The sequence below is a fragment of the Citrobacter sp. B72 genome (assembly GCF_016894305.1).
GTDB classification, from domain to species: Bacteria; Pseudomonadota; Gammaproteobacteria; order Enterobacterales; family Enterobacteriaceae; genus Citrobacter; species Citrobacter portucalensis.
On record NZ_CP069801.1, the window covers coordinates 1,555,446 to 1,670,788 of the forward strand.

Annotated in this window: 100 protein-coding genes and 3 pseudogenes (2 of these 103 cut by a window edge); 68 read left to right on the forward strand and 35 right to left on the reverse strand. The window is 52.8% G+C overall.

All coding sequences use genetic code 11. The features are described 5' to 3' along the window. On the forward strand, positions 1-329 hold the end of the coding sequence (gene mlaA / locus JQN59_RS07345) for a phospholipid-binding lipoprotein MlaA (RefSeq protein ID WP_003028190.1). Its footprint begins 427 nt before the window's first position; 329 of the gene's 756 nt are visible here — the last part of the coding sequence; its start codon lies beyond the left edge, outside the window; its stop codon occupies positions 327-329. A gap of 59 nt (positions 330-388) precedes the next feature. On the opposite strand, the gene fadL is transcribed toward mlaA, so the two are convergent. Next, positions 389-1,720, reverse strand: a complete 1,332-nt coding sequence (fadL, locus tag JQN59_RS07350) for a long-chain fatty acid transporter FadL (RefSeq protein WP_048215843.1) — start codon at positions 1,718-1,720, stop codon at positions 389-391. A 371-nt stretch (positions 1,721-2,091) separates the two neighbouring features. Between fadL and JQN59_RS07355 the strand changes: the two genes are divergently transcribed. The 4 genes from JQN59_RS07355 to sixA all read left to right on the forward strand — a co-directional run bounded on the left by JQN59_RS07355 (position 2,092) and on the right by sixA (position 6,706). Continuing rightward, the gene (locus tag JQN59_RS07355) at positions 2,092-2,376 is read left to right on the forward strand and encodes a YfcZ/YiiS family protein (RefSeq protein WP_003834838.1); all 285 of its coding nucleotides are present in this window, start codon (positions 2,092-2,094) and stop codon (positions 2,374-2,376) included. Positions 2,377-2,554: 178 nt separating this feature from the next. After that, complete coding sequence (gene fadI, locus JQN59_RS07360) at positions 2,555-3,865, forward strand: acetyl-CoA C-acyltransferase FadI (RefSeq protein ID WP_149607682.1); 1,311 nt, start codon at positions 2,555-2,557, stop codon at positions 3,863-3,865. Further along, positions 3,865-6,012, forward strand: a complete 2,148-nt coding sequence (gene fadJ, locus JQN59_RS07365) for a fatty acid oxidation complex subunit alpha FadJ (protein ID WP_149607681.1) — start codon at positions 3,865-3,867, stop codon at positions 6,010-6,012. The genes fadI and fadJ overlap by 1 nt, the downstream gene beginning before the upstream one ends. 208 nt (positions 6,013-6,220) lie before the next feature. Continuing rightward, entirely contained in the window at positions 6,221-6,706 is a 486-nt protein-coding gene (gene sixA, locus JQN59_RS07370; protein ID WP_003028179.1) for a phosphohistidine phosphatase SixA, read from the forward strand. Between the two features lie 74 nt (positions 6,707-6,780). Here the strand turns inward: sixA and smrB are convergent, their stop codons facing one another. Further along, on the reverse strand, positions 6,781-7,332 hold the full coding sequence (gene smrB / locus JQN59_RS07375; RefSeq protein WP_003839296.1) for an endonuclease SmrB: 552 nt from the start codon (positions 7,330-7,332) through the stop codon (positions 6,781-6,783). 166 nt (positions 7,333-7,498) lie between these two features. Between smrB and prmB the strand changes: the two genes are divergently transcribed. Genes prmB through JQN59_RS07405 form a run of 6 tightly spaced genes read left to right on the forward strand, consistent with a single transcriptional unit; the run spans position 7,499 to position 12,049 of the window. After that, positions 7,499-8,431 (forward strand): 50S ribosomal protein L3 N(5)-glutamine methyltransferase, encoded by a 933-nt coding sequence (gene prmB / locus JQN59_RS07380; RefSeq protein ID WP_003028173.1) that lies wholly within the window; start codon positions 7,499-7,501, stop codon positions 8,429-8,431. A gap of 39 nt (positions 8,432-8,470) precedes the next feature. Further along, entirely contained in the window at positions 8,471-9,556 is a 1,086-nt protein-coding gene (gene aroC / locus JQN59_RS07385) for a chorismate synthase (RefSeq protein ID WP_003834825.1), read from the forward strand. A gap of 3 nt (positions 9,557-9,559) precedes the next feature. Next, positions 9,560-10,384: a penicillin-insensitive murein endopeptidase gene (gene mepA, locus JQN59_RS07390; protein WP_032944099.1), complete on the forward strand. Its 825-nt coding sequence runs from the start codon at positions 9,560-9,562 to the stop codon at positions 10,382-10,384. Then, on the forward strand, positions 10,384-11,193 hold the full coding sequence (locus JQN59_RS07395) for a sulfite exporter TauE/SafE family protein (protein ID WP_003834821.1): 810 nt from the start codon (positions 10,384-10,386) through the stop codon (positions 11,191-11,193). The genes mepA and JQN59_RS07395 overlap by 1 nt, the downstream gene beginning before the upstream one ends. Continuing rightward, positions 11,193-11,741 carry an elongation factor P hydroxylase gene (locus JQN59_RS07400; protein ID WP_003834819.1) on the forward strand — a complete coding sequence of 183 codons (549 nt, stop codon included), beginning with the start codon at positions 11,193-11,195 and terminating at the stop codon, positions 11,739-11,741. The genes JQN59_RS07395 and JQN59_RS07400 overlap by 1 nt, the downstream gene beginning before the upstream one ends. 32 nt (positions 11,742-11,773) lie before the next feature. After that, positions 11,774-12,049 carry a YfcL family protein gene (locus JQN59_RS07405; protein ID WP_003028163.1) on the forward strand — a complete coding sequence of 92 codons (276 nt, stop codon included), beginning with the start codon at positions 11,774-11,776 and terminating at the stop codon, positions 12,047-12,049. A gap of 114 nt (positions 12,050-12,163) precedes the next feature. Here JQN59_RS07405 and mnmC read toward each other — a convergent pair whose 3' ends face one another. Beyond that, positions 12,164-14,164, reverse strand: a complete 2,001-nt coding sequence (gene mnmC, locus JQN59_RS07410; RefSeq protein WP_188110099.1) for a bifunctional tRNA (5-methylaminomethyl-2-thiouridine)(34)-methyltransferase MnmD/FAD-dependent 5-carboxymethylaminomethyl-2-thiouridine(34) oxidoreductase MnmC — start codon at positions 14,162-14,164, stop codon at positions 12,164-12,166. Positions 14,165-14,323: 159 nt separating this feature from the next. Here mnmC and fabB point away from each other — a divergent pair, with 159 nt between their 5' ends. Further along, entirely contained in the window at positions 14,324-15,544 is a 1,221-nt protein-coding gene (gene fabB / locus JQN59_RS07415) for a beta-ketoacyl-ACP synthase I (protein ID WP_006683621.1), read from the forward strand. A gap of 52 nt (positions 15,545-15,596) precedes the next feature. Here fabB and JQN59_RS07420 read toward each other — a convergent pair. Next, positions 15,597-16,112 (reverse strand): annotated as a pseudogene (locus JQN59_RS07420) (YbjP/YqhG family protein). Between the two features lie 293 nt (positions 16,113-16,405). Here JQN59_RS07420 and JQN59_RS07425 point away from each other — a divergent pair. Beyond that, positions 16,406-17,584, forward strand: coding sequence for an MFS transporter (locus JQN59_RS07425; protein WP_003834805.1), 1,179 nt, complete (start codon positions 16,406-16,408; stop codon positions 17,582-17,584). Here the strand turns inward: JQN59_RS07425 and flk are convergent. Then, positions 17,581-18,582 (reverse strand): flagella biosynthesis regulator Flk, encoded by a 1,002-nt coding sequence (flk, locus tag JQN59_RS07430; RefSeq protein ID WP_149607692.1) that lies wholly within the window; start codon positions 18,580-18,582, stop codon positions 17,581-17,583. The genes JQN59_RS07425 and flk overlap by 4 nt on opposite strands. Before the next feature lie 108 nt (positions 18,583-18,690). Here flk and pdxB point away from each other — a divergent pair, with 108 nt between their 5' ends. The 15 genes from pdxB (at position 18,691) to hisP (ending at position 32,971) form a co-directional block, all read left to right on the forward strand. After that, a complete protein-coding gene (gene pdxB, locus JQN59_RS07435; protein ID WP_079939919.1) occupies positions 18,691-19,827 on the forward strand; it encodes a 4-phosphoerythronate dehydrogenase PdxB in 1,137 nt (378 codons plus the stop codon). Between the two features lie 68 nt (positions 19,828-19,895). After that, on the forward strand, positions 19,896-20,909 hold the full coding sequence (locus JQN59_RS07440) for an aspartate-semialdehyde dehydrogenase (protein WP_063940568.1): 1,014 nt from the start codon (positions 19,896-19,898) through the stop codon (positions 20,907-20,909). Then, complete coding sequence (gene truA, locus JQN59_RS07445; RefSeq protein WP_149607678.1) at positions 20,909-21,721, forward strand: tRNA pseudouridine(38-40) synthase TruA; 813 nt, start codon at positions 20,909-20,911, stop codon at positions 21,719-21,721. The genes JQN59_RS07440 and truA overlap by 1 nt, the downstream gene beginning before the upstream one ends. 24 nt (positions 21,722-21,745) lie before the next feature. Next, on the forward strand, positions 21,746-22,405 hold the full coding sequence (locus JQN59_RS07450; protein WP_003028140.1) for a DedA family protein: 660 nt from the start codon (positions 21,746-21,748) through the stop codon (positions 22,403-22,405). A gap of 149 nt (positions 22,406-22,554) precedes the next feature. Next, positions 22,555-23,469: an acetyl-CoA carboxylase, carboxyltransferase subunit beta gene (gene accD / locus JQN59_RS07455; protein ID WP_003834797.1), complete on the forward strand. Its 915-nt coding sequence runs from the start codon at positions 22,555-22,557 to the stop codon at positions 23,467-23,469. Between the two features lie 192 nt (positions 23,470-23,661). Next, entirely contained in the window at positions 23,662-24,930 is a 1,269-nt protein-coding gene (gene folC / locus JQN59_RS07460; protein WP_149607677.1) for a bifunctional tetrahydrofolate synthase/dihydrofolate synthase, read from the forward strand. Beyond that, positions 24,920-25,588: a cell division protein DedD gene (dedD, locus tag JQN59_RS07465; protein ID WP_003834793.1), complete on the forward strand. Its 669-nt coding sequence runs from the start codon at positions 24,920-24,922 to the stop codon at positions 25,586-25,588. The genes folC and dedD overlap by 11 nt, the downstream gene beginning before the upstream one ends. 213 nt (positions 25,589-25,801) lie before the next feature. Continuing rightward, positions 25,802-26,290 (forward strand): colicin V production protein, encoded by a 489-nt coding sequence (gene cvpA / locus JQN59_RS07470; RefSeq protein WP_003028129.1) that lies wholly within the window; start codon positions 25,802-25,804, stop codon positions 26,288-26,290. Positions 26,291-26,323: 33 nt separating this feature from the next. Beyond that, complete coding sequence (gene purF, locus JQN59_RS07475; RefSeq protein WP_003028127.1) at positions 26,324-27,841, forward strand: amidophosphoribosyltransferase; 1,518 nt, start codon at positions 26,324-26,326, stop codon at positions 27,839-27,841. Between the two features lie 96 nt (positions 27,842-27,937). Then, complete coding sequence (locus tag JQN59_RS07480) at positions 27,938-28,507, forward strand: UbiX family flavin prenyltransferase (RefSeq protein WP_060683492.1); 570 nt, start codon at positions 27,938-27,940, stop codon at positions 28,505-28,507. Between the two features lie 287 nt (positions 28,508-28,794). Next, positions 28,795-29,577: a lysine/arginine/ornithine ABC transporter substrate-binding protein ArgT gene (argT, locus tag JQN59_RS07485; protein ID WP_149607676.1), complete on the forward strand. Its 783-nt coding sequence runs from the start codon at positions 28,795-28,797 to the stop codon at positions 29,575-29,577. 247 nt (positions 29,578-29,824) lie between these two features. Next, positions 29,825-30,607, forward strand: a complete 783-nt coding sequence (gene hisJ / locus JQN59_RS07490; protein WP_003028120.1) for a histidine ABC transporter substrate-binding protein HisJ — start codon at positions 29,825-29,827, stop codon at positions 30,605-30,607. 186 nt (positions 30,608-30,793) lie between these two features. Next, the gene (locus JQN59_RS07495; protein WP_003028118.1) at positions 30,794-31,480 is read left to right on the forward strand and encodes a histidine ABC transporter permease HisQ; all 687 of its coding nucleotides are present in this window, start codon (positions 30,794-30,796) and stop codon (positions 31,478-31,480) included. Then, positions 31,477-32,184, forward strand: coding sequence for a histidine ABC transporter permease HisM (hisM, locus tag JQN59_RS07500; protein ID WP_003028116.1), 708 nt, complete (start codon positions 31,477-31,479; stop codon positions 32,182-32,184). The genes JQN59_RS07495 and hisM overlap by 4 nt, the downstream gene beginning before the upstream one ends. A gap of 13 nt (positions 32,185-32,197) precedes the next feature. Next, a complete protein-coding gene (hisP, locus tag JQN59_RS07505) occupies positions 32,198-32,971 on the forward strand; it encodes a histidine ABC transporter ATP-binding protein HisP (RefSeq protein WP_003028114.1) in 774 nt (257 codons plus the stop codon). Between the two features lie 33 nt (positions 32,972-33,004). On the opposite strand, the gene JQN59_RS07510 is transcribed toward hisP, so the two are convergent. The 4 genes from JQN59_RS07510 to yfcG all read right to left on the reverse strand — a co-directional run bounded on the left by JQN59_RS07510 (position 33,005) and on the right by yfcG (position 35,558). Then, a complete protein-coding gene (locus JQN59_RS07510) occupies positions 33,005-33,520 on the reverse strand; it encodes a GNAT family N-acetyltransferase (protein WP_071845290.1) in 516 nt (171 codons plus the stop codon). A 71-nt stretch (positions 33,521-33,591) separates the two neighbouring features. Further along, positions 33,592-34,485 (reverse strand): TIGR01777 family oxidoreductase, encoded by an 894-nt coding sequence (locus JQN59_RS07515; protein WP_003834782.1) that lies wholly within the window; start codon positions 34,483-34,485, stop codon positions 33,592-33,594. A gap of 20 nt (positions 34,486-34,505) precedes the next feature. Beyond that, positions 34,506-34,868 carry a dihydroneopterin triphosphate 2'-epimerase gene (folX, locus tag JQN59_RS07520; RefSeq protein WP_003028107.1) on the reverse strand — a complete coding sequence of 121 codons (363 nt, stop codon included), beginning with the start codon at positions 34,866-34,868 and terminating at the stop codon, positions 34,506-34,508. Positions 34,869-34,922: 54 nt separating this feature from the next. After that, positions 34,923-35,558 (reverse strand): GSH-dependent disulfide bond oxidoreductase, encoded by a 636-nt coding sequence (gene yfcG, locus JQN59_RS07525; RefSeq protein ID WP_020996685.1) that lies wholly within the window; start codon positions 35,556-35,558, stop codon positions 34,923-34,925. Between the two features lie 134 nt (positions 35,559-35,692). Between yfcG and yfcF the strand changes: the two are divergent. The 3 genes and pseudogenes from yfcF (at position 35,693) to yfcD (ending at position 37,555) form a co-directional block, all read left to right on the forward strand. Beyond that, positions 35,693-36,337, forward strand: a pseudogene (yfcF, locus tag JQN59_RS07530) (glutathione transferase). A gap of 55 nt (positions 36,338-36,392) precedes the next feature. Then, positions 36,393-36,944, forward strand: coding sequence for a phosphodiesterase (yfcE, locus tag JQN59_RS07535; protein ID WP_048215855.1), 552 nt, complete (start codon positions 36,393-36,395; stop codon positions 36,942-36,944). 56 nt (positions 36,945-37,000) lie between these two features. After that, positions 37,001-37,555: an NUDIX hydrolase YfcD gene (gene yfcD / locus JQN59_RS07540; RefSeq protein WP_003834775.1), complete on the forward strand. Its 555-nt coding sequence runs from the start codon at positions 37,001-37,003 to the stop codon at positions 37,553-37,555. Positions 37,556-37,611: 56 nt separating this feature from the next. On the opposite strand, the gene yfcC is transcribed toward yfcD, so the two are convergent. The 3 genes from yfcC to ackA form a co-directional block, all read right to left on the reverse strand. Next, entirely contained in the window at positions 37,612-39,132 is a 1,521-nt protein-coding gene (gene yfcC, locus JQN59_RS07545; protein ID WP_149607674.1) for a putative basic amino acid antiporter YfcC, read from the reverse strand. A gap of 199 nt (positions 39,133-39,331) precedes the next feature. Next, on the reverse strand, positions 39,332-41,476 hold the full coding sequence (pta, locus tag JQN59_RS07550; RefSeq protein ID WP_008785351.1) for a phosphate acetyltransferase: 2,145 nt from the start codon (positions 41,474-41,476) through the stop codon (positions 39,332-39,334). A 75-nt stretch (positions 41,477-41,551) separates the two neighbouring features. Beyond that, entirely contained in the window at positions 41,552-42,754 is a 1,203-nt protein-coding gene (gene ackA, locus JQN59_RS07555; protein ID WP_003834770.1) for an acetate kinase, read from the reverse strand. 339 nt (positions 42,755-43,093) lie between these two features. Here ackA and yfbV point away from each other — a divergent pair, with 339 nt between their 5' ends. The 4 genes from yfbV (at position 43,094) to JQN59_RS07575 (ending at position 46,707) form a co-directional block, all read left to right on the forward strand. Further along, entirely contained in the window at positions 43,094-43,549 is a 456-nt protein-coding gene (gene yfbV / locus JQN59_RS07560) for a terminus macrodomain insulation protein YfbV (RefSeq protein WP_003028087.1), read from the forward strand. 83 nt (positions 43,550-43,632) lie between these two features. Next, the gene (locus tag JQN59_RS07565) at positions 43,633-44,127 is read left to right on the forward strand and encodes a YfbU family protein (RefSeq protein ID WP_003028086.1); all 495 of its coding nucleotides are present in this window, start codon (positions 43,633-43,635) and stop codon (positions 44,125-44,127) included. Continuing rightward, positions 44,120-44,797: a sugar phosphatase gene (locus JQN59_RS07570; RefSeq protein WP_008785348.1), complete on the forward strand. Its 678-nt coding sequence runs from the start codon at positions 44,120-44,122 to the stop codon at positions 44,795-44,797. Before JQN59_RS07565 ends, JQN59_RS07570 begins: the two co-directional genes overlap by 8 nt. Positions 44,798-44,874: 77 nt before the next feature. Continuing rightward, entirely contained in the window at positions 44,875-46,707 is a 1,833-nt protein-coding gene (locus JQN59_RS07575; protein ID WP_149607673.1) for an SLC13 family permease, read from the forward strand. A gap of 63 nt (positions 46,708-46,770) precedes the next feature. On the opposite strand, the gene yfbR is transcribed toward JQN59_RS07575, so the two are convergent. Together yfbR and alaA are read right to left on the reverse strand one after the other, a co-directional pair. Continuing rightward, on the reverse strand, positions 46,771-47,370 hold the full coding sequence (gene yfbR / locus JQN59_RS07580) for a 5'-deoxynucleotidase (protein ID WP_003028083.1): 600 nt from the start codon (positions 47,368-47,370) through the stop codon (positions 46,771-46,773). Positions 47,371-47,453: 83 nt separating this feature from the next. Next, positions 47,454-48,671, reverse strand: a complete 1,218-nt coding sequence (gene alaA / locus JQN59_RS07585; protein ID WP_003028082.1) for an alanine transaminase AlaA — start codon at positions 48,669-48,671, stop codon at positions 47,454-47,456. A gap of 926 nt (positions 48,672-49,597) precedes the next feature. On the opposite strand from alaA, the pseudogene lrhA reads away from it, so the two are divergent. The 14 genes and pseudogenes from lrhA (at position 49,598) to nuoN (ending at position 66,296) form a co-directional block, all read left to right on the forward strand. Continuing rightward, positions 49,598-50,536: pseudogene (lrhA, locus tag JQN59_RS07590) on the forward strand (transcriptional regulator LrhA). Positions 50,537-51,163: 627 nt separating this feature from the next. Beyond that, positions 51,164-51,607: an NADH-quinone oxidoreductase subunit NuoA gene (gene nuoA, locus JQN59_RS07595; protein WP_003028077.1), complete on the forward strand. Its 444-nt coding sequence runs from the start codon at positions 51,164-51,166 to the stop codon at positions 51,605-51,607. A 15-nt stretch (positions 51,608-51,622) separates the two neighbouring features. Next, positions 51,623-52,285: an NADH-quinone oxidoreductase subunit NuoB gene (gene nuoB / locus JQN59_RS07600; protein WP_003028075.1), complete on the forward strand. Its 663-nt coding sequence runs from the start codon at positions 51,623-51,625 to the stop codon at positions 52,283-52,285. 85 nt (positions 52,286-52,370) lie between these two features. After that, positions 52,371-54,173 (forward strand): NADH-quinone oxidoreductase subunit C/D, encoded by a 1,803-nt coding sequence (gene nuoC / locus JQN59_RS07605; protein ID WP_003834757.1) that lies wholly within the window; start codon positions 52,371-52,373, stop codon positions 54,171-54,173. A gap of 2 nt (positions 54,174-54,175) precedes the next feature. Continuing rightward, entirely contained in the window at positions 54,176-54,676 is a 501-nt protein-coding gene (gene nuoE, locus JQN59_RS07610; RefSeq protein WP_003028069.1) for an NADH-quinone oxidoreductase subunit NuoE, read from the forward strand. Next, a complete protein-coding gene (gene nuoF / locus JQN59_RS07615; RefSeq protein ID WP_003834753.1) occupies positions 54,673-56,010 on the forward strand; it encodes an NADH-quinone oxidoreductase subunit NuoF in 1,338 nt (445 codons plus the stop codon). Before nuoE ends, nuoF begins: the two co-directional genes overlap by 4 nt. An 80-nt stretch (positions 56,011-56,090) precedes the next feature. Then, the gene (nuoG, locus tag JQN59_RS07620) at positions 56,091-58,817 is read left to right on the forward strand and encodes an NADH-quinone oxidoreductase subunit NuoG (protein ID WP_032941985.1); all 2,727 of its coding nucleotides are present in this window, start codon (positions 56,091-56,093) and stop codon (positions 58,815-58,817) included. Continuing rightward, positions 58,814-59,791, forward strand: a complete 978-nt coding sequence (gene nuoH / locus JQN59_RS07625; protein ID WP_003028063.1) for an NADH-quinone oxidoreductase subunit NuoH — start codon at positions 58,814-58,816, stop codon at positions 59,789-59,791. The genes nuoG and nuoH overlap by 4 nt, the downstream gene beginning before the upstream one ends. A 14-nt stretch (positions 59,792-59,805) precedes the next feature. Beyond that, a complete protein-coding gene (gene nuoI, locus JQN59_RS07630) occupies positions 59,806-60,348 on the forward strand; it encodes an NADH-quinone oxidoreductase subunit NuoI (RefSeq protein WP_003028062.1) in 543 nt (180 codons plus the stop codon). A gap of 11 nt (positions 60,349-60,359) precedes the next feature. Further along, positions 60,360-60,914, forward strand: coding sequence for an NADH-quinone oxidoreductase subunit J (nuoJ, locus tag JQN59_RS07635; RefSeq protein WP_003028059.1), 555 nt, complete (start codon positions 60,360-60,362; stop codon positions 60,912-60,914). Beyond that, positions 60,911-61,213, forward strand: coding sequence for an NADH-quinone oxidoreductase subunit NuoK (gene nuoK / locus JQN59_RS07640; RefSeq protein ID WP_000612644.1), 303 nt, complete (start codon positions 60,911-60,913; stop codon positions 61,211-61,213). Before nuoJ ends, nuoK begins: the two co-directional genes overlap by 4 nt. Beyond that, entirely contained in the window at positions 61,210-63,051 is a 1,842-nt protein-coding gene (gene nuoL / locus JQN59_RS07645; RefSeq protein ID WP_003834744.1) for an NADH-quinone oxidoreductase subunit L, read from the forward strand. Before nuoK ends, nuoL begins: the two co-directional genes overlap by 4 nt. Positions 63,052-63,302: 251 nt before the next feature. After that, on the forward strand, positions 63,303-64,832 hold the full coding sequence (gene nuoM / locus JQN59_RS07650) for an NADH-quinone oxidoreductase subunit M (RefSeq protein ID WP_003027692.1): 1,530 nt from the start codon (positions 63,303-63,305) through the stop codon (positions 64,830-64,832). Between the two features lie 6 nt (positions 64,833-64,838). After that, the gene (nuoN, locus tag JQN59_RS07655; RefSeq protein WP_003027689.1) at positions 64,839-66,296 is read left to right on the forward strand and encodes an NADH-quinone oxidoreductase subunit NuoN; all 1,458 of its coding nucleotides are present in this window, start codon (positions 64,839-64,841) and stop codon (positions 66,294-66,296) included. A gap of 58 nt (positions 66,297-66,354) precedes the next feature. Here nuoN and JQN59_RS07660 read toward each other — a convergent pair whose 3' ends face one another. Together JQN59_RS07660 and rbn are read right to left on the reverse strand one after the other, a co-directional pair. Continuing rightward, positions 66,355-67,359 (reverse strand): chemotaxis protein, encoded by a 1,005-nt coding sequence (locus tag JQN59_RS07660; RefSeq protein WP_128317425.1) that lies wholly within the window; start codon positions 67,357-67,359, stop codon positions 66,355-66,357. 64 nt (positions 67,360-67,423) lie between these two features. Continuing rightward, positions 67,424-68,341 carry a ribonuclease BN gene (gene rbn, locus JQN59_RS07665; protein ID WP_149607671.1) on the reverse strand — a complete coding sequence of 306 codons (918 nt, stop codon included), beginning with the start codon at positions 68,339-68,341 and terminating at the stop codon, positions 67,424-67,426. 67 nt (positions 68,342-68,408) lie between these two features. Between rbn and JQN59_RS07670 the strand changes: the two genes are divergently transcribed. The 9 genes from JQN59_RS07670 (at position 68,409) to pmrD (ending at position 76,769) form a co-directional block, all read left to right on the forward strand. Beyond that, positions 68,409-68,870 (forward strand): GNAT family N-acetyltransferase, encoded by a 462-nt coding sequence (locus tag JQN59_RS07670; protein ID WP_008785342.1) that lies wholly within the window; start codon positions 68,409-68,411, stop codon positions 68,868-68,870. A 63-nt stretch (positions 68,871-68,933) separates the two neighbouring features. Then, a complete protein-coding gene (gene elaB, locus JQN59_RS07675; protein ID WP_003027683.1) occupies positions 68,934-69,239 on the forward strand; it encodes a stress response protein ElaB in 306 nt (101 codons plus the stop codon). 104 nt (positions 69,240-69,343) lie between these two features. Then, positions 69,344-70,642 (forward strand): isochorismate synthase MenF, encoded by a 1,299-nt coding sequence (menF, locus tag JQN59_RS07680; RefSeq protein WP_149607670.1) that lies wholly within the window; start codon positions 69,344-69,346, stop codon positions 70,640-70,642. A gap of 87 nt (positions 70,643-70,729) precedes the next feature. Further along, positions 70,730-72,400, forward strand: coding sequence for a 2-succinyl-5-enolpyruvyl-6-hydroxy-3-cyclohexene-1-carboxylic-acid synthase (gene menD / locus JQN59_RS07685; protein ID WP_008785340.1), 1,671 nt, complete (start codon positions 70,730-70,732; stop codon positions 72,398-72,400). Continuing rightward, positions 72,397-73,155, forward strand: a complete 759-nt coding sequence (gene menH / locus JQN59_RS07690) for a 2-succinyl-6-hydroxy-2,4-cyclohexadiene-1-carboxylate synthase (protein ID WP_149607669.1) — start codon at positions 72,397-72,399, stop codon at positions 73,153-73,155. Before menD ends, menH begins: the two co-directional genes overlap by 4 nt. Positions 73,156-73,169: 14 nt before the next feature. Beyond that, positions 73,170-74,027, forward strand: coding sequence for a 1,4-dihydroxy-2-naphthoyl-CoA synthase (menB, locus tag JQN59_RS07695; RefSeq protein ID WP_003027671.1), 858 nt, complete (start codon positions 73,170-73,172; stop codon positions 74,025-74,027). Next, positions 74,027-74,989, forward strand: coding sequence for an o-succinylbenzoate synthase (menC, locus tag JQN59_RS07700; RefSeq protein ID WP_149607668.1), 963 nt, complete (start codon positions 74,027-74,029; stop codon positions 74,987-74,989). The genes menB and menC overlap by 1 nt, the downstream gene beginning before the upstream one ends. Beyond that, positions 74,986-76,410, forward strand: a complete 1,425-nt coding sequence (gene menE, locus JQN59_RS07705; RefSeq protein ID WP_149607667.1) for an o-succinylbenzoate--CoA ligase — start codon at positions 74,986-74,988, stop codon at positions 76,408-76,410. Before menC ends, menE begins: the two co-directional genes overlap by 4 nt. Positions 76,411-76,505: 95 nt before the next feature. Further along, the gene (gene pmrD / locus JQN59_RS07710; RefSeq protein ID WP_149607666.1) at positions 76,506-76,769 is read left to right on the forward strand and encodes a signal transduction protein PmrD; all 264 of its coding nucleotides are present in this window, start codon (positions 76,506-76,508) and stop codon (positions 76,767-76,769) included. A 2-nt stretch (positions 76,770-76,771) separates the two neighbouring features. Here pmrD and arnF read toward each other — a convergent pair whose 3' ends face one another. From arnF to nudI, 8 genes are all read right to left on the reverse strand, one after another. Next, on the reverse strand, positions 76,772-77,158 hold the full coding sequence (gene arnF / locus JQN59_RS07715; protein ID WP_149607665.1) for a 4-amino-4-deoxy-L-arabinose-phosphoundecaprenol flippase subunit ArnF: 387 nt from the start codon (positions 77,156-77,158) through the stop codon (positions 76,772-76,774). Continuing rightward, positions 77,158-77,493 carry a 4-amino-4-deoxy-L-arabinose-phosphoundecaprenol flippase subunit ArnE gene (gene arnE / locus JQN59_RS07720; RefSeq protein ID WP_003834709.1) on the reverse strand — a complete coding sequence of 112 codons (336 nt, stop codon included), beginning with the start codon at positions 77,491-77,493 and terminating at the stop codon, positions 77,158-77,160. The genes arnF and arnE overlap by 1 nt, the downstream gene beginning before the upstream one ends. Further along, on the reverse strand, positions 77,490-79,148 hold the full coding sequence (gene arnT / locus JQN59_RS07725; protein ID WP_204528208.1) for a lipid IV(A) 4-amino-4-deoxy-L-arabinosyltransferase: 1,659 nt from the start codon (positions 79,146-79,148) through the stop codon (positions 77,490-77,492). Before arnT ends, arnE begins: the two co-directional genes overlap by 4 nt. Continuing rightward, positions 79,145-80,047, reverse strand: coding sequence for a 4-deoxy-4-formamido-L-arabinose-phosphoundecaprenol deformylase (gene arnD / locus JQN59_RS07730; protein ID WP_149607664.1), 903 nt, complete (start codon positions 80,045-80,047; stop codon positions 79,145-79,147). The genes arnT and arnD overlap by 4 nt, the downstream gene beginning before the upstream one ends. Beyond that, positions 80,044-82,026 (reverse strand): bifunctional UDP-4-amino-4-deoxy-L-arabinose formyltransferase/UDP-glucuronic acid oxidase ArnA, encoded by a 1,983-nt coding sequence (gene arnA / locus JQN59_RS07735; protein ID WP_103014183.1) that lies wholly within the window; start codon positions 82,024-82,026, stop codon positions 80,044-80,046. The genes arnD and arnA overlap by 4 nt, the downstream gene beginning before the upstream one ends. Then, on the reverse strand, positions 82,023-83,006 hold the full coding sequence (arnC, locus tag JQN59_RS07740) for an undecaprenyl-phosphate 4-deoxy-4-formamido-L-arabinose transferase (RefSeq protein WP_008785329.1): 984 nt from the start codon (positions 83,004-83,006) through the stop codon (positions 82,023-82,025). Before arnC ends, arnA begins: the two co-directional genes overlap by 4 nt. A gap of 2 nt (positions 83,007-83,008) precedes the next feature. Then, positions 83,009-84,148, reverse strand: coding sequence for a UDP-4-amino-4-deoxy-L-arabinose aminotransferase (gene arnB, locus JQN59_RS07745; protein ID WP_048215869.1), 1,140 nt, complete (start codon positions 84,146-84,148; stop codon positions 83,009-83,011). A 284-nt stretch (positions 84,149-84,432) separates the two neighbouring features. After that, the gene (gene nudI / locus JQN59_RS07750; protein ID WP_048215870.1) at positions 84,433-84,858 is read right to left on the reverse strand and encodes a nucleoside triphosphatase NudI; all 426 of its coding nucleotides are present in this window, start codon (positions 84,856-84,858) and stop codon (positions 84,433-84,435) included. 317 nt (positions 84,859-85,175) lie between these two features. Between nudI and JQN59_RS07755 the strand changes: the two genes are divergently transcribed. Beyond that, a complete protein-coding gene (locus JQN59_RS07755) occupies positions 85,176-85,718 on the forward strand; it encodes a YfaZ family outer membrane protein (RefSeq protein WP_048215871.1) in 543 nt (180 codons plus the stop codon). Between the two features lie 79 nt (positions 85,719-85,797). Further along, positions 85,798-86,994 carry a nicotinamide mononucleotide deamidase-related protein YfaY gene (locus JQN59_RS07760; protein ID WP_149607663.1) on the forward strand — a complete coding sequence of 399 codons (1,197 nt, stop codon included), beginning with the start codon at positions 85,798-85,800 and terminating at the stop codon, positions 86,992-86,994. 38 nt (positions 86,995-87,032) lie between these two features. Here JQN59_RS07760 and JQN59_RS07765 read toward each other — a convergent pair whose 3' ends face one another. From JQN59_RS07765 to glpA, 4 genes are all read right to left on the reverse strand, one after another. Further along, complete coding sequence (locus tag JQN59_RS07765; RefSeq protein WP_048215873.1) at positions 87,033-87,962, reverse strand: Rpn family recombination-promoting nuclease/putative transposase; 930 nt, start codon at positions 87,960-87,962, stop codon at positions 87,033-87,035. 183 nt (positions 87,963-88,145) lie between these two features. Next, on the reverse strand, positions 88,146-89,336 hold the full coding sequence (glpC, locus tag JQN59_RS07770; protein ID WP_048224697.1) for an anaerobic glycerol-3-phosphate dehydrogenase subunit GlpC: 1,191 nt from the start codon (positions 89,334-89,336) through the stop codon (positions 88,146-88,148). Further along, positions 89,333-90,592, reverse strand: a complete 1,260-nt coding sequence (glpB, locus tag JQN59_RS07775) for a glycerol-3-phosphate dehydrogenase subunit GlpB (protein ID WP_103014185.1) — start codon at positions 90,590-90,592, stop codon at positions 89,333-89,335. The genes glpC and glpB overlap by 4 nt, the downstream gene beginning before the upstream one ends. Then, on the reverse strand, positions 90,582-92,210 hold the full coding sequence (gene glpA / locus JQN59_RS07780; protein ID WP_149607662.1) for an anaerobic glycerol-3-phosphate dehydrogenase subunit A: 1,629 nt from the start codon (positions 92,208-92,210) through the stop codon (positions 90,582-90,584). Before glpA ends, glpB begins: the two co-directional genes overlap by 11 nt. 270 nt (positions 92,211-92,480) lie before the next feature. Between glpA and glpT the strand changes: the two genes are divergently transcribed. Continuing rightward, on the forward strand, positions 92,481-93,839 hold the full coding sequence (gene glpT, locus JQN59_RS07785) for a glycerol-3-phosphate transporter (protein WP_048215877.1): 1,359 nt from the start codon (positions 92,481-92,483) through the stop codon (positions 93,837-93,839). A gap of 3 nt (positions 93,840-93,842) precedes the next feature. Further along, entirely contained in the window at positions 93,843-94,910 is a 1,068-nt protein-coding gene (gene glpQ / locus JQN59_RS07790; protein WP_032944051.1) for a glycerophosphodiester phosphodiesterase, read from the forward strand. Between the two features lie 61 nt (positions 94,911-94,971). On the opposite strand, the gene JQN59_RS07795 is transcribed toward glpQ, so the two are convergent. Further along, positions 94,972-95,850: a LysR family transcriptional regulator gene (locus JQN59_RS07795; protein ID WP_008785317.1), complete on the reverse strand. Its 879-nt coding sequence runs from the start codon at positions 95,848-95,850 to the stop codon at positions 94,972-94,974. Positions 95,851-96,010: 160 nt separating this feature from the next. Between JQN59_RS07795 and JQN59_RS07800 the strand changes: the two genes are divergently transcribed. Beyond that, entirely contained in the window at positions 96,011-97,201 is a 1,191-nt protein-coding gene (locus JQN59_RS07800; RefSeq protein WP_149607661.1) for an MFS transporter, read from the forward strand. 3 nt (positions 97,202-97,204) lie between these two features. On the opposite strand, the gene yfaE is transcribed toward JQN59_RS07800, so the two are convergent. The 4 genes from yfaE to ubiG all read right to left on the reverse strand — a co-directional run bounded on the left by yfaE (position 97,205) and on the right by ubiG (position 102,133). Beyond that, positions 97,205-97,459 carry a ferredoxin-like diferric-tyrosyl radical cofactor maintenance protein YfaE gene (gene yfaE / locus JQN59_RS07805; RefSeq protein WP_003027609.1) on the reverse strand — a complete coding sequence of 85 codons (255 nt, stop codon included), beginning with the start codon at positions 97,457-97,459 and terminating at the stop codon, positions 97,205-97,207. Continuing rightward, positions 97,459-98,589: a class Ia ribonucleoside-diphosphate reductase subunit beta gene (gene nrdB / locus JQN59_RS07810; RefSeq protein WP_003834668.1), complete on the reverse strand. Its 1,131-nt coding sequence runs from the start codon at positions 98,587-98,589 to the stop codon at positions 97,459-97,461. Before nrdB ends, yfaE begins: the two co-directional genes overlap by 1 nt. Positions 98,590-98,699: 110 nt before the next feature. Continuing rightward, on the reverse strand, positions 98,700-100,985 hold the full coding sequence (nrdA, locus tag JQN59_RS07815; RefSeq protein WP_003834667.1) for a class 1a ribonucleoside-diphosphate reductase subunit alpha: 2,286 nt from the start codon (positions 100,983-100,985) through the stop codon (positions 98,700-98,702). A 419-nt stretch (positions 100,986-101,404) separates the two neighbouring features. Next, positions 101,405-102,133 carry a bifunctional 2-polyprenyl-6-hydroxyphenol methylase/3-demethylubiquinol 3-O-methyltransferase UbiG gene (gene ubiG, locus JQN59_RS07820; RefSeq protein ID WP_008785314.1) on the reverse strand — a complete coding sequence of 243 codons (729 nt, stop codon included), beginning with the start codon at positions 102,131-102,133 and terminating at the stop codon, positions 101,405-101,407. Between the two features lie 158 nt (positions 102,134-102,291). Here ubiG and gyrA point away from each other — a divergent pair, with 158 nt between their 5' ends. Both gyrA and rcsC read left to right on the forward strand, forming a co-directional pair. Next, entirely contained in the window at positions 102,292-104,931 is a 2,640-nt protein-coding gene (gene gyrA / locus JQN59_RS07825) for a DNA topoisomerase (ATP-hydrolyzing) subunit A (RefSeq protein WP_057066395.1), read from the forward strand. Positions 104,932-105,052: 121 nt separating this feature from the next. Further along, on the forward strand, positions 105,053-107,899 hold the full coding sequence (gene rcsC / locus JQN59_RS07830; RefSeq protein WP_008785313.1) for a two-component system sensor histidine kinase RcsC: 2,847 nt from the start codon (positions 105,053-105,055) through the stop codon (positions 107,897-107,899). 118 nt (positions 107,900-108,017) lie between these two features. On the opposite strand, the gene rcsB is transcribed toward rcsC, so the two are convergent. Both rcsB and rcsD read right to left on the reverse strand, forming a co-directional pair. Continuing rightward, entirely contained in the window at positions 108,018-108,668 is a 651-nt protein-coding gene (gene rcsB / locus JQN59_RS07835; protein WP_003027592.1) for a response regulator transcription factor RcsB, read from the reverse strand. A gap of 16 nt (positions 108,669-108,684) precedes the next feature. Continuing rightward, on the reverse strand, positions 108,685-111,354 hold the full coding sequence (rcsD, locus tag JQN59_RS07840) for a phosphotransferase RcsD (RefSeq protein WP_048215882.1): 2,670 nt from the start codon (positions 111,352-111,354) through the stop codon (positions 108,685-108,687). A 738-nt stretch (positions 111,355-112,092) separates the two neighbouring features. Between rcsD and JQN59_RS07845 the strand changes: the two genes are divergently transcribed. From JQN59_RS07845 to ada, 3 genes are all read left to right on the forward strand, one after another. Further along, on the forward strand, positions 112,093-113,208 hold the full coding sequence (locus tag JQN59_RS07845; protein WP_048215883.1) for a porin OmpC: 1,116 nt from the start codon (positions 112,093-112,095) through the stop codon (positions 113,206-113,208). A 114-nt stretch (positions 113,209-113,322) separates the two neighbouring features. Then, positions 113,323-114,375, forward strand: a complete 1,053-nt coding sequence (apbE, locus tag JQN59_RS07850; protein ID WP_149607660.1) for an FAD:protein FMN transferase ApbE — start codon at positions 113,323-113,325, stop codon at positions 114,373-114,375. 79 nt (positions 114,376-114,454) lie between these two features. Then, a protein-coding gene (gene ada / locus JQN59_RS07855) for a bifunctional DNA-binding transcriptional regulator/O6-methylguanine-DNA methyltransferase Ada (RefSeq protein ID WP_149607659.1) crosses the window boundary here: on the forward strand, positions 114,455-115,343 show its 5' portion. The gene runs 176 nt beyond the window's last position; the window shows 889 of its 1,065 coding nt (coding positions 1-889); the start codon lies at positions 114,455-114,457; the stop codon falls past the right edge of the window.

Genomic DNA, 115,343 nt, shown 5'->3' on the forward strand with positions numbered 1-115,343 from the left:
GTTACGGGCCGTATATGCAGCTTCCGTTCTACGGTAGTTTCACGCTGCGTGATGACGGCGGCGATATGGTCGATACGCTGTATCCGGTACTGTCCTGGCTGACCTGGCCGTTGTCGATAGGCAAATGGACGGTTGAAGGGATTGAAACTCGCGCGCAATTGCTCGACTCTGATGGTCTGCTGCGTCAGTCTTCCGATCCTTACATCATGGTGCGTGAAGCTTACTTCCAGCGTCATGACTTTATTGCGAACGGCGGGAAACTCAAACCAGAAGAAAACCCGAACGCGAAAGATATTCAGGATGATTTAAAAGAGATCGATTCTGAGTAAGGAATTGGGCAAATAAAAAGGTGAGCTAAAAAGCTCACCTTTTTTACGTCTGAAGAAAATCAGAATGCGTAGTTCAAGTTCATACCGTACAACCAGGCTTTCCCTTCAGATTCAAAGGAGTATGGGCCTTCTTCGAATTTCACTTTCTGACCGTGCATATAAGAGATACCAACATCCAACGATGCATCCTTATTAAAGGCGTAGGTTGTACCCGCGCTCAGCCAGAAGCGGTCCTGATCCGGAATAGAGATGGAACGACGGTTTGCCGGAACCGGGCTATCATCAAAGGCGATACCGGTACGGAACGTCCAGGTATCATCATAGTAATAGGTAGTACCGAGTGCGATGCGATAGGAGTCTTTGAAGCCTTCTTCTTTATAGAACAAGGTTTGGCCGTTGTTGCCTTTTGCTTTCAGCTCCTGGAACTGACTCCAGCTGGTATAAGCCATGCTGTAGTGAACCGCCCACTGTGGTGCAACGCGGTTATAGCCTGAAAACTCCCACATTTCTGGCAGGTTCAGATCAAGTGAACCATCGATCGTACTGCCGTTGGTTCCTGCTGGCAGGCTCGCGAACACCGGACGCAACTGCGCAGGAATACGGTCCATTGATGGCAGATTGCTGCGGTAATCGCCGTTGAAGTCAATTTTTACTTCAGAACGGTAGGTGAAACCGTAGCGGTTATCTTTATCTACTTCATAAAGAAGGCCAGCATTCCAACCGAAGCCCCACTCGTCACCTTTCAGGCGCGCAATCTGTGTATCTGCCGGATATTGCGCGGCCAGTGATGGAGGAATTCTGCCCCCGGAGCCTGCAACGATCTGCTGTGGTAAATCGCCAGCATAGCGTTCAAGCTTCGCTTTTGCATAGACGGCGTTTAAACCGAGACCGAAGCTAAAATGATTGTTCAGGCGATAAGCACCGCTCAGGTTTAGATTGAGCGTTTCCAGATCGGTTTTCCCGCCCATCGAACCAGCTGTGTAATCATTGTTAAACTCCGTAGCCAGGCCGTAGTTAGAGGTGACGGAGGCCCCCCAACCAAACTGATCGTTAATTGGAGCAACAAAATGCACGTTCGGTATCCAGGCTGTTGGGGCGATATTATCCTGGCTGGCGTCATTGCCAATACGCGAGCGACCGGAAATATCTACATCCGGGTCAACGAAAATTGCACCTGCTGAAAAAGTAGGGCGATCGAACATCATAATCAATGCCGGGTTACGACTGGCGTTACCTGCATCATCTGCAATTGCGCCTTCACCCGAATATGCCCGGCCAAGGCCAGAGGAAGAAAATTCGTTTAACTGAAAGCCTGCAGACCAGGCCTGTGTGGAGATAATTGCCACTGCGACTGCGAGAGCAGACTTTGTAAACAGGGTTTTCTGGCTCATGACCATAACCTCATAGATTTATTTTTATACAAACAATGTTACATGCCGTAACAGGAGCGCGAAGTGTAGGGTCTGAGGTACGACTTAGAAATCAGACCAGTGGCGTGAGTATAGGTCGGACCAGCTGGAATGTTGCAAGTATGTTTATAAATATTTTCAAATTTGATCAGAGAAACGCGATCCAGCTGGCAAAATTGCGGGGGTGCGCACTCACCTGTTTGGGCGATTTTTGTTTTAGATCATTTTTAAGTGTGATTTCGGTCACTTATCGCATTTCATACAATTAACGACTGGAGAGGCGAATAATGGGAGCGTAAAATATCCCTATCGTTTATCTGGCACCTCAGGTGCGAATACAGAGGAAATCTACAATGAGTAAATGCAGTGCTGATGAAACCCCGGTTTGCTGCTGTATGGATGTTGGCACCATCATGGACAACTCCGATTGCACCGCGTCCTACAGCCGTGTGTTCGCGAACCGCGCAGAGGCAGAAGAAACGCTGGCCGCTCTGACCGAAAAGGCGCGTGGCGTGGAATCTGAGCCTTGCCAAATCACCTCGACCTTTACTGAAGAGTCAGAAGGTGTGCGTCTGGATATCGACTTTGTTTTTGCCTGTGAAGCTGAAACGCTGATCTTCCAGCTGGGCCTGCGTTAATCTCCCCCTCTGCAAAAGCCCTTGCTATCGGATAGCAAGGGCTTTTTCGTAACTGTCAGTGATTATTCACTGTGTCTTAGCTCCCACTTTCTTTTCTCTCCGCTTGGCTAAATGTAAAAAATTGGTTAAGACTATGATCAGGTCAGACCACTTATTTTATTTTTTACAGGGGAGTGTTATGAGTCAGGCTTTACCGCTGGTTACCCGCCAGGGCGACCGTATTGCCATTGTAAGTGGGTTGCGTACGCCATTTGCTCGTCAGGCTACCGCGTTTCATGGCATTCCCGCCGTTGATTTAGGAAAAATGGTCGTCGGTGAGCTGCTGGCGCGCAGCGAAATACCTGCTGATGTGATTGAGCAACTGGTTTTTGGTCAGGTGGTGCAAATGCCTGAAGCGCCAAATATTGCTCGTGAAATCGTGCTGGGAACCGGCATGAATGTGCATACGGATGCCTATAGCGTAAGCCGAGCCTGCGCGACCAGTTTTCAGGCAGTGGCGAATGTCGCGGAAAGCCTGATGGCGGGGTCTATTCGTGCGGGAATTGCGGGTGGTGCGGACTCCTCGTCAGTCTTGCCTATTGGCGTTAGTAAAAAGCTGGCGCGGGTGCTGGTGGATGTCAATAAGGCCCGGACTACCGGTCAGCGCCTTAAACTCTTTTCCCGACTGCGTTTACGTGACCTGATTCCTGTGCCGCCAGCCGTCGCCGAGTATTCCACCGGTTTGCGTATGGGGGATACGGCTGAGCAAATGGCCAAAACCTATGGTATTACCCGAGAACAGCAGGATGCTCTGGCGCACCGCTCTCATCAGCGTGCCGCTCAGGCGTGGGCTGAAGGAAAGCTGGCAGATGAGGTAATGACTACCTACGCGCCACCGTTTAAAGATCCTTTTTCAGAAGATAACAATATTCGCGGTAACTCTACGCTGGCCGATTACGCCAAACTACGTCCGGCGTTTGACCGCAAGCACGGCACTGTCACCGCAGCAAACAGTACCCCGCTGACGGACGGTGCAGCCGCCGTGATTATGATGACGGAGTCGCGTGCGAAAGAGCTGGGGCTGGTGCCGCTGGGGTACCTGCGTAGTTTTGCTTTTACCGCCATCGATGTCTGGCAGGACATGCTGCTAGGACCTGCGTGGTCAACGCCGCTTGCCCTGGAGAGAGCGGGTCTGACGATGGCAGATTTAACGCTGATCGACATGCATGAAGCCTTTGCCGCTCAAACGCTGGCGAATATTCAGTTGCTGGGTAGCGAACGTTTTGCCCGCGACGTGCTGGGCAGAGCACATGCCACTGGCGAAGTTGATGACAGTAAATTTAACGTGCTGGGTGGATCGATTGCCTATGGGCACCCCTTCGCCGCTACCGGTGCGCGCATGATTACCCAAACCCTCCATGAGTTACGACGTCGTGGCGGTGGTTTTGGTTTAGTGACCGCCTGTGCAGCTGGTGGTTTGGGTGCAGCCATGGTTCTGGAGGTGGAATAATGGAAATGGCATCGGCTTTTACACTAAACGTACGTCTGGATAACGTTGCTGTTGTCACCATTGATGTGCCCGGAGAGAAAATGAACACCCTGAAAGCGGAGTTTGCTTCTCAGGTACGGGCCATTCTGAAGCATATCCGCGATAACAAAGCATTGCGCGGCGTGGTGTTTATTTCGGCTAAACCCGATAACTTCATTGCCGGGGCGGATATCAACATGATTGGTAGCTGTCGTAGCGCGCAGGAAGCCGAAACGCTGGCCCGTCAGGGGCAGCAGATGATGGCGGAAATTAATGCCTTGCCGATCCCGGTTATCGCCGCGATTCATGGCGCATGCCTCGGCGGTGGCCTGGAGATGGCGCTGGCGTGCCACAACCGTATTTGTACCGATGATGCTAAAACCGTTCTGGGTTTACCGGAAGTACAACTTGGCTTGTTGCCCGGCTCCGGTGGTACGCAGCGGCTGCCGCGCCTGATTGGCGTCAGTACCGCACTGGATATGATCCTCACCGGAAAACAATTACGCGCAAAACAGGCGCTGAAAGTTGGTTTAGTGGATGAAGTTGTACCGCATTCCATTTTGCTGGAAGCGGCCGTTGAACTGGCTAAACAGGACAGTTCTGCGCATCGAACACTGCCCGTGAGAGAGCGAGTGTTGGCGGGGCCGCTGGGGCGGGCGCTGTTGTTCCGCATGGCCAGTAAAAAGACGGCGCAAAAAACGCAAGGTAACTACCCTGCAACAGAATGTATCCTTGAGGTCATCGAAACCGGGCTAGCGCAAGGCAGCAGTAGCGGTTACGACGCTGAGGCCCGCGCGTTTGGTGAACTGGCGATGACATCCCAGTCTCAGGCGCTACGGCACATCTTTTTTGCCAACACCGATGTGAAAAAAGATCCCGGAAGTGATGCGAAACCTGGCCCGCTAAACAGCGTAGGTATTTTGGGGGGCGGTCTGATGGGCGGGGGTATTGCCTACGTGACGGCCTGTAAAGGCGGCTTGCCTGTGCGCATCAAAGATATAAACGCTAAGGGAATCAACCACGCGCTGAAGTACAGCTGGGATCAGCTTGAAACGAAGGTTCGCCGCCGTCATATCAAAGCCAGCGAACGCGATAAACAACTGGCGCTGATTTCGGGAACGATCGACTACCGTGGCTTTGCGCATCGCGATCTAATTATTGAAGCCGTGTTTGAAGATCTGTCGCTAAAACAAAGGATGGTGGCAGAAGTTGAGCAAAATTGCGCACCTCATACCATTTTTGCTTCTAACACCTCATCTTTGCCCATTGGCGATATTGCTGCGAACGCTGCAAGGCCCGAACAAGTGATTGGTTTACACTTTTTTAGTCCGGTGGAAAAAATGCCGTTGGTCGAAGTGATCCCGCATGCCACGACCTCTGAGCAGACGATTGCAACTACCGTTAAGTTAGCGAAAAAACAGGGCAAAACGCCGATAGTGGTGAGAGATAAGGCCGGCTTTTACGTTAACCGCATTTTAGCGCCTTATATTAACGAAGCGATTCGTATGTTGACCGAAGGCGAGCGGGTCGAAACCATAGACGCCGCGCTGGTTAAGTTTGGTTTTCCAGTTGGGCCAATCCAACTTTTGGATGAGGTTGGAATTGATACGGGCACTAAAATTATACCAGTGCTTGAGGCTGCATATGGAGAACGTTTTAGCGCGCCTGCAAATGTTGTTGCTTCAATTTTGAATGACGATCGCAAAGGTAGAAAAAATGGTCGGGGTTTCTATCTTTATGGTGCGAAAGGGCGTAAAAGCAAAAAACAGGTCGACCCTGCAATTTATACGCTTATTGGCGTCCAGGGTCAGGGCCGACTTTCCGCCGCGCAGGTAGCAGAGCGGTGCGTTATGTTAATGCTCAATGAAGCAGCCCGTTGTTTCGACGAGAAGATAGTCCGCAGCGCACGTGATGGCGACATCGGCGCTGTATTTGGTATTGGTTTTCCGCCATTCCTCGGCGGCCCGTTCCGGTATATGGATTCTCTCGGCGCGGGTGAAGTGGTTGCGGTTCTGCAACGGCTGACCACGCAGTACGGCTCGCGGTTTACACCGTGTGAGCAGTTATTGCAGATGGCGGAACGCAGTGAAAGATTCTGGAATATTGGGGAAACTGACCTGAATTCATGAGGTCAAAGGTAGGATGAATCCGCACTGAATGTATGGGTCGCGCTCAAAATGTAAACAGAGATTGACTATACTTACGCCGTTGAGGTAAAAAACAGCGTTTCATTCGGTGAATGGATAAGGCACAATGCCGGCCACCATATCGTTACCACAGCCAATAGGGGCTGTGAATAAAGGTAGTGGTGATTCTGGTTAACAAAAGCGGTGCAATATGCAAGTTTTTATCATGCGTCACGGCGACGCGGCCCTCGATGCCGCCAGTGATTCGGTTCGTCCCTTAACCTCCTGTGGTTGTGACGAATCTCGCCTGATGGCGAACTGGCTGAAAGGTCAAAAAGTGGATATCGAACGTGTTCTGGTGAGCCCGTTCCTACGAGCCGAACAAACGCTGGATGTGGTGGGGGAGTGTATGAACCTGCCAACCGGTGTTGATGTTTTGCCGGAGCTGACTCCCTGCGGCGATGTCGGTCTGGTCAGCGCCTATTTACAGGCTCTGGCCAATGAAGGTATCGCCACGGCACTGGTTATCTCTCACTTGCCTTTAGTGGGATATCTGGTGTCTGAGCTTTGCCCTGGTGAAACACCGCCGATGTTTACCACATCAGCGATTGCCAGCGTTACGCTTGATGAGAGCGGGAAGGGTACTTTTAACTGGCAGATGAGCCCGTGTAACCTGAAAATGGCAAAAGCGATTTAAACAGGCCGGATAAGGCGCAGCCGCCACCCGGAAAATCAAAGAGCCGCAAATGCGGCTCTTTTTGTTTTTCTGCATCACGGAAGTTCGGGCGGTAGCCACTCTTCCACTTCAATCAGCACCAGCAGGGCGGCGTCGCCACCGTACTCTTTCGGTGCCTGATGAAAGGCCATTACGTGCGGATGCTGGGCCAGCCAGAGCGGCGTCTGCTGTTTCAGAATATGTTTTCCGTGGCCATGCATCACGCAGGCGCAAAATACATGCTCACGGCGACAGGCGGCAATCAGCGCGCCTAACTCTTGTTTGGCCTGTTGCTGGGTCAGCCCATGCAGATCGAGAAACAGCTCCGGAGAGTAATCGCCACGGCGCATTTTCTTCAGCTCGAAATGGCTGACGTCGGCGCGCAGGTATCTTACCGGGCCGTCCGTATTCAGCAGCGGCTGAAACTCATCCGAGAAATAGTGGCTGGCATCAGCCTGCTCCTGTAGCAGTCTTTTAACCGGAACCTCGGCAATTTTTTTACGTGGAGGTCGGTGAACGATGGTGTCCTGTTTAATTTTACGCGTGCCGGTCATCAGCTGGCGAAACAGCGTCTGATCCTCCTCGCTGAGCGATGTTTTCTTTTTCATTCGAGAGTCTCAACTTTTATTTTCCGTTAGTTTAACCCGACTCGGCGGGCATCCGATCGCTTAAAACGCAATTTTCGCGTTCAGGCCCCGTGTGAATGCTGATTTATCGCCGTCTTCGTGGCAAACTAGCCGCCGAAATTAATACGAGCATGCCCTGGAGGAATACGTGGATAAAATTTTCGTCGATGAAGCAGTGAGTGAACTGCATACCATTCAGGACATGTTGCGTTGGGCGGTCAGCCGTTTTAGCGCGGCGAACATCTGGTATGGCCATGGCACGGATAACCCATGGGACGAGGCCGTACAACTGGTGCTGCCGTCACTTTATTTGCCGTTGGATATTCCAGAAGATATGCGTACCGCGCGTCTGACCTCCAGCGAGCGTCATCGTATTGTTGAACGCGTGATTCGCCGCGTCAACGAGCGCATTCCGGTTGCTTATCTGACCAACAAAGCCTGGTTCTGCGGGCATGAGTTTTATGTTGATGAACGCGTGCTGGTTCCGCGTTCACCGATTGGCGAGCTTATCAATAACCGCTTTGCGGGCCTTATTAATGAGCAACCACAGCATATCCTCGATATGTGTACTGGCAGCGGCTGTATTGCCATTGCCTGCGCGTATGCCTTCCCGGAAGCCGAAGTGGATGCGGTGGATATTTCCACTGACGCGCTGGCGGTGACCGAACACAATATTGAAGAACACGGCCTGATCCATCACGTCACGCCGATCCGTTCCGATCTGTTCCGCGATCTGCTGAAAGTCCAGTATGACCTGATTGTGACCAACCCGCCGTATGTCGATGCGGAAGATATGTCCGATCTGCCAAACGAGTATCGTCACGAACCTGAGCTGGGTCTGGCGTCCGGCAGCGATGGGCTGAAACTTACCCGCCGCATTCTGGGGAACGCCCCGGACTACCTGTCAGATAACGGTATTCTGATTTGTGAAGTCGGAAACAGCATGGTACATCTGATAGAGCAATATCCGGATGTACCGTTCACCTGGCTGGAGTTCGACAACGGCGGTGACGGCGTATTCATGCTGACCAAAGAGCAGTTAGTTGCTGCTCGCGAGCACTTCAGTATTTATAAAGACTAATTACACGCGCACATACACAACACGCATAACGGAGCCGTGATGGCAGGAAACACAATTGGGCAACTCTTTCGCGTAACCACTTTCGGCGAATCACACGGGCTGGCGCTCGGTTGTATTGTCGATGGTGTTCCGCCGGGCATTTCTCTGACAGAAGCTGACCTGCAGCACGATCTCGACAGACGCCGTCCAGGCACATCGCGCTACACTACGCAGCGTCGTGAGCCGGATCAGGTGAAAATCCTCTCCGGGGTGTTCGAGGGCGTTACCACAGGCACCAGCATTGGCCTGCTGATCGAAAATACCGATCAGCGTTCACAGGATTACGGCGCGATTAAGGACGTTTTTCGTCCGGGACACGCCGACTATACCTATGAGCAAAAATATGGCCTGCGCGACTACCGTGGCGGCGGACGTTCATCCGCACGTGAAACGGCGATGCGCGTGGCGGCCGGAGCGATAGCCAAAAAATATCTGGCGGAAAAATTCGGCGTTGAGATCCGCGGCTGCCTGACGCAGATGGGTGATATTCCGCTGGAGATCAAAGACTGGTCCCAGGTGGAACTTAACCCGTTCTTTTGCCCGGACCCGGATAAACTCGAAGCGCTGGACGAACTGATGCGCGGGCTGAAGAAAGAAGGTGACTCAATCGGAGCGAAGGTGACCGTTGTTGCACGTGGTGTACCTGCGGGTCTCGGCGAACCTGTATTCGACCGCCTGGATGCCGACATCGCCCATGCGCTGATGAGCATTAACGCCGTTAAGGGCGTTGAGATTGGCGACGGATTTGACGTTGTTGCGCTGCGCGGCAGCCAGAACCGTGACGAAATCACCAAAGAAGGTTTCCAGAGTAACCATGCGGGCGGCATTCTGGGCGGGATCAGCAGCGGGCAGCAAATCATTGCTCATATGGCGCTGAAACCGACGTCCAGTATTACCGTTCCTGGGCGCACTATTAACCGCTTTGGAGAAGAAGTCGAAATGATCACTAAAGGTCGCCACGATCCGTGCGTAGGGATCCGCGCCGTACCGATCGCCGAGGCGATGCTGGCGATCGTATTGATGGATCACCTGCTGCGTCAGCGGGCGCAAAATGCGGACGTGAAGACCGATATTCCACGCTGGTAAGAGATGAAAAAAACGGCACTTGCGGCGCTGGCTCTGTTTGCCAGTACCGCCTGTCTGGCGGCGACGCCCTGGCAGAAAATTACCCATCCGGTTGCAGGAAGCGCGCAGTCTATCGGCGCGTTTTCCAATGGCTGTATTGTTGGCGCAGATACGCTGCCTGTACAGTCAGAACATTATCAGGTGATGCGTACCGATCAGCGTCGTTACTTTGGCCATCCGGATCTGGTGAGGTTTATCCAGCGTCTGAGTTATCAGGCCAATAGTCAGGGACTGGGCACGGTGTTAATCGGCGATATGGGGATGCCGGCCGGTGGGCGTTTCAATGGCGGTCACGCCAGCCACCAGACGGGACTGGATGTGGATATTTTCCTGCAACTGCCGAAAACGCGCTGGACCCAGTCGCAACTGCTGCGGCCGCAGGCGTTAGATCTGGTCTCACAGGATGGCAAACGTGTTGTGCCGTCACTGTGGAAACCGGAGATTTTCAGCCTGATCAGGCTGGCTGCAAAAGATAATGAAGTAACGCGTATTTTCGTGAATCCGGCGATTAAGCAACAACTTTGTCTGGATGCAGGGACCGACAGGGACTGGTTGCGTAAAGTGCGGCCGTGGTTCCAGCATCGTGCGCATATGCACGTGCGGTTACGTTGCCCTGCCGACAGCCTTGAGTGCGAAGATCAACCGTTACCGCCACCGGGTGACGGCTGTGGCGCAGAGCTGCAAAGCTGGTTCGAACCTCCAAAACCTGGAACCACCAAGCCTGAGAAGAAGACACCGCCGCCGTTGCCGCCTTCCTGCCAGGCGCTACTGGACGAGCATGTACTCTAATGGATCATTTTGCCTCTCTGTTTATGGTGTCGCCACTGCTGTTAGGTGTGCTTTTTTTTGTGGCGATGCTGGCAGGTTTTATTGATTCTCTGGCCGGAGGTGGTGGTCTACTCACCATCCCGGCATTGATGGCGGCCGGGATGCCACCTGCGCAAGCGCTGGCGACCAATAAGCTGCAAGCCTGCGGGGGATCTATCTCTTCCTCCCTCTATTTTATTCGTCGGGGTGTGGTTAATCTGGCGGATCAGAAACTCAATATCTTCATGACCTTTATCGGTTCAATGAGTGGCGCGCTGTTGGTTCAGCACGTGCAGTCAGATGTTCTGCGCCAGATCCTGCCAGTATTGGTTATCTGTATTGGCCTTTACTTTCTGTTGATGCCGAAAATCGGGGAAGAGGATCGACAGCGCCGACTGCACGGTTTGCCTTTCGCGCTGGTGGCCGGGGGCTGCGTCGGCTTTTACGATGGCTTTTTTGGTCCGGCGGCGGGGTCGTTCTACGCGCTGGCTTTTGTCATGCTGTGCGGATACAACCTGGCGAAATCGACGGCCCACGCCAAAGTATTAAATGCCACATCGAATATCGGTGGGTTGTTGCTGTTTGCCCTCGGCGGCAAAGTGATTTGGGCGACAGGTTTTGTGATGCTCATTGGCCAGTTTATTGGCGCACGGATGGGCTCTCGACTGGTACTCAGCAAAGGACAAAAACTCATTCGGCCAATGATCGTTATTGTCTCCGCCGTGATGAGCGCCAAGCTACTTTATGATAATCATGGACAGGAGATTCTCCACTGGCTGGGGATGAACTAATGAATAATACGCATCACTACGAACAGTTAATTGAGATTTTTAACGGCTGCTTTGCCGATGAATTTAATACCCGTCTGATTAAAGGCGACGACGAACCGATCTATCTTCCAGCGGATGCGGAATTACCGTATCACCGTATCGTTTTTGCGCATGGTTATTACGCCAGTGCGTTACACGAAATTTCACACTGGTGTATCGCCGGTAAAGCCCGTCGTGAGCTGGTCGATTTCGGTTACTGGTACTGCCCGGACGGACGAGACGCGAAGACACAATGCCAGTTTGAAGATGTGGAAGTGAAGCCGCAGGCGTTTGACTGGTTGTTTTGCATGGCGGCGGGCTACCCGTTTAACGTCAGTTGCGACAATCTGGAAGGAGACTTTGAACCGGATCGCGTGGTATTCCAGCGCCGTGTTCATGCTCAGGTGATGGAGTACCTGGAAAAGGGGATCCCTGAACGTCCGGCGCGTTTCATTAACGCGTTACAGAATTATTATCACACGCCTGAACTTACGGCGGAACAATTCCCGTGGCCCGAAGCGCTCAACTGAAGCCGCTGCCACGTTTACAATGAGGAAATAAGATGATCGCGGAGTTTGAATCACGCATTCTGGCATTAATCGACGATATGGTAGAGCACGCCAGCGATGATGAGTTGTTTGCCAGTGGCTATTTGCGTGGGCACCTGACGCTGGCTGTGGCTGAGCTGGATGCTGGCGAGGACCATTCCGCTGAGGCATTGTACGCCAATGTGACCAGCAGCCTGGAAAAAGCCATCAGCGCAGGCGAACTCTCGCCGCGTGACCAGGCGTTAGTGAAAGAGATGTGGGACACACTGTTCCAGAAGGCAACGCAATAATAATTGCAGTGGATTGTGCCGGATGGCGACGCGAAGGCGTCTTATCCGGCCTACGCGGACGGGGGTTGTAGGCCGGATAAGCGTAGCGCCATCAGGCAATGGCGAGATGGTATCTTATTTCACCGCTTTACCCTTCAATAACTTCCTCACCCACAGACGATTCGGATTCAGCGCTGCCAGCGTGCTAGCATCCATGGGTATAGGTTCATCGCTCATTTGCGATGCCAGAATTTCTGCACACAGCGGGGCAGTACACAGCCCGCGCGAGCCCAGTGCACCTAACATAAATAAATCGGAATACACCGGGGCGTTTACGGCGTGCTCTTTGTCTTCGGCAAGAGTGGCATACTGGCTGAGCGTGGCGTCATAATCAGCGACGTTGCCGACCATCGGCATGTGATCGCGCGTGGCGCAGCGCACTCCACAACGGGCGGCATTGCCACTAACGTCTACTTCTTTTGCCCACGAGGCATTCGGGAAACAATCTATTAAGCGCTGACGGTTTTGCTGCTGATCGTCCGCGCGATACACCGTTTCTTCACTTCCGCGATGATAGCTGGCGCCAATGCAGTGCTGCTGGTTTTGCGGGTTGTGCGGCGTGAGGTAGCCGTCATAGCACAGCACCTGGCGCAGCGCTGAAAGCGAAGGCGTAGTAGGAATGTGACTCACCTGACCGCCTACGGAGTACACTGGTAGCGACTGCGTTTGCTCAACGCCGTTAATGCGATGCCCGTTAGCCAGAACTACAGCAGCGTGAGTGGCGGTTTCGCCACTGGCAAACGTCAATTGCCAGTGTTCTGTCTGGCGAGAAAGCGAGGCCAGCGTATGTTGATACCGGGTGCGTAATCCCAGCGTTGCGGCGTAGTCGAATACGGCGGCGGTTAACTGTGCCGGACACAGCCATCCTCCGGCAGGGTACTGAATCCCGCCGCATCCGGTTTCGACGCCGGTCGTTTGTAAAACCTGCTCTGCGTCAACGCTAACGGCGAGCGCATCAGGCAGTTCAAGGGACAGCATTTGGTCGATTTTTTGCTGGCTTTTCTCATCCCATGCCAGTTGCGTCACGCCACACCAGACATGCGAAAACTCAATGGGGAGGGCGTCATACAGCCGACGAGCGAAGGTAAACGCGGTGGGGAAAAAGAGATTAATGGCTGCGTCATGCTTGCTGAGTAGCGGATAAAGCGCGCCCTGGCGATTGCCGGATGCACCCCCGGCTGGGTTATCGTCAGCGCAATAGAGAGTGACCTGCCAGCCGCGGCGCAGTAACGCCAACGACAGCAATGCGCTGGCAATCCCTCCGCCAATAATGGCAACTTCACGTTTATCTGTTCCGGTACGTGCAAACCAGGGTGTCGATGGGGGGAGCGTCAGCGTCTGTTCCATTACGCCACAGAGCATTTCGCGTTTGCGACCAAAGCCTTTGCATTTTTGCATCGTAAACCCGGCTTCCTGCAACCCCCGACGCACAAAGCCTGCTGAGGTGAAGGTCGCCAGCGTGCCGCCGGGACGAGCCAGGCGGGCCATTGCGTTAAACAGCGTTGGCGTCCACATATCCGGGTTTTTTGCCGGAGCGAAACCGTCCAGAAACCAGGCGTCCACTTTTTGATTCAGGGAGTCATCGAGCTTACTGGTCAGTTCGTTAATATCGCCAAACCACAGATCCAGCGTGACGCGTCCTTCATCAAGGAGCAGGCGATGGCATCCCGCCAGTGGCAGCGGCCATTGCTCTTGCAGCGCCGTGGCCCACGGGGCAAGTTCTGGCCAGTGCTGATGGGCTAAGGTGAGATCTTCGCGCGTTAGCGGATATTTTTCAAAACTGATGAAATGTAATCTTTCCAGGGTAGCTTCAGGATGGGTATCGCGAAAACCGGTAAATGCCTGCCAGAGCGTCAGGAAGTTAAGTCCGGTGCCAAACCCGCTTTCTGCCACCACCAAGAGGGGACGTGAATGCGCGGGGAATCGCTGGGCGAGATGATTCCCGCCGAGAAAGACGTAACGTGTCTCTTCCAGCCCGTTATCATTAGAAAAATAGACATCGTCAAAATCTCGGGAAACAGGTGTACCCTCAGCGTTGAATTCAAGGTTTGCAGGTTGTATAGCGTATTGTTTCACGTAAGTTACTCGTCTGGCAGGCTGTGCCCCGATCTTAGCGATGAGTGCCTGGCTGCGCAAATTTCCACATTAAATGGCTGATCGGACTTGTTCGGCGTACAAGTGTACGCTATTGTGCCACTCGAAACTTTAAAATAGTGCGACTTACAGAGGTATTGAATGAAACGTGCAGTGATTACTGGCTTGGGCATCGTTTCCAGCATCGGTAATAACCAGCAGGAAGTCCTGGCATCTCTGCGTGAAGGACGTTCAGGGATCACTTTCTCTCAGGAGCTGAAGGACTCCGGCATGCGTAGCCACGTTTGGGGCAACGTAAAACTGGATACCACTGGCCTCATTGACCGCAAAGTAGTGCGCTTTATGAGCGACGCATCCATCTATGCATTCCTTTCTATGGAACAGGCAGTGGCTGATGCCGGCCTTGCAGCAGAAGATTACCAGAACAACCCGCGCGTTGGCCTGATTGCAGGTTCCGGCGGCGGCTCCCCGCGTTTTCAGGTGTTCGGCGCTGACGCAATGCGTAGCCCGCGTGGTCTGAAAGCGGTTGGCCCGTATGTGGTCACCAAAGCGATGGCGTCCGGCGTTTCTGCCTGCCTCGCAACGCCGTTCAAAATTCACGGCGTAAACTACTCCATCAGCTCTGCCTGTGCGACTTCTGCGCACTGTATCGGCAACGCTGTGGAACAAATTCAGCTGGGCAAACAGGACATCGTTTTTGCTGGCGGCGGCGAAGAGCTGTGCTGGGAAATGGCGTGTGAATTCGACGCCATGGGCGCGCTGTCTACCAAATATAACGACGACCCGTCTAAAGCTTCCCGTACCTATGATGCAAACCGCGACGGTTTTGTTATCGCAGGTGGCGGCGGTATGGTGGTGGTTGAAGAGCTGGAACACGCTCTGGCTCGTGGCGCGCATATCTACGCGGAAATCGTCGGTTACGGCGCTACCTCCGATGGCGCAGACATGGTTGCCCCGTCTGGCGAAGGCGCAGTACGCTGCATGCAGATGGCGATGCACGGCGTTGACACGCCTATCGACTACCTGAACTCCCACGGTACTTCTACTCCGGTAGGCGACGTGAAAGAGCTGGGCGCAATCCGTGAAGTGTTTGGCGATAAGAGCCCGGCAATCTCGGCAACCAAAGCCATGACCGGTCACTCTCTGGGCGCGGCTGGCGTACAGGAAGCTATCTACTCTCTGCTGATGCTGGAACACGGCTTTATCGCGCCGAGCATCAACATTGAAGAGCTGGACGAGCAGGCGGCGGGTCTGAACATCGTGACCAAACCGACCGAGCAGGCGCTGACCACCGTGATGTCCAACAGCTTCGGCTTTGGCGGCACCAACGCTACGCTGGTAATGCGTAAGCTGAAAGCGTAAGTCTGCAAAATAAGATGCAAAGGGGAGCCTGATGGCTCCCTTTTTTATTTATTCATTTTTCGTAATCCGGCGCGATTTCCGCCGACCACGCTTGCGCACGGGTAATATCCCCGGCGCTGTAGATGAGGTGCTCATAACTATCGCTAATATCGCGAACGCGATAAATTTTCTAGCGCCCGTCTTCCCAACGCGTATAGACCTCCAGTTGAAGCGGTATCGACCCTGTGCCTAACTGAACATCAACTTTTTCACCGCCGAGAAAAGGTTGTGCTCGCCCGACCCGTAGCTGCGGGATCCATTTGGGGTCGTAATCCTGAACGTACATAAAGTAGTCTGCTCCGAGGATTTCCTGCTCGTAAAGGGAATCAATCAGCGCCAGGCGTTCGATAAGGTCTTTTGCTACATAGCGCTGCATTAATGCGGATGTGTCATGAGGTGTATCCAGATCCTGGGTGTTAATGTTCATCCATGAGAGATAGAACTGTTTTACAGCCTGTGTGCTGTCTTGATGAGGCGTAGAGCAGCCGCAAAGCATCAGGATGAGAGCAATAAGCGAAAATGCTTTCATTACCGTGTCCCTAAAAATATATTCCGACAAAATGGATCGTTGAGTGTCCCTCTGATTGAAAACTATTTCCTCATTGTTAGTGCTTTTCTTCGATAATATAACCCTCTGTTTTGTGGATGCCTTCGGTGATTTCGAGGTTGACAAGTTTAGCCCCTCACAGGCAGACTCCAGCTTCAACATTATCCTCTTGATAATGCGTAAGCGTTTAACGTTATCCAACGCACCTTAATCCTGATAGTCAGGTAGAGGGGGCGTGGGCATTCCTCGCCTTACTCTGCATTTTGGAGTAACGCATGACAGCTGTAACCCAACAAGAAAAAACACCTTCGGCGAACTTTTCGCTGTTTCGTATCGCTTTTGCAGTTTTCCTGACCTATATGACGGTCGGTCTCCCTTTGCCCGTGATTCCTCTGTTTGTGCATCAGGAACTGGGCTATGGCAACACCATGGTCGGTATCGCCGTAGGTGTACAGTTTCTGGCGACGGTATTAACGCGCGGCTACGCCGGGCGCTTAGCCGATCAATATGGTGCTAAACGCTCGGCGCTACAGGGGATGTTTGCCTGTGGGCTGGCAGGCGCGGCGTGGCTTTTAGCCGCGCTATTGCCTGTTTCTGTTCCCGTAAAATTTGCGTTGTTAATCGTCGGGCGTTTGATCCTCGGCTTTGGCGAAAGCCAACTGCTCACCGGTACGCTGACCTGGGGGTTGGGGCTGGTCGGCCCAACACGCTCCGGTAAGGTGATGTCGTGGAACGGAATGGCGATTTACGGCGCGCTGGCCGCCGGTGCACCGTTGGGCCTGTTGATCCACAGCCACTTTGGCTTCGCGGCGCTGGCGGGAACGACGATGGTATTACCGTTGCTGGCATGGGCATTCAACGGCACCGTGCGCAAAGTGCCTGCGCATGCAGGAGAACGTCCTTCTTTATGGAGCGTAGTCGGGCTTATATGGAAACCGGGCCTGGGCCTGGCGCTGCAGGGCGTTGGCTTTGCGGTGATCGGTACCTTTATTTCACTCTATTTTGTCAGCAACGGCTGGACGATGGCGGGGTTCACCCTGACTGCGTTTGGTGGGGCGTTTGTGCTGATGCGCATTCTGTTTGGCTGGATGCCGGACCGTTTCGGCGGCGTGAAGGTTGCCGTTGTCTCTTTGCTGGTGGAAACAGCGGGGCTGATTTTGCTGTGGCAGGCCCCATCGGCCTGGATTGCGCTGCTCGGGGCGGCATTAACCGGGGCCGGGTGTTCGCTTATCTTCCCGGCATTGGGCGTCGAAGTGGTGAAGCGAGTGCCCGCGCAGGTTCGCGGTACGGCGCTGGGCGGTTACGCCGCGTTTCAGGATATCTCCTACGGCATAAGCGGTCCGGTCGCCGGGGTGCTGGCCACCGCGTACGGTTATCCCTCAGTGTTCCTTGCCGGGGCGATATCCGCCGTGGTGGGGATTATTGTAACGTTGCTTACGCTGCGTAAAGGTTAAGCGACCAGCCAGAAAGTGGCTAACGCAATTATCAACGCAACAAACAGCAGTCCCGGTCGTGCCGACAGAGATTTAACCGTTTCAATCATCGGCGCGAACGGGCTGTAAATGGGCTGCAGATGACGCGGCTCGCTGAGCTCACGTTCTCGTTCCACGCGACGCAGGAAAATTTGATTGAGCAAGTCCTGCACCTGCACCGTGGTCAGAATCGATTGTGGTTGGATCTGATACGTCTGCTGTGCGTATTCTTTTATCGCTGTCAGCTCATTCGGCTCTAATGGCAGCTTCAGCGCCGCCTGGAGCGTTTGTAGCGTAGGGGCGCTTTGCAGGCTGAGCGTCTGGCGCGCCTGCAGCCAGGTGACCAGGTGCGTAAACTGTTTGGCAGGGATCAGCTCACCGCTTTTTACGCCAGACAACTCCAGCATTGACTGCCAGATCATCTTCCCGGATTCTCCCGTGGCCGCCGCCAGTTTGGTAACTAACTGGTTCAGCGTATTGTGCTCTGCGGGGAGCAACGGGCGATCGGTAGCAGGGCGCTGCTGCGGCTGCGGTATCGACAGCTGTCCTTGTTGCAGCAGCGTGAGCACGTTCTTCAACTGCTCAGGCGTGAGCTGGCTAAGCGCCGTTTGCCCATACTGCTGACGGATAAAATCACTCACCGCCTGGCGATTATTTCCCTGGCTCAGTAATTCAGTGAGCTGCGAAAGCACCTGACGATTAACATGATTTTGCTGAGCAACCCCCAGTCGTTGGTTAAGGTTTTGCTCAGCGGCAGGAAAGTGACGTGACTGCAGTGGCGTATCACTTTTGACGCCCAGATCGTGCTTCATTCCGGCCCACACCTCAGCGCTTTGCTGCTGGGTGAGTGAAATCAAACGAGTAATTAGCCGTTCCAGCACAGTACGTTGTTGCGTGGATAACGGTTGTTCACCCGCAGCGGAAGGGGCATTTTGGCCTTCGCCGGGAGGGCGTGCGGGCGTACCTGAAATGGGCTGCATCATCTCTGTTCCTTAAATCTGTGCTGACCAGGTCTCGCAGTATGCCTGGCGGCGAGATTATGGCACACTTGCCCGGTTAACTCTCGTTCTCAAACAGGTGCGAAAGACGTGAAAATCCTCGTTGATGAAAATATGCCCTATGCCCGCGAACTGTTCAGTCGTTTGGGGGAGGTCAAAGCGGTTCCCGGTCGTCCGATTCCCGTTGCTGAACTGGATGATGCGGATGCTTTAATGGTGCGCTCGGTGACGAAAGTAAATGAATCACTGCTTGGCGGAAAACCGGTTAAATTTGTCGGTACGGCAACCGCTGGCACAGATCATGTGGATGACGCCTGGCTTGCGCAGGCGGGGATCGGTTTTTCCGCCGCGCCCGGTTGTAACGCAATAGCGGTCGTAGAATATGTTTTTTCAGCGTTGTTGATGCTGGCGGAGCGCGACGGGTTTGCGTTACGCGATCGCACCGTAGGCATTGTGGGTGTGGGCAACGTGGGCGGGCGTTTGCAGGCGCGTCTGGAAGCGCTGGGGATCCGCACGCTGCTGTGCGATCCACCGCGAGCCGATCGCGGTGACGAAGGCAATTTCTGCTCGCTGGATGAACTGGTTGAGCAAGCCGATGTGCTGACTTTCCATACCCCGCTGTTTAAAGACGGGCCGTACAAAACGCTGCACATGGCGGATGACGCGCTGATTAGCCGGTTGAAGCCGGGCACTATTCTGATCAACGCCTGCCGTGGGCCGGTCATCGACAATACGGCATTGCTGAACCGGTTGAATGCCGGTCAGTCGCTGAGCGTTGTGCTGGATGTCTGGGAAGGAGAGCCGGATCTCAATGTGGCGTTGCTGGAGAAAGCCGATATCGGCACGGCGCACATTGCCGGGTATACCCTCGAAGGAAAAGCGCGTGGCACCACGCAGGTCTTTGAGGCCTATAGTAAGTTTATTGGTCACGAGCAGCACGTTGCGCTCAGTACCCTGTTACCCGCGCCGGAATTTGGTCGTATCACCCTGCACGGCCCGTTAGATCAGCCAACGCTGAAAAGGCTGGTGCATTTAGTGTATGATGTGCGCCGCGATGATGCGCCGCTGCGTAAAGTCGCTGGAATTCCGGGTGAGTTTGATAAACTGCGTAAAAATTACCTTGAGCGTCGTGAATGGTCGTCTTTATATGTGATGTGTGACGACGCAACGGCTGCTGCCTTATTGTGTAAGCTGGGTTTTAACGCTGTTCATCATCCGGCACATTAATGTCTTCTTAATGCTCCCTGTCGAATAATGCGACAGGGACGCTTACGTATTTCTTGGAGTAAATCACCATGTCTGAAGGCTGGAATATTGCCATTCTGGGCGCAACGGGCGCCGTAGGCGAAGCCCTGCTCGATACGCTGGCTGAACGCCAGTTCCCGGTCGGTGAAATTTATGCGCTGGCGCGTAATGAAAGCGCCGGTGAACATCTGCGTTTTAACGGTAAATCGGTCATAGTACAGGACGTTGCAGACTTTGACTGGACGCAGGCACAGTTGGCATTTTTTGTTGCGGGCGCTGAAGCCACCGCCGCATGGGTAGAAGAAGCCACTAATGCGGGTTGCCTGGTGATCGACAGCAGCGGTCTGTTCGCGCTTGAGCCAGACGTTCCGCTGGTGGTTCCGGACGTTAACCCGTTCGTGCTGGCGGATTACCGTAACCGCAATGTGATTGCAGTGCCTAACAGTCTGACCAGCCAACTGCTGTCTGCGCTGAAACCGTTGATTGATGACGGTGGGCTTTCGCGTATTACGGTGACCAATATTATCTCAGCTTCCGCTCATGGCAAAAAAGCGGTGGATGCGCTGGCCGGACAGAGTGCAAAACTGCTTAATGGCATCCCGATTGACGAAGATGATTTCTTTGGCCGTCAGTTGGCATTCAACATGCTGCCGATGCTGCCCGATCGTGAAGGTAGCGTGCGTGAAGAGCGTCGTATCGTCGATGAAGTGCGCAAAATTATGCAGGATGACGGTCTGCTCATCTCCGCCAGCATTGTGCAGTCCCCGGTATTTTATGGCCACGCGCAGATGGTAAATTTTGAGGCCCTGCGCCCGTTGGCGGCGGAAGAAGCGCGCGATGCGTTTTCACGCGGTGAAGACGTGGTGTTGTCGGAAGAGACCGACTTCCCGACCCAGGTTGGCGATGCATCGGGCACGCCGCACCTTTCTATTGGCTGCGTGCATAATGATTACGGTATGCCAGAGCAGGTTCAGTTCTGGTCTGTGGCGGACAACGTACGCTTTGGCGGCGCGTTAATGGCGGTGAAAATTGCGGAAAAACTGGTGCAGGAGTACCTGTACTAATGTCTGACCAGCAACAGCCGTCAACCCATAAAATTGCGCTGGGCATTGAGTATGACGGCAGCAAATATTATGGCTGGCAGCGCCAGAACGAAGTGCGTAGCGTTCAGGAAAAACTGGAAAAAGCGCTCTCTCAGGTGGCGAATGAACGCATCAATGTTTTTTGTGCAGGACGCACGGATGCGGGCGTTCATGGCACTGGGCAGGTCGTGCATTTTGAAACCACTGCCCAGCGTAAAGATGCGGCCTGGACACTGGGGGTAAATGCGAATTTACCTGGTGACATCGCCGTGCGCTGGGTTAAAGATGTACCCGATGATTTTCATGCCCGATTTAGCGCCACGGCTCGCCGTTATCGCTACATCATCTACAATCATCGGTTGCGCCCTGCGGTTTTGGGTAAAGGGGTAACCCATCACTATGAACCGCTGGACGCTGAGCGTATGCATCGTGCGGCCCAGTGTCTGATTGGCGAAAATGATTTTACCTCGTTTCGAGCGGTGCAGTGTCAGTCGCGCACGCCGTGGCGAAACGTGATGCACATTAACGTCGAACGTTTCGGTGCATATGTGGTGGTGGATATTAAAGCGAATGCCTTTGTACATCATATGGTCAGGAATATTGTCGGCAGCCTGATGGAAGTTGGCGCCAACAACCAGCCGGAGAGCTGGATAGCAGAACTGTTAGCGGCAAAGGACAGAACGCTGGCAGCGGCAACGGCGAAAGCGGAAGGATTGTATCTGGTTGCGGTAGATTACCCGGACCGGTTCGACCTGCCAAAACCGCCTATGGGCCCGCTATTTCTGGCGGACTAATTTGAGTCGTATAAAGGCAAAACTATGGACCTGATTTACTTTCTTATCGATTTTATCCTGCACATTGATGTGCACCTGGCGGAGCTGGTTGCGGAATACGGTATCTGGGTATATGCCATTCTGTTTCTGATCCTGTTCTGTGAAACCGGGCTGGTGGTGACACCATTCCTGCCAGGGGACTCGCTGCTGTTTGTTGCGGGTGCGCTTTCTGCGCTGCCAACCAACGATCTCAATGTTCATCTGATGGTGGCACTGATGATTGTGGCGGCGATTGTGGGCGATGCGGTGAACTACACGATTGGCAGATTGTTCGGGGAAAAACTTTTCAGTAACCCGAACTCCAAAATTTTCCGCCGCAGCTACCTGGATAAAACCCATGCGTTCTACGAGCGTCATGGCGGTAAGACGATTATCCTGGCGCGTTTCGTGCCAATCGTGCGTACATTTGCGCCGTTTGTTGCCGGTATGGGACATATGTCCTACCGTCACTTTGCGATGTATAACGTCGTAGGCGCATTGCTGTGGGTATTGTTGTTCACCTACGCAGGCTACCTGTTCGGCGATCTGCCGATCGTCCAGGAAAACCTGAAATTATTGATTGTGGCGATTATCGTCCTTTCCGTATTGCCGGGGGTGATTGAAGTAATTCGCCATAAGCGTGCTGCGTCACGGGCTGCAAAATAGAAAGTAACTCAGCGGTTCGACCACTTTTTTATCCAAAGTTTCGGGCTGTTATGTTTTAATGTGCAACATTCATGGTCTGTTAGGGGCAAAAATGGCATTATGCGCCCCTTATAACAAAGCTGACTAGGGTTCAGGCAGAAAGGTCACCAATGAGCTGGATTGAACGAATTAAAAGCAACATTACTCCCACCCGCAAGGCAAGCATTCCTGAAGGGGTGTGGACCAAGTGTGATAGCTGCGGTCAGGTTTTATACCGTGCTGAGCTGGAACGTAATCTTGAGGTCTGTCCGAAGTGTGACCATCATATGCGCATGTCGGCGCGCAATCGCCTGCATAGCCTGTTAGATGAAGGTTCTCTTGTGGAACTGGGTAGCGAGCTTGAGCCGAAAGACGTGCTGAAGTTTCGTGACTCCAAAAAATACAAAGACAGACTGGCTTCTGCGCAGAAAGAAACCGGCGAGAAAGATGCGCTGGTGGTGATGAAAGGCACACTTCACGGTATGCCGGTCGTTGCTGCGGCATTCGAGTTCGCGTTTATGGGCGGCTCCATGGGCTCTGTGGTCGGCGCGCGTTTTGTCCGTGCCGTTGAGCAGGCGCTGGAAGACAACTGTCCGCTGATCTGCTTCTCCGCTTCTGGCGGGGCGCGTATGCAGGAAGCGCTGATGTCTTTGATGCAGATGGCGAAAACCTCTGCTGCGCTGGCGAAAATGCAGGAACGCGGTTTACCGTATATTTCTGTACTGACCGACCCAACAATGGGTGGTGTTTCCGCAAGCTTTGCGATGCTGGGCGATCTCAACATTGCCGAACCGAAAGCATTGATCGGCTTCGCTGGTCCGCGTGTTATCGAGCAAACCGTACGTGAGAAACTGCCGCCGGGATTCCAGCGCAGCGAGTTCCTGATTGAAAAAGGCGCTATCGATATGATCGTCCGCCGTCCGGAAATGCGCCTGAAACTGGCAAGCATCCTGGCGAAGCTGATGAATCTTCCTGCGCCGAATCCGGATGAGCCGCGTGAAGGCGAAGTGGTACCTCCGGTTCCCGATCAGGAACCAGAGGCCTGATAGTTTACGCTATGGGTTTCGGGTTGCAGGCAGGCGACAAGAGTGTTAATCCCGATGAACTTACACCGTTAAGTGATTCGGGAGAGCGAGTACAGCCAACACATCTGCAACGTGGAAAACGACGTGTAAAAAAGGGCAGGCCGGTTGGCGCTGCCCTTTTGCTTTTCTCAACGTAAAGAATCTACAGGCATCATGGACAATAAACGTATCCCTCAAGCCGCGTCGCCCCTGGCGTCGTGGCTTTCTTATCTTGAAAACCTGCACAGTAAAACCATCGATCTGGGCCTTGAACGCGTCAGCCAGGTGGCGCGTAAACTGGGGGTGTTGAAACCTGCGCCATTTGTTTTTACGGTGGCAGGAACCAATGGGAAAGGCACAACCTGTCGTACGCTGGAATCTGTGCTGACTGCGGCAGGCTATAAAGTTGGGGTGTACAGTTCGCCTCATCTGGTGCGCTACACGGAACGCGTGCGCGTGCAGGGGCGTGAACTGCCGGAATCAGCTCATACCGCCTCGTTTGCTGAGATTGAAGACGCACGTGGTGACATTTCCCTGACTTACTTTGAATACGGTACGTTATCGGCACTCTGGCTGTTTAAACAGGCCCAACTGGATGTTGTTATTCTGGAAGTGGGGTTAGGCGGCCGCCTTGACGCCACCAATATCGTCGATGCCGATGTCGCAGTAGTCACCAGTATTGCGCTTGACCATACTGACTGGCTGGGCCCGGATCGCGAAAGTATTGGTCGTGAGAAGGCAGGGATTTTCCGCGCAGAGAAACCGGCCATCGTCGGCGAACCGGAAATGCCTTACACCATCGCGGATGTCGCTCAGGAGAGCGGGGCGATTTTGCAACGTTGTGGTGTGGACTGGCGCTATGCGGTCACGGAGAACGACTGGTCGTTTACTGATGCTCATGGAACGCTGGCGCACCTGCCGTTGCCGCAGGTGCCACAACCTAATGCTGCAACCGCACTGGCTGCACTGCGCGCAAGCGGTCTTAACGTCAGCGAGCAGGCCATTCGTGACGGTATCGAACAAGCGATTTTACCGGGACGCTTCCAGATTGTGAGCGAGTCGCCGCGGGTTATTTTTGATGTTGCCCATAACCCGCATGCGGCGGAGTATCTGACCGGACGTCTGAAAAAGTTAGTGAAAAGCGGGCGTGTACTTGCGGTTATCGGTATGCTACATGATAAAGATATTGCCGGTACGTTGGCCTGGCTGAAAAGTGTGGTTGACGACTGGTACTGTGCGCCCCTGGAAGGGCCGCGTGGTGCAACGGCAGAACAGCTGCTGGAGCACCTGGGCAAAGGCAACGCTTATGACTGCGTGGCGCAGGCATGGACTGCGGCACTTGCTGAGGCGAAGCCAGAAGATACCGTGTTGGTGTGTGGATCGTTTCACACTGTCGCACATGTCATGGAAGTAATAGACGTGGGGAGAAGCGGTGGCGAGTAAGTTTCAGAATCGATTAGTCGGCACAATTGTGCTGGTCGCGCTCGGGGTGATTGTGCTTCCCGGGCTGCTTGACGGCCAGAAAAAGCATTATCAGGATGAATTTGCAGCGATCCCACTGGTACCTAAACCCGGCGATCGCGATGAACCAGACATGATGCCTGCAGCAACGCAGGCGCTGCCGACTCAGCCGCCGGAAGGGGCGGCAGAAGAGGTGCGTGCGGGTGATGCTGCCGCGCCATCGTTGGATCCATCACGTTTGACGACGGCAAACAGTGCGGAGTTAGATCCTGTCCCTGCGCCTGTGGAACCACCGAAACCTAAACCGAAACCGCAGCCTGTTGCCGTCGCCCCGACGCCAACACCGGCACCGACTCCAGCGCCGAAACCGGCCGCTGAGGAAGCGCCAGCGCCAACCGGCAAAGCGTATGTTGTACAACTCGGTGCGCTGAAAAACGCGGATAAGGTCAATGAGATCGTGGGTAAACTTCGTGGCGCGGGCTTCCGGGTATATACTTCCCCGTCAACGCCGGTGCAGGGTAAAATAACCCGCATTCTCGTAGGGCCTGACGCCTCCAAAGATAAGCTGAAGAACTCGCTGGGCGAGCTGCAGAAGATCTCTGGTTTGAGCGGGGTGGTGATGGGGTATACCCCTAACTAAGGGATTGCGTTACGTTGCTCTGATGTAGGCCGGACAAGGTGTTTACACCGCCATCCGGCAGTGTCCGAAGAGGCATAAAATCGTATGGCGTTGAATATTTTTTCAGCGCCATTTTTATTTACGCGTGGAAAGGAAATCCCTACGCAAACGTTTTCTTTTTCTGTTAGAATGCGCCCCGAACAGGACGACAGGGCGTAAAATCGTGGGACACATATGGTCTGGATTGATTACGCCATTATCGCGGTGATTGGTTTTTCCTGTCTGGTTAGCCTGATCCGTGGCTTTGTTCGTGAAGCATTATCGTTGGTGACTTGGGGTTGTGCTTTCTTTGTCGCCAGCCATTACTACACTTACCTGTCTGTCTGGTTTACGGGCTTTGAAGACGAACTGGTTCGAAATGGGATTGCTATCGCGATACTGTTCATCGCGACACTTATCGTCGGCGCTATCGTTAACTTTGTGATAGGCCAACTGGTAGAGAAAACAGGACTGTCGGGTACCGACAGAGTGTTGGGGATTTGCTTCGGTGCTTTGCGTGGAGCGTTGATCGTCGCCGCCATACTGTTCTTTCTCGATACCTTTACCGGTCTGTCGAAAAGTGAAGACTGGGGTAAGTCACAGCTGATCCCGCAGTTCAGTTTCATCATCAGATGGTTCTTTGACTATCTGCAAAGCTCGTCAAGTTTCTTGCCCAAAGTATAAACTTTGGGTCGTTGCTGAACGAGGAAAAGACGTATGTGCGGTATTGTCGGTATCGCCGGTGTTATGCCGGTAAACCAGTCGATTTATGACGCGTTAACGGTGCTCCAGCATCGTGGTCAGGATGCTGCGGGCATCATCACCATTGATGCCAACAACTGCTTCCGCTTGCGTAAAGCAAACGGAATGGTGAGCGATATTTTTGAAGCGCGCCATATGCAGCGTTTGCAGGGCAATATGGGCATCGGTCATGTGCGTTACCCAACGGCTGGCAGCTCCAGCGCCTCCGAAGCTCAACCTTTTTACGTCAACTCACCGTATGGCATTACGCTTGCCCACAATGGCAACCTGACCAACGCGCATGAGTTGCGTAAAAAGCTGTTTGAAGAAAAGCGCCGCCACATCAATACCACTTCAGATTCTGAAATTCTGCTGAATATTTTCGCCAGCGAGCTGGATAACTTCCGCCATTACCCGCTGGAAGCCGACAATATTTTTGCGGCCATTGCGGCAACCAACCGCCAGATTCGCGGCGCCTATGCCTGCGTGGCGATGATTATCGGTCACGGTATGGTTGCCTTCCGCGACCCTAACGGTATCCGTCCGCTGGTGATGGGCAAACGCGATATTGGCGATGGCCGTACCGAGTACATGGTGGCGTCTGAGAGCGTAGCGCTGGATACGCTGGGCTTTGAATTCCTGCGCGACGTAGCGCCTGGCGAAGCGGTGTACATCACCGAAAAAGGCCAGCTGTTTACCCGTCAGTGTGCCGATAACCCGGTGAGCAATCCATGTCTGTTTGAATACGTTTACTTCGCACGTCCTGACTCCTTTATCGACAAGATTTCCGTCTACAGCGCCCGTGTGAATATGGGGACTAAGCTTGGCGAAAAAATTGCCCGTGAGTGGGAAGATCTGGACATCGACGTAGTAATCCCAATCCCGGAAACCTCCTGTGATATCGCGCTGGAAATTGCCCGTATTCTCGGTAAGCCGTACCGTCAGGGGTTTGTGAAAAACCGCTATGTGGGCCGTACCTTTATCATGCCGGGCCAGCAGTTGCGTCGTAAATCTGTGCGCCGTAAGCTGAACGCTAACCGTGCGGAATTCCGTGATAAAAACGTGCTGCTGGTGGATGACTCCATCGTGCGTGGCACCACCTCAGAACAGATTATCGAGATGGCGCGTGAAGCCGGAGCGAAGAAGGTGTATCTGGCCTCTGCCGCCCCGGAAATTCGCTTCCCGAACGTTTATGGCATCGATATGCCTACGGCGACGGAGTTGATTGCGCATGGTCGTGAAGTGGACGAAATTCGCCAGATAATCGGCGCAGATGGTCTGATCTTCCAGGATCTGAACGATCTGATTGAAGCTGTCCGTGCTGAGAACCCGGATATTCAGCAGTTTGAATGTTCAGTGTTTAACGGCGTGTACGTTACCAAAGACGTCGACCAGCAATATCTCGATTTCCTCGACTCCCTGCGTAATGACGATGCCAAAGCGGTGTTGCGTCAGAACGAAGCGGAAAACCTTGAGATGCACAACGAAGGTTAATGTTTGCTCGCAAGCAAGGGCGCAACCTGCGCCCTTGCTTGCAACTCACCGTAATTTCCTGCAAAGTCGGCCCTGAGCAAGTAAGGGCGATTACACATGAAACGACTCATCATTGGTATTTCTGGTGCAAGCGGGGCAATTTACGGCGTGCGCCTGTTGCAGGTATTGCGTGACGTCACTGATGTGGAAACCCACCTGGTGATGAGTGCCGCTGCCCGGCAGACGCTGGCGCTGGAAACGGACCTCTCTGTGCGCGACGTGCAGGCGCTGGCAAATGTGAATCATGATAGCCGTGATATCGCCGCCAGTATCTCCTCCGGCTCTTTTCAGACCGCCGGAATGGTTATTCTGCCTTGTTCAATCAAAACGCTTTCTGGCATCGTCCACAGTTACACCGATGGGTTGCTTACCCGTGCGGCGGATGTGGTGTTGAAAGAACGCCGTCCGTTGGTGCTGTGTGTACGCGAAACGCCGCTGCATCTGGGGCATTTGCGATTGATGACGCAGGCGGCAGAAATTGGGGCGGTAATTATGCCACCTGTCCCGGCGTTTTATCATCGTCCGCAAACGCTCGATGATGTGATTAATCAAACGGTTAATCGCGTGCTTGACCAGTTTGATATTACCCTTCCACAGGACCTGTTCACCCGCTGGCAAGGGGCGTAACCCGTTCCATCAGCGTGCAAAGAATCATCCGTTGCCCTGTTTCAGGGCAATTTTGTAACCGCGATCATATCCTCAACATTTAATTCGTTAAAACTCAACGAAACGCTGCGGTTCAACCGCCAGACCTGCTATCTTCAAAATCAGGACATTATTGCAACGTTTTATTAACATATTTAACGTCGAATATCCTCATCGACGCGAAAATGGCATAAGACCTGCATGAAAAAGTCTGCAAACACACAACACAACGTAAAACATAATAAAATTACGCCACTTGAGGGTTATGTATGAAGAAGACGGTTCTTGCTTTGTCTTTGCTGGTAGGACTCTCCGTCACCGCGGCCAGCTACGCAGCACTTCCGCAGACGGTTCGTATTGGTACAGATACAACGTACGCTCCTTTTTCCTCTAAAGATGCCAAAGGCGACTTTGTCGGCTTCGATATCGATCTGGGAAATGAGATGTGTAAGCGCATGCAGATCAAATGCACCTGGGTTGCCAGTGACTTTGATGCGCTGATCCCATCGCTGAAAGCGAAAAAAATTGATGCCATCATCTCCTCGCTTTCTATCACCGAAAAGCGTCAGCAAGAGATTGCGTTCTCAGACAAACTTTACGCTGCAGACTCACGTCTGATCGCCGCGAAAGGCTCCCCAATTCAGCCGACTCTGGATTCCCTCAAAGGTAAACACGTTGGCGTCCTGCAAGGCTCTACTCAGGAAGCCTATGCCAATGACAACTGGCGCAGCAAAGGCGTGGACGTGGTGGCCTATGCGAACCAGGACCTCATCTATTCTGACCTGACGGCAGGCCGTCTGGACGCGGCATTGCAAGATGAAGTCGCGGCCAGCGAAGGCTTCCTGAAGCAGCCTGCTGGTAAGGATTACGCTTTTGCCGGTCCGTCGGTGAAAGATAAAAAATACTTTGGTGACGGAACCGGGATTGGCTTGCGCAAAGATGATGCAGAGCTGAAAGCCGCTTTCGACAAAGCGCTGGGCGAACTGCGTAAAGACGGCACCTACGACAAAATGGCGAGCAAATATTTTAATTTTAATGTCTACGGCGATTAATACAGCGGCGTGGGGAATTGACTGCACCATTGCGGGTAACCATTTCGGTGCATAATAAATTCAGTGCACTGTTTTGGTGCTTTTATCGCTGACTTAATAAGCATGAATGCATACTTAAGCGCTTTTCATGCAAATAAATACCGCCGACAGGGTAGAATGCTTTGCCTTGTCGGCCTGATTAATGGCACGATAACTGCACCTGGTCCTGTAAAGATCCCCTATAAAAGACAGTCTGTTGAGGATAGTTATGAAAAAACTGGTGTTGTCTCTTTCTCTGGTTCTGGCTTTCTCCAGTGCTACCGCAGCATTTGCAGCCATTCCGCAAAAAATTCGTATCGGTACCGATCCTACTTATGCGCCGTTCGAATCGAAGAATGCGCAGGGTGAATTAGTCGGTTTTGATATCGATCTGGCTAAAGAGCTGTGCAAACGTATCAATACGCAATGTACCTTCGTGGAAAACCCGCTGGACGCGCTGATCCCTTCGCTAAAAGCGAAGAAAATCGATGCCATCATGTCCTCGCTTTCCATTACTGAAAAACGTCAGCAGGAAATCGCATTTACCGACAAGCTTTATGCAGCCGATTCGCGTCTGGTTGTCGCTAAAGATTCTGCTATTCAGCCGACCATTGAGTCGCTGAAAGGCAAACGTGTTGGTGTGCTGCAGGGCACTACCCAGGAAACGTTCGGCAACGAACACTGGGCGCCAAAAGGTATTGAGATTGTCTCTTATCAGGGGCAGGACAATATCTATTCTGACCTGACTGCCGGGCGTATTGACGCAGCGTTCCAGGATGAAGTTGCGGCCAGCGAAGGCTTCCTGAAACAGCCAGTCGGTAAAGATTACAAATTCGGCGGCCCGTCTGTGAAAGACGAGAAGTTGTTCGGTGTGGGTACCGGTATGGGGCTGCGCAAAGACGATAACGAACTGCGCGAAGCGCTGAATAAAGCCTTTGCCGAAATGCGAGCTGACGGTACTTACGAGAAGCTGGCGAAAAAGTACTTCGATTTTGATGTTTACGGCGGTTAATTACCGCAGGTGCTGATAAAGCCCGTAGATTTTTGACGCGTTGAATTTATGCCCGATGGCACCGCGCTTATCCGGCCTACGGTGATTTTGTAGGCCGGATAAGGCAAGGCCGCCATCCGGCATTTAACGGTTAGTCTGAAATCAAAAGAGGCTTACTACTCCACCACACACGACAGGACAGGCAGCATGTTGTATGGCTTTTCAGGTGTTATTTTACAGGGCGCAATTGTTACGCTGGAGCTGGCACTCAGCTCGGTGGTACTGGCGGTTCTGATAGGTCTTGTCGGCGCAGCAGCAAAGCTGTCGCAAAGCCGGGCAATGGGACTTATTTTCGAAGGGTACACAACGCTAATCCGCGGCGTGCCCGATCTGGTCTTAATGCTGCTCATCTTCTACGGATTACAAATCGCGCTGAATACCATTACCGATGCCATCGGTATCGGCCAGATTGATATTGATCCGATGGTTGCGGGCATTATCACCCTTGGATTCATCTACGGCGCCTATTTTACCGAAACTTTTCGCGGTGCGTTTATGGCTGTACCAAAAGGCCATATTGAAGCCGCGACGGCGTTTGGCTTTACCAGCTCACAAATATTTCGTCGCATTATGTTCCCGGCGATGATGCGTTATGCCTTACCGGGAATCGGCAATAACTGGCAGGTTATTCTTAAGGCTACGGCGCTGGTATCGTTGCTTGGACTTGAAGACGTGGTGAAAGCGACTCAGCTTGCCGGGAAGAGTACCTGGGAGCCGTTCTATTTTGCCGTCGTGTGCGGGGTCATCTATCTGGTGTTTACCACTGTTTCTAATGGTGTGCTGCTGTACCTTGAGCGCCGCTATTCCGTGGGTGTGAAGAGGGCTGACCTGTGATCGAGATTATTCAGGAATACTGGAAGTCCCTGCTGTGGACCGACGGATATCGCTACACTGGCGTCGCTATCACCCTGTGGCTTTTGATTTCGTCAGTAGTGATGGGCGGAATACTGGCACTCTTTTTGGCGATTGGTCGCGTTTCCAGTAATAAATTTATCCAGTTTCCCATCTGGCTGTTCACCTATATTTTTCGTGGGACGCCGCTGTACGTTCAGCTACTGGTGTTTTATTCCGGGATGTATACGCTGGAAATAGTTAAAGGCACGGACTTCCTCAACGCGTTTTTCCGCAGCGGGCTGAATTGCACCGTGCTGGCGCTGACGCTGAATACCTGCGCCTATACCACGGAGATTTTCGCCGGGGCTATTCGTTCCGTGCCTCACGGTGAGATTGAGGCTGCGCGCGCATACGGTTTCTCGTCATTCAAACTGTATCGATGCATTATTTTACCTTCCGCGCTGCGTATTGCGCTGCCGGCATACAGTAATGAAGTCATTTTAATGCTGCACTCCACGGCGCTGGCATTTACGGCCACGGTGCCAGATTTGTTGAAAATCGCTCGCGATATCAACTCGGCAACGTATCAGCCGTTTACCGCCTTCGGTATTGCCGCTGTGCTGTATTTGATTATTTCGTATGTCCTGATCAGTCTGTTCCGTAAAGCGGAAAAACGCTGGTTGCAGCATGTATCCTCTAAATGATTCGAGTAACACGATGTCTGAAAATAAATTAAACGTTATCGATTTACATAAGCACTACGGCGAACATGAAGTGCTGAAAGGGGTATCGCTGCAGGCCAACGCGGGTGATGTTATCAGCATTATTGGTTCGTCAGGTTCCGGTAAAAGTACCTTCCTGCGCTGCATTAACTTTCTCGAGAAACCGAGTGCCGGGTCGATTGTCGTCAGCGGTCAGAACATTGGTCTGGTGCGCGACAAAGACGGCCAGTTGAAAGTTGCGGACAAAAATCAGCTACGCCTGCTGCGTACGCGTCTGACGATGGTCTTTCAGCACTTTAATCTGTGGAGCCACATGACAGTGCTGGAAAACGTCATGGAAGCGCCGATTCAGGTGTTGGGGCTGAGCAAGCAGGAAGCTCGCGACCGTGCGGTGAAGTATCTGGCTAAAGTGGGCATTGATGAGCGCGCACAGGGCAAATATCCGGTGCACCTGTCCGGTGGTCAGCAGCAGCGTGTTTCCATTGCCCGTGCGCTGGCGATGGAACCGGAAGTGTTGCTGTTTGATGAACCTACGTCGGCGCTTGATCCTGAGCTGGTGGGTGAAGTGCTGCGCATTATGCAACAGCTGGCTGAAGAGGGGAAAACCATGGTGGTGGTGACCCACGAAATGGGGTTTGCCCGTCATGTTTCCACGCACGTGATTTTCCTGCATCAGGGGAAAATTGAGGAAGAGGGTGACCCGGAGCAGGTATTTGGTAATCCGCAAAGCCCGCGTTTGCAACAGTTCCTTAAAGGATCGCTGAAGTAAGTCAACAGCCCGGAGGCGCTACGCTTTCCGGGCTTACAATTTTAGCGCGTCGCGCTCCAGCCGAAACACCCAGTCGTCGTAGGCGATGCCGTCAATCTCATACGCCTTTTCCAGTACCTGCGTACGTACAAAGCCTGTCTTTTCCAGAATACGGATTGAACCCTTGTTATCCGCCAGCGCGTATGCGTTTATCGCCGTCACACCTGCATGCTCGAAGGCATACTGGCACACCGCGCGCACGGCTTCGCTGGCAATACCTTTCCCCTGAGCCTGTGGCATGATGGCGTAGCCGAGGTCGGCTTCCTGCGGGTAAAGATGGCTGATTTGCAGACCAATATCGCCAAGTGGCGTCGGGCTGTTATGTTCGCGGATGACGAAAGTGTGCTGTGCGGCCAGACGTCTGGCGAATAACAGCCGCGTATCTTTCGCCGGGGCGATGTTGCCCATATAGCGCATGACTTCAGGACATTCACGGAGTTTCTGGAAAAATGACCAGTCAGAAAATTGAAACAAAGAGAGGGTAAGTCGGGGAGTCGATATTATCGCCATAACGTCGCCATTGCGGAAATCTGGTCTATAACCTTACCACCACAACGGCGACTGTGAATAGTGCATAGGGGTTATCGGATGACATCCGCCAGCGCTTCTTCTAAATCGTACCAGCGAAACGTAAAACCGGAAGCTTCCAGGCGTTTGGGCAATGCGCGTTGTCCACCAAGGACCAGTACTGACGATTCCCCCATCAGCAGTCGCATAGCGGTGGCGGGAACGCGCAGAATTGCAGGGCGGTTCAGAGCGTGACCCAGCGCGTGGGCAAACTGCTCATTGTGCACCGGGTATGGCGAAACCATATTGAAGGGACCGCGTAGATCGTTATTCAGCAGCCAGATAATTCCGTTGACCATATCATCAACATGGATCCAGGCCATATACTGGCGTCCGTTACCGATCGGGCCGCCTAAGCCAAGACGAAACGGCGGGACCATTTTTGCCAGAATGCCGCCTGCTGAGGCCAGTACCACGCCGGTACGCAGCATACACACGCGGGTTTTGTCGCTTTGCGCAGTGCTGGCAATTTGCTCCCAGCGGGCGCACAGCTTGTGGGTAAATTCGTTATGCGGTGGCTCTTCTTCCGTAACCACAACTTCGCCCAAATCGCCGTAGTAACCGGTAGCGGAACCGGAGATTAACACTGAGGGCGGCGTCTCGCTGGCATTGATTAAATCGACCAGTTTCTGCGTAATGCCCCAACGGCTCTGGCACAAGCGTTCCTTTTGCTGTGCGCTCCAGCGCTTATCTGCGATAGGTTCTCCGGCAAGGTTAATCACGGCATCAATATTATTGAGATGTTGCCGCTCTTCCAGTCCTTTCCATAACGTGACCCGAGAGTCGAGAATCTGACGAGCCTTATCAGGGGTACGTGTCACTACGATTATCTGATGCCCCAGTTCCAGCAGGCAGGGGATCAGATGACGTCCAATCAGGCCAGTACCGCCGGTAATCAGAATCTGCATGTCGCCTCCCGGGTTACGTTTTAGCGCTGCCAGCTCAGCGTCATTGATACTGAGTCGGCGTAACGCAATGCGTGAAGTTTATCTATCTCCACTTCAGCATAAGTGACCCAGTGATGTTCGCGTGCGATATCGAGCACATCTTGAGTTAATTTTTCTAACAATGAGAAGCGGTTACCCTCCACGTGGGCAATGATGCTTTTGGTTATAGTGCGATAATTCAGCGCGTCGTTGATATCTTCGCTGGTACGGGCTTTGTCTGCCGGATAGTGAATGGCAATATTGATGACGATATCCTGGCGATTAAGGATCTCCTCTTCTTTGATGCCGATAAAGGTGCGCAGACGAAGGTTTTTTATACGAATAATGGCGTCAGGTTGTGACATTGCAGGTTTCCTCCATGTATGAACCTCTGCATGATACACGAGAACCGAATTGCGTCACCGCTTCTCACTCAGTGCTTGCTGCATGGCGCGTTCCGTGGCGGGACGCGTACGGATGCGTTCGTGCCAGTTATTGACCGCCGGGTAATTGTCGAGGTCGATGCGCTGACGCTGATGGGCGTGGATCCACGGCCAGCAGGCAATGTCAGCAATGCTGTAGTGATCGCCTCCCAGCCAGGGTGACGTTTCCAGACGTTTATTCATCACGTTGTACAGGCGCTGGGTTTCAACCTGGTATCTTTCAATAGCGTAAGGGATCGTTTGCGGAGCGTAATGACTGAAATGATGATTCTGCCCCAGCATGGGACCCAGACCGCTGACCTGCCAGAACAGCCACTGCAGCGTGGTGTGGCGTTCGCGTAATTCACCGCTGAGCAGCTTACCGCTCTTCTCCGCCAGATAGAGTAAAATTTCTCCGGACTCAAACAAGCTGATGGGCCTTCCGCCATCTTCCGGCGCATGATCGATAATGGCCGGGATTTTATTGTTCGGCGAGATCAGCAGAAAATCGGGGCGAAACTGGCTGCCTTTGCTGATATCGACATGAATCAGACGGTATTGCAGCTGTGCCTCTTCAAGAAATAGCGTGATTTTGTGACCGTTTGGCGATGGCGTGTAATAGAGATCGATCATTTTCAGCATCCGTTTTGTCATGAACCGGGTCATTACAAGTATAGAGCCTGTTGGCGTGCGTGAGTTTTCATCAAGTGACAGCGAGAGAAAGACTCTATATTTTGAAAGCAAGCCAATACACTTCAGAGGACATTATGAGCAAATCTGCAATTACGCTGTGGTCAGATGCCAATTTTTTCTCCCCTTACGTGCTGTCTGTTTATGTTGCTCTGCAAGAGAAAGGGCTACCCTTTACGCTGAAAACCGTTGATCTCAATAGTGGTGAACACTTGCATCCTTCATGGCAAGGTTACGCCTTGACGCGCCGCGTACCGGTTCTTGAGATCGATGGTTTTGAACTGAGCGAATCATCAGCGATTACAGAATTCCTGGAAGAGAGCTTTGCACCGCCACAGTGGGAGCGTATCTACCCACACGATGTACAAAAGCGCGCTCGGGCGCGCCAGGTTCAGGCGTGGATCCGCAGCGATTTAATGCCTATCCGTGAGGAACGATCAACAGATGTCGTTTTTGCTGGCGTGAAGAAAGGACCGTTAAGCGAAGTGGGAAAAGCCAGTGCGGAAAAACTGTTCGCTACTGCGAGCAGTTTACTGAGCCACGGTAAGCAGAATTTATTTGGCGAATGATGTATCGCTGACTGTGATTTAGCGCTAATGCTTAATCGCCTGGTCCTTAACGGCGATGAGGTTCCAGAAGCGCTTGCGGAATACGCCACCTTCCAGTGGCAGCGCGCTTCAGTACAGCGTTTTATCGCGCTTTCAGCGAAGCGTTCCTGCTGAAAAACGGGCCGTAATCCAGTATCATTACAAGGTAATTTTCAGCGAGGAGTGAGTGATGAAACTGATGTTCGCATCGGACATTCATGGTTCGTTGCCAGCCACGGAACGCGTACTCGAGCGGTTTGCTGCAAGCGGCGCGCAATGGCTGGTGATATTGGGTGATGTTTTAAACCACGGGCCGCGTAATGCGCTTCCAGAAGGCTATGCACCTGCGCAGGTTGCTGAACGGCTGAATGAGCTGGCATCGCGAATTATTGCGGTGCGTGGTAATTGCGACAGCGAAGTGGATCAGATGCTCCTGCATTTTCCGATGACTGCGCCGTGGCAGCAAATTCTGACAGAAAACCAGCGACTCTTTTTGACGCACGGACATCTTTTTGGCCCGCAAAATTTGCCGGCGCTCAATGCGGGCGATGTTCTGGTTTATGGGCATACTCATCTGCCGGTTGCTGAGCGGCGCGAGGGTATCTATCATTTCAATCCCGGCTCGGTAAGCATCCCGAAAGGGGGCTTTGCGGCAAGTTACGGGATTCTGGATGATAATGTTCTCAGCGTAATGGCACTCAATGATCAAAGTGTTATTGCACAGGTCGAGATTAATCCGTAATTTACCCCACAAACATAAACGCGCCGTAAGAGCGCCAGAAAAAAGAAGGTTTCCTGATGGTGGAACAGCGTCGTTTGGCAAGTACTGAATGGGTGGATATTGTGAATGAAGACAATGAAGTCATTGCACAGTCCAGCCGGGAACAAATGCGGGCGCAACGCTTACGCCATCGTGCAACGTATATCGTTGTGCATGATGGTATGGGCAAAATTCTGGTTCAACGTCGCACTGAGACAAAAGATTTTTTGCCCGGCATGCTGGATGCCACCGCAGGCGGTGTGGTTCAGGCTGACGAGCAGATGCTGGAATCAGCGCGTCGTGAAGCAGAAGAGGAACTGGGGATTGCGGGCGTGCCGTTTGCCGAGCATGGTCAGTTTTACTTTGAAGACCAGAACTGTCGCGTATGGGGTGGGTTGTTTAGCTGCGTTTCCCACGGACCGTTTGCGCTTCAGGAAGATGAGGTCAGTGAAGTTTGCTGGTTGACGCCGGAAGAAATTACCGCGCGCTGCGACGAATTTACACCGGACTCCCTGAAAGCCCTGGCGCTGTGGATGACCCGCAACGCCAAGAATGAAGGGGCGAAAGCCGAAAAGCAGGAAGAAGCTGAGTAAACTCTGTTCATCCGGCCTACTGCGTCGAGAAATCGAGTAGGCCGGACGCACACTTTTTAATGGTAACCCATCATCTGCGCGCCAATCACCACCACGCTGGACATAACAAACAGCAGTCCCAACAGCGTAGCACCTACCTTCAGCCAGTTACGAAAATCCACCCGACAAACGCCTAACGTAGCCATCAGAGATGCTGACGTCGGATAGATAATATGACTGAATCCGTCGCCAAACTGGAAGGCCAGGACTGTGACCTGACGGTTTACGCCAACCAGATCGCCCAGCGGTGCCAGTAGCGGCATGGTTAACGCAGCCTGACCAGAGCCGGAAGTGACGAAGAAATTAAAAACTGCCTGGAACAACAGCATAAACCACGCCGCGATGGCGTTATCCAGCCCGCTGATGCCATTGGCAATGCTGTGCAGCAGAGTGTTTAACACGCTGGCTTCACCCGCCTCTCCATTACCGACCAGCAGTAAAATGCCTTTGGCAAAACCAACCAGCAGGGCAGGGGCAATCATCATTCGTGCACCCTCAGTGAATGAGGAGGCCATGATGTTGACCGTCATGCCGTTGAGCCGAAACACGACGCCGATAATGCCAATCACCAGACCCATCGTGAAGAACTGACTGGCGATCTCAGGAATAAACCACGCGTTGACGATAACGCCCCAGACAACCCAAATCATCACCGCGGTTAGCACCAGTAGCACTAACCAGTCGCCCAGCGTGAAGCGTCGTTCCACGACCTCGTCCTGCTGCTCGCGAAAGAAGCTGTCGGATTCATGTACCCGGGACAAAAGCGGATTCTTTTTGATACGCGCCGCATAGGCCAGCGTGAAGGTCAGCCCGATTAGTGTAGCGATCACCCAGACCACGATGCGTAGCCCGGAACCAGAGAGCACCGGTACCCCCGCAATACCTTGCGCGACCACCACGCAAAATGGGTTCATCCATGAACTGGCGAAACCAATCTGAGTTGCGATATAGGTAACCAGCACGGTGGTGATACTGTCGTAACCTAGCCGTACCATCAAAGGCGCGATGATAATGGCAAAGGCAACAGCCTCTTCCCCCATGCCAAACACCGCACCGCCTAAGGAGAAGAGAATAAACAGCACTGGGATAAACAGGACCTCGTTGCCCCGCGTATGGCGAATGAGCGCCAGGATGCCGTTATCAATGGTGCCGGTACGCATAACGATGCCGAATGCGCCGCCAATGACCAGCATAAACATAATGATGCCGACAGCAGTGCCGAATTTCGAGCCGGAGGTTAATCCTTCAAACGGGAAATTCATCAGGCCTGGGCGTTCATCTCCGGTGGTGAATAACTGCACCCGGTGATACTGCTCTTCACCTGCGTCGTTGGTCAGAATACGAAAGGAATGGGGGTCAACCACCTTACGGGTTTTGGTTTGTCCATCAACCTGATACTGAACTTCCTGGCTGTCGAACATCCCGACGGGAACAACCCATGTTGCCAGACTGGTTAAAATGGCGACGAAAAAAATAATCACCAGCGTGTCGGGCATCGCCCATTTTTTAGCTGGCTGTGATTCTGTTACTGCTGACATGAAAGACTATCCCTGTTGCAACGCAAAAGAGAGTAAGTATGCGAACAGAAGAATAGTTATTCATTGATGCAGCGCATCCAGGCAAATGTTTCAGATTATGCCAAAAGGGAAATAGACATAAAAAAACCGGAAATATCAGCTATTTCCGGTTTGATAAGCAGATGTGTTGCCGGATAAGAGATCCGGCACACTCGGCAGATTACTGCTGCTGCTGGGAAGACTGGATCGCGGTCAGTGCGATGGTGTAGACGATATCGTCTACCAGCGCGCCACGAGACAGGTCGTTCACCGGCTTGCGCATACCCTGCAGCATTGGCCCGATGGAGATCAGGTCGGCAGAACGCTGTACCGCTTTGTAAGTGGTGTTACCGGTGTTCAGATCCGGGAAGATGAACACGGTAGCGCGACCTGCAACCGGAGAGTTCGGCGCTTTGGATTTCGCTACGTCAGCCATAACGGCGGCGTCGTACTGCAGCGGACCGTCGATCATCAGGTCAGGACGTTTTTCCTGTGCCAGACGGGTTGCTTCGCGAACTTTCTCTACGTCACTACCTGCACCAGAAGTACCGGTGGAGTAGGAGAGCATCGCTACGCGCGGTTCGATACCGAAGGCAATTGCGGAATCAGCGGACTGAATCGCGATTTCTGCCAGCTGCTCTGCAGTCGGATCCGGGTTGATCGCGCAGTCGCCGTAAACGTAAACCTGATCCGGCAGCAGCATGAAGAACACGGAAGACACCAGAGAGCTACCCGGTGCAGTTTTGATCAGCTGCAGCGGCGGACGGATGGTGTTCGCGGTGGTGTGCACTGCACCAGAAACCAGACCGTCAACATCGTCCTGTTCCAGCATCAGGGTACCGAGAACCACGTTGTCTTCCAGCTGTTCGCGGGCAACGGTTTCGGTCATACCTTTGTTTTTACGCAGTTCGACCAGGCGAGCAACGTAGCTTTCGCGAACCACATCTGGATCAACGATTTCTACACCAGCGCCCAGTTCAACGCCCTGAGAGGCTGCAACGCGGGTGATCTCATCCGGGTTACCCAGCAGTACGCAGGTTGCGATACCACGTTCAGCACAGATGGCTGCCGCTTTAACGGTGCGCGGTTCGTCGCCTTCCGGCAGAACAACGCGTTTGCCCGCTTTGCGTGCCAGCTCGGTCAACTGATAACGGAACGCCGGTGGAGACAGACGACGGCTACGCTCAGAGGTTGCAGTCAGGGATTCAATCCAGTCAGCGTTGATGTAGTTAGCAACGTATTCCTGAACTTTCTCAATGCGCTCGTGATCGTCAACCGGAACTTCCAGGTTGAAGCTCTGCAGGCTCAGAGAGGTCTGCCAGGTGTTGGTGTTTACCATGAATACCGGCAGGCCGGTTTCAAATGCACGTTCGCACAGTTTAGTGATGCGCGCGTCCATTTCGTAGCCGCCAGTCAGCAGCAGGGCACCGATTTCCACGCCGTTCATAGCAGCCAGACATGCTGCAACCAGCACGTCAGGACGGTCGGCAGAAGTCACCAGCAGAGAACCTGCGCGGAAGTGTTCCAGCATATGTGGAATGCTGCGTGCGCAGAACGTCACAGACTTCACGCGACGGGTGTTGATATCGCCTTCGTTAACGATGGTGGCGTTCAGGTGACGCGCCATATCGATTGCACGAGTAGCGATTAGATCGAAGCTCCATGGCACCGCGCCCAGAACCGGCAGCGGACTGGATTCTTGCAGTTTAGCCGGATCAACTTTGATCACTTTCGCTTTGGAAGAGTCGTCGAAAATCTCGGACAGATCCGGGCGAGTACGGCCCTGCTCATCAACCGGTGCGTTCAGTTTGTTAACGATTACGCCGGTGATGTTGGTGTTTTTCGCGCCGCCGAAGCTGCTGCGAGTCAGTTCAATACGCTCGTTCAGCTGTTCCGGGGTGTCGGTACCCTGAGACATAACGAAGACGATTTCCGCGTTCAGCGTTTTCGCGATTTCGTAGTTCAGAGACTGCGCGAACTGATGTTTACGGGTTGGGACCAGGCCTTCAACCAGTACGACTTCAGCGTCTTTGGTGTTCGCGTGGTAGTTCGCGATGATCTCTTCCATCAGCACATCTTTCTGATTGCTGGACAGTAAAGATTCAACGTGGCTCATCTTCAGCGGCTCAGCGGCTGGCAGAGAAGAGTTAGCACGGACGATGCTGGTAGTCTGGTCTGGCGCATCGCCACCGGCACGCGGTTGAGCGATCGGCTTAAAGACGCTCAGACGAACGCCTTTGCGTTCCATTGCGCGGATCACGCCAAGGCTGACGCTGGTCAGGCCGACGCTGGTTCCGGTAGGGATCAGCATAATAATACGGGACACGGTTTATCCTCTTTCGTTACCGCCAATTTAGACGGGTTACAAAACAGCACCGCCAGCTAGGCTGGCGGTGTGAAATCAGGCAGTCAGACGGCTCGCGTCTTGCGCGATAACCAGTTCTTCGTTGGTTGGGATAACCAGCGCAGGACGGGTACCTTCTTTGTTGATGAAACCAGATTTGCCGAAACGTGCGGCCAGGTTACGTTCGTGGTCAACTTCAAAGCCCAGAACGCCCAGTTTGCCCAGAGACAGTTCACGAACCATCGCTGCGTTTTCACCGATACCACCGGTGAAGACAACTGCATCCAGACGACCATCCATCAGCGCAGTGTAAGAACCGATGTATTTCGCCAGACGGTGGCAGTAAACGTCCATTGCACGTTTAGCGTCTTCTTTAGTAGCGTAGTTATCTTCAACATAACGGCAGTCGCTGGTGACTTCGGTCAGACCCAGCAGGCCGGACTCTTTGGTCAGCATTTTGTTGATCTGGTCAACGCTCATGCCCAGGGTATCGTGCAGGTGGAAGATGATCGCCGGGTCGATGTCACCGGAACGCGTACCCATCACCAGACCTTCCAGCGGGGTTAGACCCATGGAGGTATCAACACATTTACCGTTACGGATAGCAGATACAGAACCGCCATTGCCCAGGTGGCAAGTGATGATGTTCAGCTCTTCAACCGGTTTGTTCAGCACTTTTGCCGCTTCCTGTGTGACGAAGAAGTGGCTGGTACCGTGCGCGCCGTAACGACGAACGCCGTGTTCTTTGTACAGGCTGTACGGCAGAGCATAGAGGTAAGACTCTTCCGGCATAGTCTGATGGAACGCGGTGTCGAATACAGCCACGTTTTTGTCTTTCAGATTAGGGAAGGATTTCAGCGCTTCTGCGATACCGATCAGGTGAGCCGGGTTATGCAGCGGTGCGAAAGAGGCAGAATCTTTGATGCCCTGAATAACGGAATCATCGATAACCACGGAGCTGGTGTACTTCTCGCCGCCGTGTACGATACGGTGACCAATAGCGGTCAATTGCGCAGACAATTCTGGTTTTTGTGCCAGAATAGTGTTAACGATAAAGTTCAGCGCTTCACTGTGAGCGGCGCCTGCACCTAAAGCCGCTTCTTGTTTACCGCCGTCCATTTTCCACTTGATACGTGCTTCTGGGAGATGGAAACATTCGGCTAAACCAGAGAGGTATTCTTCACCGTTTACTGCATCGATGATGGCAAATTTCAGTGAGGAGCTACCGCAGTTCAGAACCAGTACTAACTTACTCGACATGGAAGTACCTATTTATGATACGTGGCTAAAAAAACGTCAGGGAGTCATAGAGCGTAGCGCATGATGACACCGACGTTTATGATTAACATCATGCGCCATAGTCTTTTTGGGCACGATGGAATAAATACCTTTGAGTCTATGTCATTTTGCGTATTTTTCAGGCAATGGCATAATGTATGCCAATTTGACGACTCAATGATTTTGGACTACAGGCCTTACAGGCCGGCACAGGATACCTGAATGTGGGTATCAAAGACAAAATGTTTTGAACGATGTCCCTTGTAGTTGTTGTTTTGCACAAATTTTTTAATTTTTATATGTGAAGTTGAGGTAACCGCCATGTCGACACCGGATAATCGCTCCGTCAATTTTTTTAGCTTGTTTCGCCGGGGGCAGCACTATGCAAAGACGTGGCCAATGGAAAAGCGCCTTGCGCCCGTGTTTGTTGAGAACCGCGTGATCCGCATGACGCGTTACGCGATTCGTTTTATGCCGCCTATCGCCGTCTTCACCTTATGTTGGCAAATTGCGTTAGGGGGGCAGTTGGGCCCGGCCGTGGCGACTGCTCTGTTTGCGCTTAGCCTGCCGATGCAGGGGATGTGGTGGCTGGGAAAACGTTCCGTAACGCCGCTGCCGCCTTCAATTCTCAATTGGTTCTACGAAGTTCGGGGTAAATTGCAAGAAGCTGGGCAGGCGCTCTCTCCGGTGGAAGGAAAGCCGGATTACCAGGCGTTGGCTGACACGCTTAAGCGCGCCTTCAAACAACTGGATAAAACTTTCCTTGATGATTTGTAATTGACCCCTGATTACGCATATAAAAGAAGGCACAAGATGCCTTCTTTTTTTTCATCGCAGTAGTAGTGATACAGGAGTCCCAAATGGAAATGACCAACGCTCAACGTCTGATTTTGTCGAATCAGTACAAAATGATGACTATGCTCGATCCAACTAACGCCGAGCGTTATCGTCGTTTGCAGACGATTATTGAACGCGGTTACGGCTTGCAGATGCGTGAGCTGGATCGTGAGTTTGGTGAACTGACGGAAGAAACCTGTCGTACGATTATCGATATTATGGAGATGTATCACGCATTACATGTGTCCTGGACTAATCTTAAGGATGCGCAGGCTATTGATGAGCGTCGCGTGACCTTCCTCGGTTTTGACGCCGCAACGGAAGCCCGTTTCCTCGGGTATGTTCGTTTTATGGTCAATGTGGAAGGTCGTTACACCCACTTTGATGCGGGTACGCATGGCTTCAACGCCCAGACCCCAATGTGGGAAAAATATCAGCGTATGCTGAATGTTTGGCACTCTTGCCCGCGTCAATATCACCTGAGCGCGAATGAAATTAACCAAATCATTAATGCCTGAGGGGGCGAGCGTGCAGTGCAAAGGTTTTCTGTTTGATCTGGATGGAACGCTGGTCGATTCCTTACCCGCAGTAGAGCGTGCGTGGTGCAACTGGGCCGATCGCTTCGGCCTCGATCACGCCGAGGTACTCGGCTTTATTCATGGCAAGCAGGCCATTACCTCCCTGCGACACTTTATGGTGGGCAAGTCTGAGGCAGAGATCGCCGCGGAATTTACCCGTCTGGAGCAGATCGAAGCGACGGAAACCGCCGGGATCACCGCGCTGCCGGGGGCAGTTGATTTACTCAACCATCTCAATAAAGCGGGTATTCCATGGGCGATTGTGACCTCCGGCTCCATGCCGGTCGCACGGGCGCGCCATCGTGTTGCTGGGCTTCCTGCTCCAGAAGTGTTTGTCACCGCTGAGCGGGTAAAAAGAGGGAAGCCAGAGCCAGACGCGTATCTGTTAGGCGCTCAACTTCTGGGGCTGGCGCCGCAGGAATGTGCAGTGGTGGAAGATGCCCCCGCCGGGGTGCTCTCAGGATTGGCTGCTGGGTGTCATGTCATCGCGGTTAACGCGCCAGCGGATACGCCGCGTCTGGACGAGGTTGATTTTTCGCTGACCAGTCTGGAACATATTTCTGTGACCAAACAACCCAACGGAAATGTGGTCGTTATAAGAAATACCTGATCATGATTTAGCCCCAGATTGTTGGGGCTTTTTTATGGCAGAATCAGCCCATCCCTCTCATTTAACAAGGATATGTTGTGAACGGTGAATTGATATGGGTTCTCTCATTGCTGGCGATTGCCGTCGTCTTGTTTGCAACTGGCAGAGTGCGTATGGACGCGGTCGCTTTGCTGGTCATTATTGCCTTTGTTCTGAGCGGAACATTGAGCATCACAGAGGCTTTTTCCGGGTTCAGCGATCCTAACGTTATTTTGATAGCGGCTTTATTCATTATCGGCGACGGTCTGGTGCGTACCGGCGTGGCGACGGTAATGGGTGCCTGGCTGGTGAAGGTCGCTGGCAGCAGTGAAGTTAAAATGCTGGTGTTGCTGATGATAACCGTAGCCGGACTCGGTGCCTTCATGAGTTCGACCGGTGTGGTCGCCATCTTTATTCCGGTTGTCTTAAGCGTTTCCATGCGCATGCAAATCTCCCCCTCACGCCTGATGATGCCATTGAGCTTTGCCGGATTGATAAGCGGCATGATGACGCTGGTGGCAACGCCGCCGAACCTGGTCGTCAACAGTGAATTGTTACGTGAAGGACTTAACGGTTTTAGCTTTTTTAGCGTAACCCCACTGGGACTGGTGGTGTTGGTACTCGGCATAATTTATATGCTGGTGATGCGTTTTATGCTGAAAGGTGAAGACTCCGGGCAGCCGGGAGACGGCTGGAAGCGCCGGACCTTTCGCGATCTGATCAAAGAATATCGCCTGACAGGGCGTGCCCGTCGCCTGGCGATTCGCCCGGGTTCTCCCATGATTGGCCAACGTCTGGATGACCTGAAATTGCGTGAGCGCTACGGGGCAAACGTGATTGGTGTTGAACGCTGGCGGCGTTTTCGCCGCGTGATAGTCGATGTTAACGGGGTTTCTGAGTTCCGTGCCCGTGACGTATTGCTGATCGATATGTCAGCGGCCGACGTTGACCTGCGTGAGTTTTGCAGCGAGCAACTGTTGGAGCCGATGGTGCTGCGTGGTGAATACTTCTCCGAGCAGGCGCTTGATGTGGGTATGGCCGAGATTTCATTGATTCCTGAATCGGAATTGATCGGCAAAACGGTACGGGAAATCGCTTTTCGTTCGCGTTACGGGCTTAATGTCGTCGGACTGAAGCGTGATGGTATGGCACTGGCCGGAGCGGTGGTGGATGAACCACTACTGATGGGCGATATCATTCTGGTGGTGGGCAACTGGAAACTCATCACTTTGTTGGGGCAAAAAGGGCGCGATTTCGTGGTGCTGAATATGCCCGTGGAAGTCAGTGAAGCTTCTCCGGCGCACAGCCAGGCGCCGCATGCGATTTTCTGTCTGGTGCTGATGGTCGCGTTAATGCTCACCGATGAAATCCCTAATACAGTTGCCGCGATTATCGCCTGTTTGCTGATGGGAAAATTCCGCTGCATCGATGCCGAAAGCGCCTACAAAGCCATTCACTGGCCAAGTATTATTTTGATTGTCGGAATGATGCCTTTTGCGCTGGCATTACAAAAAACGGGCGGCGTCGATCTGGTGGTTAAAGGGCTAATAGACGTTGGTGGAGGGTACGGCCCGTATATGATGCTGGGCTGTCTGTTCGTGCTGTGCGCGACCATTGGGTTATTTATCTCTAACACTGCGACGGCGGTACTGATGGCGCCGATTGCGCTGGCGGCAGCAAAGTCGATGGGCGTTTCGCCGTATCCTTTTGCAATGGTGATTGCGATGGCGGCTTCCGCAGCCTTTATGACGCCAGTTTCTTCACCGGTAAACACACTGGTACTCGGGCCGGGTAACTACAGCTTTAGCGATTTCGTAAAAATTGGCGTGCCGTTTACCATCATTGTGATGGTGGTGTGCGTGGTGATGATCCCGATGCTGTTTCCGTTTTGATTTTTATGTGCCGGATGGCGGCTAACGCCTCATCCGGCCTACAAAGGCAATGTCGCCGCAAACTTACAATGGAGAATCCTGACTGATTTCATCTAATGAGAGGTGAAAACTCGGGACGAATACGTCCATAAAGTAGTCCATCTCTTCGCTGCGTCGTGACTCCAGCGTTTTTTCCAGACGTGTTTTCGCCAGCAGAAATTCGTTGTTACCGGCAGAGAGTTCTTCCAGGCACTTCAGATACGCGCACAGGGCATCGGCCTGTTTAACAATCGACCTCTCTTCTTCACTTAAGGCATGTTCATCAATGAGCGGCGCAAAAATATCGCGCAGCTCATCGGGAACCATATCGACCAGTTTTTGTTGGGCAATTTTCTCTATCGCTTTATATTCTTGGGCAATCTGCGAGTTGAAATATTTCACTGGGGTAGGGAGATCGCCGGTTAACACCTCTGACGCATCGTGATACATCGCCAGCAGGGCAATACGCTCAGCATTAACCTGACCACCAAATTTACGGTTTTTAATTGCGGCCAGCGCATGGGCAACCATGGCAACCTGCAGACTGTGTTCGGACACGTTTTCGGTGCGCACGTTGCGCATCAGCGGCCAGCGGTTAATGAGTTTCAGACGGGAGAGGTGGGCAAAAAAGTGGCTCTGCTTCATAACGACCCTTACTCAGTGACTTCAGTAACGGTATTTTGCGCAGAGAGTGCTACCGGATGCAAACCCGGCAGCACTTTGCGTGGTTACAGCTGGCGATACCCTGACAGGAAACGCTCAAATTTACTCAGCGACATTTCGATATCGTCAATACGCGGTAGCGTGACGATGCGGAAATGATCCGGCCACGGCCAGTTGAATGCCGTCCCCTGGACCAGCAGTACTTTTTCCTGCAACAGGAAGTCGAGTACCATTTTCTGGTCGTCATGAATATTGAAGCGTTTAGCATCAATTTTCGGGAACATATACAGCGCACCGCGCGGTTTTACGCAAGAGACGCCGGGGATGTCATTAAGCAGTTCCCAGGCGCGGTTACGTTGCTCATACAGACGCCCGCCTGGCATGATGAATTCGCTGATGCTCTGATATCCACCCAGTGCGGTCTGAATGGCATGTTGTGCCGGAACGTTGGCACAAAGGCGCATAGAAGCCAGCATCTCAAGGCCTTCGATATACCCTTTGGCATGTTTCTTCGGTCCGTTCAATACCATCCAGCCCTGGCGGAAACCGGCAACACGATAGGTTTTTGACAGGCCGTTAAAGGTAATAGTCAGCAGGTCAGGGGCCATTGCCGCAATCGAGTGGTGCTCGGCGTCATCGTAAAGAATTTTGTCGTAAATCTCGTCCGCAAAGATGATGAGATTGTTTTGGCGGGCAATCTCAACAATCTCCATCAGCAGCTCTTTAGAATACACCGCGCCAGTAGGGTTGTTTGGGTTGATGATGACGATCCCACGGGTACGCGGCGTAATTTTGGCGCGGATATCATCCAGGTCCGGGAACCAGTCTGACGATTCGTCACACAGGTAGTGCACGGCATTACCACCAGAGAGCGAAACCGCCGCCGTCCACAGTGGATAATCAGGTGCAGGAACCAGCATTTCGTCCCCACTGTTTAGCAATGCCTGCATGGCCTGCACAATCAATTCAGATACGCCGTTACCGATATAGATATCTTCCACGGTTACGTCGCGCATCCCACGGGCCTGGTAATGCTGCATGATTGCTTTGCGGGCTGAATAAAGGCCTTTGGAATCGCAATATCCTTGCGCAGTTGGCAAATTGCGGATCACATCCACCAAAATTTCATCTGGCGCTTCAAACCCGAAAGGCGCAGGGTTGCCGATGTTCAGTTTCAGAACTTTGTTGCCTTCTTCTTCCAGGCGCTTTGCTTCCTTCAGAACCGGGCCGCGAATGTCATAACAGACGTTTTCTAATTTGCTGGATTTTTCAATGGGGGACATGAACGTTGACCTTTTAGCTGTGAATGCCACTCCCTGCCGTGGAAGTCAGCCCAGCACAATGTACTCCCACGACGGTGAGTTTTGAAGGGTCTTTAGTAGAAGATTTTGGAAAGCAGGAGGATTATAATTCACTGTTAATAACTAAATAATGTGATTTTTGTAGAGAAATAATCTGGATTGTTGTGTTTTTTGTGGTTTATATTTTGCTTTGTTAGTGTGGGTGTGGTGATTTGTCTGGTCAAAAAAAGTTAGACCTGTAAAGAAAAAGGTAGCCGAGATCTCAGCTGAATGGCGTAATTCGAAAATACTGAGGTTTTGCCTGCGAAATCTGTTATCGGTCTGATCCCTGCGTGATGCGGTGTGAATCCATTGTTAAGCATAATTAATGAATTGAGAGATTCTTAATTAATTATTATTTATTATTTAAACGACATCAAATTGAGTGGGCCAATAATACGAAAACCGTTGCGCTGACATAACACCAATTTGCCCGGAATTATTCGCGATAACACTTATAAATATAGTGGTTTTAGGTTAAGATAACTCCTATGAAATGGTGTGTAGTACGAATTTTACGATAATTCAAATGTTTGTTGGTTGTTCCTAACATCCTGAAAAGTTAGTTTTTAATGTGTAAATTATTGTTCGTTAACTATTTTTTAAATTTACAAAATTTACATGTTTCCCATTAGTCAGAATCATCCAGCAGCTAAAAATACGGCTCTTTCTCGTTGCTATATTCCGATGAATATCACGGGTATTAAAATAGCTCAGAAAGAGAATTGTTTCGTTTGTTAAACCAAATACATCCTTATTTTCACTTGGTTACACTAAGCGAAACTGAAGGGAGGCACATTACAAATGGAGTTGTTTGATTCTGAATGCACAGCATTAACCCGGTATGACCCGCGAGTAAGTGAAAAACTATGATAAATGCAAATCGTCCGATAATTAACCTCGACCTCGATCTGCTGAGAACCTTTGTTGCTGTTGCCGACCTGAATACCTTTGCGGCTGCGGCAGCTGCGGTATGTCGAACTCAGTCTGCGGTAAGTCAGCAAATGCAGCGTCTTGAACAACTTGTGGGGTAAGAGTTGTTCGCGCGCCATGGACGCAACAAACTGCTGACCGAACATGGTATCCAGCTGTTGGGTTACGCCAGGAAAATACTGCGATTTAATGATGAGGCATGCTCATCATTGATGTTTAACAATCTTCAGGGGGTGTTAACTATCGGTGCTTCTGATGAATCCGCCGATACCATACTCCCTTTTCTGCTTAACCGTATAAGTTCGGTTTATCCGAAACTTGCACTGGATGTCAGAGTGAAACGCAACGCCTACATGGTGGAGATGCTTAAGTCGCAAGAAGTGGATTTAGTGGTCACCACTAACCGACCTGGCGATTTTGAGTGCCTGAATTTGCGGACTTCACCGACGCACTGGTATTGCGCAGCCGAATATATCCTGCAAAAAGGGGAACCGGTGCCGTTAGTTCTGCTGGACGATCCCAGCCCGTTTCGCGATATCGTGCTGGCGACGTTGAATGCAGCACAGATCCCGTGGCGTCTGGCTTATGTCGCTTCAACATTGCCTGCGGTCCGCGCGGCGGTAAAAGCAGGGCTGGGCGTTACTGCCCGTCCTGTCGAAATGATGAGCCCGGATTTACGCGTACTGGGTGCGGCGGACGGATTGCCACCTCTGCCTGATACCGAGTATCTGCTGTGCAGCGATCCGGCCACGCAAAATGAATTAGCTCAGGTTATCTTTAAGTCGATGCAGACATATCAAAATCCTTGGCAATACAATCAGTTTACCCCTGAAGGGGGAGATGACTCGCTGATTGTTGAAGGCGACTTTGAGTAAAGCGTCACAAAAAAACGTTTTAAAATGTAAGTGTAAAAAAGAGCCACTGATGATGAAAAAACATCCAGTGGCTCTTTTTTTATGCAAATATTACTGCTTTCTGTTCATTCATATACTAAAACTTAACAAAATCAGCAGGTAAAAAAACAGACTGACAATAGGATGAAAAATAATCAGCTGAGTTGCTAAATGTTTCCATGTTAAAAAACTAGAGAAATTGTTGCTGTTTTTTATGGTGAATTAACAAAAGCGTGTCACAGATCAAGAAAATACTCCCATTTAGGGGGAGGCATCTGGGTGAATTCCTGTCAAAATAGACGTGTATTATCTTTTTTACTTCACTACGGACACGATTCAACAACATTAAAAATGACCTATGATGCAATCGGAATGGGTCTAAAGAGCACTTTATGTTAATGAAGTTGGAACAGTGTAAAATAATGTGAGGAAACTTTTGTTAAAGTTGACAAAAGGTTATAGAAAGGAGTAAAAAACCCCATCAATTAGCTGTCTAAAATGATTTTTCACAGTGATTGTAAGGTTTTTTTTATTCCTCCCCATGAATCGATGTGGCGTTCATCTGCCGAAAAGAGCAGAGAATTTGGCGCTACTTTTGATGAGTAAGCAATGAGTATGTCAACATCCACTGAAATCATCGCTCATCACTGGGCATTCGCTATCTTTCTTATCGTTGCCATTGGCCTGTGCTGCCTGATGCTCGTCGGCGGCTGGTTTTTAGGGGGTCGCGCACGCGCGAGATCTAAAAACGTGCCGTTTGAATCAGGTATCGACTCGGTCGGCACCGCCCGCCTGCGCCTGTCTGCCAAGTTTTATCTGGTAGCCATGTTCTTCGTTATCTTCGACGTTGAAGCGCTGTATCTGTTCGCATGGTCAACTTCTATTCGTGAAAGCGGTTGGATTGGCTTTGTGGAAGCTGCAATTTTTATTTTTGTGTTACTGGCAGGTCTGGTTTATCTGGTGCGTATTGGCGCGCTGGACTGGACGCCCGCGCGTTCACGCCGCGAGCGTATGAACCCGGAAACGAACAGTATCGCTAATCGTCAACGCTAACCGCGAGGCATTAAGATGGATTATACGCTCACCCGCATAGATCCTAACGGTGAGAACGACCGTTACCCCCTGCAAAAACAGGAGATCGTAACCGACCCCCTGGAACAAGAAGTTAACAAAAACGTGTTCATGGGCAAACTGCATGACATGGTTAACTGGGGCCGTAAAAACTCAATTTGGCCATATAACTTTGGCCTTTCCTGCTGCTACGTTGAGATGGTGACCTCGTTTACCGCCGTGCACGATGTGGCCCGTTTTGGTGCGGAAGTACTGCGTGCATCGCCGCGTCAGGCTGACCTGATGGTTGTAGCCGGAACCTGCTTTACCAAAATGGCACCAGTTATTCAGCGCCTCTACGATCAGATGCTGGAACCGAAATGGGTTATTTCCATGGGCGCATGCGCCAACTCCGGCGGTATGTACGACATCTATTCTGTGGTGCAGGGCGTTGATAAATTTATTCCGGTCGATGTGTACATCCCGGGATGTCCGCCGCGCCCAGAAGCGTATATGCAGGCTCTGATGCTGCTGCAAGATTCCATTGGCAAAGAACGCCGTCCGCTCTCCTGGGTGGTTGGCGATCAGGGCGTTTATCGCGCCAATATGCAGTCAGAACGCGAGCGTAAACGCGGCGAACGTATTGCTGTAACGAATCTTCGTACACCAGACGAGATTTAATTTGCGCCTGTCGGCAGCAGCACTTCCTTCGCTTATCACTACATAAATAGCGCGAAGCACTGCCGACCACCACGGACCATTTGCAATGGTGAACAATATGACCGACTTAACCGCGCAAGACGCCGTATGGCAAACACGGGATCACCTTGATGACCCGGTCATTGGCGAACTGCGCAACCGTTTTGGGCCGGATGCCTTTACCGTTCAGGCGACTCGCACCGGGGTACCCGTTGTTTGGGTCAAGCGTGAACAATTACTGGAAGTTGGCGATTTCTTAAAGAGACTGCCGAAACCTTACGTCATGCTGTTTGACTTACACGGCATGGACGAACGTCTGCGTACGCACCGCGAAGGGTTACCTGCCGCGGATTTTTCCGTTTTCTATCACCTGATCTCCATTGAACGCAATCGCGATATCATGCTCAAGGTGGCTTTGTCTGAAAACGATCTGCGCGTACCGACTTTCACCAAACTGTTCCCGAACGCCAACTGGTATGAGCGTGAAACCTGGGAAATGTTTGGCATCGATATCGAAGGTCACCCGCACCTGACGCGTCTGCTGATGCCGCATACCTGGGAAGGTCATCCGCTGCGTAAAGACTACCCGGCGCGTGCGACCGAATTTGATCCGTTTGAGCTGACTAAAGCCAAACAGGATCTGGAAATGGAAGCGCTGACCTTCAAACCAGAAGATTGGGGTATGAAGCGTAGCACCGAAAATGAGGACTTCATGTTCCTCAACCTCGGTCCTAACCACCCGTCTTCTCACGGTGCTTTCCGTATTGTGCTGCAGCTTGATGGCGAAGAAATCGTCGACTGCGTACCTGACATCGGCTACCACCACCGTGGCGCTGAAAAGATGGGTGAACGTCAGTCCTGGCACAGCTACATTCCGTACACCGACCGTATTGAGTACCTCGGCGGCTGCGTAAACGAAATGCCTTACGTTTTGGCCGTTGAGAAGCTGGCTGGTATCACCACGCCGGATCGCGTCAACGTGATTCGCGTGATGTTGTCCGAGCTGTTCCGTATCAACAGCCACCTGCTGTACATCTCCACGTTCATTCAGGACGTCGGCGCGATGACCCCGGTATTCTTCGCCTTTACCGACCGTCAGAAAATCTATGACGTGGTGGAAGCGATCACCGGTTTCCGTATGCACCCGGCCTGGTTCCGTATCGGCGGTGTGGCACACGATCTGCCGCGCGGTTGGGACAAGCTGCTGCGTGACTTCCTCGACTGGATGCCAAAACGTCTGGATTCTTACGAGAAAGCCGCACTGCGTAACACCATCCTGAAAGGCCGTTCGCAGGGCGTTGCCGCTTACGGTAAGAAAGAAGCGCTGGACTGGGGTTGTACCGGTGCTGCGCTGCGCGCGACCGGTATTGATTTCGACGTGCGTAAAGCGCGTCCGTACTCTGGTTACGAAAACTTTGACTTTGAAGTCCCGGTTGGCGGCGGCGTTTCTGACTGCTATACCCGCGTGATGCTGAAAGTTGAAGAGCTGCGCCAGAGTCTGCGCATCCTTGAGCAGTGCCTCAATAACATGCCGGAAGGCCCGTTCAAAGCGGATCACCCGCTGACGACGCCGCCGCCGAAAGAGCGCACGCTGCAACATATCGAAACCCTGATCACCCACTTCCTGCAGGTTTCGTGGGGTCCGGTTATGCCGGCAAACGAGTCCTTCCAGATGGTGGAAGCGACCAAGGGTATCAACAGTTACTACCTGACCAGCGATGGCAGCACCATGAGTTACCGTACCCGTATCCGTACCCCGAGCTATGCGCACTTGCAGCAGATCCCGGTAGCGGTACGTGGCAGCCTGGTGTCCGACTTAATCGTCCATCTGGGTAGTATCGATTTTGTTATGTCAGATGTGGACCGCTAATTATGCACGAGAATCAACAACCACAAACCGAGGCTTTTGAGCTGAGTGCGGCTGAGCGTGAAGCGATTGAGCACGAGAAGCACCACTACGAAGACCCGCGTGCGGCGTCCATTGAAGCGCTGAAAATCGTTCAGAAACAGCGTGGCTGGGTGCCGGATGGGGCGATCTATGCGATCGCTGATGTGCTGGGTATTCCGGCAAGCGACGTAGAAGGTGTTGCTACGTTTTATAGCCAGATCTTCCGCCAGCCGGTAGGTCGCCACGTGATCCGCTATTGCGACAGCGTGGTGTGCCATATCAACGGCTACCAGGGGATCCAGGCCGCGCTTGAGAAAAAACTCAACATCAAGCCGGGGCAGACGACCTTTGATGGTCGCTTTACGCTGCTGCCGACCTGTTGCCTGGGGAACTGCGATAAAGGGCCAAACATGATGATCGATGAAGATACTCATGCTCACCTGACCCCGGAAGGCATTCCCGAACTACTGGAGCGGTATAAATGAAAGACATTATCCGTACTCCCGAAACCCATCCGCTGACCTGGCGTCTGCGTGATGACAAACAGCCGGTCTGGCTGGACGAATACCGTAGCAAGAACGGCTACGAAGGTGCGCGTAAGGCCCTGACCGGGTTGTCACCGGACGAAATCGTTAATCAGGTAAAAGACGCTGGCCTGAAAGGGCGCGGCGGCGCGGGCTTTTCCACCGGTCTGAAGTGGAGCCTGATGCCGAAAGACGAATCCATGAACATCCGTTACCTGCTGTGTAACGCCGATGAAATGGAGCCGGGCACCTATAAAGACCGTCTGCTGATGGAACAGCTGCCGCACCTGCTGGTGGAAGGCATGCTGATTTCCGCGTTTGCGCTGAAAGCGTACCGTGGTTACATCTTCCTGCGCGGTGAATATATCGAAGCAGCCGTGCATCTGCGTCGCGCGATCGCCGAAGCGACCGAAGCCGGTCTGCTTGGCAAAAACATCATGGGCACCGGTTTCGACTTCGAACTGTTTGTCCACACCGGGGCAGGGCGTTATATCTGCGGTGAAGAAACCGCGCTGATCAACTCCCTCGAAGGTCGCCGTGCTAACCCACGTTCCAAGCCGCCGTTCCCGGCAAGCTCTGGCGCATGGGGCAAACCGACCTGCGTAAACAACGTCGAAACCCTGTGTAACGTACCGGCTATCCTCGCGAACGGCGTGGAGTGGTACCAGAACATTTCGAAGAGCAAAGACGCGGGCACCAAGCTGATGGGCTTCTCTGGTCGCGTGAAGAATCCTGGCCTGTGGGAACTGCCTTTCGGTACTACCGCGCGTGAGATCCTCGAAGATTACGCGGGTGGCATGCGCGATGGACTGAAGTTCAAAGCCTGGCAGCCAGGCGGCGCAGGGACTGACTTCCTGACCGAAGCACACCTCGATCTGCCGATGGAATTCGAAAGCATTGGTAAAGCAGGTAGCCGTCTGGGCACCGCGCTGGCCATGGCTGTCGATCACGAGATTGGCATGGTTCCTCTGGTGCGTAACCTCGAAGAGTTCTTTGCCCGCGAGTCCTGCGGCTGGTGTACGCCGTGCCGTGACGGTCTGCCGTGGAGTGTGAAAATTCTGCGCGCGCTGGAGCGTGGCGAAGGCCAGCCAGGGGATATCGAGACACTTGAGCAACTGTGTCGTTTCCTCGGCCCGGGTAAAACCTTCTGTGCACACGCACCGGGCGCAGTGGAACCGCTGCAGAGCGCCATTAAATATTTCCGCGAAGAATTCGAAGCTGGCATCAAGCAGTCCTTCAGCAATACCCATCAGATTGGTGGTATTCAGCCGAACCTGCTGAAAGAGCGCTGGTGATTACAGGGTTAGCCCTGTGTCGCGATAAGAAATTCGATTAACGCTCGGTTACGACCGAGCCAACTGGAAGCATGCTGACTATGGCTACGATTCATGTAGACGGCAAAGAATATGAGGTCAACGGAGCGGACAACCTGCTGGAAGCTTGTCTGTCTCTCGGCCTTGATATTCCGTACTTTTGCTGGCACCCGGCGCTGGGAAGCGTCGGTGCTTGCCGCCAGTGTGCGGTGAAGCAATATCAAAACGCGGAAGACACGCGTGGTCGCCTGGTGATGTCTTGTATGACACCGGCCACCGAAGGCACCTTTATTTCTATTGATGACGAAGAAGCGAAACAGTTCCGCGAAAGCGTCGTGGAGTGGTTGATGACTAACCACCCGCACGACTGTCCGGTCTGTGAAGAGGGCGGCAACTGCCACCTGCAGGATATGACCGTCATGACCGGTCACAGCTTCCGTCGCTACCGCTTCACGAAGCGTACTCACCGTAACCAGGACCTGGGGCCGTTCATCTCTCACGAAATGAACCGCTGCATCGCCTGCTATCGCTGCGTACGTTACTACAAAGATTACGCCGATGGCGCGGATCTGGGCGTCTATGGCGCACATGACAACGTCTACTTCGGTCGCCCGGAAGACGGTACGCTCGAAAGCGAGTTCTCTGGTAACCTGGTAGAAATTTGCCCGACCGGCGTCTTCACTGATAAAACGCACTCCGAGCGTTATAACCGTAAATGGGACATGCAGTTTGCGCCGAGCATCTGCCAGCAGTGTTCCATCGGCTGTAACACCAGCCCGGGCGAACGCTACGGTGAACTGCGTCGTATCGAAAACCGTTATAACGGTACCGTTAACCACTACTTCCTCTGCGACCGTGGTCGTTTTGGCTATGGTTACGTGAACCTGAAAGACCGTCCGCGTCAGCCGGTACAGCGTCGTGGCGATGACCTGATCACGCTGAACGCCGAGCAGGCGATGCAGGGCGCGGCAGATATTCTGCGTCAGTCGAAGAAAGTAATTGGTATCGGCTCCCCACGCGCCAGCGTTGAAAGTAACTTCGCGCTGCGTGAACTGGTGGGTGCGGATAACTTCTATACCGGTATCGCCCAGGGCGAGCAGGAACGTCTGCAACTGGCACTGAGCGTGCTGCGTGACGGCGGGATTCATACTCCGGCACTGCGCGAAATCGAATCTTATGATGCGGTTCTGGTGCTGGGCGAAGATGTCACCCAGACCGGCGCACGCGTTGCGCTGGCAGTGCGTCAGGCGGTGAAAGGTAAAGCGCGTGAAATGGCGGCGGCACAGAAAGTGGCTGACTGGCAGATCGCAGCAATCCTTAACATCGGCCAGCGTGCTAAGCACCCGCTGTTCGTTACCAACGTCGATAACACCCGTCTGGATGACATCGCCGCATGGACCTATCGTGCACCGGTTGAAGATCAGGCGCGTTTAGGTTTCGCTATCGCTCATGCGCTGGATAACAACGCTCCGGCGGTTGACGGTATCGACCGTGACCTGCAAAACAAAATTGACGTTATCGTTCAGGCACTGGCCGGGGCGAAGAAACCACTGATTATTTCCGGCACCAACGCCGGTAGCGCCGAAGTGATTCAGGCGGCTGCCAACGTGGCGAAGGCGCTGAAAGGCCGTGGCGCAGACGTCGGCATCACCATGATTGCTCGCTCTGTTAACAGCATGGGCCTGGGTATGATTGGCGGTGGTTCCCTTGACGATGCGCTGACCGAGCTGGAAACAGGTCGTGCTGACGCCGTTGTGGTGCTGGAGAATGACCTGCATCGCCATGCTTCAGCAACGCGTGTGAACGCAGCGCTGGCGAAAGCGCCGCTGGTACTGGTCATTGACCATCAGCGTACGGCAATTATGGAAAACGCTCATCTGGTGCTTTCCGCCGCAAGTTTCGCCGAAAGCGATGGTACGGTGATTAACAACGAAGGCCGCGCTCAGCGTTTCTTCCAGGTCTACGACCCGTCCTACTACGACAGTAACACCGTGATGCTGGAAAGCTGGCGCTGGCTGCACTCGCTGCACAGCACCGTGCAGAGCCGCGAAGTGGATTGGACGCAGCTCGACCACGTTATCGACGCGGTCGTTGAGAAGCTGCCGCAACTGGCGGGTATCAAAGATGCCGCTCCGGACGCAAGCTTCCGTATCCGTGGACAGAAATTGGCTCGTGAACCGCACCGCTACAGCGGTCGTACCGCAATGCGCGCCAACATCAGCGTACACGAACCGCGCCAGCCGCAGGACAAAGACACAATGTTCGCCTTCTCTATGGAAGGGAACAACCAACCGTCTGCGCCGCGTTCACAAATTCCGTTTGCCTGGGCTCCGGGCTGGAACTCCCCACAGGCGTGGAACAAGTTCCAGGATGAAGTGGGCGGTAAACTGCGTCATGGCGATCCGGGCGTGCGTCTGATCGAAGCTTCTGCAGATGGTATGGATTACTTCACTACCGTTCCGGCGAGCTTCCAGGCTCAGGATGGTCAGTGGCGTATAGCGCCGTACTACCATCTGTTTGGCAGTGACGAAATGTCCCAGCGTGCGCCAGTCTTCCAGACCCGTATGCCGCAGCCGTACATCAAACTCAACCCGGCTGATGCCGCGAAGTTGGGTGTTAATGCCGGTACGCGCGTTTCTTTCAGCTACGATGGCAACACGGTTACGCTGCCGGTTGAAATCGCTGAAGGATTAACGGCAGGGCAGGTTGGTTTGCCGATGGGTATGCCTGGCATCGCGCCGGTTCTGGCAGGTGCGCGTCTTGAGGATCTGCAGGAGGCACAACAATGAGTTGGATTACACCCGATCTGATTGAGATCCTGCTGAGCATTCTCAAAGCGGTCGTGATCCTGCTGGTGGTGGTCACCTGCGGGGCATTCATGAGCTTTGGCGAACGTCGTCTGCTGGGTCTGTTCCAGAACCGTTACGGACCGAACCGTGTTGGCTGGGGCGGTTCGCTCCAGCTGGTTGCGGACATGATCAAGATGTTCTTTAAAGAAGACTGGATCCCGAAATTCTCGGATCGCGTCATCTTTACCCTGGCACCGATGATCGCCTTCACCTCGCTGCTGCTGGCTTTCGCCATCGTGCCGGTGAGTCCGAACTGGGTGGTTGCTGACCTGAACATCGGGATCCTGTTCTTCCTGATGATGGCGGGCCTCGCGGTATACGCGGTGCTGTTCGCTGGCTGGTCCAGTAACAACAAATACTCCCTGCTCGGTGCGATGCGTGCTTCTGCGCAGACGCTGAGCTACGAAGTGTTCCTCGGGCTTTCCCTGATGGGCGTGGTGGCGCAGGCCGGTTCATTTAACATGACCGACATCGTCAACAACCAGGCTGATATCTGGAACGTTATTCCGCAGTTCTTTGGTTTTGTCACCTTTGCCATCGCGGGCGTGGCGGTGTGCCACCGTCACCCGTTTGACCAGCCAGAAGCCGAGCAGGAACTGGCCGACGGTTACCACATTGAATATTCCGGTATGAAATTCGGTTTGTTCTTCGTGGGTGAATACATCGGCATCGTCACCATTTCTGCACTGATGGTTACCCTGTTCTTCGGTGGCTGGCATGGCCCGTTCTTACCGCCATTCGTCTGGTTCGCGCTGAAAACCGCGTTCTTCATGATGATGTTCATTTTGATTCGTGCGTCGTTACCGCGTCCTCGTTATGACCAGGTAATGTCCTTCGGCTGGAAAGTCTGTCTGCCGCTGACGCTCGTCAACTTGCTGGTAACGGCGGCTGTCATTCTCTGGCAGGCGCAATAAGGGACACAAAGACCATGACCTTAAAAGAATTGTTCGTAGGTTTCGGCACCCAGGTACGTAGTATCTGGATGATCGGCCTGCATGCGTTCGCGAAACGCGAAACGCAGATGTATCCGGAAGAGCCGGTCTATCTACCGCCCCGTTTTCGTGGTCGTATCGTTCTGACTCGTGATCCAGACGGTGAAGAGCGCTGCGTTGCCTGTAACCTGTGTGCGGTAGCGTGTCCGGTAGGCTGTATTTCTCTGCAAAAAGCAGAGACCAAAGACGGCCGCTGGTATCCGGAGTTTTTCCGCATTAACTTCTCACGCTGCATTTTCTGCGGCCTGTGCGAAGAAGCCTGTCCGACTACGGCTATTCAGCTGACTCCAGATTTCGAGCTGGGTGAGTACAAGCGCCAGGACCTGGTTTACGAGAAAGAGGATCTGCTGATCTCCGGTCCGGGCAAATACCCGGAATATAACTTCTACCGGATGGCAGGTATGGCAATCGACGGCAAAGATAAGGGCGAAGCAGAGAACGAAGCTAAGCCTATCGACGTCAAGAGCCTGTTACCGTAAGGAGAGGGGCAATGGAGTTCGCTTTTTATATCTGTGGCCTGATAGCCATTCTCGCAACCTTGCGGGTGATCACCCACACCAATCCGGTACACGCGTTGCTGTACCTGATTATTTCGCTGCTGGCGATTTCTGGGGTGTTCTTCTCGTTAGGCGCTTACTTCGCCGGTGCGCTAGAAATTATCGTCTACGCGGGCGCCATCATGGTGCTGTTCGTGTTCGTGGTGATGATGCTCAACCTTGGTGGTTCTGAAATTGAACAGGAACGTCAGTGGCTGAAACCGCAGGTGTGGATTGGTCCGGCGATTCTGTCAGCCATTATGCTGGTGGTTATTGTTTACGCCATTCTGGGCGTTAACGATCAGGGCATCGACGGCACGCCAATTAGCGCGAAAGCAGTCGGTATTTCCCTGTTCGGACCGTATGTACTGGCGGTTGAACTGGCTTCGATGCTGCTGCTGGCGGGTCTGGTTGTGGCCTTCCACGTGGGGCGCGAAGAGCGTTCAGGTGAAGTGCTGAGCAATCGCACCGACGACCGCGCGAAAAGAAAAACGGAGGAGCACGCATGATCCCCTTACAACATGGACTGATCCTCGCTGCGATCTTATTCGTGCTGGGCTTAACCGGTCTGGTTATCCGCCGCAATCTGCTGTTTATGCTGATCGGGCTGGAAATCATGATTAACGCCTCCGCGTTGGCCTTTGTGGTCGCCGGAAGCTACTGGGGCCAGACCGATGGTCAGGTGATGTATATTCTCGCCATCAGCCTTGCGGCTGCCGAAGCGAGCATTGGGCTTGCGCTGTTGCTGCAACTTCATCGCCGTCGCCAGAACCTGAACATCGATTCAGTAAGTGAGATGCGTGGATGAACATGCTTGCCTTAACCATTATTCTGCCATTTATTGGCTTTGTATTACTGGCGTTTTCTCGTGGTCGTTGGTCAGAAAATCTGTCCGCTACCGTGGGTGTCGGGTCGATCGGTCTGGCCGCGCTGGTGACTGCGTTTGTTGGCGTTGATTTCTTTGCCAATGGCCAGCAGGCTTACAGCCAGCCGCTGTGGACGTGGATGTCAGTCGGCGACTTCAACATCGGTTTTAACCTGGTGCTGGACGGCCTGTCGCTGACCATGCTCTCCGTGGTGACCGGCGTTGGTTTCCTGATCCACATGTTCGCCTCCTGGTATATGCGCGGAGAAGAGGGCTATTCTCGTTTCTTCGCCTACACCAACCTGTTTATCGCCAGCATGGTGGTTCTGGTACTGGCGGATAACCTGCTGCTGATGTACCTCGGCTGGGAAGGCGTGGGCCTGTGCTCCTATCTGCTGATTGGTTTCTACTACACCGATCCGAAGAATGGCGCTGCGGCAATGAAAGCCTTCGTGGTAACCCGCGTTGGTGACGTATTCCTGGCGTTCGCGCTGTTCATCCTCTACAACGAGCTGGGCACGCTGAACTTCCGCGAAATGGTGGAACTGGCGCCTGCGCACTTTGCAGACGGTAACAACATGCTGATGTGGGCAACCCTGATGCTGCTGGGCGGTGCGGTCGGTAAATCTGCACAGCTGCCGTTGCAGACCTGGCTTGCTGATGCGATGGCCGGCCCGACGCCTGTCTCCGCGTTGATCCACGCCGCGACGATGGTTACCGCTGGTGTCTACCTGATAGCACGTACGCACGGCCTGTTCCTGATGACGCCTGAAATCCTGCACCTGGTGGGGATTATCGGTGCGATCACGCTGGTGCTGGCGGGTTTTGCTGCGCTGGTACAGACCGACATCAAACGCGTTCTTGCGTACTCCACCATGAGCCAGATTGGTTATATGTTCCTGGCTCTCGGCGTACAGGCGTGGGATGCGGCGATTTTCCACCTGATGACGCACGCCTTCTTTAAAGCGCTGCTGTTCCTGGCATCCGGCTCGGTTATCCTGGCTTGCCACCACGAACAGAACATCTTCAAGATGGGCGGGCTGCGTAAGTCAATTCCGCTGGTGTATCTCTGCTTCCTGATCGGTGGCGCGGCGCTGTCGGCTCTGCCGCTGATTACCGCTGGCTTCTTCAGTAAGGATGAGATTCTGGCCGGTGCAATGGCGAATGGTCATATTAATCTGATGGTTGCAGGTCTGGTCGGTGCATTCATGACCTCTCTGTACACCTTCCGTATGATTTTCATCGTGTTCCACGGTAAAGAACAAATTCACGCCCACGCAGGGAAGGGGATTACCCATCATCTGCCGCTGATTGTGCTGATGATCCTGTCCACCTTCGTTGGCGCGCTGATTGTGCCGCCACTGCAGGGTGTACTGCCTGCGACGACCGAGCTTGAGCATGGTCGCGTCATGACGCTGGAAATTACCTCCGGTATCGTAGCGATTGCGGGCATCCTGATCGCAGCATGGCTGTGGCTGGGTAAACGCACACTGGTGACGTCGATTGCGAACAGTGCGCCGGGCCGCCTGCTGGGTACCTGGTGGTATAACGCCTGGGGCTTCGACTGGCTGTACGACAAAGTGTTCGTTAAGCCGTTCCTGGGTGTTGCCTGGTTGCTGAAACGCGATCCGCTCAACTCAATGATGAACATTCCGGCGATCCTTTCCCGCTTTGCAGGTAAAGGCCTGCTGTTGAGCGAGAACGGTTATCTGCGCTGGTATGTTGCATCAATGAGCATCGGCGCCGTCGTTGTGCTGGCACTGTTGATGGTACTGCGTTGAGTTTGTTGGCTGGATGAACGATTGCCGGATGGCGCTGCGCTTATCCGGCCTACAAACCCAAAAATAATTTTTAGAATTCGTTGAAAATCTGTTCCTGATGTACAGGCGTCATCGACGAAGTCAGACCGGAGACCGCCAGCGCAGAGCAACCGGAGCGTACTGAAGTACGTGAAGATTGCGAGCACTGCCGGGATTTGGGCTGACGAGTGAGATAGCCTGAGCAGGAGTAAATATAAGGGACATACTTAGCTATGTTATTACCCTGGTTGATATTAATTCCCTTTATCGGTGGCTTCCTGTGCTGGCAGACCGAACGCTTTGGCGTGAAGGTGCCGCGCTGGATCGCGCTGATTACCATGGGATTGACGCTGGCGCTTGGCCTGCAACTGTGGTTGCAGGGCGGCTATTCACTGACGCAATCCGCTGGCATTCCGCAGTGGCAGTCTGAATTTGTCCTGCCGTGGATCCCACGTTTTGGCATCTCTATTCATCTGGCTATCGACGGTCTGTCGCTGCTGATGGTAGTGCTGACCGGTCTGCTCGGTGTTCTGGCGGTACTTTGCTCCTGGAATGAAATCGAAAAATACCAGGGCTTCTTCCATCTGAACCTGATGTGGATCTTAGGCGGCGTGATCGGCGTGTTCCTTGCCATCGACATGTTCCTGTTCTTCTTCTTCTGGGAAATGATGCTGGTGCCGATGTACTTCCTGATCGCGTTGTGGGGCCATAAAGCCTCTGACGGTAAAACGCGTATCACGGCGGCGACCAAGTTCTTCATTTATACCCAGGCGAGTGGTCTGGTGATGTTGATTGCCATCCTGGCGCTGGTGTTTGTGCACTATAAAGCGACTGGTGTGTGGACCTTCAACTATGAAGAGCTGCTGAATACCCCGATGTCCCACGGTGTGGAATATCTGTTGATGCTGGGCTTCTTCATCGCCTTCGCGGTGAAAATGCCGGTAGTTCCGCTGCACGGCTGGTTGCCGGATGCGCACTCCCAGGCGCCGACCGCAGGTTCCGTTGACCTGGCGGGGATCTTGCTGAAAACCGCGGCTTACGGTCTGCTGCGCTTCTCTCTGCCGCTGTTCCCGAACGCGTCGGCTGAGTTTGCACCTATCGCAATGTGGCTGGGCGTTATCGGTATCTTCTACGGCGCGTGGATGGCCTTTAATCAGTACGATATCAAACGTCTGATCGCTTACACCTCCGTATCGCACATGGGCTTCGTACTGATTGCTATCTACACCGGCAGCCAGCTGGCGTACCAGGGTGCTGTTATCCAGATGATTGCGCACGGTCTGTCCGCAGCCGGTCTGTTCATTCTGTGTGGTCAGCTGTACGAACGTCTGCACACGCGTGATATGCGTATGATGGGCGGCCTGTGGGGCAAAATGAAATGGTTGCCTGCGCTGTCGATGTTCTTCGCAGTGTGTACGCTGGGTATGCCGGGTACAGGTAACTTCGTTGGCGAATTTATGATTCTGTTCGGCAGCTACCAGGTGGTTCCGGTCATTACCGTGATCTCGACCTTTGGTCTGGTGTTTGCCTCTGTTTACTCGCTGGCGATGCTGCATCGCGCTTACTTCGGTAAAGCGAAGAGCCAGATTGCCAGTGTTGAACTGCCAGGGATGTCGCTGCGTGAGCTGTTTATCATCCTGTTGCTGGTCGTGCTTCTGGTACTGCTTGGCTTCTATCCGCAGCCGATTCTGGATACCTCGCATTCTGCGATGAGCAACATCCAGCAGTGGTTTGTTAATTCCGTTACTACTACAAGGCCGTAAATCGCCATGACAATAACTCCACAACACCTGATTGCGCTGCTACCGCTGCTGATCGTCGGCTTGACGGTGGTGGTTGTGATGCTCTCCATTGCGTGGCGACGCAATCACTTCCTCAATGCCACGCTGTCGGTCATTGGGCTTAACGCCGCGCTTGTTTCGCTCTGGTTTGTTGGCCAGGCGGGCGCCATGGACGTCACCCCGCTGATGCGGGTTGACGGTTTCGCCATGCTCTACACCGGGCTGGTGCTGCTGGCGAGTCTTGCCACCTGTACCTTCGCTTACCCGTGGCTGGAAGGCTACGATGACAACCGGGAAGAGTTCTACCTGTTGGTGCTGATTGCCGCACTTGGCGGTATTCTGCTGGCTAACGCTAACCATCTGGCGGCGCTGTTCCTTGGTATTGAGCTGATCTCTCTGCCGCTGTTTGGTCTGGTTGGCTATGCGTTCCGTCAGAAACGTTCGCTGGAAGCCAGTATCAAATACACCATTCTGTCTGCCGCAGCGTCTTCCTTCCTGCTGTTCGGTATGGCGCTGGTGTACGCGCAGTCTGGTAATCTGTCGTTTGTTGCGCTCGGTAAGAGCCTCGGCGACGGCATGCTGCACGAACCGCTGCTGCTGGCGGGCTTCGGTCTGATGATTGTTGGCCTCGGCTTTAAACTCTCGCTGGTTCCGTTCCACCTGTGGACGCCAGACGTATACCAGGGCGCTCCTGCTCCGGTTTCCACTTTCCTGGCGACGGCGAGCAAAATCGCTATCTTCGGCGTGGTGATGCGTCTGTTCCTGTACGCACCGGTAGGGGATAGCGAAGCGGTACGTATCGTACTGGGCGTGATTGCCTTTGCTTCCATCATCTTCGGTAACCTGATGGCGCTGAGCCAGACCAATATTAAACGTCTGCTCGGTTACTCTTCGATCTCTCACCTCGGCTACCTGCTGGTGGCGCTGATTGCTCTGCAGAGCGGCGAGATGTCGATGGAAGCGGTTGGCGTTTACCTGGCCGGTTACCTGTTCAGCAGCCTCGGCGCGTTCGGTGTGGTCAGCCTGATGTCCAGCCCTTACCGCGGTCCGGATGCAGACTCTCTGTTCTCCTACCGTGGTCTGTTCTGGCATCGTCCGATCCTCGCGGCAGTGATGACGGTGATGATGCTGTCTTTGGCAGGTATCCCGATGACGCTGGGCTTTATCGGTAAGTTCTACGTACTGGCCGTCGGTGTACAGGCTAACCTGTGGTGGCTGGTTGCCGCGGTGGTGGTCGGTTCCGCGATTGGTTTGTACTACTACCTGCGTGTTGCGGTGAGCCTGTACTTGAGCGCACCGCAGCAGTTGAACCGCGATGCGCCGTCCAACTGGCAGTACAGCGCGGGCGGTATCGTGGTGCTGATTTCTGCTCTGCTGGTACTGGTGCTGGGTATTTACCCGCAACCGCTGATCAGCATTGTGCAGTTAGCGACTCCGCTGATGTAAACGAAATGCAGAAACGAAAAAACCCGCCTTGGCGGGTTTTTTTATGCGTGAAATACGGTCAGTTTAATAGCTGACGGCTCACCAGCGGACCGCTGATGCCTTTCGCTGTGCGATCCATCACTTCCTGGATCACTGAAGAAAGCTCATTGACTTCGAATTTGGCCACGTAGCCATCCGCTTTTACTCGGCGAACGTGATCTTCGTTCGCGCTACCGGAAAGCGAAGAGTGGATAACGACCGGGATTTTCTTCAGACGTTCGTCGGTTTTTATCTTACGGGTAAGCGTAAAACCGTCCATCTCCGGCATTTCGAGATCGGTGAGAACCAGAGCGATCTTCTCACTGACAGGCTTGCCCTCCGCCAGCGCTTCTGCGGAAAGCAGCTGTATTTTTTCCCACGCATCCTGACCTGTTACATGCATCAGATGCGGGATCTCCATGGCGTTAAGCCCTTTTTCCAGCATGGCGCGGGCCACTTTGGAATCATCAGCCACAATCGCCACCGCACCCGGCGTGATGTTGAATTTATTGGTTTTCAGATCGGTTGCGCGCAGGTCGTGGTTCGCCGGTACGATGTCGTACAGGATCTGCTCAACGTCGAGTACCAGCGCCAGGTTGTTGGTCTCTTTGTTGTCGTCCAGGCAAGCGATACTGGTGATATAGCGACCATTGACGGCTTTCTCGGCGGTATGCACCTGTTGCCAGTCCAGGCGCATAATATTTTCCACTGACTCCACCGCAAAAGCCTGGACGCTGCGGGCATATTCTGTGATCAACAGAATATTGAGTCCGGTCTCTGGCTTACAGCCCGCGACGGCGGGCAGGTCAATCACCGGGATCACCTGATCGCGAATGTTAACCATACCCAGTAACGGGGCCTTCATACCCGCCGGACGCGTAAAGGTCGGCATCGGCACTATTTCACGCAGCTTGAATACGTTGATGCCAAACAGCTCTGATTTCTGCTCCTCAACAGATTTGCCGAGGCGAAACAGCAGCAGTTCAAAACGGTTAGACAGGGTTAGGTTTGTCCTGTCATCAATATCTTTCTGGAAATTGTTCATCCTGTCCTCAGTGTGAAAGCCAGCCTTTCCACTGTTATCGGCACTGAGGCGGAAAAATAGAGCGTTAAACGGTGAAAATGGCGAAATCGTGAGCCAGTTCCGTGTCTGGAAATATTGCTTTGCACTCTTCGAGTAATCGCTGACAGCCTTTTTCATCGTAACGTGAGCTAACGTGGGTCATGATCAGGCGTCCCACTCCGGCCTCCAGCGCCAGCTGTGCGGCTTGTCGGGTCGAGCTGTGTCCGCGGCTGTTGGCTTTTTCCTCCATTGAGGCGTCCAGCGTGGTTTCATGTACCATCACATCCACACCTCGTGCCAGTTCAATGGCGGATGCGCAGGGTCCTGTGTCACCGAAAATAGCGACTGATTTTCCCCTGGTGGGCGGGGAAAGAAAATCGGCACCGTTAATCGCTCGACCATCCTCCAGCACGATGGTTTTTCCGGCTTTCAAATCCTGAAACCACGGGCCCGCTTTAACGCCTGCCGCCTTCAGGGCGCTAGCGTCAAGCGCACCCGGTTTGTCGTGCTCTTGAATGCGAAAACCGTAGCATTCCAGCGGATGCGCCAGCGGGTACGCCGTTACTTTTCGCAGGCCGTCATCCACAATCTCACCCGCGGTGATTTCTACAATATCCAGCGGATAATCGGTCCAGGAGCCGCTCAGACGCAATGCGGTTTCGGTAAACTCTCGCAACCCTTTTGGCCCGTAGAGCGTCAGAGGCTGGACATTGCCGGCCATTGAGCGACTGCATAGTAGCCCCGGTAAACCAAACAGGTGATCGCCGTGCAGATGGCTGATAAAAATACGATCGAGTTTTCCTGGATTGAAAGGCGTGGTGAGCATCTGATGCTGTGTCCCTTCGCCGCAATCAAAAAGCCACAGCCCCGCCTGAGTCGGGTGTTGCAGATTCAGTAAAATTGCCGTTACATTGCGTGAGCGCGTGGGGACTCCCGCAGACGTGCCTAAAAATAGTAATTCCATCTTTGCGTTACACTTTTCGCCATCAATAAGGCAGGGTGTTCAGGTTATCACAACATAGGGGCAGACAATGATTCACTGGCAAGATCTCCACCATGCAAAGCTGAGTACCCAACAACTGTACGCACTACTTCAGCTACGATGCGCGGTGTTTGTAGTTGAGCAACAGTGTCCGTACCAGGATGTGGATGGCGATGACCTGGCTGGAGAGAATCGGCATATTCTGGGCTGGCATAACGATGAGCTGGTGGCGTATGCGAGGATTCTGAAAAGCGATGACGAGCTGGAGCCGGTAGTGATTGGTCGGGTGATTGTAAGCGAAGCGCTGCGTGGTGAAAAACTGGGGCAACAGCTAATGGCCCAGACGCTAGCATCCTGCGCGCAACACTGGCCGCACAAGGCGTTGTATCTGGGCGCGCAGGCGCATCTGCAATCATTCTATGCACGCTTTGGCTTTGTTCCTGTTACGGATATCTATGACGAAGATGGTATTCCACACGTCGGAATGGCGCGGGAAGCACATCAGGCGTAAACAGGCGCAATCAGTCCAGGTTGTCTATAGTTAGCGGGTACGTCAATAGAAAGGGAGAATATAATGTCTTTTCATTCTTATGAATCACGTATCGATGATGATCTGGAATTATTAAGTGAAACGCTGGAAGAGGTGCTGCGTTCTTCTGGCGACCCAGCAGATCAAAAATACCTTGAGTTAAAAGCGCGGGCAGAGCGGGCGTTAGAAGAGGTGAGAAATCGCGTCAGCCATGCTTCTGACAGCTACTATTACCGTGCGAAAAAAGCCGTTTGTCGGGCGGATGACTATGTGCACGAAAAACCTTGGCGAGGAATCGGCGTTGGCGCCACGGTCGGTTTAGTGATGGGATTATTGTTAGCGCGGCGATAAATTCCGTTCTGTCATCGCATTTGTACGTACTCCCTAACTGGGGGTACTGCTTTTTCTGCTCAGTACCCCGTATAATGAGAGGTTTTTAACAGGGAGAGGTCCGCGTGCATTCAATCACTACTGCGCTGGAAAGTCTGATGCGTCATTTATCGCAAGAGATGCCAGCAGCACCTGGAATTCGTATTTACGATATACCTTTCCCACTGAATGATGCGTTTGACGCTTTAGGATGGCTGGCCAGTCAACCCGTCTGGCCCCAGTTTTACTGGCAGCAGCGTAACGGCGATGAAGAAGCCGCCGTATTAGGGACCGTCGCCGCATTTTCCTCGCTGGAATCAGCCCAGCAATTTTTACATCAGCATGATAATCATCCCGACCTGCGCATCTGGGGCCTGAATGCCTTTGAGCCTCAGAGTGGCAATTTACTGCTGCCGCGGCTGGAGTGGCGACGTTGCGCCGGAGTGGCGAGCTTACGCTTACATCTCTATAGCGACGTGTCGCTACGTGAAGACGCTGCACAAGCGATCGACTTCATCTCATCGCTTGCTCCCGTAAAACCTCTCCCTGCATTGCGTTTGAGTTTGACGGGAGAACAGCACTGGCCGGAGAAAGCTGGCTGGATAGACCTGATAAAACTCGCCACTCAAACGATCGCAGGAGAAGACCTCGATAAGGTCGTGCTGGCGCGGGCGACCGATTTACAATTTTCTCAGTCAGTTAATGCCGCTGCCGTGATGGCTTCCAGCCGTCGCTTAAATCTGAACTGCTACCATTTCTTTATGGCATTCTCCGCCGACACCGCTTTTCTTGGCTCTTCTCCTGAACGTCTGTATCGACGACGTGATACGGCGCTGCGCACCGAGGCGCTGGCCGGAACCGTGGCCAATCACCCTGAGGATCATCGGGCCTGGCAATTGGGCGACTGGCTAATGAAAGATGATAAAAACCAGCGCGAGAATATGCTGGTGGTCGAAGATATTTGCCAGCGTCTGCAAGGCTGTACGCAAACTCTCGATGTGCTGCCACCGCAGGTGCTCAGGCTGCGTAAAGTGCAGCACCTGCGCCGTTGCATCTGGACGGAACTGAATCAGGCCGACGATATGCTTTGCCTGATGCAGCTTCAGCCCACGGCGGCAGTTGCCGGTATTCCGCGTGAGCTGGCGCGTGAATTCATCCAACAAAATGAACCCTTTGAACGCGAGTGGTATGCCGGTTCAGCGGGTTATCTTTCTTTGCGCCAAAGCGAGTTTTGTGTGTCATTGCGTTCAGCGAAAATTAGCGCAAACGTGGTACGCCTGTATGCCGGGGCAGGGATTGTACGTGGCTCAGATCCTGAGCAGGAATGGCAAGAAATAGACAATAAAGCGGCAGGGTTACGTACTTTATTACAGATGGAAGGATAGTGATTTCGTGTATATTTCCGATTCATATCAAAAATCCATTTATTCGATTCTCTATACTGTGTCGCAATATTGATACCGGACAATCTCATGTCAGTAAGCGCATTTAACCGACGCTGGGCGGCGGTCATTCTGGAAGCACTCACTCGCCACGGCGTCAGGCATGTCTGCATTGCCCCTGGCTCTCGTTCTACACCGTTGACGCTGGCGGCAGCGGAAAACCCCGCATTCATCCACCATACCCATTTTGACGAGCGCGGTCTTGGGCATCTGGCTTTAGGTCTGGCAAAAGTCAGCCGGCAGCCTGTCGCCGTGATTGTGACGTCCGGTACCGCGGTGGCGAATTTGTATCCCGCGTTGATCGAAGCGGGCCTGACCGGTGAAAAACTGATTTTACTTACCGCGGACAGACCGCCAGAGCTTATCGACTGTGGCGCGAATCAGGCGATTCGTCAGGCCGGTATGTTTGCCTCGCATCCATCGCAAACGCTCTCTTTACCGCGTCCGACTCAGGACATTCCGGCAAGCTGGCTGGTGTCCACGATTGATAATGCGTTAGCTGCCCTGCATAGCGGGGCGGTTCATATCAATTGCCCGTTTGCGGAACCGCTGTATGGCGATATGGACGAAACGGGGATTGCCTGGCAGCAGCGCCTCGGCGACTGGTGGCAGGACGATAAACCCTGGCTGCGAGAAGCGCGTCGGCTGGAAAGCGACAAACAACGCGACTGGTTTTTCTGGCGACAAAAACGCGGCGTAGTCATTGCGGGCCGCATGAGCGCGGAAGAAGGTAAGAAGGTTGCGCAGTGGGCGCAGACGTTAGGCTGGCCGCTGATTGGTGATGTTCTGTCGCAAACCGGACAACCGCTGCCGTGCGCCGACCTGTGGCTGGGAAATGCGAAAGCGGTAGCTGAATTGCAGCAGGCGCAGATTGTGGTGCAGCTTGGTAGCAGCCTGACCGGAAAACGTCTGCTGCAATGGCAGGCGAGCTGCGATCCGCAGGAATACTGGATTGTCGATAATATCGAAGGCCGCCTCGATCCGGCCCATCATCGCGGCCGCAGGTTGGTGGCGAAAGTTGGCGACTGGCTGGAGCTGCATCCGGCGGAGAAACGTCAGCCCTGGTGTATTGAGATCCCTCGTCTGGCGCAACAGGCCTGGCAGGCGGTAGAAGCCCGTCGTGAGGCGTTTGGTGAAGCGCAACTAGCCCACCGTATCCGCGACTATTTGCCGGAGCAGGGCCAGCTGTTTGTGGGTAACAGTCTGGTGGTGCGCCTGATTGATGCGCTGTCGCAGCTTCCGGCTGGTTACCCGGTCTATAGCAACCGTGGCGCGAGCGGTATTGACGGCCTGCTGTCAACGGCAGCAGGTGTACAGCGTGCCAGCGCGAAATCGACGCTGGCGATTGTTGGCGATTTATCTGCATTGTATGACCTGAATGCGCTGGCGTTATTGCGCCAGGTTTCTGCACCGTTTGTCCTGATAGTGGTCAATAATAACGGCGGGCAGATTTTTTCCCTGCTGCCGACGCCAGCCAGCGAACGCGAACGGTTCTATCTGATGCCGCAGAACGTACATTTCGAGCATGCTGCCGCCATGTTTAACCTTAAATACCAGCGCCCGGAAAACTGGGAGCAGCTGGAGAGCGCGTTGACTAACGCGTGGCGTACCCCTGCGGCCACGGTGATTGAGCTGGTGGTGAACGAAACTGACGGGGCGCAAACCTTGCAGCAACTGCTGGCGCAGGTAAGTCATCTATGATCCTGCATGCGCAGGCGAAAGAGGGGCAGACGGGATTTCCCTGGCTGGTTTTCCTGCACGGTTTCTCTGGCGATTGCCGGGAATGGCAGACGGTCGGCGAAGCGTTTCAGGATTATTCGCGGCTATACATCGACCTGCCGGGACACGGTGGCTCCGCTGACATCAGCGTGAGCGGGTTCGATGACGTAAACGTTTTGCTGCGTAACACTCTACTTAGTTACAACATACTTAAGTTTTGGTTGGTGGGATACTCTCTTGGCGGCAGAGTCGCGATGATGGCGGCCAGTCAGGAGATGCCAGGGCTTTGTGGTCTGGTGGTTGAAGGCGGACATCCCGGCTTGCAAAGCGAGGAGGCGCGCGTGCAACGCCGTCTCTCGGATGGCTGCTGGGCTGCACGATTTCGCGCAGATCCGCTACGTGAGGTGTTTAATGACTGGTATCAACAGCCCGTTTTTTCCTCGCTGAACGCGAAACAAAGAGAGGCGCTGGTCGCACTGCGTAGCCAGAATAATGGGCAAACGCTGGCGGCAATGCTGGAGGCCACCTCGCTTGCCGTACAACCTGATTTACGTGCGCAACTCACGACGCGCACATTTCCGTTTTATTATTTATGTGGTGAACGTGACGAAAAATTCCGTGCTCTGGCGGCGGAAATATCAGTACCAAACCATGTGATTCGTAATGCCGGACACAACGCGCATCGGGACAACCCCGCGGGTGTAGTGGACTGTCTGGCTCAGATTCTGCGTCGCTGACTATAGGACATTTTATGATCTATCCTGATGAAACAATGCTTTACGCACCGGTAGAATGGCACGATTGCTCTGAAGGCTATACCGACATTCTTTACGAGAAATCCACCGACGGTATCGCAAAAATCACCATTAATCGTCCACAGGTACGCAATGCCTTCCGTCCGGTCACCGTGAAAGAGATGATCCAGGCGCTGGCGGATGCCCGCTATGATGACAACATCGGCGTAATTATTCTGACCGGTGCTGGCGACAAAGCGTTCTGCGCAGGCGGCGATCAGAAAGTGCGTGGTGACTACGGCGGATACCAGGATGACTCCGGTGTGCATCACCTGAACGTACTGGACTTCCAGCGCCAGATTCGTACCTGTCCGAAACCGGTAGTAGCGATGGTTGCAGGTTTCTCCATTGGCGGTGGCCATGTGCTGCACATGATGTGTGACCTGACCATTGCGGCTGAAAACGCCATCTTTGGTCAGACCGGCCCGAAAGTCGGTTCTTTCGACGGCGGTTGGGGCGCTTCCTACATGGCGCGCATCGTCGGTCAGAAAAAAGCGCGTGAAATCTGGTTCCTGTGCCGTCAGTACGATGCGAAACAGGCGCTGGATATGGGTCTGGTCAACACCGTGGTTCCGCTGGCGGATCTGGAAAAAGAGACCGTACGCTGGTGCCGTGAAATGCTGCAAAACAGCCCAATGGCGCTGCGCTGCCTGAAAGCCGCACTGAACGCCGACTGTGATGGTCAGGCTGGTCTGCAGGAGCTGGCAGGTAACGCCACTATGCTGTTCTACATGACGGAAGAAGGTCAGGAAGGCCGTAACGCCTTTAACCAAAAACGTCAGCCTGATTTCAGCAAATTCAAACGGAATCCGTAATGCGTAGCGCGCAGGTATACCGCTGGCAGATCCCCATGGACGCGGGGGTGATTCTGCGCGACAGGCGGTTAAAAACGCGTGACGGGCTGTACGTTTGTCTTCGTGACGGCGAGCGCGAAGGGTGGGGAGAGATCTCCCCGCTGCCGGGCTTTAGTCAGGAAAGCTGGGAAGAGGCGCAAACCGAGCTGCTGGCCTGGGTGAAAGGCTGGTTGCAAGGGGATGACTCCTTACCGCAACTGCCTTCGGTCGCCTTTGGCGTAAGCTGTGCGCTGGCCGAACTGGCTGGCGTATTGCCGCAGGACGCGGACTATCGTGCTGCGCCGCTGTGTACCGGCGATCCTGACGATCTGGTGCTACAACTGGCGGATATGCCGGGCGAAAAAGTGGCGAAGATCAAGGTCGGTCTGTATGAAGCGGTCCGCGACGGCATGGTAGCCAATCTGCTGCTTGAGGCGATCCCGGAGCTGCATTTGCGACTTGACGCCAACCGGGCCTGGACGCCGTTGAAAGCTCAGCAGTTCGCGAAATACGTTAATCCGGAATATCGCGAACGCATTGCCTTTCTCGAAGAGCCGTGCAAAACCCGCGATGATTCTCGTGCCTTCGCGCGTGAAACCGGCATTGCCATCGCCTGGGATGAAAGTCTGCGTGAAGCGGATTTCACCTTCGAAGCCGAAGAGGGCGTCAAGGCCGTGGTTATCAAACCTACGCTGACTGGCAGTCTCGATAAAGTCCGTGAACAGGTGGCTGCGGCGCATGCGTTTGGTCTTACTGCCGTTATTAGTTCGTCAATTGAGTCGAGTCTGGGCTTAACCCAGTTGGCGAGAATTGCCGCCTGGTTAACGCCGCAGACCATTCCGGGTCTGGATACCCTGAGTCTGATGCAGTGCCAGCAGGTTCGCACCTGGCCGGGTAGCACGTTGCCGTGTATCGACGTTGATGCGCTGGAACGTCTGCTATGACCCAGCAGGAAATGCCCGATAGCGTGAGCTTATCGGGCCTGGTGCAGTTCAGTGACTGGCCGTGGCGTCACTGGCGACAGGTTCGTGCGAAGGCGCCAGCCTTACGCCTCAACGATGAGGTATTAAGCTGGAGCGATCTCTGCACACGTGTAGATCATCTGGCCTGCGGTTTTGCCGCTCAGGGCGTGGAAGAGGGCGATGGTGTTCTGCTTCGCGCCTGGAATCATCCGCGCGCTTTGCTGGCCTGGCTCGCGCTGCTGCAATGTGGGGCGCGGGTTTTACCTGTGAACCCACAGTTGCCTCAGCCGCTGCTTGATGCGCTGATCCCGGACTTAACGCTACGTTTTGCGCTGGATCTGGAGGCCGCTATCGCACTTCCGGAACTCAGCCCGTTGCAGATGCGGTCGTTACCAGGCGATCGCGCCGCCGCGTGGTTGCCTGAACGTTTGAGCACGATGACGTTAACTTCAGGTTCTACCGGATTGCCAAAAGCGGCTGTTCATACCTGTCAGGCGCATCTGGCAAGCGCGCAGGGCGTACTGTCATTAATGCCGTTTGGTGCTGAGGATGACTGGCTGCTCTCGCTGCCGCTGTTTCATGTTTCCGGCCAGGGGATTTTGTGGCGCTGGTTGTTTGCCGGGGCGCGAATGACCGTGCGCGACAAGCAGCCGCTGGAGCAAATGCTGGTCGGCTGCACCCATGCCTCGTTGGTCCCTACACAGTTGTGGCGCTTGTTGGTCAATAAAACGCCGGTCACGCTCAAAGCGGTGCTGCTGGGCGGCGCGGCTATTCCTGTTGAGTTGACGGAGCAGGCGCACGAGCAGGGGATTCGCTGCTGGTGCGGTTATGGACTGACGGAATTCGCTTCTACGGTCTGTGCGAAAGAGGCGGATGGTCTGGCAGATGTGGGTTCCCCTCTGGTAGGCAGAGAAGTCAGAATCGTTGATGATGAAGTCTGGTTACGGGCTGCCAGCATGGCGCAAGGTTACTGGCGTAACGGACAGCTTATTCCTTTAGTGAACGCGGAAGGCTGGTTTGCAACCCGCGATCGCGGCGTGCTAAAGGACGGCAAGTTAACGATTGTCGGTCGTATGGATAATCTGTTTTTTAGCGGCGGGGAAGGTATACAGCCGGAAGAAGTGGAACGCGTGATTGCAGCGCATCCGCATGTTCTGCAGGCCTTTATTATACCAATTGAAGACAAAGAGTTTGGCCATCGCCCGGTGGCGGTCATTGAGTATGACGCTAATGCTGGAGAAACTAATCTGGCTGAGTGGGTAAACGATAAGCTGGCCCGCTTTCAACAACCGGTATGTTGGCTGACATTGCCGCCCGAACTCAAAGCCGGAGGGATTAAAATCTCGCGTCGTGCGTTGTCGGATTGGGTAAGCGCTTCATCGTTAGCATTAAGAAAACATTAATTACATTTCTCATTTCTGTCATTCCGCAGCTATTGTCCTTTTGTTTATGAGCTAATGTGTAACCTATTGTGAAATTTATTAACAATAGGTGCGCTATGGAATGGCATGTGAAGAAGACCTGCTGTCACAAAAAAGCAGGGAGACTCTATATCGTACTTTGCGATAGCGGTGGTTCGCTCAAGATGCTTGCCCAGGCGCAATCATCTGAGCGGATTAAGCCCGGCGATCTTCTTTCGCCGCTGAAGGATGCTCAGTATTGTATTAACCGCGATACATCTCGGGTGATTAAGATCATTGATGCCAGACAGTACATTTGTGATGAATGGGAACGTCTGTTACAACTGTCTAAAGATAAATAATCTCAGGACAGGTGTTTGCGTGAAGGCAGAAAAATCGTCATTAACCCTGCCATGATGCACAGTACCCCTGCCAGCGCTTTCACTGAAAATGTTCCCTGCCAGCCGGGCAGGATCATTGAGGCAACCCACACCAGCACATAGCTCAGGCTGAGTAGGGCATAGGCTTTGCTCAGCGCGAGTTGGTGTAGGGCTTTATGCCAGCAAATAACCGACAGCAAATACCCTGCCAGCCCGGCATATAAAGCAAACGCACCAATACTGACAGAGAATACGGCGGAGATGAACGCCAGCGGCTGCAGCATTGGCGGCAGATTATCCATCGCAAAGCCAAGGCTCAACTGGGCAGCAGAGGTGATAATAACGCTACATAATCCCCAAAATATGCCCATTACACTGCGCTCCCAAGAATAAATATGCCGGTAATGATTAGCCCAACGCCCAGCCAGTGGCGGGTTGTGACGGGTTCGCGCCAGATTTTCCATGCCGCGAGAGTAACCCAGACAAAGTTAAGGCTCAGCATGGGATAGGCAATACCGACAGGAATGTTTTGTAAAACCGCCAGCCATAGCAGCATGGCCAGACCGAGGCTTGCCAGAGCAAGCCCAATCCATTGCGTAATGTAGCGTTTTCGTGCACGAACAGACACCGGTCGGGTCGCCTGCTTCTGGCATAGCTGGCCGCAGACGCTGAGCAGGCTGGCGAGGACTAAGGCTATCCAGATCATTTGGGCCGATACTGAATCAGGACCAGACGCCCCTGATTATCAATGTAGTCAGCGGGAGGGATGGCAAGCTGATTAATATCTTCATTCTTATCAATCGAGAGCACGAGCGTAATGTTTCCTTGCTGTCGATGTTGCGCTAACCAGTCGGCAAAATTCTCCCGACTGACAAAGCGGCCTTGAGCATCCGGGTAGTTGAGGCCGTATTTTAACTCGCCCGTTTGTCCGTACATCATGATGTCGTCGCGCTTCAGGCTCCAGGCCAGTCCCGCAGCGACGCCAACGCTGTCGGTGAGAATATAACGGCTCGGCTCCAGCGATTCTTTGGTCATCTCGACAAAAAACTGCGGCTGTTTAGATTCCATCACCCGGTCAGGAATGGAGAAGCCAAATAACAGCGCCAGCCCTAATGGGCATAGTGCTGCGAATTTCCAGTTCTTCTCGCGGTTATTTAGCGTATACCAGCCAAAAATCGTCCAGATGATAAAGATGCCCCAGGCACAAAAAACCTTATACGTTTCGATATGCGACCAGACCGGCGTCTTCAATGGTCCCAGCGTGGAAACAATAAACGTAGCGACGATGCCGACGACACCAAATAGCACGTTGATCCAGCCATTGATGCGCAGGGATGCTGAGTCTTTTTCCGCAGCCTGCAGGCCGAAGCGCGCCGTTAATATCGCCAGCGGCGCGAAGCAGGAAAGAATATAGGTCGGCAGTTTTCCTTTCGCGATGCTGAAAAACAGAATTGGCATAATAATCCAGCTTAACAGGTACAGAGCACTGCGCGGAACATCCCGCTCACGCCAGCCCGTACGCAGCGCGCCGGGAAGCAGACCGAGCCACGGTAATGTGCCTGCCACAAATATCGGGATGTAGTACCAGATAGGAGCCTTATGCTGGGCATCATCCTGCGCAAAGCGCTGAATATGTTCAACCCAGAAGAAGTAATGCCAGAAATCCGGCTCGCGTTGTGCAATCGCTATACCCCACGGTAGTACGATCGCGATGCAGCCGATCACCGCCAGCAGACCGTAGAGAATGAGGTCTTTCCAACGCTTTTGGGCAAAAACCCATGGTAATACGCTAAGCACAGGGACGGCGAGTGCCAGAAAACCTTTGGTCATTACACCCATACCGCAGGTCAGCCCAAGCAACAAAAAAGCGATGATTTTGCGTGTTCTGGTGGTGGCCTGCATGCCTTCCCAAAAACAGCACATGCCCGCCATCAGCCAAAGCGCTATGATGGGATCAAGTACCGCGTAGGTGCCGATGCTGTAAACCGAAAAAAACGTTAAAAAGATAGCGGAGGAGAGTACGGCGGTACGCTTATCATGCCACAGTCGCATGGCAAGCCAGGCTACCAGTAATGCGGTCAACAAAGTGGCAAAAATAGCCCCCGCTCTGACACCAAAATTGTTTGCGCCAAACAGCCATTGTCCGATGCTGTTCAACCAGTATCCGGCAATTGGTTTTTCAAAATAACGCAGCCCTAAAAAGCGTGGAACGATCCAGTCACCAGAGTTGAGCATTTCCCGGCTGATTTCAGCATAGCGCGTTTCATCAGGCTGCCAGAGCATACGGCTGTTGATAGGTAAAATAAAATACAGTGCGATTAAAGCGATAAATGCCAGAGTGTAGCGGGCAGCAGGTTTCATGGTGTCACACTCACCGGTTGTTGGCAGCCGAGCCATCCCTCTCTGCCGGGTATTTTTCCACGTACTATCTGTCCTAACGGCAGCGTACTGATGTCGTCAGGTAACAGCTCGCCAAGCGAGCAGAATGTCATCCCCATGTCCGCGGCGCGAGTAAGCAGCTCGTCAAAGTTATGATGAAAGGCGATGCCTTCAACTTCCGCATGAATGGTGTACACCGGTGTTCCTCTGCTCATCTGGATGTGGGAGAGAATATAGGAGTTGAAGTCCACCGCCTGGACCTCCTGACCAACCACTTCATCCCATGTTGGTAGGGTGACGGGAATTTGTGGCGTCCCCGTTTTCCCGGATTCCAGCACCGGACGAAATAACGACGTTCCCCGACAGTCACTGTTATAGCGCAGATGGAATGCTTCTTTGGCATGGACGACACGGTTGTCGGCACGCCATCCGGCAACGGCAGAGCAGGTGACTGGCTGACCGATGATGGCTTCAAGTGTGGTGATACCTTGCGAAATATCATCAATCAGCTGTTTGTCATTCCAGTTTCCGCTTCGCGCCTGCCAGGCGTGATGATCCCAGGCATGCAAACCGGTTTCATGAATCTGGGCGGTTTGTGCAATGATTGCCGCGTTGGCCTGGCCAATCTCTTTTCCCGGCCATGCGGTTCCCGCCAATAAAATATCCCATCCGTAGAGTGATGCTGCGTTTGAACGCAGCATTTTCCACAGAAATTGCGGCTTCACCAGACGCCAGAGATGGCGTCCCATGTTGTCAGGCCCAACGCTAAAGAAAAAACTTGCCCGAACGTTATGTCGGTTTAATGTCTCCAGCAGGCGGGGCACGCCTTCGCGCGTCCCCCTGAATGTATCGACATCAATGCGCAAGCCTACTTTGGTCATGATGTGTGTTCCGTGATATCCACACTGCGTAAGAAGAAGTCCAGCGTCTCTTCTACCGTTTCCTGCATCTCAATGGTCGGTTCCCAGTTCAGGCAGCGTTTTGCATTGCGAATGTTAGGCTTACGATGCTCAACGTCTTGATAACCTTTACCGTAGTAGGTGCTGCTTTCGACGTCACGGAAACCGGCAAACGGCGGGAAGTGGTTACGCAACGGATGTTTTTCAAAGCAGGAAAGCAGCATTTCTGCCAGTTCCTGAATACTTGCTTCGTTCTGTGGATTACCGATGTTGATAATCTCACCGTCACAGCGGCCGCCTTCGTTTTCAATGATGCGGTACAGAGCTTCGATACCATCGCGAATGTCGGTAAAGCAGCGTTTTTGCTTACCGCCTTCAATCAGCTTAATCGGTGAACCTTCCACGAGGTTGAGGATCAGCTGTGTAATGGCGCGTGAGCTGCCGATACGCGCGGCGTTAAGGCTGTCCAGACGCGGTCCCATCCAGTTAAACGGGCGGAACAGGGTGAAGCGCAATCCCTCTTTTTCGCCGTATGCCCAGATAACACGGTCCAGCAACTGCTTGGATACGGAGTAGATCCAGCGTGGTTTATTGACCGGACCGACGATCAGATTCGAACTGTCTTCATCAAAGACTTTGTCGGTACACATGCCGTAGACTTCGGAGGTTGACGGGAAAATGATGCGCTTGCGGTATTTCACGCAGTAACGAATGATTTTCAGGTTCTCTTCAAAATCGAGCTCAAATACGCGCAGCGGGTTACGGGTATATTCGATAGGCGTTGCGATCGCCACCAGCGGCAGCACAACGTCGCATTTTTTCACATGATATTCAATCCATTCGGAGTGAATGCTGATATCACCTTCGACGAAATGGAATCGCGGATGTTGCAGGAAACGCCCAATGGCGTCGCTGCCAATATCGAGTCCATACACTTCGTAATTATCTTCTTGCAGCAGGCGCTCGGTCAGATGGTTACCAATGAAGCCGTTAACGCCGAGGATCAGTACGCGAGTACGGCGTTTGCTGGTGGTCACTGACTGGCTGTTCAGGCGAGAACCTGGCACCAGACCCAGAACTTGCGCCAGTTGTGAACCCTGCATTGCAATACCATCGCCAGCTTGTCCGGTAATAATCTCCAGTGCGCCATCGACACAGGCGATCAGTAAAGGAGACACGGAGATGACGGTGCCCGGCTGGGCCGCAATGTCGTTTGTGCAAACGCGCGATGACCAGACGGTGAACTTTTGCGTGCCGACATAGCTAAATGCACCCGGCCATGGATCGCTGACGGCACGGACCTGGTTATGTAATTCCGCAGTAGGCTTGTTCCAGTCGAGGAAGCTATCTTCCGGTGTGCGGCGACCAAAACAGGTCGCCTCTGCTTCCTGTTGGGAGAGTTCTGCATAATCTCCCGTTTTAATCGCGGGCAGCGCCTCTTCCAGCAGGTGACGCGCAGCCTGGCACAGCTTATGGTGCAGCGTTAACGCCACATCATCCGGTGAAATAGCGACACGCTTCTGGGCAACTATGGCACCAGCATCCGCGCGTTTGACCATGCGGTGAAGCGTGACGCCGGTTTCGGTTTCACCATTGACCAATACCCAGTTCAATGGCGCGCGACCACGGTATTTCGGCAGCAGCGAGCCGTGCAGATTAAATGCACCCTTAGGGGCAAGACTGAGGATCTCATCACTCAGTAAATGGCGATAGTAGAACGAGAAGATAACATCGGGTGCCAGTTGGCTAATGCGCTCAATCCACAGGGGATGATTAACCTCGTCTGGGGCGTAAACCGGAATACCGGCGCTGGCCGCGAGGCGGGAAACAGATCCAAAAAACGCTTTTTCACCCGGGTTGTCGGTGTGCGTAAAAATGGCAGCGATTTCATAACCTGCATCCATCAAGGCCTGGATACCCTGACATCCCATATCGTGATAGGCAAATACGACGGCTTTCATGCGCGGTTTTCCTCGGTTGACTGCGTAGTTTGTGGGCGGATAACGTGTTGAACAAAATAGCGGGGGCGGGCGCGGACATCGTTATAGATGCGACCGATATATTCGCCGAGTAAACCCATGCCAATAAACTGTGCGCCGATAAAGGTAAACAGGACGGCAAACAGCATGAATACCCCTTCTGCTGCCCACTGTGGGCCGAGCGTCAGGCGCAGAACAACAAGCAGGACTGATAAGGTAAAGCCCGTGGCAGCGATCACGCTGCCCAGCAGGCTCAACATGCGAAGCGGTGTTGTGGTAAGGCAAGTCACCAGGTCATACATCAGGTTGATCAGACGCATGAAGCTGTATTTGGAGTCACCAAATTCACGCTCTGCATGATGTACCGGGATCTCCGTGGCGCGACGGGCAAAAATGTTGGCCAGAATAGGGATAAAGGTGCTGCGCTCCTGGCAATGCAGCATGGCATCGACGATGTGACGGCGATAGGCGCGTAGCATGCAGCCGTAGTCGCCCATTGCTTTACCGGTGGTTCGTTGGATCAGATGGTTGATCATTCGTGAGGCGGTCTTACGAAATACGCTATCCTGACGGTTCTGGCGTACCGTGCCTACCACATCGAAACCCTCATCTGCAGTGGCGACCAACCGTGGGATCTCCTCCGGCGGGTTTTGCAAATCAGCATCCAGCGTGATGATCAAGTCTCCGGTGACATGGCTGAAACCGGCCATAATCGCCGAGTGCTGTCCGTAATTACGATTCAGTAAAATAGAGACAATATGGCTGTTCGGTGCCTGAGAGGCGTCCATCATCAACTGAGCGGAACGGTCGCTGCTGCCGTCGTCGATTAGCAGAATTTCATAGTCTTTGCCCAATTTCTCGCAGGCGTCGCTGGTGCGTCTGATTAACTCTGGCAGGCTTTCCTGTTCATTAAAAACGGGAATAACAACCGAGACTTTTTTAATCGGTGTGGCTTCAAACATGCTCATTGTCCTGCTATCTCGCGAAGCGCCGTAATGACCCGCTGAGTGTCATCGTCGGTCATGTCGGGGAATAACGGCAGCGAACAGATGCGTGCGCTATTCCATTCTGTATTTGGGAGCGAAAGGGTAGTGAAGCGTTCGCGATAATATTTTTGCGTATGGGCTGCACGAAAATGCAGGCCGGTGCCGATATCTTTGGCCTTTAGCGCTTCCATCAGCGCATCTCTGCTCAGGCCACAGCGCGCTTCGTCAACGCGAATGATGAACAGATGCCAGGCATGAACGTGCGACCACTGCGGTAGGCCCAGCGGTTGAAATGACGTATCAGCCAGCGCTTTTTGATAGTGCTGGGCAATTTGCGCCCGGCGTGAGTTCAGTTGCTCCAGCTTATTGAGCTGTACCAGCGCAATAGCGGCGTTAATATCCGTCAGGTTGTATTTGTATCCAGGTGCAAGCACTTCGGCTTGTGGTGCACGGCCGTAGGTTTGTCGATCAAAAGCATCAACGCCCAGACCGTGAAACTTCAGGCTGCGAAGCCGCTGAGCGAGCTGGCTGTCGTCGGTAACGATCAGTCCACCTTCCGCACAGGTGATATTTTTAATAGCGTGAAACGAGAAGATTGCCGTGCCGCGAGCACCGACATGACGGCCCTTATACAATGTCCCTACGGCATGGGCTGCGTCTTCTATTACCGGGATTCCATAACGCTCGCCAATGGCATAAATTGCGTCGAGGTCGGCGGGGGCGCCAGCATAATGTACTGGAACAATGGCTTTGGTTCGTGGGGTAATAGCAGCTTCAATTTGCTCAGGTGTCACCATAAGCGTATCGCGGTCGACATCGATCATCACTGGCGTCGCCCCCAGCAAAACAATCATGTTGAGGGTAGAAACCCACGTCATCGACGGCGTAATGACCTCGTCGCCTGCACCAATGCCCAGCGCCATCAGCGTAATGTGCATTCCTGCAGTGGCGGAGCAAACGGCGACGGCATGCTTATTCCCCGTGAGCTGGCAAAAAGCCTCTTCCAACTGTTGATTTTTCGGGCCGGTGGTTATCCATCCAGAGTCCAGAACCGCCTTCACTGCGGCAAGTTCTTCAGCGCCCATGGCCGGGCGAGAGAAAGGCAAAAAGTCAGACATCATTATTCCTTCAAGCCATTTAACGCCACCGAAGTTTTATTTTTAGTGATAAACAGGGGCGTCGTTAATTATTTCATCAGGCTACAAAGGTTAATGACTGAAGGTTAATTTATCCTTAAGAGTTTAAGGTTTGGGAACGATAGCTAAATAGAGGTGTTTTTTTGTTTATCTTAATGAAATTAAGTGTTTTTTTAGGTTTTTGCGACATTGCTGTTTGCTATAAGTTGAAGAGTGCAATGCCGCTATTCAGAATGTTAATTATATGCCGTTATTAAAATGATAACCTACAGTAACCCTTTTAAGGTTAACGTTTTACGCGTGGCGATATTTAAATCGTAGGCACTGAGATCTTCCGGTTTAACCCAGGCGAATGCCTGGAACTCTTCGTTAATCTTCACTTCACGATTCGCCGCGACACAATCGAAGATAAGATAAATCATGTAAATCTCTTCCTGACTGCCATCAGCATAGGTTTTAGTGCGAATATCATCACTGAAGGTCCAGGGGGTAATTTCTGATAACACCAGTTGCTCGCCCAGCTCTTCCCTCACTTCACGGCGCAGAGCTTCTTCAATACGTTCACCCGGTTCAACACCGCCGCCAGAAAGCGCCCACTGACCGGGAAACACACCGCGGTCATCAGCCATTTTGCAGAGTAAATAACAGCCATCGTTTTGAATTAATGGGCAAACAATCGTTCTTTGGCGCATCAGTCGAGTCCTTGTTGGGGAGGTAGAGAAAATTCCGTCATGCACGCATCTTACCTTTTGCTGGCGGCAGAAAAAATGTTTCATCGGTGATCAAGAGCGCTTTGGCAGGGAAAACAGGATGTTTGTTGAAAATGACGTTCTGGGACGTCCAACGGTGTAATTGGCACAAGAATTTAACCTTAAATAAATCTTGTGAGTAGTATTTAGTTACAATATGTCATTGCATCGCTTTTTTAGCTCATTGATTCCTCGCCATCTGACAGTACAATTCATCGGTTTTGGGGCTATGTTTTGATTCTTGCTGGAAAGGATAGAAAATGAAAAAAAGTTTAATGTTGGGTTTTGCCGGAATGCTGTTTGTTTCCGCGTCGGCGAGCGCGATTAGCATCAGCGGCCAGGCTGGCGAAGACTACACCAACCTGGGATTCGGTATGGGCACTGAGAGTACTGGTCTGGCCGTCAGCGGTAACTGGATGCATAACGATGACGACGGTGATGTTGCCGGGCTGGGTTTAGGTTTGAATATCCCACTGGGGCCGCTGATGGCGACCGTTGGTGGTAAAGGTGTTTATACTAATCCAAACGATGGCGATGAAGGCTATGCTGCTGCTGTCGGTGGTGGTTTACAATGGCCAATTGGCGATAGCTTCCGTCTGTTTGGTGAGTATTATTACTCTCCTGATTCACTTTCCAGCGGTATCGACAGCTATGAAGAAGCGAATGCCGGTGCGCGTCTGACCATTATGCGTCCGCTGAGCATCGAAGCCGGTTATCGTTACCTGAACCTGGCAGGCAAAGACGGCAACCGTGATAACGCGATTGCTGATGGCCCGTACGTTGGGGTTAACGCTAGCTTCTAACATTTCTGGCGCGGCGTTCAGTCGCGCCTTCCCCCCTCCATGCGTTATAGTGTTTTCATCATAAAAGCAGGAGAACACGATGTTAAACGTGGAGATGCTATCCACAGGGGATGAAGTGTTGCACGGACAAATCGTCGACACCAATGCCGCCTGGCTGGCCGATTTTTTCTTTAATCAGGGTTTACCGCTAACACGCCGCAACACGGTAGGTGACAATCTTAACGATTTGGTCGCCGTTTTGCGTGAGCGTAGCGAGCACGCCGATGTACTGATCGTTAATGGCGGTCTAGGACCTACCAGCGATGATTTGAGCGCGCTGGCAGCGGCAACGGCAAAAGGCGAAGGGCTGGTGCTGCATGAAGCATGGCTGGCCGAGATGGAGCGATATTTCCGCGATCGTGGCCGCGTGATGGCGCCGAGCAACCGCAAACAGGCTGAACTTCCGGCCAGCGCTGAGTTTATCAATAATCCGGTGGGTACCGCGTGTGGGTTCGCCCTGAAGCTTAACCGCTGCCTGATGTTCTTTACACCGGGTGTACCGTCAGAATTCAAAGTCATGGTGGAGCATGAGATCCTGCCTCGTTTGCGTGAGCGTTTCTCTTTGGCTCAGCCCCCGTTATGCCTGCGATTAACCACCTTTGGCCGTTCTGAAAGCGACCTGGCGCAGAGCCTGGATCCGCTCCCGTTGCCACCGGGAGTGACAATGGGCTACCGCTCCTCAATGCCGATTATTGAGCTGAAGCTGACCGGGCCGGATTCCCAACGGGAAGCGATGCTGGCGCTGTGGCCAGAAGTTAAGCGGGTTGCCGGGCAGAATATGATTTTTGAAGGTACGGAAGGCTTACCCGCGCAAATCGCCCGCACGTTGCAAGAACGGCAATTCAGCCTGACGCTGAGCGAACAATTCACCGGTGGTCTGGTGGCATTGCAGCTTTCTCGTGCGAATGCTCCGTTATTGGCGAGTGAAGTGGTTCCGCCCCAGGAAGAAACGCTGGCGCAAACGGCGCATTGGATAACCGAGCGACGCAGCAAGCATTATGCTGGATTAGCACTCGCGATATCGGCTTTCGAAAACGAACATATTAACTTTGCGCTGGCCACGGCTGATGGGACACACGCCTTGCGCGTACGGCTGAATGCAAATCGCTACAGTCTGGCGATTCGTCAGGAAGTGTGCGCGATGATGGCGCTAAATATGCTGCGCCGCTGGCTTAACAATCTGGAAATCGCTAGCGAACACGGCTGGATCGAAGTGGTTGAGTCGTTGACGATTTAATCACAGATTGGGAAGGCTAAATGCCTTCCCAATCTGGCTCATGCGGTGGTATCGCCAGGCAATAGCCCGGTAATTAACTGAACTAAATCACGATCAATACCTTGTTCCAGCATTATGTGAGCGATACGTAAGGCTTCTTCTTGCGTACCTTTTTGCACCCCTTGTTCTAACCCTTGCTGTATCCCTTCTTGCAGTCCATTTTGGTGGCCTTCCTGCCTGAGCCTCTCTGCAATTGTCATCAGCTTCTCCTTGTGATGGGGGGATCGTTCGGCAACTTCGCGGATAAACTCACTGACGCGAGAAACGTCGCCGTACCGTATCAGGTAATTAAATAGCGTTTGTAGCTGGCTGTCATTAGCAGTGCTTGTAATTAATAGCGAGACCAGGCGGTCCACTAACCCCATTAAATCACGATCGCGGATATGTTTTTGCATCAACTCAAGCAGCGCAACCCCGCGATGCTGCGCGATTTCATCGTCAGGTATTACGGTAATGTCGACCAGCGGAAAAGCCTCTGAATACAGTTGTCGTGCCAGTTGCGGATTTTCAAATTCATCCAGCCAGTTGAGCGACCAGGGATAGGGACTTTGTTGACCGTGATAAAACAACATGGGGATCACCAGCGGCAGCGTTTTATTCCCGGCATCAAGATGATGCTGCATCGCCGCGGTGGCATAACGCATCAGGCGAAATGCCATATGCGGTACCGCGGTACTCTGATGTTCAATAACACAATAAATATAGCCCTGACCTTCGCGGGTTTTTAGTGACCACACTACGTCGGAGTAGTATGCGCGGAGATCCTGCTCGATAAAACTGGTGGACTCCAGCTTCAGCGTTTGTAAATCACATATCTCACGTAATGCGATGGGAAGGTGTATATCCAGAAAATCCCGAGCCATCTCAGGGTAAGACATTATCTTTTTAAAAACGGCATCATGCGGTATAGATGTAGTGGATTTAGCCATGGTAGTCCGTCACCAGAAAGAGAAGATGGCGTGACGGTATCCACTTTTAATATGCGCTGCATGCGGGAAATGTGTTCTTTGCGTGGGTGAATCAGAGATAAATACGTCCGACTGCAACGTATTCAATTAAGCGGAACGGACTACGCAAAAATGCCCGGTAGCAAATGCTACCGGGCAACAGAGTTAACCCAACGCTTTGGCAAGCAGGGTGATAGGATGTTCGCAGCTTTTGCTTGTAGACATCTCAATCTGCCATTTACAGGTTTCGCAGTCGGTGACGACGATATCAGCGCCGCTTTCTTCAATTTGGCGGAATAACGGTGCGCCAATAGACTGTGACGTCGGATAGTTTTCCTTTTTAAAGCCGTAAGTCCCGGCAATCCCGCAACACTGAGAATCCAGCACCGTCAGCTCCAGCCCTGGAATTTGTCGCAGTAGCTCCAGCGTATAGAGCGTCCAGCCCATTTTCTCCATGTGACATGGCGTGTGATAGACCACCTTCAGCGGCAGCGTTTTCAGCGGCAGCGTTTTACCTTCATCCAGCTTGCGCCATAGCCAGCGGGTTGCCAGTTCAATGTGTTCACGCAGGCCTGAGTTGTCGACATCCAGCACTTCCGGATATTCATCACGTAGCGCAAAGGTACAGGTTGATGAGGTGGCGATCACCGGAATGCCTTTGCCATCAATCGCCTCTCTGAGTGAGGCCACGTTGCTTACTGCCTGCTTACGCGCTTTATCGGTAAAACCGTTGGCAATCAGCGGCACGCCGCAGCATTTCTCTTTACTCAGCAGTTGCACGCCAGTACCCATCGCATTCAACACCTTGATCAGGTCTTTGCCGAGCTGGGGATGGTTGTAATTCACAAAACAGCCGTGGAAAAAGGCGACCTGATCCTGATACTGCGCCTGCTGTGCGGCAACGCTGCGATACCAGCGGCGGAAGGTGCCAAAGGAGTACTTCGGCAGCGTACGGCGATGATCGATTTTTAGCGCGTAATCCAGCAGTTGACGCACCGGTTTTAAAGAGGTGGCGGTATTCACTATTGGGGCGAAGGGGGTGGATACGCTACCCATTAAATCGGTATGGCTTAAGACAAAGTTACGCAACGATGGGCGCGTCGTGTCGTATTTGGCGCGCGCGCGCTGGATAATATCGCCGATTTTCACGTCTGACGGACAGGCCACTTCGCAGCGTTTACAGTTGATGCAGTATTTCAGCGCGTCGTCATATAGCGCGCCATCTTTCAGGCGCAGACGTTCACCGTCCGGGCCGGCCTGCTTAGGACCCGGGTAGCTCGGATTGACGCGGCTTACCGGGCAGGCGGTGGTGCACACCGTACATTTGATACAACTTTCAAAACGTGTGTCGCTCATTGCTGTCCTCCTGCACGTTTCGCAATATGATGCGCGGCATGTAAGGCGCTAACTGCGCACACGCCGCCTCCGCAACCCTGGGCGATAGGGTCGAATCCGCCGAGGACGGAACCAATGGCATACATGTTTTCTATCGTTTTTCCCGCCAGTGATGGGCGTAATGCGGAATCGGTAGTCACGCCAAACTGTTGCCACGGTTGTGGATCGAAAACATCACGCTGATACCACTCGGCGCGGGTAGCTGTTTGCTGTACATCCAGTCCCAGGATTGGTTCGTAGATTGCCTCACGCGTGGCGACCAGCCCGCTGCTGAAGAAACTGCCGCTGGCGAGCACGGCGAAACGTGGCCGCAAGGGGATATCGGCATGATTTCGGGTCCAGATTTCGCTGACCACGCCATCCTGACAGGTGATTTTTTTCACTTCATCACCCGGCATCCACACACCGCCCTGGCGCACAAACTGGCGCTGCAATTTGTTGTGCAAACGCATGCCCAGTACCGAAGGTGGTAGGGTCGGTAACAGTGTCAGAGAGCAGGGGAGGCGCTCGTTAAGCCACTGCCAGAGCCGCTCATCTGCCAGACCAAAGCATGCCGGCATGATTATCATGTCGCAGGTTTTTGCCATTGGCAGCAATGCGTCATAGAGCAGCGACCATTTATCTTCGTTATCCAGCAGGCGCGCAATATTAACGGCGCGAAACTCGGTTGGGTTATCACGCAGGACATCCAGCTCCGGTAGCTCGATTTCTGCTGTCTCGACGCTGAGATTGCGTTGGCGTAATGACGCCGCGGCGAGATGCGCCTGAAAATCCAGTAACCCGCTAATCCCTACAACGCAGATACGCTGTGCGGACAGAGGCCAGACCGGCACTTCCGGGGAACTTAACCAGGTTGAGCGCAGGGTGCCCAGCGGGGTAACACGTTGATGCGCCTGATGCACTTTGCCCTGCAAATGTGTTCCGCATTCTTCCAGCAAATTTTGCGCCTGCTGGGCCAGTTCCAGAACGTTCTGCGTTCCGATGGTGCTATACGGATGTGCGGGTGCCTGAGTGCGCAGCGCATTCAAACCCGCTTCTATATCCGTCACCGGTTGACCATCGGGTAAGCTGCTGAGCAAATCCAGTGAGCCGGAGGAAAAATGCAGGGCGCTTTGGCCGCGGGTAACAATCGTGCAGCGCAGTCCGCTTTTTTGCAGTTGCAGGCCACATAGCAGTCCGGCGAGGCCGCCGCCGATAATGACGGTATCAAATTTCATCCTGGTGCTCCTTTTCCAGACCACACAACCCTTGATAAACCCAGCGCGTGAATTCGCTTTCGCGCAGCGCATCTCCCCAGGCGATAGGCTGCACGCCTTTCCAGCGTTCGTTGAGGAAATCGGAAAGCTGGGTAATGGACTGCGCTGCGGTAGTGACATTAAAACGTTGCAGCAAACCTGCGGCGCGGCAGGCACACAATTCGCCCTGGCAGGTCCCCATTCCAACACGGGTACGACGACGCAAATCGAGCAGGCTGTTGACGGTTAAATTCTCGACGGCGTATTGCACTTCGCCTGCGGTGACTGCTTCGCATTCGCAGACCAGGCTGCGGTGCTGACGGCCTTCGCTAAGCCACGCAGGGGTGCGATCGCCGTGACGGTAGACCGCCGAGCCGCGTAGTGGCGCGGGCAATGAGATCACGCGTTTAAGCGTATGCTCGGTAGATTCCTGTGAGCCAGGCAGCGCGGTGTCTGCCGTTGTGCAAGGCTGGGTATTGCCCAGCTTACGGCAAACGGCATCGGTGGCCCATTCCGCCATCAGGCGGTAGGTCATCAGTTTGCCGCCGGTAATGGTGATAAACCCTTCCAGTCCGTCACGTTCAGCGTGATCGAACAGTACAATCCCACGGCTGACGTTACGACCGCTTGGGTCGTCGTCGCTGGCCACCAGCGGGCGTACGCCGGAGTAGGCGCGTAAAATGCGCGTTTTCGCCATAATCGGCGCCAGCTTCTCGCCTTCACGCAGCAGAATATCGACCTCTTCTGCGGTGACGCGGTTGCTGTCGATATCGTCGTAATCAATGTGCTGTGAGGTGGTACCGATCAGTGAAATGGTATCGCCAGGCACCAGAATATCGGCGTCAGAAGGCTTACGGCAGCGGTTAATGACATGCTGGTTAATGCGATGATCCATAATCAGCAACGAACCTTTGGCCGGGAACATACGGATGCTCAGATCGGCATATTCCGCAATGCGTTGACCCCAGATCCCAGCGGCGTTGACGACAACCGGTGCATGCAGGGACTGCATTTCGCCTGTCAGATGATTGCGCACGTTAACGCCGCAAACCGTTGCGCCTTTGCGGATCAGTCCCGTCACTTCATGCGCCGTTAAGATAACCGCGCCATTCTCACGCGCATCCAGCATGTTAGCTGCTGTTAAGCGGAAAGGATCGACCGTGCCGTCTGGTACTTTTACTGCACCAATCAGCTGTGGATTCACAGAAGGTTCGATAATACGTGCCTGCTGAGGGTCAATCGCTTCTGCGCGAATCCCTGCCTCTTCACATGCGCGAATAAAGGTGGCCTGGAAGGACAGCTCATCCTCCGGCAGAGTAATAAACAGACCGTCCGTTGGCTCAACGCAATGACGGGCGATACGTTTCAGAATTTGGTTTTCGCTGATGCACTCACGGGCAGATTCAGCGTCGGTGACGGCGTAGCGTGCACCGCTGTGCAGCAGACCGTGGTTGCGCCCGGTCGCACCTGTGGCGATATCGTGGCGTTCCACTAAGATGACGCGCAACCCGCGCAGCGCACAGTCACGTGCGATCCCTGCACCTGTTGCTCCTCCACCAATGATAATCACGTCACTTGTTTGCGAGTCGCGAGTTTTCATTGTTTTTCCTCACAGTTCGTTTTTTATCATTTAGCCACATAAAAAACATGGATTGTTTGATTTCGCGCATAATCGCTCATTATTCGAAAATGAAACGTGATTCCGTGCGCCTTTATGAACATTTGTCATAAATCTGTAACAATATGTGCTGCGTTTCACATTTTTGTTAGGTATCTTTCCTTAACATCGCGGCCACACTGGAAGCGGTAGGGTAGTAATGACGAACTGCAGTGTTTACTTCGAATGAAAGACGGCCACGGAGGCTACACTATGTTGAGTATTTTTAAACCAGCGCCACATAAGGCGCGTTTGCCTGCTACGGAGATCGATCCGACATATCGTCGATTGCGTTGGCAGATTTTCCTGGGGATTTTCTTTGGTTATGCCGCGTACTATCTGGTACGTAAGAACTTCGCCCTGGCGATGCCATATCTGGTTGAGCAGGGTTTCTCTCGCGGCGATCTGGGTTTTGCGTTGTCCGGTATCTCCATCGCTTACGGATTTTCGAAATTCATCATGGGGTCCGTTTCGGATCGCTCGAATCCGCGCGTTTTCCTGCCAGCAGGTTTGATTCTGGCTGCCGCAGTGATGTTGTTTATGGGCTTTGTGCCGTGGGCGACATCGAGCATTGCGATAATGTTTGTGCTGCTGTTCCTCTGCGGATGGTTCCAGGGGATGGGGTGGCCGCCGTGTGGTCGTACCATGGTGCACTGGTGGTCGCAGAAAGAACGTGGCGGTATTGTTTCCGTCTGGAACTGTGCGCACAACGTGGGCGGCGGTCTGCCTCCTCTGCTGTTCCTGCTCGGTATGGCCTGGTTCAATGACTGGAAAGCGGCGCTGTATATGCCTGCTTTCGGTGCGATTGTGGTTGCGCTGTTCGCCTTTGCGATGATGCGTGATACGCCGCAGTCCTGCGGCCTGCCGCCTATCGAAGAGTATAAGAACGACTATCCGGACGATTACAACGAGAAAGCGGAAGAAGAGCTGACTGCGAAGCAGATCTTCATGCAGTATGTACTGCCAAACAAACTGTTGTGGTACATCGCTATCGCCAACGTGTTTGTTTATCTGCTGCGCTACGGCATCCTGGACTGGTCACCGACCTACCTGAAAGAAGTGAAGCATTTCGCACTCGATAAATCATCCTGGGCCTACTTCCTGTATGAGTATGCGGGTATTCCGGGCACGCTGCTGTGCGGCTGGATGTCGGATAAAGTCTTCCGTGGTAACCGTGGTGCGACCGGCGTGTTCTTTATGACGCTGGTAACTATTGCGACCATCGTTTACTGGATGAACCCGGCAGGCAACCCGAACGTGGATATGGCTTGTATGATCATCATCGGCTTCTTGATCTACGGCCCGGTAATGTTGATTGGTCTGCACGCGCTGGAACTGGCACCGAAAAAAGCGGCGGGTACGGCAGCTGGCTTTACCGGTCTGTTCGGTTATCTCGGCGGTTCTGTGGCTGCGAGCGCCATTGTTGGCTACACCGTTGACTTCTTCGGTTGGGACGGCGGCTTTATGGTGATGATTGGCGGTAGCGTGCTGGCGGTTATCCTGCTGGTGGTCGTCATGATTGGCGAAAAACGCCATCACGAAGAGATGCAACTGAAACGTAACGGGGGCTAATAGATGAAAACTACATTGAAAAGTCTCAGCGTGGCGCTGATGCTCACAGGTATGGTGGTCAGCAGCGCGGCGGTTGCCGCAGATAAAATCGTGATTGCGCACCGTGGTGCGAGCGGTTATCTACCGGAGCATACGCTGCCAGCGAAAGCGATGGCCTATGCCCAGGGTGCGGATTATCTGGAGCAGGATTTGGTGATGACCAAGGATGACCATCTGGTCGTCCTGCATGACCATTATCTTGACCGCGTCACCGATGTTGCCGAGCGTTTCCCGGATCGGGCGCGTAAAGACGGGCGTTACTACGCTATCGACTTTACGCTGGATGAAATTAAATCGCTGAAATTTACCGAAGGCTTCGATATCGAAAATGGCAAAAAGGTCCAGACCTACCCAGGGCGCTTCCCGATGGGTAAATCTGATTTCCGCGTGCACACGTTCGAAGAAGAGATTGAGTTTGTTCAGGGATTAAATCATTCCACCGGTAAAAACATCGGTATTTACCCGGAAATGAAAGCGCCGTGGTTCCATCACCAGGAAGGGAAGGATATTGCGGCTAAGACGCTGGAAGTGCTGAAAAAGTACGGGTATACCGACAAGAACGACAAGGTCTATCTGCAATGTTTTGATGTTGCAGAGTTAAAGCGCATTAAGAATGAACTGGAACCGAAGATGGGGATGGATCTCAATCTGGTACAGTTGATTGCGTACACCGACTGGAATGAAACTCAGGAGAAAAAGCCGGACGGTAGTTGGGTTAATTACAACTACGACTGGATGTTTAAGCCGGGTGCCATGAAGCAGGTTGCGCAGTATGCGGACGGCATTGGGCCGGACTACCACATGCTGATTGATGAGAAGTCGAAGAAGGGCAATATCTCGTTAACTGGCATGGTGCAGGACGCACATCAGAATAAGATGGTTGTGCATCCTTATACCGTTCGCGCCGATCAACTGCCGGATTACACCACTGACGTAAACCAGCTGTATGACATTCTTTATAACAAGGCGGGCGTGGACGGGCTGTTCACCGACTTCCCCGACAAAGCAGTGAAATTCTTGAATAAAGAGTGATGGCGTAAGGCCTGTGATGCACCTCCGGTCACAGGCCTTAATGGATGAAACGTTTTAACTGCTAGATAAGGCCGTCTGCTGTCAACGTTTCCATACATGCCTGCAGGAGAAATAAAGGGCTGCCGTCCACCGGCGGCTCTTTTGCCAGTAAGGATATCTGTCGATAGAACGTCGGTTCCAGCGCGACTGAGCGTACTTTCCCACCAACCGCCTTCAGTGTTAATTCCGGTAATAACGCTATACCCAGCCCCTGACGAATAAAGCTCATCGCGGTATCCGGATGGTTAAACTCGTATTTAATGACCGGTTCAATTCCCTTCTCTTTAAATAGCGCCATGATGCTTAATTCATAGCGACCTTTGCTGATAATGAGCGGTTCTCCAACCAGTTGTTCCACTGAAATTGTGCTATTGGCCGCCAGCGGATGGCTTTCAGGAACTACAACGGTAAATTTGTCGCGATACACCGGTACGCAGTACATGCCATTTACCGGGAAATGCACAAATCCCGCATCGATGTCCCCACTGCGCAGGGAATCAACGATTGCCGTGCTGTTTTCTTCATAAGGGATAATTTTGATGTGCGGGTGATGCTGTTCGAAGTGGTGGATGATGCCGGGCAAAATGCAGGCACAGGCGCTGGGAAAGCAGCCGATACGCAGGGTTCTGGCCGGGTTTTGTCGCTCTTGCTCGGCAATCTCTTTCACCGCGTTGGTTTCAGACACGATCGTCCGCAGGTGTGAAACGATCCGACTCCCGGCCGGACTAAGTTGAATGTCTTTGCGGCGTTCGCGGATAAGAATATCAACCCCTAGTTCTTCCTCTAGCGCTGAAATTGCCTGGCTAACGGCGGATTGGGTCATGTACAGCCGCTTGCTGGCTTCGGTAAAACCACCGTACTCAAGTACGGCAAGCAGGGCGTGGATCTGGGTTAATGTCATTAGCTCCCTCTAATCAACAATATTAAAACGATTAATTTCTCTAATATAATGGACCTGTTTATACTTGCGGTCTACCGTAAAATCACACTTCGACGCACCTGTCCGTAGTTCAGTTGAGCTGAGCGTTGCCTGCGTGCGCCGTCTGGACAGGTTGTCGAATATGAAAGAAAAACTGTGGACGAAAGATTTTTGGGCAATAACGATAATCAGCTTTATTATATTTTTTGTTTTTTATGTCCTGCTCACGCTGTTACCGATCTATATTTCGGATCGACTTCATGCCACTCCAGATAAGGCCGGATTATTAGTCACCTTCTTTTTGGGGGCCGCCATTGCTGTGCGCCCGTTTGCGGGACAATGGGTAGGAAAATATTCGAATAAAACAATTCTGGTGCTCTCTTCTCTGGCCTTTTTGGTGGTCACTGCGCTGTATCCTGTTTGCCACTCAATTGAATCACTGCTGTTGATTCGGGTGCTTCATGGTGTAACGTTTGGCGTTATTACCACGGTAAAAGGAACGATTTCCGCGCGGTTGATACCGGCCTCCCGACGTGGGGAGGGCATCAGTTTTTTCTCGTTAGCCATGGGACTGGCAATGGTTGTGGGGCCGTGGGTAGGGCTGAACATGGCACGCTGGGAAGCTTTTACCACTGCATTCTGGCTGTGTAGCGCGGTTGCCGTACTGGGTATTATCCTGTCATTGATTGTCGCCGTACCGCCGGTTATCCGTCATGCTGACGGCTCAAAACCGAAGCTGGGATTTGCTGCAATGTTTGATCGCGCCGCACTGCCTTTCGCGATGGTGACGTTTTTCATGACCTTTTCGTACGCGGGCGTTTCCGCTTTTCTCGCACTGTATGCGCGCGAGCTCGATCTAATGGCCGCCGCCAGTAATTTCCTGCTGTGCTACGCCATTTGCCTGATGATCTGTCGAACCTTTACCGGCAATATTTGTGATAAAAAAGGGCCGAAATACGTGGTCTATCCGTGTTTGTTGGCCTTCACCGTCGGGCTGGTGGCGCTTGGCTATACTAACGGCAGCATTATGATGATTATTTCCGGTGGATTAATTGGCATCGGTTATGGTTCGGTCACACCCGTATTTCAGACACAAATTATTAGTTCGGTGGAACCCCATAAAATTGGTATCGCCAATTCGCTGTTTTTCAATGCGATGGATGCAGGAATGGCAATCGGCGCGTTTATCATGGGGATGATGGTCGAGGGTGTGGGATATCGGGCGATTTATCTGGTGGGTGCGCTGCTGGTGGTACTGGCCGGGGCGCTGTATATCATGCAGATGAAAAAACGCGGAGACGTGGTACTGGTCTCCGCGCATGAAGTTCACTAAACACTATAACTCTATTTCAATATCGCCTTTTGCCCGGCAACAGCACGGCAATATTTCACCGGGCTGAATGAAGGCCAGCGGTTCTGCAATCCAGTCAACCTGTCCCGCCACCAGGCGGGTACGGCAGGAGCCGCAGTATCCTTCACGACACTGATATTCGACTTCAACATCGTGCGACTCGAGCGCGGCAAGCAGGGAAGGGTGTTCATCCTGGCACAGCAACTGCGTGCCAGAGATGCGCAGAGTCACGCGGCCCATCAGAGCTGGAAGTTACTCAGATCGTCAGTATCGACTTCGGCATCGATCTGGCCGACCAGATAAGAGCTGACTTCCACTTCCTGCGGCGCAACCTGGACGTTATCGGACACCAGCCAGGTGTTGATCCACGGGATCGGGTTAGAACGTGTCTGGAATGGCAGATCGAGCCCAACAGCCTGCATACGGATGTTGGTGATGTACTCAACGTACTGGCACAGAATGTCTTTGTTCAGGCCAATCATTGAGCCATCACGGAACAGATAATCTGCCCACTCTTTTTCCTGCAGCGCGGCCTGTACGAACAGGTCGTAGCATTCTTGTTTGCACTCCTCGGCAATTTCCGCCATCTCCGGATCGTCCACGCCGCTGCGCAGCAGGTTCAGCATATGCTGAGTACCGGTCAGGTGCAGGGCTTCGTCGCGGGCGATCAGACGAATAATTTTCGCGTTGCCTTCCATCAGTTCACGTTCGGCGAAGGCGAAAGAGCAGGCGAAGCTGACATAAAAGCGGATCGCTTCCAGCGCGTTCACGCTCATCAGGCACAGATACAGCTTCTTCTTCAGCTCACGCAGGTTTACGACAACCGTTTTACCATTAACGGTATGCGTACCTTCACCGAGCAAATGCCAGTAGCTGGTCATCTCGATCAATTCGTCGTAGTAGCTGGAGATGCCTTCTGCGCGTTTCTGGATTTGCTCGTTGGTGACGATATCGTCAAACACCACCGCCGGATCGTTAACGATATTACGGATGATGTGGGTATAAGAGCGGGAGTGGATCGTTTCAGAAAACGCCCACGTTTCCACCCAGGTTTCCAGTTCAGGGATCGAGATTAACGGCAGCAGCGCGACGTTAGGACTACGTCCCTGAATGGAGTCCAGCAGCGTCTGATACTTCAGGTTGCTGATGAAGATATGTTTTTCATGTTCCGGCAATGCCTGGAAGTCGATACGATCGCGAGAAACATCGACTTCTTCCGGACGCCAGAAGAAAGAGAGCTGCTTTTCGATCAGTTTTTCAAAGATGTCATATTTTTGCTGATCGTAGCGGGCGACGTTCACCGGCTGGCCGAAGAACATCGGTTCCAGAAGCTGATCATTTTTCGTCTGTGAAAAAGTGGTGTATGCCATTGATGTGAATCCTGTCTGGAATGTACTGCCGGATGCGCTTTGCTTATCCGGTCTACAATACCGCGAATTAATTTGTAGGCCGGGTAAGCGCTACGCCACCCGGCAAAAGATTAAATCTTACATGCGCCGCTTTCGCAGCCATCGTCCTGAATGGACGGTACCAGATCGTCCTGAGAGTCTTCCGCACCGTCACGGGTGTTCTGATAATACAGCGTTTTGACACCAAATTTGTAGGCGGTGAGCAGGTCTTTCAGCAACTGCTGCATCGGTACTTTTCCGGACGGGAAGCGCGACGGATCGTAGTTGGTGTTGGCGGAAATCGACTGATCGATAAATTTCTGCATGATGCCTACCAGCTGCAGATAGCCGTCGTTGTTTGGCATTTCCCACAGCAGTTCGTATGCGTCGTGCAGGTGTTCGTAGTCCGGCACGACCTGACGCAGAATTCCATCTTTCGATGCTTTGATGCTCACGTAACCGCGTGGCGGTTCAATGCCGTTGGTGGCGTTGGAGATCTGCGAAGAGGTCTCGGACGGCATCAGGGCTGACAGCGTGGAGTTACGCAGGCCGTGAGTCTTGATAGATTCACGCAGCTGTTCCCAGTCCATATGCAGCGGTTCGTTAGCGATAGCATCAAGATCTTTTTTATAGGTATCAATCGGCAGAATGCCTTTCGCATAGGTAGTTTCGTTAAACCACGGGCATGCGCCTTGCTCTTTTGCCAGCTCGTTAGAAGCCTTCAGCAGGTAATACTGAATCGCTTCAAAGGTTTTGTGAGTCAGGTTATTGGCGCTGCCGTCAGAGTAGCGTTTACCGTTTTTCGCCAGCCAGTAAGCGTAGTTGATCACGCCAATGCCCAGCGTACGACGACCCATCGCACCGCGTTTGGCGGCCGGAATCGGATAATCCTGGTAATCGAGCAGCGCATCCAACGCACGTACCGCCAGTACGGCCAGCTCTTCCAGTTCGTCCAGACTTTCGATAGCGCCCAGGTTAAATGCGGACAGCGTACACAGCGCAATTTCGCCGTTTTCATCGTTAACGTCGGTCAGCGGTTTGGTCGGCAGGGCGATTTCCAGGCACAGGTTGGACTGGCGTACCGGCGCGACAACCGGATCAAACGGGCTGTGGGTGTTGCAGTGGTCAACGTTCTGAATGTAGATACGACCGGTCGAGGCACGTTCCTGCATCATCAGTGAGAACAGCTCAACTGCTTTCACGCGCTGTTTGCGGATGCTGTCGTCGTTTTCATATTGGGTGTACAGACGCTCGAACTCATCCTGATCGGCGAAGAACGCGTCATACAGACCCGGGACGTCGGACGGGCTGAACAGGGTGATGTCGCCGCCTTTCAGCAGACGGGTGTACATCAGCTTGTTGATCTGCACGCCGTAGTCCATGTGACGTACGCGGTTGCCTTCTACGCCACGGTTGTTTTTCAGAACCAGCAGGCTTTCAACTTCCAGGTGCCACATTGGGTAGAACAGCGTGGCTGCACCACCGCGTACGCCACCCTGAGAGCAGGATTTCACTGCAGTCTGGAAATGCTTGTAGAACGGAATACAGCCGGTGTGGAACGCTTCACCGCCGCGAATCGGGCTACCCAGCGCACGGATGCGACCAGCGTTAATGCCGATACCGGCACGCTGAGAAACGTATTTCACAATTGCGCTGGAGGTTGCGTTGATGGAGTCCAGGCTGTCGCCGCACTCGATTAGTACGCAGGAGCTGAACTGACGCGTTGGGGTACGCACGCCGGACATAATTGGCGTCGGCAGCGAGATTTTGAACGTAGAAACGGCGTCGTAGAAACGTTTTACATATTGCAGACGTGTTTCACGCGGATAGTTAGAGAACAGGCAAGCCGCTACCAGAATGTAGAGGAACTGTGCGCTTTCATAGATCTCACCGGTAACACGGTTTTGCACCAGATATTTACCTTCCAACTGCTTCACCGCAGCGTAGGAGAAGGTCATATCACGGTCGTGTACGATGAACGAGTCCATCTGCTTGAACTCTTCTTCCGTGTAGTCTTCCAGCAGATGATTGTCGTATTTGCCCATTTCAACCATTTTCACGACATGGTCGAACAGCTTTGGCGGTTCAAACTCACCGTACGCTTTTTTACGCAGGTGGAAAATCGCCAGACGGGCAGCCAGATACTGATAATCCGGCGCTTCGCGGGAGATCAGGTCGGCGGCTGCTTTGATGATTGTTTCATGGATGTCGGAGGTCTTGATTCCGTCATAAAACTGAATGTGGGAGCGCAGCTCGACCTGAGAAATCGATACGTTATTCAGTCCTTCTGCCGCCCAATCCAGAACTCGGTGGATTTTGTCGAGATTGATGCGCTCTGTACTACCATCACGCTTTGTCACCAGCAGACTCTGATTCATGTGGTTTTTTACCTGTCCGTGAAAGAAAAAATATCCCCCATATTATCCACAGAGTCATGTTGTGACTAAGTCTGTGGATAAATACTATATGTAGGGGTTGTTTGATAAAATAGACGCTATATGGTGAGTATTCTAGTAGGGATTCTTTTCAGCACAAGAGTTGATTTTGAGGTTAAATTGAGGTTGCAAAAGGGTGATAATCGCTAAGTGCGCGTCTTATAAGGCCTGGCGGGGATGTCAATAATTGAGAAAAAAAATAGAAAATTTGATCGAGTGCTGATTTCTTCATCTAAGGCAAGGAAAGTTCTTATGATCTGGCACAGGATTTGTAGGCCTGATAAGCGAAACGTCATCAGGCATGGTTCCAGTAAGCATGCCGGATGGCGGCGTTGCACGCTTTATCCGGCCTACAGGAGCGGTTAATCAACCTTGGCGGTGGTATGTACCATATAGTTCACATCAACGCCCGGGCCAAGTTTGAAGGTGTTGGTGATGGGGTTGTAATGCAGGCCGGTCATATGACGCTCTTTCAGTACGGTCTGGTCAACCCACTCTAATAATTCAGCAGGCTTAATAAACTTTTTCACATCGTGCGTGCCTTTCGGCACCATGCGCAGAATATATTCCGCTCCGACCACCGCCATCAGCCAGGATTTGCCGTTGCGGTTAAGCGTGGAGAAAAATACTTCGCCACCCGGTTTGACCAGCCTGGCGCAAGCTCTGACTACTGACTGTGGGTCTGGCACGTGCTCCAGCATTTCCATGCAGGTGACAACGTCATACTGATGTGCATGCTTTTCCGCATGCTCTTCGACGGTTTCTTGTACGTATTCTACCTGGATACCGCTTTCCAGTGCATGCAGTTTTGCTACCTGCAGCGGTTCAAAACCCATGTCCAGTCCGGTGACGGTGGCACCTTCGCGCGCCATACTCTCCGCCAGAATACCGCCGCCGCATCCGACGTCGAGTACCTTTTTACCAAACAGGCCGCCTGAGCGCTCAGTAATATAGCCCAGACGCAGTGGGTTAATGCGGTGCAGCGGCTTAAATTCACCCTCAAGATCCCACCAGCGTGACGCGACTGCTTCAAACTTGGCAATTTCTTCATGGTCAACGTTGTGAGCTACCGGAGGTTTTTCGGCATTCATTGGGGCTTCTACTCCTAAATTTGCGATGCAAATGAGTATATCAGCCTGACGGGATGAATAAAGCCTCTGTCAGGGGGAATCCATTTACCTGAATCTGCACGGATGTGTTATAATTTGCGACCTTTGAATCCGGGATACAGTAGAGGGATAGCGGTTAGATGAGCGACCTTGCGAGAGAAATTACACCGGTCAACATTGAGGAAGAGCTGAAGAGCTCCTATCTGGATTATGCGATGTCGGTCATTGTTGGCCGTGCGCTTCCGGACGTCCGAGATGGCCTGAAACCGGTTCACCGTCGCGTACTTTACGCCATGAACGTATTGGGCAACGACTGGAATAAAGCCTATAAAAAATCTGCCCGTGTCGTTGGTGACGTAATCGGTAAATACCACCCTCATGGTGATATCGCCGTTTACGACACCATTGTTCGTATGGCGCAGCCATTCTCCTTGCGCTACATGCTGGTAGATGGTCAGGGTAACTTTGGTTCTGTCGATGGCGACTCCGCAGCGGCGATGCGTTATACGGAAATCCGTATGTCGAAAATCGCCCATGAGCTGATGGCTGACCTGGAAAAAGAAACGGTTGATTTCGTCGACAACTATGACGGCACCGAACAAATTCCTGACGTCATGCCGACCAAAATTCCTAACCTGCTGGTGAACGGTTCGTCCGGTATCGCGGTAGGTATGGCGACCAACATTCCGCCGCACAACCTGACTGAAGTGATCAACGGCTGTCTGGCATATATTGACGATGAAGACATCAGCATTGAAGGGCTGATGGAACATATTCCGGGTCCGGACTTCCCGACTGCCGCGATCATCAACGGTCGTCGTGGTATCGAAGAAGCCTACCGTACCGGTCGTGGCAAAGTGTACATTCGCGCACGCGCGGAAGTCGAAGCGGATGCCAAAACAGGTCGCGAAACCATCATCGTTCACGAAATTCCGTATCAGGTAAACAAAGCGCGCCTGATTGAGAAAATCGCCGAGCTGGTAAAAGACAAACGCGTTGAAGGCATCAGCGCGCTGCGTGACGAGTCTGACAAAGACGGTATGCGCATCGTGATAGAAGTGAAACGCGATGCGGTCGGGGAAGTGGTTCTGAACAATCTCTATTCCCAGACCCAACTGCAGGTTTCCTTCGGTATCAACATGGTTGCATTGCACCATGGCCAGCCGAAGATCATGAACCTGAAAGATATTATTGCCGCGTTCGTACGTCACCGCCGTGAAGTCGTAACCCGTCGTACTATCTTTGAACTGCGTAAAGCCCGCGACCGTGCGCACATCCTTGAAGCGCTGGCGATTGCGCTGGCGAACATCGATCCGATCATCGAACTGATCCGCCGCGCGCCGACCCCGGCTGAAGCGAAAGCTGCGCTGGTTGCACGTTCGTGGGAACTGGGCAACGTTTCCGCCATGCTGGAACGTGCCGGTGATGACGCCGCGCGTCCTGAATGGCTGGAGCCGGAATTTGGCGTGCGTGACGGTCAGTACTATCTGACTGAACAGCAGGCCCAGGCTATTCTGGATCTGCGTTTGCAGAAACTGACCGGCCTTGAGCACGAAAAACTGCTCGACGAATACAAAGAGCTGCTGGAACAGATCGCTGAACTGCTGCACATTCTGGGCAGCGCCGATCGTCTGATGGAAGTTATCCGTGAAGAGATGGAGCTGATTCGTGAACAGTTCGGTGACGCTCGTCGTACTGAAATCACCGCGAACAGCGCTGACATCAACATCGAAGATCTGATTAGCCAGGAAGATGTTGTCGTAACCTTGTCTCATCAGGGCTACGTGAAATATCAGCCGTTAACCGATTACGAAGCGCAGCGTCGTGGCGGTAAAGGTAAATCAGCAGCACGCATTAAAGAAGAAGACTTTATTGACCGCCTGCTGGTGGCCAACACCCATGACACGATCCTCTGCTTCTCCAGCCGTGGTCGTTTGTACTGGATGAAGGTCTATCAGTTGCCGGAAGCAAGCCGTGGCGCGCGTGGACGTCCAATCGTCAACCTGCTGCCGCTGGAAGCTAACGAACGTATTACCGCAATTCTGCCAGTACGTGAGTACGAAGAGGGCGTGAACGTCTTCATGGCAACCGCCAGCGGTACCGTGAAGAAAACGGCGCTGACCGAGTTCAGCCGTCCGCGTTCTGCCGGTATTATTGCGGTTAACCTGAACGAAGGCGACGAACTGATTGGTGTAGATCTGACGTCCGGCAGTGACGAAGTCATGTTGTTCTCTGCGGCTGGTAAAGTGGTGCGCTTTAAAGAAGATGCTGTCCGTGCAATGGGTCGTACCGCGACCGGTGTACGCGGTATCAAGCTGGCGGAAAAAGATAGCGTGGTATCGCTGATCGTTCCGCGCGGTGAAGGCGCTATCCTGACCGTTACTCAGAACGGTTACGGTAAACGTACGGCGGCGGAAGAGTATCCGACCAAGTCTCGTGCGACCCAGGGCGTTATCTCCATCAAGGTTACCGAGCGCAACGGTTCCGTTGTTGGCGCTGTGCAGGTTGAGGATACCGACCAGATCATGATGATCACCGACGCAGGTACGCTGGTACGTACTCGCGTGTCGGAAATCAGCGTGGTAGGGCGTAATACCCAGGGCGTTATCCTTATCCGTACTGCGGAAGACGAAAACGTCGTGGGTCTGCAACGCGTTGCTGAACCGGTTGATGATGAAGAGCTCGACTCCATCGACGGAAGTGCAGCTGAAGGTGACGAGGATATCGCACCTGAAGCGGAAAGCGATGACGATGCAGCAGCGGATGACGCTGACGAGTAATTAAGACGCTATAAAAAGGGCCGGAGAAATCCGGCCCTTTTTTTAATGGCATTGCGACAAAAGACATTTACCGCTACCTTAACCACACTCTATTAATGCCCTGAGGCGGAGCTTCGCCCCTTTGAAATACCTTGCTTCCGTTCATTCAACCCTAAAAGTTTCACGCTACCTGTTCAGAGCGTTGGCGCTCGTCATCTGGTGTCTGATTGCGTTCGCCTCCGTGTTCTACATTGTGAATGCGCTGCACCAGCGAGAGTCTGAGATCCATCAGGAACTTAATCTCAGCTCCGATCAGGCCCAGCGCTACATTCAGCGCACATCTGATGTCATTAAAGAGCTTAAATATATTGCCGAGAATCGCTTAACGGCGGAAAACGGTGTGATGTCGCTGCGGGCGCGAGATGATAAAACCGTCGTGCCTAATTTTGAGCCGTTGTTTGCCGACTCAGACTGTTCTGTCATGGGCAACGCCTGGCGAGGTTCTCTGGAATCACTGGCATGGTTTATGCGCTACTGGCGCGACAACTTTTCCGCCGCCTATGATTTAAATCGAGTGTTCCTGATCGGCAGCGACAACCTCTGTATGGCCAATTTCGGCTTGCGTGATATGCCCGTCGAACGTGACGAGGCCCTGAAGGCGCTGCATGAGCGAATTATTAAGTATCGCAATGCTACGCAAGACGAAAACGGTAACAACTTGTTCTGGATCAGCCAGGGGCCACGTCCGGGAGTAGGGTATTTCTATGCGCTGACGCCGGTTTACCTCGCCAATCGCCTCCAGGCGCTGTTGGGCGTAGAGCAGCCTATTCGCATGGAGAATTTCTTCACTCCGGGCAGTTTACCGATGGGTGTGACCATCCTCGACGAAAATGGCCATGCGCTAATTTCTCTCACTGGCCCTGAAGGGAATATTAAGGCTGAGCCCCACTGGATGCAGGAGCGCTCCTGGTTTGGCTACACGCCGGGTTTCCGCGAGCTGGTATTGAAGAAGAATCTGCCTCCGTCCTCCCTGAGCATCGTGTACTCCGTTCCGGTCGATCTGGTGCTGGAACGGATCCGCATGATGATCCTGAACGCTATCTTGTTGAACGTGCTGGTTGGCGCGGCATTGTTTATGCTCACGCGCATGTATGAACGGCGCATTTTTATTCCGGCGGAAAGTGATGCTCAGCGGCTGGAAGAACATGAGCAGTTTAACCGTAAAATCGTAGCTTCTGCGCCGGTGGGTATTTGTATTCTGCGCACGATGGATGGGATTAACATCCTGAGTAACGAACTGGCGCACACCTATCTGAACATGTTGACGCATGAAGACCGTCAGCGGCTAACGCAAATTATTTGCGGCCAACAGGTCAATTTTGTTGATGTGCTAACCAGCAACAATACCAATCTGCAAATCAGCTTTGTGCACTCGCGCTATCGCAATGAAAACGTGGCAATTTGTGTCCTGGTTGATGTCAGTGCGCGCGTTAAAATGGAAGAGTCGTTGCAGGAGATGGCGCAGGCGGCGGAACAGGCCAGCCAGTCCAAATCGATGTTCCTTGCGACGGTGAGCCATGAGCTACGTACACCGCTATATGGCATTATCGGTAATCTTGATTTGTTGCAAACCAAAGAGTTACCGAGTGGGGTGGATCGTCTGGTAACGGCGATGAATAACTCTTCCAGCCTGCTGCTGAAAATTATCAGCGATATTCTCGACTTCTCAAAAATTGAATCTGAACAGCTGAAGATTGAGCCGCGAGAGTTTTCACCGCGTGAAGTCATGAACCATATTACGGCTAACTATTTGCCGCTGGTGGTCCGCAAGCAGTTGGGGTTGTACTGCTTTATCGACCCGGATGTGCCCGTGGCGCTGAATGGCGATCCGATGCGTTTACAACAGGTGATTTCTAATCTGCTGAGTAACGCAATCAAGTTTACCGATACCGGTTGTATTGTGCTGCACGTGCAGTGCAGCGGCGACTACCTGAGCATTCGAGTGCGTGATACCGGGGTGGGTATCCCCGCCAAAGAAGTGGTCCGTTTGTTCGATCCTTTCTTCCAGGTGGGCACTGGCGTACAGCGTAATTTCCAGGGAACCGGGCTCGGTTTGGCTATCTGTGAAAAACTGATCAGCATGATGGATGGCGATATTTCCGTCGATTCCGAGCCGGGAATGGGGAGTCAGTTTACGCTGCGTATTCCGCTTTATGGCGCACAGTATCCGCTGAAAAAGGGTGTTGAAGGATTGGCAGGCACGCGTTGCTGGCTGGCAGTACGTAATGCGTCACTGTACCAATTTCTCGAATCCAGCCTGACGCGTAACGGGATGACGGTGCTGCGATATGAGGGACAACAGCCCGATGCGGATGACCTGCTGGTGGCCGACGATGTGCTGGAACAGGCCTGGCAGGGACGAGCTGCGGTAATTTTCTGCCGCCGCCATATTGGCATTCCGCTGGAAAGAGAGCCTGGAGAATGGGTACACAGCGTGGCGTCACCGCACGAACTGCCTGCGCTGTTGGCGCATATCTACAGTGTAGAGCTGGGGAGTGAAGATCTCTCCACGGCGCTGCCAGCCCCGGATAAAGCCGGTGCGACGAACGATGACATGATGATCCTGGTTGTTGACGATCACCCTATCAACCGGCGCTTACTGGCCGATCAGCTGGGATCGTTGGGATATCAGTGTAAAACGGCGAATGACGGTGTGGATGCGCTCAATGTACTCAGCAAAAACCATATCGATATCGTGCTGAGTGACGTCAACATGCCAAATATGGATGGTTATCGCCTGACGCAGCGTATCCGCCAGCTAGGGTTAACGCTGCCTGTTGTGGGGGTAACGGCAAACGCGCTGGCCGAAGAGAAGCAGCGTTGTCTGGAATCAGGTATGGATAGCTGTCTGTCCAAGCCGGTGACCTTAGACGTATTGAAGCAAACGCTGGCGGTCTATGCGGAAAGAGTGAGAAAAACGCGGGGATAGGGGATAAAAGAGCCGGATGGCGGCGTTAGTCTTATCCGGCCTACGAAACGTGCACGATGCTGTTTATTCGTAGGCCTGATAAACGCAGCGCCATCAGGCATTTTGACGTGATAAAGAATTACTCTTTGTCTGACGGACTCAGCGTCACGGAGGAGAGGTAATTCAGCAGTGCGATATCGTTTTCCACACCAAGCTTCATCATTGCCGATTTTTTCTGGCTACTGATGGTTTTAATGCTGCGGTTGAGCTTTTTGGCGATCTCAGTAACCAGGAAACCTTCGGCAAACAAGCGCAGAACTTCACTCTCTTTCGGTGACAGACGTTTGTCGCCATAGCCGCTGGCGCTGATTTTCTCCAGCAGACGAGACACGCTTTCCGGGGTAAATTTCTTACCTTTCTGCAGCGCGGCCAGCGCTTTTGGCAGGTCGGTTGGCGCGCCTTGCTTCAGTACGATCCCTTCGATATCGAGATCCAGTACCGCGCTCAGGATAGCCGGATTGTTGTTCATGGTCAGAACGATAATTGACAGGCTTGGGAAATGACGCTTGATATATTTAATTAACGTGATCCCATCACCGTATTTATCTCCCGGCATGGAGAGGTCGGTAATCAACACATGCGCATCCAACTTAGGCAAATTGTTGATCAGTGCAGTGGAGTCTTCAAATTCGCCGACAACATTTACCCACTCGATTTGCTCAAGTGATTTACGAATACCGAACAGTACAATCGGGTGGTCATCGGCAATAATTACGTTCATAGTGTTCATGTATTGGGCTACCTTGCTACAGCAAGCTCTTGACGTAAACGTCAATGTCGCTGATGTATTTTTCTATACCTGGAGCATCTTTCTCTTGAATAAGATGTTCCAGCGCTTCACATAACTGCTTGCCGGGTACCAGATTAAGCATGGCAAACACGCCTTTCAGGCGATGGGCCGTTTGGGCTAATGCAGCGAAATCGCTGATAGCCGCCTCAGTATACAACCTCTTAACATCATCCGGTACTGTGTCTACAAAGAGTGCGTAGTAACCACTGGCATGAAGTTCGGCGTTTTCATCTCCGCCGAGGGGGAGTTCCTGGAACTCTTCTTGTGCCAGTTGCTCTTCAATCAGCTCAAGGACAGCTTCCTGCATAGCATTGCTCATATTAAAGTTGACGCGCAGTTGGCCTGGGCCAATTTTCCGTACGCCAGACTCATCATCGCTTAAAAGTAGGCCTGAGGCAGTAAGATTAGACGGATTATCCGTTAAAAAGAGATCATATTCTTGACTATTCAACCGTTCATCGGGCGTGATGCAGGTTGCCCCCCAGTTTTCCAGCTGACGTAATACAATGCTACGTACGTCATTTGAGGTGACATCAACCATTACGCAGACGTCATCCAACAGGCGCTCTTCACTATCAGCATGTTGATCGTGCAGCGGCATTTTAACATGGACGATGTAACGTGTTCCAAGTTCTTCCCGTGCTTTAATATTCAGGTGTCCGCCAAGTTTGCGGGCTAACTGATCGCACAGCCAGAACGTCAGCGGGTTGGCTTTGCCATACCGATCGCCCTGCGTGTCATTAATGAATGGGAAATGGAGATTATCAACTTCATTTAATGTGACGCCTTCCCCGGTATCCAGAATGCGGAAGGTCAGGCGTTCGGCCTCTGACTCATCCTGGTCGACTTCCAGCGTGATTTTACCAATCTGCGTGGTGGTTACCGCATATTGGATCAACAGCAGCAAAATACGGCGCAAGGCATCGCGATCGCCACGGCGTTCGTCATGGGCGCTTAAGTGATTTTTAATCAGCAGCTGCAGCCCTTTACGCTTAATGGCCGGCAGAACCTCCGGAACCACGTCGTCAATTAATGCCTGCACGGAAAACAGTGTGGATTCACCTTTCCAGGCATCGTTCTCCAGCAGGTTGGCTAGCTGGATTTCGTCCACCATGCGCACCAGAACGTCGGCCTGATTGGCCAGTTTCTGGCTGTCTGGTGTATTGAGCGCGGCGGCATTAGCAGCCAGCGTTTTCGCGGGGTCTTTCAGCGCGCTGCCAATATTCTGCATAAAGGCCGCGCGGGCCTGCTGGTTTTTCTCATACAGCCGCTGTGCTTGTTTCAGTTTCTTATTGACCAGCACCTCGCGGTCCTGGTCACGAATGATAAAGATCTGCGTTCTCGGGGAGATCTGGCTGCGAAACAGTCTGATCTCATACAGTTCATTATTGATGGTGGCCTGAATCACTCCCTGATGCTGCTCTGCCATATTGGTAATGTTTTGCAGATTTAAATGCGGCAGCAGGTGGTCGGCAATTTTATTGCTGATAACCGTGCGGTTTGCTTCCTGATCGTGTACCAGTAATCCCAGCGGCAGAAGGGAAACAATCTCTTCATTGATTGCGCGCAGAACACGCAGTTCGTTATTTGCCGCAAGGTTTGGCGCCACTTCAGTCGAACGGGCAGGGAGGTGGCGAAAGGTGGTATAGCCAAACAGCGCCAGAGCCAGTAACGCAATGTTCAGCAAAAGCGGTAGCAGAATGCTTTGCAATGTGTCGAGCAGCAATGAGCCAAACGGAACCTGCCACACCAGCCGCATATCCGTTGAGTTTAGCGCCGAAGAGATCTCAATTTTACTGTTGTTGAAATTAATGCTGACGCTGTCAGGCGACTCTTTTTCATTCAGGTGCTCGGTCGTTGAGGTGGCATCAGGTTCCAGATGGAAACTGTCCAACGGCATCCCGGGAGGGATCAAGTCATTAATCGGCAGGTCAAAGGCGACAACCGTTGCCAGATGTCCTGGCTGATTAAAGGTCGTGCGTAGCGTGAAGTAATGCCCGTTCTGCCAGGCCAGACGGCGCAGTGAAGAGAAGCTTTCACGTTCATCCAGCGCATTAGCCTGTTGCAGCATCTCAGCGCGCCGGGAATCCACAATATTCCCAATCGTCGATTCTTTAAAACCAGAGGTCAGATCTTTCAGCGGTAACGTCGAGATTAGGATCAGGCTGTTGTCCTGACCATTCAGGTAATACATTGACCATGGGACATTCTCCGCGCCCCACAACGTGTCCAGATACGTTGAAATACGCTGGGTCATTTCCAGTGTAGAACTGTCATGCGAGCCGAAAATCAGCGCTTCAGTCTTTCTGCGGGGTTTCTCAAGATAATAGATATCTTGTTTCAGACGCGTTTCCTGTAGCCCATCTGCGCCTGGTGAACTGGTTGTAGCGGCAATATTGTCATAGATTTGCCAGGTCACGTATCGCCAGGTATCGACCCTTTTATGAATGGCATGGGTAATATCGACAATCTGATAACTCTTATCCTTTAGCCAGGTGTTGACGGCGCTCTGGACCATAACACCCATCATCACCAACAGCACAACGATCAGTAATAAGAAGAAACGGGTAATACTTCCTGGTAACAGGGAGAATCGGGTGGAAACCGTTGTGTCAGACTGACTCATTCGTGTTTATGACCTGTTAAACGACGCGAAAGATGAAGGGGCAGTATAAAGGGTAATGTATGAATTACCACACTTACACCGCGCGGCATAGCTTGCATTTTTTACGCCTCATTTTGTTGCAGCCATGACGGTGCAAAGGTGTACAGTGGATAAAGGCGGGTACAAATATTTGTACGGAAAGTATACATTTAGCATTAAATAACAAGAAATTATTTATCAAATTTATATCTGATCACAACGCTACGAGATAGTTAATAGTCGTTATAGTTTTGCATCGGTAGCACAGAAAGGTAAGTTTTGTGTAAAGAAGGGTAAAAAAAAACCGAACGCTGAGCATTCGGCTGAAATAGGGGTAAACAGACATTCATAAATGAATGACGGTAATAAATAAAGTTAATGATGATAGCGGGTCTATTTTAGTTGCGAGTGAAGATTTTGTTTTGTCATTCAGTGCTATAAGATTTTTTTGTGTAATACATTGATTTTAAAGAGTATTGAAATGATTCTTGATTATTTGTGCTTATTCCGACTGTTTTTTGATTTTAAAAAAGTTCCCTAACATTAACATTTGGAAATATCTATGCCGATAAATGAAACACCTTAAAAGTTTTAGTATCATATTCGTGTTGGATTATTCTGTGTTTTTGCGGAGAATGAAGTTGCCGACTGGTTAATGACCTTAATCAGTATGCAGTGGCATAAAAAAGCAATAAAGGCATATAACAGAGGGTTAATAACATGAAAGTTAAAGTACTGTCCCTCCTGGTACCAGCACTGCTGGTAGCAGGCGCAGCGAATGCGGCTGAAATTTATAACAAAGACGGCAACAAATTAGATCTGTACGGTAAAGTCGATGGTCTGCACTATTTCTCCGACAACAAAGGTGATGATGGCGACAAGACTTACATGCGTATCGGCTTCAAAGGCGAAACTCAGGTTAACGACCAACTGACCGGTTACGGCCAGTGGGAATACCAGATTCAGGGTAATGCGGCTGAAAGTGAAAACAACGCCTGGACCCGTGTAGCGTTTGCGGGTCTGAAATTCGCTGACGTAGGTTCTTTCGACTACGGTCGTAACTACGGCGTAGTTTACGACGTAACGTCCTGGACCGACGTCCTGCCGGAATTCGGCGGCGATACTTACGGTGCTGACAACTTCATGCAGCAGCGTGGTAACGGCTTCGCGACCTACCGTAACACCGACTTCTTCGGTTTGGTTGATGGCCTGAACTTTGCCATTCAGTATCAGGGTAAAAACGGTAGCGTAAGCGGCGAAGACGAGAACGGCAGAACGTTCACTGGCGTGACCAACAACGGTCGTGACGCGCTGCGTCAAAACGGCGACGGCGTTGGCGGATCTATCACTTATGATATCGGTGAAGGCTTCGCACTGGGTACTGCTGTCACCAGCTCCAAACGTACTGACGAGCAGAACCGTTTGAACTTCGGTACTGGCGACCGTGCTGAAACCTACACTGGTGGTCTGAAATACGACGCGAACAACGTGTACCTGGCAGCACAGTACACCCAGACCTACAACGCAACGCGTGCAGGCTCCCTGGGCTGGGCTAACAAAGCACAGAACTTCGAAGCCGTTGCTCAGTACCAGTTCGACTTCGGTCTGCGTCCGTCCGTGGCTTACCTGCAGTCCAAAGGTAAAGACCTGGGCCGCGGCTATGGCGACGAAGATATCCTGAAATATGTTGATGTTGGCGCGACTTACTACTTCAACAAAAACATGTCCACCTATGTTGATTACAAAATCAACCTGCTGGATGACAACCAGTTCACTCGTGATGCTGGCATCAGCACCGATGACATCGTAGCACTGGGCCTGGTTTACCAGTTCTAATCTACATTATGTCTATCAAAGGCCCTGCGGGGCCTTTTTTAATGCCGTTTTTTCGCCGTACAAACAACGATTTTTGGTGTACTCTTGCGCCCGTTCGCATGAGGATAATTACGTATGGAAATGAATTTTTATCGCGCAGCACTGCTGGCTGTGACGATCTTTTTTGTCGGGTGCGATGAGGCCCCGAAACCTGCTCAGACCACAACACCTGCCATCGTTCTGGAAGGTAAAACGATGGGCACTTTCTGGCGGGTCAGCGCGGTAGGCGTAGATACCAAACGCGCCAGGGAACTGCAGGCCAAGATCCAGACCCAGCTTGATGCCGATGATCAACTGCTCTCCACCTATAAAGACGATTCTGCGTTAATGCGCTTTAACCTGTCGAAAAGTCTGTCGCCGTGGCCGGTTAACGACGCCATGGCGGATATCGTGACTTCGGCGCTACGCATTGGTGCAAAAACCGATGGGGCCATGGATATCACCGTGGGGCCGTTAGTCAACCTGTGGGGATTTGGCCCGGATCAGCAACCGTTGCATATTCCCACCCAAGGGCAAATTGACGCTGCAAAAGCGCAAACCGGGCTTTCTCATCTGAAAGTCGTGAATGAAGCGCATCAGAACTACCTGCAAAAAGACTTGCCGGATCTGTATGTGGATCTCTCTACCGTTGGTGAAGGGTACGCCGCCGATCATCTGGCTCGATTGATGGAGCAAGAAGGGATCGCCCGTTATCTGGTTTCCGTTGGTGGTGCACTGAACAGCAGAGGAATGAATGCTGAAGGGCATCCGTGGCGAGTGGCGATCCAGAAACCGACCGATCGCGAAAACGCTGTGCAGGCGATTGTCGACATTAACGGGCACGGCATTAGCACCTCCGGCAGCTACCGGAACTATTATGAGCTGGACGGTAAGCGCCTTTCCCATGTTATCGACCCGCAAACCGGTCGCCCGATCGAACATAATTTGGTGTCCGTAACGGTGATTGCGCCAACGGCGCTGGAGGCCGATGGCTGGGATACCGGATTGATGGTGCTCGGCCCGGAAAAGGCCAAAGAAGTCGTGCGTCGTGAAGGGTTGGCGGTCTATATGATTGTGAAAGAGGGCGAGGGGTTTAAAACCTGGATGTCGCCGCAGTTTAATAGCTTTCTGGTCAGCGAAAAAAATTAAAAAGCAAGATTGCGGGTTTTTATGCCCGACGATGGGGACACACTGAGGCTAAGCGCTATGCTTAACAAAGGAGTCCGAAATGAAAAATCGTTTACACATCACTGACGATGACCGTTGGCAGTCCGTTGTGGATCGCGACGTTAACGCCGACGGTCAGTTTGTTTTTGCCGTCCAGACCACCGGTATTTTCTGCCGTCCGTCCTGTCGGGCAAAACATGCGCTGCGCAAAAATGTCCGTTTTTTCGCCGATGCCCAGCAGGCACAGGATGCCGGGTTTCGCCCCTGTAAGCGCTGCCAGCCGGATAAAGACAGCGCGCAACAGCATCGGCTGGACAAAATTGCCCGCGCCTGTCAGTTGTTGGAGCAAGAGTCACCTCTTACGCTGGACGAGCTGGCACAGCAGGTGGCAATGAGCCCGTATCACTTGCATCGTCTGTTCAAAGCCACGACGGGCATGACCCCGAAAGTGTGGCAACAATCATGGCGTGCTCGCCGTCTGCGCGATGCCCTGGCGAAAGGTGTTCCGGTTACACAGGCGATTCTCAACGCCGGATTCCCCGACAGCAGCAGCTACTATCGCAAAGCCGATCAAGCATTAGGCATGACGGCAAAGCAATTTCGTAAAGGTGGCGACAACGTTTCTGTACGCTATACCCTCGCAGATTGCGCTCTGGGTCGCTGTCTGGTGGCGGAAAGCGAGCGGGGTATCTGCGCGATCTTGCTTGGCGATGATGACGCTACGTTGGTTGCGGATCTTCATGCGCTGTTTCCCGCCGCGCAGGATGTCACTGCAGATGCCAATTTTCAGCAGCGCGTGCGCGAAGTGATTGTAGCGATTAATTCGCGTGACGCGTCGCTATCGCTACCCCTGGATATCCGGGGCACCGCATTTCAGCAGCAAGTGTGGCAGGCGCTGCGCACAATTCCGTGCGGCGAAACAGTGAGCTACCAACAGCTGGCCAGCGCCA

Coding starts and splice junctions, on each gene's coding strand:
- mepA (WP_032944099.1), top strand. CDS start 9,560: ATGAAAAAAACGGCACTTGCGGCGCTGGCTCTGTTTGCCAGTACCGCC.
- hisP (WP_003028114.1), top strand. CDS start 32,198: ATGTCTGAAAATAAATTAAACGTTATCGATTTACATAAGCACTACGGC.
- JQN59_RS07440 (WP_063940568.1), top strand. CDS start 19,896: ATGTCTGAAGGCTGGAATATTGCCATTCTGGGCGCAACGGGCGCCGTA.
- yfbV (WP_003028087.1), top strand. CDS start 43,094: ATGTCGACACCGGATAATCGCTCCGTCAATTTTTTTAGCTTGTTTCGC.
- menB (WP_003027671.1), top strand. CDS start 73,170: ATGATCTATCCTGATGAAACAATGCTTTACGCACCGGTAGAATGGCAC.
- flk (WP_149607692.1), bottom strand. CDS start 18,582: ATGCAGCCCATTTCAGGTACGCCCGCACGCCCTCCCGGCGAAGGCCAA.
- JQN59_RS07755 (WP_048215871.1), top strand. CDS start 85,176: ATGAAAAAAAGTTTAATGTTGGGTTTTGCCGGAATGCTGTTTGTTTCC.
- folC (WP_149607677.1), top strand. CDS start 23,662: ATGGACAATAAACGTATCCCTCAAGCCGCGTCGCCCCTGGCGTCGTGG.
- yfcE (WP_048215855.1), top strand. CDS start 36,393: ATGAAACTGATGTTCGCATCGGACATTCATGGTTCGTTGCCAGCCACG.
- truA (WP_149607678.1), top strand. CDS start 20,909: ATGTCTGACCAGCAACAGCCGTCAACCCATAAAATTGCGCTGGGCATT.
- yfcG (WP_020996685.1), bottom strand. CDS start 35,558: ATGATCGATCTCTATTACACGCCATCGCCAAACGGTCACAAAATCACG.
- rcsB (WP_003027592.1), bottom strand. CDS start 108,668: ATGAACACTATGAACGTAATTATTGCCGATGACCACCCGATTGTACTG.
- menD (WP_008785340.1), top strand. CDS start 70,730: ATGTCAGTAAGCGCATTTAACCGACGCTGGGCGGCGGTCATTCTGGAA.
- nuoC (WP_003834757.1), top strand. CDS start 52,371: ATGGTGAACAATATGACCGACTTAACCGCGCAAGACGCCGTATGGCAA.
- yfcD (WP_003834775.1), top strand. CDS start 37,001: ATGGTGGAACAGCGTCGTTTGGCAAGTACTGAATGGGTGGATATTGTG.
- nuoA (WP_003028077.1), top strand. CDS start 51,164: ATGAGTATGTCAACATCCACTGAAATCATCGCTCATCACTGGGCATTC.
- JQN59_RS07845 (WP_048215883.1), top strand. CDS start 112,093: ATGAAAGTTAAAGTACTGTCCCTCCTGGTACCAGCACTGCTGGTAGCA.
- nuoB (WP_003028075.1), top strand. CDS start 51,623: ATGGATTATACGCTCACCCGCATAGATCCTAACGGTGAGAACGACCGT.
- JQN59_RS07405 (WP_003028163.1), top strand. CDS start 11,774: ATGATCGCGGAGTTTGAATCACGCATTCTGGCATTAATCGACGATATG.
- nudI (WP_048215870.1), bottom strand. CDS start 84,858: ATGCGCCAAAGAACGATTGTTTGCCCATTAATTCAAAACGATGGCTGT.
- fadI (WP_149607682.1), top strand. CDS start 2,555: ATGAGTCAGGCTTTACCGCTGGTTACCCGCCAGGGCGACCGTATTGCC.
- argT (WP_149607676.1), top strand. CDS start 28,795: ATGAAGAAGACGGTTCTTGCTTTGTCTTTGCTGGTAGGACTCTCCGTC.
- JQN59_RS07395 (WP_003834821.1), top strand. CDS start 10,384: ATGGATCATTTTGCCTCTCTGTTTATGGTGTCGCCACTGCTGTTAGGT.
- arnC (WP_008785329.1), bottom strand. CDS start 83,006: ATGTTTGAAGCCACACCGATTAAAAAAGTCTCGGTTGTTATTCCCGTT.
- JQN59_RS07795 (WP_008785317.1), bottom strand. CDS start 95,850: ATGACATTAACCCAGATCCACGCCCTGCTTGCCGTACTTGAGTACGGT.
- nuoJ (WP_003028059.1), top strand. CDS start 60,360: ATGGAGTTCGCTTTTTATATCTGTGGCCTGATAGCCATTCTCGCAACC.
- JQN59_RS07765 (WP_048215873.1), bottom strand. CDS start 87,962: ATGGCTAAATCCACTACATCTATACCGCATGATGCCGTTTTTAAAAAG.
- JQN59_RS07565 (WP_003028086.1), top strand. CDS start 43,633: ATGGAAATGACCAACGCTCAACGTCTGATTTTGTCGAATCAGTACAAA.
- ubiG (WP_008785314.1), bottom strand. CDS start 102,133: ATGAATGCCGAAAAACCTCCGGTAGCTCACAACGTTGACCATGAAGAA.
- glpQ (WP_032944051.1), top strand. CDS start 93,843: ATGAAAACTACATTGAAAAGTCTCAGCGTGGCGCTGATGCTCACAGGT.
- fadL (WP_048215843.1), bottom strand. CDS start 1,720: ATGAGCCAGAAAACCCTGTTTACAAAGTCTGCTCTCGCAGTCGCAGTG.
- gyrA (WP_057066395.1), top strand. CDS start 102,292: ATGAGCGACCTTGCGAGAGAAATTACACCGGTCAACATTGAGGAAGAG.
- arnB (WP_048215869.1), bottom strand. CDS start 84,148: ATGTCTGACTTTTTGCCTTTCTCTCGCCCGGCCATGGGCGCTGAAGAA.
- JQN59_RS07660 (WP_128317425.1), bottom strand. CDS start 67,359: ATGAACAATTTCCAGAAAGATATTGATGACAGGACAAACCTAACCCTG.
- JQN59_RS07515 (WP_003834782.1), bottom strand. CDS start 34,485: ATGCAGATTCTGATTACCGGCGGTACTGGCCTGATTGGACGTCATCTG.
- nrdA (WP_003834667.1), bottom strand. CDS start 100,985: ATGAATCAGAGTCTGCTGGTGACAAAGCGTGATGGTAGTACAGAGCGC.
- pmrD (WP_149607666.1), top strand. CDS start 76,506: ATGGAATGGCATGTGAAGAAGACCTGCTGTCACAAAAAAGCAGGGAGA.
- aroC (WP_003834825.1), top strand. CDS start 8,471: ATGGCAGGAAACACAATTGGGCAACTCTTTCGCGTAACCACTTTCGGC.
- nuoH (WP_003028063.1), top strand. CDS start 58,814: ATGAGTTGGATTACACCCGATCTGATTGAGATCCTGCTGAGCATTCTC.
- nuoM (WP_003027692.1), top strand. CDS start 63,303: ATGTTATTACCCTGGTTGATATTAATTCCCTTTATCGGTGGCTTCCTG.
- rcsD (WP_048215882.1), bottom strand. CDS start 111,354: ATGAGTCAGTCTGACACAACGGTTTCCACCCGATTCTCCCTGTTACCA.
- JQN59_RS07800 (WP_149607661.1), top strand. CDS start 96,011: ATGAAAGAAAAACTGTGGACGAAAGATTTTTGGGCAATAACGATAATC.
- arnD (WP_149607664.1), bottom strand. CDS start 80,047: ATGACCAAAGTAGGCTTGCGCATTGATGTCGATACATTCAGGGGGACG.
- sixA (WP_003028179.1), top strand. CDS start 6,221: ATGCAAGTTTTTATCATGCGTCACGGCGACGCGGCCCTCGATGCCGCC.
- purF (WP_003028127.1), top strand. CDS start 26,324: ATGTGCGGTATTGTCGGTATCGCCGGTGTTATGCCGGTAAACCAGTCG.
- menH (WP_149607669.1), top strand. CDS start 72,397: ATGATCCTGCATGCGCAGGCGAAAGAGGGGCAGACGGGATTTCCCTGG.
- JQN59_RS07570 (WP_008785348.1), top strand. CDS start 44,120: ATGCCTGAGGGGGCGAGCGTGCAGTGCAAAGGTTTTCTGTTTGATCTG.
- JQN59_RS07760 (WP_149607663.1), top strand. CDS start 85,798: ATGTTAAACGTGGAGATGCTATCCACAGGGGATGAAGTGTTGCACGGA.
- JQN59_RS07480 (WP_060683492.1), top strand. CDS start 27,938: ATGAAACGACTCATCATTGGTATTTCTGGTGCAAGCGGGGCAATTTAC.
- yfcC (WP_149607674.1), bottom strand. CDS start 39,132: ATGTCAGCAGTAACAGAATCACAGCCAGCTAAAAAATGGGCGATGCCC.
- apbE (WP_149607660.1), top strand. CDS start 113,323: ATGGAAATGAATTTTTATCGCGCAGCACTGCTGGCTGTGACGATCTTT.
- yfaE (WP_003027609.1), bottom strand. CDS start 97,459: ATGGGCCGCGTGACTCTGCGCATCTCTGGCACGCAGTTGCTGTGCCAG.
- nuoL (WP_003834744.1), top strand. CDS start 61,210: ATGAACATGCTTGCCTTAACCATTATTCTGCCATTTATTGGCTTTGTA.
- glpB (WP_103014185.1), bottom strand. CDS start 90,592: ATGAAATTTGATACCGTCATTATCGGCGGCGGCCTCGCCGGACTGCTA.
- nrdB (WP_003834668.1), bottom strand. CDS start 98,589: ATGGCATACACCACTTTTTCACAGACGAAAAATGATCAGCTTCTGGAA.
- arnE (WP_003834709.1), bottom strand. CDS start 77,493: ATGATCTGGATAGCCTTAGTCCTCGCCAGCCTGCTCAGCGTCTGCGGC.
- fadJ (WP_149607681.1), top strand. CDS start 3,865: ATGGAAATGGCATCGGCTTTTACACTAAACGTACGTCTGGATAACGTT.
- arnA (WP_103014183.1), bottom strand. CDS start 82,026: ATGAAAGCCGTCGTATTTGCCTATCACGATATGGGATGTCAGGGTATC.
- smrB (WP_003839296.1), bottom strand. CDS start 7,332: ATGAAAAAGAAAACATCGCTCAGCGAGGAGGATCAGACGCTGTTTCGC.
- cvpA (WP_003028129.1), top strand. CDS start 25,802: ATGGTCTGGATTGATTACGCCATTATCGCGGTGATTGGTTTTTCCTGT.
- nuoK (WP_000612644.1), top strand. CDS start 60,911: ATGATCCCCTTACAACATGGACTGATCCTCGCTGCGATCTTATTCGTG.
- folX (WP_003028107.1), bottom strand. CDS start 34,868: ATGTCACAACCTGACGCCATTATTCGTATAAAAAACCTTCGTCTGCGC.
- glpT (WP_048215877.1), top strand. CDS start 92,481: ATGTTGAGTATTTTTAAACCAGCGCCACATAAGGCGCGTTTGCCTGCT.
- nuoN (WP_003027689.1), top strand. CDS start 64,839: ATGACAATAACTCCACAACACCTGATTGCGCTGCTACCGCTGCTGATC.
- ackA (WP_003834770.1), bottom strand. CDS start 42,754: ATGTCGAGTAAGTTAGTACTGGTTCTGAACTGCGGTAGCTCCTCACTG.
- alaA (WP_003028082.1), bottom strand. CDS start 48,671: ATGTCCCCCATTGAAAAATCCAGCAAATTAGAAAACGTCTGTTATGAC.
- nuoE (WP_003028069.1), top strand. CDS start 54,176: ATGCACGAGAATCAACAACCACAAACCGAGGCTTTTGAGCTGAGTGCG.
- JQN59_RS07670 (WP_008785342.1), top strand. CDS start 68,409: ATGATTCACTGGCAAGATCTCCACCATGCAAAGCTGAGTACCCAACAA.
- fabB (WP_006683621.1), top strand. CDS start 14,324: ATGAAACGTGCAGTGATTACTGGCTTGGGCATCGTTTCCAGCATCGGT.
- JQN59_RS07425 (WP_003834805.1), top strand. CDS start 16,406: ATGACAGCTGTAACCCAACAAGAAAAAACACCTTCGGCGAACTTTTCG.
- yfbR (WP_003028083.1), bottom strand. CDS start 47,370: ATGAAGCAGAGCCACTTTTTTGCCCACCTCTCCCGTCTGAAACTCATT.
- hisJ (WP_003028120.1), top strand. CDS start 29,825: ATGAAAAAACTGGTGTTGTCTCTTTCTCTGGTTCTGGCTTTCTCCAGT.
- accD (WP_003834797.1), top strand. CDS start 22,555: ATGAGCTGGATTGAACGAATTAAAAGCAACATTACTCCCACCCGCAAG.
- arnT (WP_204528208.1), bottom strand. CDS start 79,148: ATGAAACCTGCTGCCCGCTACACTCTGGCATTTATCGCTTTAATCGCA.
- JQN59_RS07495 (WP_003028118.1), top strand. CDS start 30,794: ATGTTGTATGGCTTTTCAGGTGTTATTTTACAGGGCGCAATTGTTACG.
- JQN59_RS07450 (WP_003028140.1), top strand. CDS start 21,746: ATGGACCTGATTTACTTTCTTATCGATTTTATCCTGCACATTGATGTG.
- JQN59_RS07355 (WP_003834838.1), top strand. CDS start 2,092: ATGAGTAAATGCAGTGCTGATGAAACCCCGGTTTGCTGCTGTATGGAT.
- elaB (WP_003027683.1), top strand. CDS start 68,934: ATGTCTTTTCATTCTTATGAATCACGTATCGATGATGATCTGGAATTA.
- arnF (WP_149607665.1), bottom strand. CDS start 77,158: ATGGGCATATTTTGGGGATTATGTAGCGTTATTATCACCTCTGCTGCC.
- menC (WP_149607668.1), top strand. CDS start 74,027: ATGCGTAGCGCGCAGGTATACCGCTGGCAGATCCCCATGGACGCGGGG.
- JQN59_RS07400 (WP_003834819.1), top strand. CDS start 11,193: ATGAATAATACGCATCACTACGAACAGTTAATTGAGATTTTTAACGGC.
- nuoF (WP_003834753.1), top strand. CDS start 54,673: ATGAAAGACATTATCCGTACTCCCGAAACCCATCCGCTGACCTGGCGT.
- JQN59_RS07510 (WP_071845290.1), bottom strand. CDS start 33,520: ATGGCGATAATATCGACTCCCCGACTTACCCTCTCTTTGTTTCAATTT.
- nuoI (WP_003028062.1), top strand. CDS start 59,806: ATGACCTTAAAAGAATTGTTCGTAGGTTTCGGCACCCAGGTACGTAGT.
- glpC (WP_048224697.1), bottom strand. CDS start 89,336: ATGAGCGACACACGTTTTGAAAGTTGTATCAAATGTACGGTGTGCACC.
- rbn (WP_149607671.1), bottom strand. CDS start 68,341: ATGGAATTACTATTTTTAGGCACGTCTGCGGGAGTCCCCACGCGCTCA.
- glpA (WP_149607662.1), bottom strand. CDS start 92,210: ATGAAAACTCGCGACTCGCAAACAAGTGACGTGATTATCATTGGTGGA.
- nuoG (WP_032941985.1), top strand. CDS start 56,091: ATGGCTACGATTCATGTAGACGGCAAAGAATATGAGGTCAACGGAGCG.
- menE (WP_149607667.1), top strand. CDS start 74,986: ATGACCCAGCAGGAAATGCCCGATAGCGTGAGCTTATCGGGCCTGGTG.